Annotated in this window: 104 protein-coding genes, 1 tRNA gene and 6 pseudogenes (1 of these 111 running past the window's edge); 40 read left to right on the top strand and 71 right to left on the bottom strand. The window is 41.0% G+C overall.

Annotated features, from left to right (window positions below):
• The 11 genes from QH73_RS26115 to QH73_RS26065 form a co-directional block, all read right to left on the bottom strand.
• Positions 1-997: the 5' portion of an NAD(P)/FAD-dependent oxidoreductase gene (locus QH73_RS26115; RefSeq protein ID WP_201278354.1), read on the bottom strand. Its footprint begins 308 nt before the window's first position; only the first 997 of its 1,305 coding nucleotides appear in the window; it begins with the start codon at positions 995-997; its stop codon lies beyond the left edge, outside the window.
• A gap of 84 nt (positions 998-1,081) precedes the next feature.
• The gene (locus QH73_RS26110; protein WP_132867254.1) at positions 1,082-2,038 is read right to left on the bottom strand and encodes a lysylphosphatidylglycerol synthase transmembrane domain-containing protein; all 957 of its coding nucleotides are present in this window, start codon (positions 2,036-2,038) and stop codon (positions 1,082-1,084) included.
• On the bottom strand, positions 2,035-3,030 hold the full coding sequence (locus QH73_RS26105; RefSeq protein WP_039713786.1) for a glycosyltransferase family 2 protein: 996 nt from the start codon (positions 3,028-3,030) through the stop codon (positions 2,035-2,037). The genes QH73_RS26110 and QH73_RS26105 overlap by 4 nt, the downstream gene beginning before the upstream one ends.
• A 174-nt stretch (positions 3,031-3,204) precedes the next feature.
• Positions 3,205-4,119: a dTDP-4-dehydrorhamnose reductase gene (gene rfbD, locus QH73_RS26100; RefSeq protein ID WP_039713787.1), complete on the bottom strand. Its 915-nt coding sequence runs from the start codon at positions 4,117-4,119 to the stop codon at positions 3,205-3,207.
• Positions 4,116-4,661: a dTDP-4-dehydrorhamnose 3,5-epimerase gene (gene rfbC, locus QH73_RS26095; RefSeq protein ID WP_039714575.1), complete on the bottom strand. Its 546-nt coding sequence runs from the start codon at positions 4,659-4,661 to the stop codon at positions 4,116-4,118. The genes rfbD and rfbC overlap by 4 nt, the downstream gene beginning before the upstream one ends.
• 4 nt (positions 4,662-4,665) lie before the next feature.
• On the bottom strand, positions 4,666-5,592 hold the full coding sequence (gene rfbA / locus QH73_RS26090; RefSeq protein WP_039713788.1) for a glucose-1-phosphate thymidylyltransferase RfbA: 927 nt from the start codon (positions 5,590-5,592) through the stop codon (positions 4,666-4,668).
• Between the two features lie 42 nt (positions 5,593-5,634).
• Complete coding sequence (locus tag QH73_RS26085) at positions 5,635-6,468, bottom strand: class I SAM-dependent methyltransferase (RefSeq protein WP_132867252.1); 834 nt, start codon at positions 6,466-6,468, stop codon at positions 5,635-5,637.
• A gap of 87 nt (positions 6,469-6,555) precedes the next feature.
• Complete coding sequence (locus QH73_RS26080) at positions 6,556-7,521, bottom strand: hypothetical protein (RefSeq protein ID WP_132867250.1); 966 nt, start codon at positions 7,519-7,521, stop codon at positions 6,556-6,558.
• Positions 7,481-8,968 (bottom strand): MBOAT family O-acyltransferase, encoded by a 1,488-nt coding sequence (locus QH73_RS26075; protein ID WP_039713791.1) that lies wholly within the window; start codon positions 8,966-8,968, stop codon positions 7,481-7,483. The genes QH73_RS26080 and QH73_RS26075 overlap by 41 nt, the downstream gene beginning before the upstream one ends.
• A gap of 194 nt (positions 8,969-9,162) precedes the next feature.
• Positions 9,163-11,448 carry a GH39 family glycosyl hydrolase gene (locus QH73_RS26070; RefSeq protein ID WP_039713792.1) on the bottom strand — a complete coding sequence of 762 codons (2,286 nt, stop codon included), beginning with the start codon at positions 11,446-11,448 and terminating at the stop codon, positions 9,163-9,165.
• Between the two features lie 126 nt (positions 11,449-11,574).
• Positions 11,575-13,890, bottom strand: coding sequence for a GumC family protein (locus QH73_RS26065; RefSeq protein ID WP_063777301.1), 2,316 nt, complete (start codon positions 13,888-13,890; stop codon positions 11,575-11,577).
• Between the two features lie 14 nt (positions 13,891-13,904).
• On the opposite strand from QH73_RS26065, the gene QH73_RS26060 reads away from it, so the two are divergent.
• Entirely contained in the window at positions 13,905-14,138 is a 234-nt protein-coding gene (locus QH73_RS26060; RefSeq protein ID WP_165587788.1) for a hypothetical protein, read from the top strand.
• Positions 14,139-14,556: 418 nt separating this feature from the next.
• Here the strand turns inward: QH73_RS26060 and QH73_RS26055 are convergent, their stop codons facing one another.
• The 5 genes from QH73_RS26055 to QH73_RS26035 form a co-directional block, all read right to left on the bottom strand.
• Positions 14,557-15,492: an NAD-dependent epimerase/dehydratase family protein gene (locus QH73_RS26055; RefSeq protein WP_039713793.1), complete on the bottom strand. Its 936-nt coding sequence runs from the start codon at positions 15,490-15,492 to the stop codon at positions 14,557-14,559.
• A gap of 65 nt (positions 15,493-15,557) precedes the next feature.
• Positions 15,558-16,637, bottom strand: a complete 1,080-nt coding sequence (gmd, locus tag QH73_RS26050) for a GDP-mannose 4,6-dehydratase (protein ID WP_039713794.1) — start codon at positions 16,635-16,637, stop codon at positions 15,558-15,560.
• Positions 16,638-16,692: 55 nt separating this feature from the next.
• Positions 16,693-17,652 carry a hypothetical protein gene (locus QH73_RS26045; protein WP_039713795.1) on the bottom strand — a complete coding sequence of 320 codons (960 nt, stop codon included), beginning with the start codon at positions 17,650-17,652 and terminating at the stop codon, positions 16,693-16,695.
• Between the two features lie 158 nt (positions 17,653-17,810).
• The gene (locus QH73_RS26040) at positions 17,811-18,755 is read right to left on the bottom strand and encodes a glycosyltransferase family 2 protein (protein WP_052289794.1); all 945 of its coding nucleotides are present in this window, start codon (positions 18,753-18,755) and stop codon (positions 17,811-17,813) included.
• On the bottom strand, positions 18,743-19,873 hold the full coding sequence (locus tag QH73_RS26035) for a glycoside hydrolase family 99-like domain-containing protein (protein WP_039713796.1): 1,131 nt from the start codon (positions 19,871-19,873) through the stop codon (positions 18,743-18,745). Before QH73_RS26035 ends, QH73_RS26040 begins: the two co-directional genes overlap by 13 nt.
• Before the next feature lie 808 nt (positions 19,874-20,681).
• Here QH73_RS26035 and QH73_RS26030 point away from each other — a divergent pair.
• From QH73_RS26030 to QH73_RS25980, 12 genes are all read left to right on the top strand, one after another.
• Positions 20,682-21,545 (top strand): DUF3102 domain-containing protein, encoded by an 864-nt coding sequence (locus QH73_RS26030; protein WP_052289795.1) that lies wholly within the window; start codon positions 20,682-20,684, stop codon positions 21,543-21,545.
• Between the two features lie 516 nt (positions 21,546-22,061).
• Complete coding sequence (locus QH73_RS29050; RefSeq protein ID WP_286194201.1) at positions 22,062-22,196, top strand: hypothetical protein; 135 nt, start codon at positions 22,062-22,064, stop codon at positions 22,194-22,196.
• 300 nt (positions 22,197-22,496) lie between these two features.
• The gene (locus tag QH73_RS26025) at positions 22,497-23,759 is read left to right on the top strand and encodes a glycosyltransferase family 4 protein (RefSeq protein WP_039713797.1); all 1,263 of its coding nucleotides are present in this window, start codon (positions 22,497-22,499) and stop codon (positions 23,757-23,759) included.
• Positions 23,760-23,762: 3 nt separating this feature from the next.
• Positions 23,763-24,527, top strand: coding sequence for an FkbM family methyltransferase (locus QH73_RS26020; RefSeq protein ID WP_052289796.1), 765 nt, complete (start codon positions 23,763-23,765; stop codon positions 24,525-24,527).
• Between the two features lie 341 nt (positions 24,528-24,868).
• Entirely contained in the window at positions 24,869-25,735 is an 867-nt protein-coding gene (locus QH73_RS26015; protein WP_132867246.1) for an ABC transporter permease, read from the top strand.
• 181 nt (positions 25,736-25,916) lie between these two features.
• A complete protein-coding gene (locus tag QH73_RS26010) occupies positions 25,917-26,432 on the top strand; it encodes a class I SAM-dependent methyltransferase (protein WP_165587787.1) in 516 nt (171 codons plus the stop codon).
• Positions 26,433-26,519: 87 nt separating this feature from the next.
• The gene (locus QH73_RS26005; RefSeq protein WP_039713799.1) at positions 26,520-27,809 is read left to right on the top strand and encodes an ABC transporter ATP-binding protein; all 1,290 of its coding nucleotides are present in this window, start codon (positions 26,520-26,522) and stop codon (positions 27,807-27,809) included.
• A 185-nt stretch (positions 27,810-27,994) separates the two neighbouring features.
• On the top strand, positions 27,995-28,918 hold the full coding sequence (locus tag QH73_RS26000) for a methyltransferase domain-containing protein (RefSeq protein WP_052289798.1): 924 nt from the start codon (positions 27,995-27,997) through the stop codon (positions 28,916-28,918).
• 63 nt (positions 28,919-28,981) lie between these two features.
• Positions 28,982-29,623, top strand: a complete 642-nt coding sequence (locus tag QH73_RS25995; RefSeq protein ID WP_052289799.1) for a class I SAM-dependent methyltransferase — start codon at positions 28,982-28,984, stop codon at positions 29,621-29,623.
• Between the two features lie 62 nt (positions 29,624-29,685).
• The gene (locus tag QH73_RS25990) at positions 29,686-30,864 is read left to right on the top strand and encodes a glycosyltransferase family 4 protein (RefSeq protein WP_039713800.1); all 1,179 of its coding nucleotides are present in this window, start codon (positions 29,686-29,688) and stop codon (positions 30,862-30,864) included.
• A gap of 417 nt (positions 30,865-31,281) precedes the next feature.
• The gene (locus QH73_RS28500; RefSeq protein ID WP_236147181.1) at positions 31,282-31,938 is read left to right on the top strand and encodes a glycosyltransferase family 4 protein; all 657 of its coding nucleotides are present in this window, start codon (positions 31,282-31,284) and stop codon (positions 31,936-31,938) included.
• A gap of 40 nt (positions 31,939-31,978) precedes the next feature.
• Entirely contained in the window at positions 31,979-32,146 is a 168-nt protein-coding gene (locus QH73_RS25980; protein ID WP_165587783.1) for a hypothetical protein, read from the top strand.
• Between the two features lie 171 nt (positions 32,147-32,317).
• On the opposite strand, the gene QH73_RS25975 is transcribed toward QH73_RS25980, so the two are convergent.
• From QH73_RS25975 to QH73_RS25900, 16 genes are all read right to left on the bottom strand, one after another.
• Positions 32,318-33,925, bottom strand: a complete 1,608-nt coding sequence (locus tag QH73_RS25975; protein ID WP_052289800.1) for a hypothetical protein — start codon at positions 33,923-33,925, stop codon at positions 32,318-32,320.
• Between the two features lie 311 nt (positions 33,926-34,236).
• A complete protein-coding gene (locus QH73_RS25970) occupies positions 34,237-35,694 on the bottom strand; it encodes a glycoside hydrolase family protein (RefSeq protein ID WP_039713802.1) in 1,458 nt (485 codons plus the stop codon).
• Between the two features lie 262 nt (positions 35,695-35,956).
• On the bottom strand, positions 35,957-36,847 hold the full coding sequence (locus QH73_RS25965; RefSeq protein ID WP_039713803.1) for a glycosyltransferase family 2 protein: 891 nt from the start codon (positions 36,845-36,847) through the stop codon (positions 35,957-35,959).
• Between the two features lie 135 nt (positions 36,848-36,982).
• On the bottom strand, positions 36,983-37,657 hold the full coding sequence (locus QH73_RS25960; protein WP_052289801.1) for a class I SAM-dependent methyltransferase: 675 nt from the start codon (positions 37,655-37,657) through the stop codon (positions 36,983-36,985).
• 138 nt (positions 37,658-37,795) lie between these two features.
• Complete coding sequence (locus QH73_RS25955; RefSeq protein WP_132867245.1) at positions 37,796-39,094, bottom strand: ABC transporter ATP-binding protein; 1,299 nt, start codon at positions 39,092-39,094, stop codon at positions 37,796-37,798.
• Positions 39,094-39,987 (bottom strand): ABC transporter permease, encoded by an 894-nt coding sequence (locus QH73_RS25950; RefSeq protein WP_052289920.1) that lies wholly within the window; start codon positions 39,985-39,987, stop codon positions 39,094-39,096. The genes QH73_RS25955 and QH73_RS25950 overlap by 1 nt, the downstream gene beginning before the upstream one ends.
• Before the next feature lie 11 nt (positions 39,988-39,998).
• On the bottom strand, positions 39,999-41,198 hold the full coding sequence (locus QH73_RS25945; protein WP_039713805.1) for a glycosyltransferase family 4 protein: 1,200 nt from the start codon (positions 41,196-41,198) through the stop codon (positions 39,999-40,001).
• 10 nt (positions 41,199-41,208) lie between these two features.
• Complete coding sequence (locus QH73_RS25940) at positions 41,209-42,267, bottom strand: glycosyltransferase family 2 protein (protein WP_039713806.1); 1,059 nt, start codon at positions 42,265-42,267, stop codon at positions 41,209-41,211.
• Between the two features lie 90 nt (positions 42,268-42,357).
• Positions 42,358-43,848 carry an NAD(P)/FAD-dependent oxidoreductase gene (locus QH73_RS25935; protein WP_039713807.1) on the bottom strand — a complete coding sequence of 497 codons (1,491 nt, stop codon included), beginning with the start codon at positions 43,846-43,848 and terminating at the stop codon, positions 42,358-42,360.
• Positions 43,849-43,885: 37 nt separating this feature from the next.
• A complete protein-coding gene (locus QH73_RS25930; protein WP_039713808.1) occupies positions 43,886-44,911 on the bottom strand; it encodes a glycosyltransferase family 2 protein in 1,026 nt (341 codons plus the stop codon).
• Between the two features lie 869 nt (positions 44,912-45,780).
• Entirely contained in the window at positions 45,781-46,596 is an 816-nt protein-coding gene (locus QH73_RS25925; RefSeq protein WP_132867243.1) for a polysaccharide lyase family 20 protein, read from the bottom strand.
• Positions 46,597-47,060: 464 nt separating this feature from the next.
• Positions 47,061-47,987: a class I SAM-dependent methyltransferase gene (locus QH73_RS25920; protein ID WP_039713810.1), complete on the bottom strand. Its 927-nt coding sequence runs from the start codon at positions 47,985-47,987 to the stop codon at positions 47,061-47,063.
• 199 nt (positions 47,988-48,186) lie between these two features.
• Entirely contained in the window at positions 48,187-49,143 is a 957-nt protein-coding gene (locus tag QH73_RS25915; protein ID WP_039713811.1) for an FkbM family methyltransferase, read from the bottom strand.
• Positions 49,144-49,229: 86 nt separating this feature from the next.
• Positions 49,230-50,333 (bottom strand): glycosyltransferase, encoded by a 1,104-nt coding sequence (locus tag QH73_RS25910; RefSeq protein ID WP_039713812.1) that lies wholly within the window; start codon positions 50,331-50,333, stop codon positions 49,230-49,232.
• 89 nt (positions 50,334-50,422) lie between these two features.
• Positions 50,423-51,289 (bottom strand): class I SAM-dependent methyltransferase, encoded by an 867-nt coding sequence (locus tag QH73_RS25905; RefSeq protein WP_052289802.1) that lies wholly within the window; start codon positions 51,287-51,289, stop codon positions 50,423-50,425.
• A gap of 626 nt (positions 51,290-51,915) precedes the next feature.
• Positions 51,916-53,526 (bottom strand): helix-turn-helix domain-containing protein, encoded by a 1,611-nt coding sequence (locus QH73_RS25900; protein ID WP_165587786.1) that lies wholly within the window; start codon positions 53,524-53,526, stop codon positions 51,916-51,918.
• A 780-nt stretch (positions 53,527-54,306) separates the two neighbouring features.
• Here QH73_RS25900 and QH73_RS25895 point away from each other — a divergent pair.
• On the top strand, positions 54,307-54,636 hold the full coding sequence (locus tag QH73_RS25895; protein WP_039713813.1) for a hypothetical protein: 330 nt from the start codon (positions 54,307-54,309) through the stop codon (positions 54,634-54,636).
• Between the two features lie 945 nt (positions 54,637-55,581).
• Here the strand turns inward: QH73_RS25895 and QH73_RS25890 are convergent.
• Positions 55,582-56,382: a DUF3102 domain-containing protein gene (locus tag QH73_RS25890; protein ID WP_052289804.1), complete on the bottom strand. Its 801-nt coding sequence runs from the start codon at positions 56,380-56,382 to the stop codon at positions 55,582-55,584.
• 1,117 nt (positions 56,383-57,499) lie between these two features.
• On the opposite strand from QH73_RS25890, the gene QH73_RS25885 reads away from it, so the two are divergent.
• Entirely contained in the window at positions 57,500-57,922 is a 423-nt protein-coding gene (locus tag QH73_RS25885) for a cell division protein SepF (protein ID WP_052289805.1), read from the top strand.
• A 283-nt stretch (positions 57,923-58,205) separates the two neighbouring features.
• Here the strand turns inward: QH73_RS25885 and QH73_RS25880 are convergent, their stop codons facing one another.
• The 6 genes and pseudogenes from QH73_RS25880 to QH73_RS25855 form a co-directional block, all read right to left on the bottom strand.
• A complete protein-coding gene (locus QH73_RS25880) occupies positions 58,206-58,472 on the bottom strand; it encodes a hypothetical protein (protein ID WP_132867241.1) in 267 nt (88 codons plus the stop codon).
• Between the two features lie 772 nt (positions 58,473-59,244).
• The gene (locus QH73_RS25875; protein ID WP_039713815.1) at positions 59,245-59,808 is read right to left on the bottom strand and encodes a (2Fe-2S) ferredoxin domain-containing protein; all 564 of its coding nucleotides are present in this window, start codon (positions 59,806-59,808) and stop codon (positions 59,245-59,247) included.
• Positions 59,809-60,140: 332 nt separating this feature from the next.
• Complete coding sequence (gene nifT, locus QH73_RS25870) at positions 60,141-60,344, bottom strand: putative nitrogen fixation protein NifT (protein ID WP_039713816.1); 204 nt, start codon at positions 60,342-60,344, stop codon at positions 60,141-60,143.
• A complete protein-coding gene (locus QH73_RS25865) occupies positions 60,341-60,607 on the bottom strand; it encodes a nitrogen fixation protein NifZ (protein ID WP_039713817.1) in 267 nt (88 codons plus the stop codon). The genes nifT and QH73_RS25865 overlap by 4 nt, the downstream gene beginning before the upstream one ends.
• Positions 60,608-60,642: 35 nt before the next feature.
• Positions 60,643-61,830: a homocitrate synthase gene (gene nifV / locus QH73_RS25860; RefSeq protein ID WP_039713818.1), complete on the bottom strand. Its 1,188-nt coding sequence runs from the start codon at positions 61,828-61,830 to the stop codon at positions 60,643-60,645.
• A 178-nt stretch (positions 61,831-62,008) separates the two neighbouring features.
• A pseudogene (locus QH73_RS25855) lies at positions 62,009-62,107 on the bottom strand (DUF2949 domain-containing protein); the annotation flags it as partial.
• Between the two features lie 78 nt (positions 62,108-62,185).
• On the opposite strand from QH73_RS25855, the gene QH73_RS25850 reads away from it, so the two are divergent.
• On the top strand, positions 62,186-62,422 hold the full coding sequence (locus tag QH73_RS25850; protein ID WP_201278353.1) for a hypothetical protein: 237 nt from the start codon (positions 62,186-62,188) through the stop codon (positions 62,420-62,422).
• Positions 62,423-62,429: 7 nt separating this feature from the next.
• Here the strand turns inward: QH73_RS25850 and QH73_RS25845 are convergent, their stop codons facing one another.
• Positions 62,430-62,639, bottom strand: a complete 210-nt coding sequence (locus tag QH73_RS25845) for a TOBE domain-containing protein (protein WP_039713819.1) — start codon at positions 62,637-62,639, stop codon at positions 62,430-62,432.
• 251 nt (positions 62,640-62,890) lie between these two features.
• Between QH73_RS25845 and modA the strand changes: the two genes are divergently transcribed.
• Positions 62,891-63,697 (top strand): molybdate ABC transporter substrate-binding protein, encoded by an 807-nt coding sequence (gene modA / locus QH73_RS25840; RefSeq protein ID WP_039713820.1) that lies wholly within the window; start codon positions 62,891-62,893, stop codon positions 63,695-63,697.
• 181 nt (positions 63,698-63,878) lie between these two features.
• Here the strand turns inward: modA and QH73_RS25835 are convergent.
• Positions 63,879-64,103, bottom strand: a pseudogene (locus QH73_RS25835) (hypothetical protein).
• A gap of 760 nt (positions 64,104-64,863) precedes the next feature.
• Positions 64,864-65,573 (bottom strand): annotated as a pseudogene (locus tag QH73_RS25830) (IS1 family transposase).
• A 388-nt stretch (positions 65,574-65,961) separates the two neighbouring features.
• Between QH73_RS25830 and QH73_RS25825 the strand changes: the two are divergent.
• Together QH73_RS25825 and QH73_RS25820 are read left to right on the top strand one after the other, a co-directional pair.
• Positions 65,962-67,731: a S8 family peptidase gene (locus QH73_RS25825; RefSeq protein ID WP_039713821.1), complete on the top strand. Its 1,770-nt coding sequence runs from the start codon at positions 65,962-65,964 to the stop codon at positions 67,729-67,731.
• Between the two features lie 220 nt (positions 67,732-67,951).
• Positions 67,952-68,176, top strand: coding sequence for a hypothetical protein (locus QH73_RS25820; RefSeq protein ID WP_039713822.1), 225 nt, complete (start codon positions 67,952-67,954; stop codon positions 68,174-68,176).
• A 59-nt stretch (positions 68,177-68,235) separates the two neighbouring features.
• Here QH73_RS25820 and QH73_RS25815 read toward each other — a convergent pair whose 3' ends face one another.
• The gene (locus QH73_RS25815; RefSeq protein ID WP_039713823.1) at positions 68,236-68,547 is read right to left on the bottom strand and encodes a hypothetical protein; all 312 of its coding nucleotides are present in this window, start codon (positions 68,545-68,547) and stop codon (positions 68,236-68,238) included.
• Between the two features lie 363 nt (positions 68,548-68,910).
• Here QH73_RS25815 and QH73_RS29260 point away from each other — a divergent pair, with 363 nt between their 5' ends.
• Positions 68,911-70,713 carry a PAS domain S-box protein gene (locus tag QH73_RS29260; protein WP_132867237.1) on the top strand — a complete coding sequence of 601 codons (1,803 nt, stop codon included), beginning with the start codon at positions 68,911-68,913 and terminating at the stop codon, positions 70,711-70,713.
• A gap of 17 nt (positions 70,714-70,730) precedes the next feature.
• On the top strand, positions 70,731-72,425 hold the full coding sequence (locus QH73_RS25805) for a hybrid sensor histidine kinase/response regulator (RefSeq protein ID WP_039713825.1): 1,695 nt from the start codon (positions 70,731-70,733) through the stop codon (positions 72,423-72,425).
• Between the two features lie 46 nt (positions 72,426-72,471).
• On the opposite strand, the gene QH73_RS25800 is transcribed toward QH73_RS25805, so the two are convergent.
• From QH73_RS25800 to QH73_RS25785, 4 genes are all read right to left on the bottom strand, one after another.
• On the bottom strand, positions 72,472-73,953 hold the full coding sequence (locus tag QH73_RS25800) for an aminotransferase class I/II-fold pyridoxal phosphate-dependent enzyme (RefSeq protein ID WP_039713826.1): 1,482 nt from the start codon (positions 73,951-73,953) through the stop codon (positions 72,472-72,474).
• 193 nt (positions 73,954-74,146) lie between these two features.
• A complete protein-coding gene (locus QH73_RS25795; RefSeq protein WP_039713827.1) occupies positions 74,147-74,440 on the bottom strand; it encodes an NIL domain-containing protein in 294 nt (97 codons plus the stop codon).
• Positions 74,441-74,706: 266 nt separating this feature from the next.
• Entirely contained in the window at positions 74,707-75,243 is a 537-nt protein-coding gene (locus QH73_RS25790; RefSeq protein ID WP_039713828.1) for a 2'-5' RNA ligase family protein, read from the bottom strand.
• 115 nt (positions 75,244-75,358) lie between these two features.
• Entirely contained in the window at positions 75,359-75,679 is a 321-nt protein-coding gene (locus tag QH73_RS25785) for a carbon dioxide-concentrating mechanism protein CcmK (protein ID WP_039714590.1), read from the bottom strand.
• Positions 75,680-76,017: 338 nt separating this feature from the next.
• Here QH73_RS25785 and QH73_RS25780 point away from each other — a divergent pair, with 338 nt between their 5' ends.
• Positions 76,018-79,212 (top strand): tetratricopeptide repeat protein, encoded by a 3,195-nt coding sequence (locus QH73_RS25780; protein WP_052289806.1) that lies wholly within the window; start codon positions 76,018-76,020, stop codon positions 79,210-79,212.
• Between the two features lie 78 nt (positions 79,213-79,290).
• Here the strand turns inward: QH73_RS25780 and QH73_RS25775 are convergent, their stop codons facing one another.
• Both QH73_RS25775 and QH73_RS25770 read right to left on the bottom strand, forming a co-directional pair.
• Entirely contained in the window at positions 79,291-79,479 is a 189-nt protein-coding gene (locus QH73_RS25775) for a CPXCG motif-containing cysteine-rich protein (protein WP_015156486.1), read from the bottom strand.
• 81 nt (positions 79,480-79,560) lie between these two features.
• A protein-coding gene (locus QH73_RS25770) for an IS5 family transposase (RefSeq protein WP_374189074.1) occupies positions 79,561-80,360 on the bottom strand; the annotation gives its coding sequence in 2 pieces (ribosomal slippage) (positions 79,561-80,024 and positions 80,024-80,360; 801 coding nt in all).
• A gap of 241 nt (positions 80,361-80,601) precedes the next feature.
• Here QH73_RS25770 and QH73_RS25765 point away from each other — a divergent pair.
• Positions 80,602-80,790, top strand: a complete 189-nt coding sequence (locus tag QH73_RS25765; protein ID WP_132867235.1) for a 2-oxoisovalerate dehydrogenase E1 subunit beta — start codon at positions 80,602-80,604, stop codon at positions 80,788-80,790.
• A gap of 17 nt (positions 80,791-80,807) precedes the next feature.
• On the top strand, positions 80,808-81,050 hold the full coding sequence (locus QH73_RS25760) for a type II toxin-antitoxin system HicA family toxin (RefSeq protein ID WP_132867233.1): 243 nt from the start codon (positions 80,808-80,810) through the stop codon (positions 81,048-81,050).
• 39 nt (positions 81,051-81,089) lie between these two features.
• Here QH73_RS25760 and QH73_RS25755 read toward each other — a convergent pair whose 3' ends face one another.
• From QH73_RS25755 to QH73_RS25740, 4 genes are all read right to left on the bottom strand, one after another.
• Positions 81,090-83,357, bottom strand: a complete 2,268-nt coding sequence (locus QH73_RS25755; RefSeq protein WP_039713831.1) for an FdhF/YdeP family oxidoreductase — start codon at positions 83,355-83,357, stop codon at positions 81,090-81,092.
• A 147-nt stretch (positions 83,358-83,504) separates the two neighbouring features.
• Positions 83,505-84,365: a 3'(2'),5'-bisphosphate nucleotidase CysQ family protein gene (locus QH73_RS25750; protein WP_039713832.1), complete on the bottom strand. Its 861-nt coding sequence runs from the start codon at positions 84,363-84,365 to the stop codon at positions 83,505-83,507.
• Between the two features lie 65 nt (positions 84,366-84,430).
• Entirely contained in the window at positions 84,431-85,243 is an 813-nt protein-coding gene (locus QH73_RS25745; RefSeq protein WP_039713833.1) for a TlyA family RNA methyltransferase, read from the bottom strand.
• A gap of 119 nt (positions 85,244-85,362) precedes the next feature.
• Complete coding sequence (locus QH73_RS25740) at positions 85,363-86,136, bottom strand: nucleoside phosphorylase (protein ID WP_039713834.1); 774 nt, start codon at positions 86,134-86,136, stop codon at positions 85,363-85,365.
• A gap of 362 nt (positions 86,137-86,498) precedes the next feature.
• Between QH73_RS25740 and QH73_RS25735 the strand changes: the two genes are divergently transcribed.
• The 3 genes from QH73_RS25735 to QH73_RS25730 all read left to right on the top strand — a co-directional run bounded on the left by QH73_RS25735 (position 86,499) and on the right by QH73_RS25730 (position 89,169).
• Positions 86,499-88,232: a dynamin family protein gene (locus tag QH73_RS25735; protein ID WP_039713835.1), complete on the top strand. Its 1,734-nt coding sequence runs from the start codon at positions 86,499-86,501 to the stop codon at positions 88,230-88,232.
• A 243-nt stretch (positions 88,233-88,475) separates the two neighbouring features.
• Positions 88,476-88,604, top strand: coding sequence for a hypothetical protein (locus QH73_RS29035; protein WP_286194200.1), 129 nt, complete (start codon positions 88,476-88,478; stop codon positions 88,602-88,604).
• Positions 88,591-89,169, top strand: coding sequence for an Alr1449 family protein (locus QH73_RS25730; RefSeq protein ID WP_039713836.1), 579 nt, complete (start codon positions 88,591-88,593; stop codon positions 89,167-89,169). The genes QH73_RS29035 and QH73_RS25730 overlap by 14 nt, the downstream gene beginning before the upstream one ends.
• An 86-nt stretch (positions 89,170-89,255) precedes the next feature.
• Here the strand turns inward: QH73_RS25730 and xylB are convergent, their stop codons facing one another.
• The gene (gene xylB, locus QH73_RS25725; protein ID WP_039713837.1) at positions 89,256-90,722 is read right to left on the bottom strand and encodes a xylulokinase; all 1,467 of its coding nucleotides are present in this window, start codon (positions 90,720-90,722) and stop codon (positions 89,256-89,258) included.
• Positions 90,723-90,803: 81 nt separating this feature from the next.
• The gene (locus QH73_RS25720; RefSeq protein ID WP_039713838.1) at positions 90,804-91,439 is read right to left on the bottom strand and encodes a hypothetical protein; all 636 of its coding nucleotides are present in this window, start codon (positions 91,437-91,439) and stop codon (positions 90,804-90,806) included.
• Positions 91,440-91,811: 372 nt separating this feature from the next.
• Here QH73_RS25720 and QH73_RS25715 point away from each other — a divergent pair, with 372 nt between their 5' ends.
• Positions 91,812-92,270 carry a hypothetical protein gene (locus QH73_RS25715; RefSeq protein ID WP_374189073.1) on the top strand — a complete coding sequence of 153 codons (459 nt, stop codon included), beginning with the start codon at positions 91,812-91,814 and terminating at the stop codon, positions 92,268-92,270.
• 205 nt (positions 92,271-92,475) lie between these two features.
• Here the strand turns inward: QH73_RS25715 and QH73_RS25710 are convergent, their stop codons facing one another.
• From QH73_RS25710 to upp, 3 genes are all read right to left on the bottom strand, one after another.
• Complete coding sequence (locus QH73_RS25710) at positions 92,476-92,760, bottom strand: YggT family protein (protein ID WP_039713839.1); 285 nt, start codon at positions 92,758-92,760, stop codon at positions 92,476-92,478.
• A gap of 140 nt (positions 92,761-92,900) precedes the next feature.
• Positions 92,901-93,251, bottom strand: coding sequence for a ssl2009 family thylakoid membrane protein (locus QH73_RS25705; protein ID WP_015156462.1), 351 nt, complete (start codon positions 93,249-93,251; stop codon positions 92,901-92,903).
• A gap of 57 nt (positions 93,252-93,308) precedes the next feature.
• Complete coding sequence (gene upp, locus QH73_RS25700; RefSeq protein WP_039713840.1) at positions 93,309-93,959, bottom strand: uracil phosphoribosyltransferase; 651 nt, start codon at positions 93,957-93,959, stop codon at positions 93,309-93,311.
• A 434-nt stretch (positions 93,960-94,393) separates the two neighbouring features.
• On the opposite strand from upp, the gene crtH reads away from it, so the two are divergent.
• Positions 94,394-95,938, top strand: coding sequence for a carotenoid isomerase (gene crtH, locus QH73_RS25695; RefSeq protein WP_039713841.1), 1,545 nt, complete (start codon positions 94,394-94,396; stop codon positions 95,936-95,938).
• A gap of 17 nt (positions 95,939-95,955) precedes the next feature.
• Here the strand turns inward: crtH and mazG are convergent, their stop codons facing one another.
• The gene (gene mazG, locus QH73_RS25690) at positions 95,956-96,774 is read right to left on the bottom strand and encodes a nucleoside triphosphate pyrophosphohydrolase (RefSeq protein ID WP_039713842.1); all 819 of its coding nucleotides are present in this window, start codon (positions 96,772-96,774) and stop codon (positions 95,956-95,958) included.
• Between the two features lie 39 nt (positions 96,775-96,813).
• Positions 96,814-97,428: a metal-binding protein gene (locus tag QH73_RS25685; protein ID WP_039713843.1), complete on the bottom strand. Its 615-nt coding sequence runs from the start codon at positions 97,426-97,428 to the stop codon at positions 96,814-96,816.
• Between the two features lie 214 nt (positions 97,429-97,642).
• Here QH73_RS25685 and QH73_RS25680 point away from each other — a divergent pair.
• The 6 genes and pseudogenes from QH73_RS25680 to QH73_RS25655 all read left to right on the top strand — a co-directional run bounded on the left by QH73_RS25680 (position 97,643) and on the right by QH73_RS25655 (position 100,557).
• A tRNA-Val gene (locus tag QH73_RS25680) sits at positions 97,643-97,714 on the top strand.
• A gap of 217 nt (positions 97,715-97,931) precedes the next feature.
• On the top strand, positions 97,932-98,426 hold the full coding sequence (locus QH73_RS25675) for a cupin domain-containing protein (RefSeq protein WP_039713844.1): 495 nt from the start codon (positions 97,932-97,934) through the stop codon (positions 98,424-98,426).
• Positions 98,427-98,575: 149 nt separating this feature from the next.
• Positions 98,576-98,953, top strand: coding sequence for an efflux RND transporter periplasmic adaptor subunit (locus QH73_RS25670; RefSeq protein ID WP_052289807.1), 378 nt, complete (start codon positions 98,576-98,578; stop codon positions 98,951-98,953).
• Positions 98,954-99,144: 191 nt separating this feature from the next.
• Positions 99,145-99,867 carry an IS1 family transposase gene (locus QH73_RS25665; protein WP_132867318.1) on the top strand — a complete coding sequence of 241 codons (723 nt, stop codon included), beginning with the start codon at positions 99,145-99,147 and terminating at the stop codon, positions 99,865-99,867.
• 31 nt (positions 99,868-99,898) lie between these two features.
• Positions 99,899-100,318 (top strand): annotated as a pseudogene (locus QH73_RS25660) (efflux RND transporter permease subunit); the annotation flags it as partial.
• A 14-nt stretch (positions 100,319-100,332) separates the two neighbouring features.
• Complete coding sequence (locus QH73_RS25655; protein WP_132867229.1) at positions 100,333-100,557, top strand: hypothetical protein; 225 nt, start codon at positions 100,333-100,335, stop codon at positions 100,555-100,557.
• Positions 100,558-100,820: 263 nt separating this feature from the next.
• Here the strand turns inward: QH73_RS25655 and QH73_RS25650 are convergent, their stop codons facing one another.
• From QH73_RS25650 to bchL, 4 genes and pseudogenes are all read right to left on the bottom strand, one after another.
• Entirely contained in the window at positions 100,821-102,221 is a 1,401-nt protein-coding gene (locus QH73_RS25650) for a ferredoxin:protochlorophyllide reductase (ATP-dependent) subunit N (protein WP_039713846.1), read from the bottom strand.
• The gene (locus QH73_RS25645) at positions 102,218-102,406 is read right to left on the bottom strand and encodes a hypothetical protein (RefSeq protein WP_132867227.1); all 189 of its coding nucleotides are present in this window, start codon (positions 102,404-102,406) and stop codon (positions 102,218-102,220) included. Before QH73_RS25645 ends, QH73_RS25650 begins: the two co-directional genes overlap by 4 nt.
• A gap of 317 nt (positions 102,407-102,723) precedes the next feature.
• Positions 102,724-102,987, bottom strand: a pseudogene (locus tag QH73_RS29425) (DUF5331 domain-containing protein); the annotation flags it as partial.
• Between the two features lie 34 nt (positions 102,988-103,021).
• The gene (bchL, locus tag QH73_RS25635) at positions 103,022-103,888 is read right to left on the bottom strand and encodes a ferredoxin:protochlorophyllide reductase (ATP-dependent) iron-sulfur ATP-binding protein (protein WP_039713847.1); all 867 of its coding nucleotides are present in this window, start codon (positions 103,886-103,888) and stop codon (positions 103,022-103,024) included.
• A 729-nt stretch (positions 103,889-104,617) separates the two neighbouring features.
• On the opposite strand from bchL, the gene QH73_RS25630 reads away from it, so the two are divergent.
• Entirely contained in the window at positions 104,618-106,105 is a 1,488-nt protein-coding gene (locus tag QH73_RS25630) for a hypothetical protein (RefSeq protein WP_039713848.1), read from the top strand.
• 14 nt (positions 106,106-106,119) lie between these two features.
• Here the strand turns inward: QH73_RS25630 and QH73_RS25625 are convergent, their stop codons facing one another.
• Together QH73_RS25625 and QH73_RS25620 are read right to left on the bottom strand one after the other, a co-directional pair.
• Positions 106,120-107,355 (bottom strand): glycosyltransferase family 4 protein, encoded by a 1,236-nt coding sequence (locus QH73_RS25625; RefSeq protein ID WP_039713849.1) that lies wholly within the window; start codon positions 107,353-107,355, stop codon positions 106,120-106,122.
• A gap of 136 nt (positions 107,356-107,491) precedes the next feature.
• Positions 107,492-108,289 carry an ABC transporter ATP-binding protein gene (locus QH73_RS25620; protein WP_039713850.1) on the bottom strand — a complete coding sequence of 266 codons (798 nt, stop codon included), beginning with the start codon at positions 108,287-108,289 and terminating at the stop codon, positions 107,492-107,494.
• A 265-nt stretch (positions 108,290-108,554) separates the two neighbouring features.
• Here QH73_RS25620 and msrB point away from each other — a divergent pair, with 265 nt between their 5' ends.
• Positions 108,555-109,049: a peptide-methionine (R)-S-oxide reductase MsrB gene (gene msrB, locus QH73_RS25615; RefSeq protein WP_039714595.1), complete on the top strand. Its 495-nt coding sequence runs from the start codon at positions 108,555-108,557 to the stop codon at positions 109,047-109,049.
• A 124-nt stretch (positions 109,050-109,173) separates the two neighbouring features.
• On the opposite strand, the gene QH73_RS25610 is transcribed toward msrB, so the two are convergent.
• The 4 genes from QH73_RS25610 to QH73_RS25590 form a co-directional block, all read right to left on the bottom strand.
• Positions 109,174-109,749, bottom strand: coding sequence for a DUF981 family protein (locus QH73_RS25610; protein ID WP_132867225.1), 576 nt, complete (start codon positions 109,747-109,749; stop codon positions 109,174-109,176).
• 280 nt (positions 109,750-110,029) lie between these two features.
• Positions 110,030-111,409 carry a glycoside hydrolase 100 family protein gene (locus tag QH73_RS25600; RefSeq protein WP_039713851.1) on the bottom strand — a complete coding sequence of 460 codons (1,380 nt, stop codon included), beginning with the start codon at positions 111,407-111,409 and terminating at the stop codon, positions 110,030-110,032.
• 135 nt (positions 111,410-111,544) lie between these two features.
• Positions 111,545-112,354 carry an SDR family oxidoreductase gene (locus tag QH73_RS25595; RefSeq protein ID WP_039714597.1) on the bottom strand — a complete coding sequence of 270 codons (810 nt, stop codon included), beginning with the start codon at positions 112,352-112,354 and terminating at the stop codon, positions 111,545-111,547.
• Between the two features lie 244 nt (positions 112,355-112,598).
• Entirely contained in the window at positions 112,599-113,030 is a 432-nt protein-coding gene (locus QH73_RS25590) for a NirD/YgiW/YdeI family stress tolerance protein (protein WP_039713852.1), read from the bottom strand.
• A gap of 310 nt (positions 113,031-113,340) precedes the next feature.
• Between QH73_RS25590 and QH73_RS25585 the strand changes: the two genes are divergently transcribed.
• The 3 genes from QH73_RS25585 to QH73_RS25575 all read left to right on the top strand — a co-directional run bounded on the left by QH73_RS25585 (position 113,341) and on the right by QH73_RS25575 (position 114,983).
• Positions 113,341-113,718, top strand: a complete 378-nt coding sequence (locus tag QH73_RS25585; protein ID WP_039713853.1) for a hypothetical protein — start codon at positions 113,341-113,343, stop codon at positions 113,716-113,718.
• 136 nt (positions 113,719-113,854) lie between these two features.
• Positions 113,855-114,727: an S-methyl-5'-thioadenosine phosphorylase gene (locus tag QH73_RS25580; protein WP_039714598.1), complete on the top strand. Its 873-nt coding sequence runs from the start codon at positions 113,855-113,857 to the stop codon at positions 114,725-114,727.
• 7 nt (positions 114,728-114,734) lie between these two features.
• Positions 114,735-114,983 (top strand): DUF8620 family protein, encoded by a 249-nt coding sequence (locus QH73_RS25575; protein ID WP_039713854.1) that lies wholly within the window; start codon positions 114,735-114,737, stop codon positions 114,981-114,983.
• A 16-nt stretch (positions 114,984-114,999) separates the two neighbouring features.
• Here the strand turns inward: QH73_RS25575 and QH73_RS25570 are convergent.
• Positions 115,000-115,248, bottom strand: a pseudogene (locus tag QH73_RS25570) (AAA family ATPase); the annotation flags it as partial.
• Between the last annotated feature and the right edge of the window lie 95 nt (positions 115,249-115,343).

Genomic DNA, 115,343 nt, shown 5'->3' with positions numbered 1-115,343 from the left:
TAGATAAATACGTGACGTGTAACCCTTGATATTCCTTTGGAGATAAAAAGTTCGTTTGCTCGATTACACCTCCAAAATCAAAACCAGGATCTCCGACATTTAACCAATAGATGTTACTTAAAGGTTTTTCTGTAACAACAACGACGCATATAGCTCCAAAATATTCAATTCTTTCTAACTGCGTGCGATAGTGAGAAAACTTATTTGGAATGAGCTTAGATAAATAAATTGTGGGGATAGTGACTAATATTTTATCAGCTCTAAACTCTCCTTGAGGAGTTTTTACACCTATGACGCGATCGTTCTCGAAGAGTAGCTCTGTGACTGGAGTATTTTTGAAAATAATTACTTTTCTTTCTCTCAGTTTAAGCTCAAGTGCATCAACTAATCTTTGTAAACTTCCCTTCAAGTATCCTAGTTTTTCTTTTCCTTTGGAGCGAGATTTCAACCTCTGTGTCATTCGTCCAATCATCCAAGCGAGTGGAATCTTAGCGGCGTATTCACCAAATTTAATTTCAAGCATTGGATACCAAATGGTATTAGTCACCCGCTTTCCTGCCCACTTATAAAACCACTCTAAAGCAGAAGTATTTTCATATTTATGCCACTTTTTTTGTTTAGATAAAAACAAACTAGTTAGCCCAAAGCGAATTTTATCCAACAAGCTTAATTTTGGAAATTGTAATAAGTCTTTTGTTGTTGTGAAAGGATGAATCTTTCCAAAGCGATACATACCCATTTTTGTTTCAACAAATCGCACATCTTGAGAAAGATTTAGTTCTTTTAGTAGCCAGTTGATCTCTGCGTCGTGAGTAAAAAAGTGATGATAAAAGCATTCGAGCTTTGTTCCTCCAATGTCAAAAGTTGATAATAGTCCTCCTAACTTACTAGAAGCCTCCAGTAAAGTTACTTTTTCACCACGTTTAGCTGCGATGTAGGCAGATGCTAAGCCAGTTGCACCACCTCCGATAATTAATAGATTCATTGCTTTATTCAAATCTCTTTTTCTTCTTTAAATACAGGCTGAATTATTCGGACTTTGTAATTGCAGTCTACAAATTACTCTGCGTAAAAGCTAGGTTTACTCGATTTCACTTTTCAGCTTTGTTAATGACGTAAAGCCAAAGTAAGGAATGTAGCTCAATCCCCAGATTGTTATAGGTAAATACTGACAGGCATGAATTATTACAATACAGGCTAAAGCTGTTTCTGATGGCACTTGCCAAACATTTAGAGCCATTGTTCCGAAATATTGAAAAGCTCCTAAATATCCTGGAGCAGTTGGAGCTAGGATACCTAAATTAACTAACCCCATCACAAACAAGGGAGCTGTTAGTGGCACTTTGAGTTCAAAAGCTTGAATAGCAATATGGAAAACGATACCCTCTACTAACCAAATAGTAAGGCTCAATCCCAATATAGTTAAAGGAAGGAATGGAGTCCGCCACACTAATGTTAATCCTTTGGCAAACTGCTGGAAAAAATTTTGTAACTTTGCCGAAGGTAAAAAATGAGTTTTTGTATCCCATAGAGAACGAGTCAAAGTTAAAAGCATGACTATTGTTAACGCTCCTCCAAAGATAGTGAGTCCTAAAACTCCTACTGACGAAACCCACGTAGGAATGCTACTATCTCTCGTTCCCAAATATAACAATCCTACTAGCACTAAACCATCAAAAATACGTTCGACTAGGATGCTAGCTAGAGCAAAAGAGCGACTAATTTGACAACTTTTACCGATCGCCTGCGCCCTAACAATTTCACCTAAACGAGCTGGTAAGATATTATTGGCTCCATATCCTAAAACTACTGCCCCCAAAGAATCACCCATAGAAACCCTATGAGGAAGTAAAAATTTCCAGCGCCACGCTCTGATGATGAATCCTAAACAATATACTCCTGCCATCATTATTAGAGTGGATAAAGAAACTTGATGAAAAGCCTCTATTACCAATGCCCAATCTAACCTACGGAAAACAAAGTAAAGAAAAACAAAACTAATTAACCAGCCTAACCAAACTAATAAATTGCGTTTCAAATTCTAAGATCTCCTGGGAGAAGTGTTGCAGTATTGTAAGCCTCTTTTTTAGTTTCAAAACCATCCTGTTCTTTGACAATATAGAGTGGACGTTGCTTCACCTCATCAAAAATTCGCCCTAGATATTCACCAAAAAGTCCCAGTGTTGTTAGTTGAGCGCCTCCCAGAAATAAAGTTGCTAAAATCAAAGATGTAAAGCCTGGTACATCTTGGGGAGAATAGCCGAAAACCCTAAATCCTAAAATCCGATGAAAGAAGAAGAATATAATACTTATTAAGGAAAAGAAGCAAATAAACAGACCGAAAATGCCACTAACTTGTAAAGGTCGATAGGAGAAGTCAATCATGCCATCTAGGGCAAGACGTAAAAGTTTTTGAAACGTATATTTTACCTCTCCAGCAAAACGCTTATGTCGTTCGTATGGAATACCAATTTGCCGATAACCTATCCAAGAACGTAATCCTCGAACAAAACGATTGCGTTCGGGCATGATATTCAACCAATCTACGATGGTTCTATCCATAATGCAAAAATCTCCTGAATCTAAGGGGATCTTGATAGACGAACACCACGCTAGTATGCGGTAAAACATGTAGTAAGCAGAGCGTTTGAAGATATTTTCTTTTCTTTGAGTTCTAACTCCGTAAACCACTTGATATCCTTGCCGCCACTTATCTAAAAAGCGGTAAAGTTCTTCAGGAGGATCTTGCAAGTCAGCATCCATGACAGCTATCACATCGCCAGTTGTATAACGAAGACCTGCACTGACAGCTGTTTGATGACCAAAGTTACGAGAAAAACTAATATACTTAAAACGCGAATCTTTTTGATAGAGTTTGCGTAAAAGAGAAAGAGTTCGATCGGTACTTCCATCATCTACGAGGATGGCTTCAAACGCAGAATTCCAAGTATGGGAAGCACTAACGATACGCTCGTAGAGCTTCGGAATGTTCTCTTCTTCGTTGAAAAGTGGTATTACAATTGACAGCATTGGAAGAGTAGTTCTTAAGGTGAAGTATCGTGACGATCGCTCAGTTTGAGGTATTCTGTAGATCGAAAAGTTAAATCTCAAACTAGCATTCAGTCAGCATTTTAAGAGCTGAAGCGCGATGCCAAAACACCCTGATATTTTTCAATAGTTCTCAACCAAAAAGGTCTGTAGTAGTTAACTTGCGATCGCCTCTGGAGTCAATAATAACTGTAGAGTTCTTTGCCAGTTAGGTAATACGATCCCGAATGTATCAGATAACTTTTGATTGTTCAATACAGAATAAGCCGGTCGCTTTGCTGCTGTAGAATACTGCTCTGAGGCGATCGCGACTAACCTCTGTAACTTGAACGTGTTAAACTTTCGCTCTTGTTCGAGAATCGCTTTAGCAAAACCATACCAACTAACCTGTCCTGTAGCACTCAAGTGATATATCCCACTTTTATGAGCTAAGAAATCGTATAGATTTTGTTTTGTGGCTTGAAATAAAATTTGTGCTGTAGCTTCAGCAATTAAGCGACTCCAGGTGGGAGATCCAACTTGGTCGTTAACGACTTGTAATTCGTCTCGTTCCTGAGCTAGCCGCAGGATTGTCAGCAGAAAATTGTTCTGATGTCGGCTATATACCCAACTAGTGCGAAGGATAGAATACGAGCCACCCACTGCCTCAATAGCCTGCTCGCCTATGAGTTTGGTTTTACCATAAACATTTTGAGGGTTGGGTAAATCCCGCTCGGTGTATGCTGTACTTTTTTTGCCATCAAACACGTAGTCTGTTGAATAGTGAATGACTGCTGCACCTAGCGATTTTGCTTCTTCTGCAATGATGCCAGGGGCAATTCCATTCACTGCCATTGCCGTATCCGAATCTAATTCAGCTTTGTCCACAGCTGTATATGCAGCAGCGTTAACAATTAAGGCGGGTTTAACTTCGCGCAGCGTCCGACGAATAGTGTCTGGTTGAGCCAAATCCATTTGCAGCGCTCTTTGACTAGTGCTGCGTCCTGTAGAGATGACTTTACCCAAAGGCATTAAGGTCTGCTGTAGTTCCCAACCTACTTGCCCAGTTATACCTGTCAATAGAATTTTCATGCAAATACCTCTGCGTCTCGTAGCAATTTCCCAGCTCGATCTTTGGCAGATAGAACTGGCTCATTTTCAAGAGGCCAAGCGATCGCCAGATCGGGATCGTTCCACAAAACACAGCGTTCGTGCTGTGGAGCATAATAATCTGTGGTTTTATATAAAAACTCTACATATTCAGTGAGTACCATAAACCCGTGAGCAAAGCCTTTAGGAACCCAAAGCTGCTGGTTGTTTTCTGCACTTAAGAAGGCTCCTACCCATTGACCGAAAGTCTTCGATTGCTTTCTTAAATCTACCGCAACATCAAATACGGCTCCTTGTACAACTCTTACAAGCTTGCCTTGAGGCTGCTGAATTTGATAGTGCAGACCACGCAGTACATTCTTAGTAGAGCGAGAATGATTGTCTTGGACAAAACGAGCTGAAATACCGATTTTTTCCCAGAAAGCCTTTTCGTTATAGCTTTCGTAAAAGAAGCCTCGGTTATCTCCGAACACGTGCGGCTCAATTATGAGAACGTCAGGAATGGCAGTTTCTATAACTCTCATGGTTCTATCCTTTAAGCGCATAAAATGCCTGCTCTAACTCGCTGAGTGTCGTCATAACATGAGATTCATCGTCTAGAAGCTCCATCAAATATCTTCCATAACTACTTTTGAGCATAGGTTTAGCAAGGTAGCGCAACTGAACTGAGTCAATATATCCTTGTCGATAGGCAATTTCTTCAATGCAAGCAATTTTTAGTCCTTGCCGTTCTTCTAAAGTTTGAATAAAGTTAGCTGCCTGATGCAACGATTCGTGTGTACCTGTATCTAACCAAGCATATCCTCGACCCAGAACCTCTACTCTTAGCTGACCTCGGTTGAGGTAAACCGAATTCACATCTGTAATTTCTAACTCATTACGAGCAGAAGGCTTAAGGCTCGTAGCGATTTTCACCACCTGAGAGTCATAAAAGTATATTCCAGGTACTGCATACTTGGACTTAGGAATGAGAGGTTTTTCTTCAATACTGACAGCACGTCCGCGAGGATCGAACTCAACTACACCGTATTGTCGCGGGTCTTTGACTGGATAACCAAATATTAATCCTCCTTTGCGAAGCATGGAAGCACGAGCCAATATTTCACTTAACCCATGTCCATGAAAAATGTTATCACCCAGAATCAGACAAACTGGTTCGTTTTGAATAAAATCTCGACCTAAGATAAAAGCTTGCGCTAACCCTTCAGGCTTAGGCTGTTCGATATAACTAAACTTTAATCCCCACTGACTACCATCTTTCAATAGCTCTTGAAACAGCGGTAGATCGTTAGGTGTGGAAATAATCAATATTTCTCTAATTCCCGCTAGCATTAGTATGGATAAGGGATAGTAAATCATTGGTTTGTCGTAAACAGACATTAACTGCTTACTAACAACACGAGTTAAAGGATAAAGTCGAGTTCCAGAGCCACCAGCTAAAATAATGCCTTTCATTTGATCTACCTCAGTTGATTATGTAAAACGACTAGTTTTACGTTAAGTTCCACTGGAATGAAGTTGATAATAACTAGAATCTACCGTGGCGACAGAGAGACTTTCATGATGGAAAACCTTCCTAGTAATAAAAACATAGCTATTAAAAATTCCTAGTTTTTGGTCGGAGTAATTAGAAAAATCTACTCTTGTCTCAAATCCGAGCGACTGTAAGAAATGAAATATATCGATGCCAAAAGTTCTATAGGCTAAAATCTTACCGCGAATTTTATCTCCATGATATTCGGGAGGCAAAAGATATACGTCCTCATCCGTAGAAGTGTCAACGCGAACAAGAGTCGGTCTATCAAAATAACAAGGAACAGTAAATATATGATAACCTCCAGTTTTCAAAACTCGATTGACTTCAGAAAATCCTCTTTGATAATCTCTTACATGTTCAAATACATCTTCTGTGATGACAAGATCGAAAGTCTCATTGTCAAAAGTTAATTTTTCTAAATTTTGACAAAATACCCTTTCATGAACTTCCGTTCCTATTTTGATATCAGGCGAGAAAATAGAAGATGTGTATGAGTCATAATTACGTAAGACTTTATAAAAAGCCTCATTCGTGTCAGTACTGTAAATTTTTAAGCTTTGTTTTTTTGAAATACAAGAAATAGAAGGGGTATTTTGAATAACTTCACTAAGGATAATTTTGGCAACGTGTCTTTTTCTGGACGAGCTACGACAAAATATGCAGTACATATTATTGCGTGCCATATCCACATCTAAGCAAACGAATAACGATACTTTTCCACATACATTACATCTCCCTATTTTGTGAAAAGCAAAGTTTTTGAGTACACTTTTAGCAACATTTAACGCTTGCACGATCGCATCTCCAAAAGTAGTTGTAACCCCCTTATACTAAACTTCTAGAAGCTAAATTTCAATGGAGAAAAAATCAGAAAAACTCAGTTAGCTATGATTTTCGTTCAGTAATCTATTAATTACTCCATCAAGTTGAGAAACATATTCTTTAGCATTTGACTGTACTAAATGAATTCCATCACTCGTTATCCATTTACGAGCGGGTAATTCTGGTAACCACTCAAACGAGTTTTTCGGAAAAAGTGATTTTAGTAATTCTCTAATTTGCCTTTGCTTTGTAGTATTATCAACGACTGATTCGCCAGGTATATCAAATAAAATGACTCGAACAGCTTCTTTTTGAATATCTGCGATTTGATTTTTGATAAACTCGGCTTCTTTTACGATCGACTGTTTTTGTTGAGTATCTAGTTCAATATTACGATCCTCAACCAACTGTTTTATCATTTTTTGACGAAAATCTGAATTAATAACTTGCTTTTCATCTTGGCGTTCAACTTCTCTTACATTTCTTTGTTTATACTCATTTTCTAAATACTGCATCAAAACGCTAGTAGGACGATATTCTTGTCTAAACATCGGAAAATGAATTTTTATAAATGATGTTAAAGGATGAAATAAAGGAGTGACTAACTTAGTATCTAATTCTCGACCGATAGTGTCATTCAACTCAACTAATAATAAACTCGGTTTTATTTCTTTTTTTCTAACAATTTCTAAGCCAGTTTGGGTAGAACCCCCAGACATACCTAAATTAGTTGCTCGATCGCTTAAATATTTAGTAGGAAGATTATTCGCCAATGAACTTCCTACTAAAACAATAGGTGTTGAGTCTCGATTGTAAATATATTTCTCTGCTTTAATAATATTGGCTTGCCATTGATTGATTCCTTCACTAGAAGGTAAAAGACCATAAAAAATAGAACCTTGATATAAAATAAGGCAAGCAATACAAACTAGAAACGGACGAATTACTAAACTTAAATTAGAAATAAAAAACATGCGATCGCCCCTAAAACTGAAAGTATATAAATGTATCGGTGCTGCCAGCATCGAGAAGAGTCAGTGCTAGTAGTACTCCTAAGACTAAATCCATACTACTTTTTAATGAAATATTTTTCAGCAATTTATTATTGGATAAATATTTATAAATTAAAAAATAAAATGAGTGCGAGATAATAATCGGCAAAGCAAATAAAGTAGTGGGAGCGATAATATCGAGAGACAATCTTTGATGAAGATTTCTAGTTAAAGTAATGAAAAAATCTATTGCGGCATCAAAATTAACTAATTTAAAGAATATCCAACCTATTGAGACAAAGCTAAAGACAAAAAACCAACGAATTAAATCTAATAAGAATTGCTGCCAAAAAGATTTTGACCGATCTTGTATTTCTTTTGATGTTTGATTGACACCTAGTAATCTTTCTACAGCTAACCCACAACCGTGGAAAATACCCCATACTGCATAGTTCCATGTTGCTCCATGCCACAGTCCGCCTAGTGTCATAACGACTATCAAGTTGATATAGGTTCTAATTTTACCTTTTCTATTCCCTCCCAAAGGAAAGTATAAATAGTCCCTTAGCCATGTTGATAATGAAATGTGCCAGCGTCTCCAAAATTCTGATAACGAGAGAGATACATAAGGAAAATTAAAGTTTTGTGGTAGTTGATAACCTAGAGCCGCAGCTAGACCTATGGCTATTAATGAGTAACCAGCAAAATCTGCAAATATCTGTATTGAGTAGCCAACTAATAGAACTATATTTGTCATAGTTCCTAAGCTTTGATAGTAAGGAAAGCTAATCCAGTACGTGTAATCCTTTAAATTGTCAGCTATTACCATTTTTAAATAATAGCCAATTATCAGCGATCGCAAAACATCGTACCAAGGTATATCCTTCAAAAATTTTGGTTGAACTTGAGAATAAAAGTCGCTTGCTCTTGAAATAGGTCCTGAAATTAAGCTGGGAAAAAATGTAATAAACAATGACGTGCTAAGAAGATGATGTCTAAAACTTATTTTTTTGCTATAACTTCCTCTTAAAACGAAACTTTGCTCTCTAGCAAGATCGGCTAGTAAACCAATAGATAAAAATGTATAAAAAGATAGACCAATAGGTACTGGTAGATCGGATAGCAAGGTGATAGCACTATCAGTCAAAACATTTGATGTATGAAAAGTAGTAGTAATAAAATTAGTTATAAGTATGCCATATTTAAAAAAGCCTAAAATAAGTAAGTTTCCTACTATACCTAATGTCATCCAAAGATGTTTCTGGCGTTTTCTTAACGAATGTAATATTTTAAAACTGGTAATTGTATTAAGACTGATCGATAGTGCTAGCAATCCCATAAGCCATGATGAATTCCACCCATAGAAAATGAAACTTCCAGCAATAATGATGATGGGCTGCTGTTTTTGAAAAAACGGTAAGTAATAAATTATAAAAGTAACTAAAAAGAAAATAGCAAATTCTGGGCTTGTAAATAACATGGCTAGTTATTTTTTGACTAAGGTTTGAATAGTTTAGTAATTATTAGTCAGATGTTGAAAAGCGTCAGTCGTGAAAAATTTTATCCACAGCTTGATGCTAATTAAGACTGACATTATTGGTCTACTAGCGATCGCTAAATGATTCGTGCAAGCTTTCAGTGAGGCGATCGCTCGTTAATGGTTCATTCTCAAACTTAGTTTTCTTGAATAGGTCTTAGAACAATGCCTTCAAAAAAAGTTGTATAGAGCTTATCTGGAGTCGTCCGTCCTGCGGTCAACTCAAGGCGAAAAGTATGCTGACCTTGAGATAACTCTACAACACCAAGTTCTTGATAAAGTTCTGGACCACCTGTAGCTGCCATATCTTCTGGTTTAAGCAATTCATTCTTAGTTTGTCTCTGTCGATTGACACGCCAATAGCTTTTTAGGGGAGCTGTAACTTGTGTCTTCTGACCTCCATCAATACTCCATGCAAACGGTGATGTCCAACGATACTTTTCCAGCAGGGAGTTTGTGGTTATCCCCATGAACAGTAACTGATAACGTCCCGGCTGGGGAACATTAATCGGGATCTCAACTGCATATCCTTCTGAACTGGGTTCGCTGCTCGCAAATATTTGCAGAAAAGGTTGCCAAAAGTCACTTGCAGGTGGAGGATTGTGCTTTCCAGGTTGAGCCAACGTCCATTCCTTTGTCCATTTACCTGATTTGGCTAAAAATACGTACTGTAAAGGATCGGACTTCTCTTGCGGTAGGCTGTACTTGGCTATTTTAATTTTACTTGCATCTCGGATGAAAGTCGTTTGGTCGATTGGTAGAGTGACCTCACCATTCTGAAGCTTTAGGGGTTTGCTGCGTCCCATTGCATCAATCAGCTGAGGAGTTTTACCTGGTAAAGGTGTTACTGCATAAGTGACACTTCCTCCACTCAAACCTGCCTGTAAAACTCTCCACGTTGCGATCGCCTCGTTGCCTTTTTGAAAGACGTAAATTTGCGCGGATGGACGCTCTATGCTTTCCACTACTTGCGCGTTACCAATAATATGCGCCGCTACTGAGTAAGTAATGCCATCTGGGAGCGGCGTTAAGTCGCGATCTACAAGTGCAGCAAAGCTATCGTAATTCGTGCCAAATCGTTTGTGGAAGAAATGAAATTGCCGTGCATATCCTTCCTTCATCCCTCTAAGACTAACTAAAGTTGGATCTTCCGTTCCCCAGATGGGGCGTTCCGCTGGCACGCCGTGTTTTGAGAGTAAAGCTTTATAAGGGGCTAAGTCATTAGTGTGAAAAGAAAAGACATCGATCAGAGGGGCTACATCTTGCTTCAGCACTTTATCTAGAAAGGACACGCCATGACTGGTAAAGCCAGAGGCAACAATCTGAGCTTTCGGATTAGCAGATTTTACTGCTCTGGCAGTTTGCCGGATCAGTTCGGCAAATTCCTCTGGTGTTCCTAACCAAAAGTTATTCGCATCTGGTTCGTTCCAAATTTCCCAAAATTGAATTTCTTGCTTAAACTCCCGCGCTGTTTTCTCCACAAGTTGATTCCATAACTGATAGTCTCTCGGCTTTACACGCGCCCATACTGCTGCACCTTCACCTGTTTCTTGTGTTTCCTGCGGACGAGAGGACAATTCGCGAGGCATTTCTGCAAACTCGCCCATCACGCTAATCCCTTCCCGATGCATAGCCTGAGCTATTCCTTTCCACTTGCTAAAACTGACTGAAACCTGCGCATCATTTTTGTTGGCACTAAGCAAGGGACAAAAAGTATGCAGTTTGAGAAAATCAGCTTTTGCAAAGATTTTTTGAAACAAGTTGTCAGACTCTGTTTTATCTGTTGGCTGAAGTTGATTTGCAGCGGTAGATATTTTTAAATCCCGCGCTTGAGCTGAGGTCGGCTTAACTTGTAGATTTTCATAAGACCAATGCCAAAAGTTGAGGCGACTCCAAGCAGCACCCAGTAGTCGGTGGCTGCGAGCTAAAGCGGTTGCTTTAGCAGGATCGTTTTCTCCATCATAAGGAATTGTAAACAAGCCCCAGCGAGAGTCAGGATTAACTGGACTAGGATCGAACACCACCCCAACTTTGGTTTTAGCCTCTACTTTTGACTGCCCTGCGCGTGCTGAGACTGTCAGATAATACAATCCACGATTAGGTAGTTGAAGATGCAACGGAATCCCTTTAGATGGATCGACCTGAGATCGTAATGGAATCTTAGCATTGCTAGTCCAAGAACCGTTATGCTCCCGTATCTTATACTCTACAACGTCAGGCTTATTTCCTGAAACTTGAATCATTAAGTCAACTGGCTGAGACTCAATAAATAAGTTACCAGGTTGTTTTGAACTCACCTTAACTTGAAAAGCATCAGACGTGCCAACAGCATCATTAAAAGTAGAAAGAACCACTGTTGCTGTACATGCGATCGCCAGGACAACATGGAAAAGGACGGATCTTTTGGCAGAAGGTTTAAACATTCTCATCTGTCTATAGGTGAAACTAGATGGAACCTAAGTTGGAAAATCTCTTGGAATACGATGTATTCTCCCAAGTCATCTGAGAATCTAGCAGCTTGTGTGTTCTTACTGTCTCACGACTGAATTCTAGAAAATTCCTTTCCCTGCTAAATTGGGATTAGTTGTAAAACCTCGCTCTAAGTAGTTCTGAGTACTTCCGTCATAAACAGTATATCTACTGTTACACTCCTTAGAATCGTTAATTATGGCTCCAATAACGTTCAGCTTGCTCAAAGCTTCTAAAGATTGAGTCAGATCGGATCGAGTCACGCGATCGAGGCGTTCAACTACCACAGTACCGCTACAAAGTGAGGCAATAATGCTAGCATCCGCCAATCCCAATACGGGGGGAGCATCTACTAGTACTAAATCGTAAGTTCGTTCAAAAGTTTCAATTAGATGCTTCATCCGTTGAGAGCTTAATAGCTTAACTATATCTGTTGGTGTTGGTCCTGCTGTCAAAACATCCAGTGAAGGTTGCACGGATTGAATGCAATCCCGTTCCCGTACATCTGCTTCTTCAGTCAATAGTGTAGATAACCCTCGTTCGTTAGATAGATTCAGTAGTTTGTGTATATTGGAGCGTCGTAGATCCGCATCAATTAGGAGAACTCGTCGTTGTAAACGGGCTACGCTCAGTGCCATACCAGCAGCTAGTGTTGACTTACCCTCACCAGTCAGTGCTGAAGTTAGTAACAAAGACTTGAAGGGTAGGGGTGAGCCTAAGATTTGGATGTTTTGATATATGAGATCTACAGACTCGCGGAAAGGAAACCAGTTTAATGCTTGTATTCGTTGAGAGGTTAAACTTTGCTGTTTGAAGAAAGGTAGAGCGATCGACGGCTTCTTAAGCTCAAAGTTTGGTAATTTTGGTGTAATACCCAATACAGGTAGGGAACTCAGTTTCTGTAGTTCGTCGCAAGAGTGAATAGTATCATCGAGTGCTTCAAGAAGAAAGGCAGCTCCAATACCTAAAACTAAACCAAATACTGCTCCTGATACCAAAAGCATTATTCTGCCAGTTCCCATGTATACACCAGGTTCGGGGTCTCGGATAATTTGCCAGTTAAATCCCCCTTGCGCAATTTTAATCCCCAAATTTTGTTGCGTCTGGAGAAGTTGCTCCAGGGTTTTTCGATTGATCGCAATTTCTGGCATGAGACGGTTGTACTCTGCTAATAGTTGTGGGTATTTAAGCAGAGTAGAGCGCAGTTGCTGTTCCGATTTAGCAAGGCTTTGGTCGCGGGCACTCAATCCAAACCAAACTACCTGTGCATCAACCAAGGCATCAACCAGCTTCCGGTCAGAATCGCCAAGCTGTAGTTGTTTGGGTAGAGATTTTTCTGTAGTACTTAATTGGGTAGGTAATCGATCCGCAGATCGCCCTGCTTCTGTACGTAATAGACCAATTAAGTTTTGACGCTGCTTGAGTAGATCTTGAACTTTGGGGTAATCGTCTCTGTATTGCACCCGCAGCTTTTCTAAAGTGACATCTAGTGCTTGAATTTCATCTAGCAATGACTGATAACGAGGAGATTGGCTGAGACGAGAGGCAATCAGTGCTTGCTGTGGCGATCGACTTATTTGCTGCTGTAGCTTATTGTAGCGAGCTTGTTGATCCTGAAACTGGGCGCGAATTGTTCGTCGCTCGCTCTCGACAGCCGCAAGTGCATCCAACAAATTTTTTGCCTGTACTTCTGGATCGAGTAGTTTATTTTGCTTGCGGAAATTTTCTAGGTTTGCCTCAGCCTGTGACACATCTTTTCGGATTTTGGGCAATTGTTCGTTAACAAAAGCAAGTCCATTGGTTAGGCGTAATTTTTGCTGTTCTAAATTATAAATTTGATAGACATTTTGTAGTGCTTGAAGAACCTTTTGACTCTTAATAGGGTCTCCTGCTACAAAAGTTACTTCAAAAACTTGACTGAGTGTTTGCAAAGTTTTTGTTCCGCTTTCTACTTGAGTTACTTTGAGCGGTGATTGTTTAACTTTCGCTGGTTTACCGTTGATCTCTTCTACTGTAATATTAGGGTACTCAGGACGAAGTAGTTCCACAGCCCTCTCTACGAGCTTCGGACTTGTCATCACGCTAAGTTGCGCCGTGTAGTCAACTTTAAGATTTGAGTCAGTAAAATCACTCTCCTCTACTCCTCCTTGTGCATTACTGTTTTGTCCCTGGTAAAGATTAGAGCTGACTAGCAACTGCATAGAACTCTGATATGTCGGCTTTGCCATCAGTGCCAGAAAGCTTGAGGCGGACAGAGGAATGCAGAAAAGACTTAAGATCAAAAGGCGGCGACGCAGTAAAACTGTAAATAGTTGCCGAAGATCGGTTGCATTGGCTCTATTCTCTACTCTATGCTCTACGGACAGTCGCTCGTTATCTAGACTAGTATCAGCCATCACTAATTCCTTCAGTGTTAAATGTTTTAACAGATGCTTTCAAGTACGTGGTTGGAGTGAGGTGCAGAGAGAATGAATTATCGTTAAGTCGAAAGCAGTGCGAAAAAGAAGATTTTGTCTCGCTGCGCCGATTGGATTGGTTTGCTGACATGAAAATGATAGTTGCAAGAATTGGCGATCGCGATCGCGGATTTCGGAAGCTAAAAATACTAAAAATAGCGATCGTACAACCTCATTGTTTCTGTTAAAGACCAATCTATCTTATCTAAAGATAGCTAAAATGTACTCGGAGTGTCTTTTTGACAACCTCATACTGCAACAGAAGTCAGCCAGTCAGGTATTCATGACGCAAACAACTATGACTTACCTGAATGTTACTATCCTTTTTAACTTACTTTAAATAATAGCAAACAATAACAAAATAAAAAAGTTAATTTGTAAAAATAAATGTATTTTTAATCGAGCTTGACTAGATCGGTGTATTAGTAAGTCGAATTGTTGAAACTTCATCATTAGTATTAATTTATTTGTACATCAATCTATACTAATTATTTTGTTCTCTCAAACAAATAATATATTCATGTCCGTCTCGGTTTAGAGACAGAGAGCCTCTAGATAGATTAGTTTTTTTATATCACTTATTATGCATCATAGTATACATATAAGTCATATCCCTACTAACTCCGCGCGACACCAGTTTGCAAAAGAGCTAATGCCCTGTTCTAAACTTACAGTTGGATCGAATCCTAAAGCACTTAATTTTGTTGTATCTGCTTTCCAATAAAGCGGTACACCTATGGGTACAACTCCATCAAATTCTGGATTACAGTCGTAGCATAGTGTATCTAGGACTAGACTTACTAACTCTGTAATAGTCACCTCACGACCGCTACCAATATTATAAACTTCACCCTGCATAGAGCCAGTAGTTGCAATAACAAATAAAGCCGCAGCGATATCGATAGCATGAATAAAATCACGGCTTTCTCGACCCGTTCCTTGTAATGTTGGCGACCTTTGCGTAATAATTTTTTGAAAAATATCCCAGACTACCTGTCGTCGTAAACCAGGACCATAAGCTGAAAAAATTCTAGCGCTAGCAGTTGGTAAACCATAAACATTAGTAAACTCTAAACACAATTGTTCGCACTGCCATTTATGAAATCCGTATGGTGAAACTGGCAGAGGAGAATGAGATTCACTCACAGGAAGTGACTGCGGATTTCCATAAACTGCTGCACTCGATAAAAAGATAAACCGACAATCTGGAGCATTAAGACGCAAAGTATTAAGTAGCTCAAATGTCACTCCTGTATTAGCGTAGAAGTCTTTAGCTGGATCTGTAACAGATAAATTAACGGAGGCGCTACCAGCACAATGAATGCAAACTTGAGGAGAGTGTTTTTGTAACAAATCGCCTAATGCCATATCTGGCAGATGAATTTGGTAATAGGCTGATAAGTTGAGTAGGGAAGCATGTTTAACAGAAGAAGTATCGATACCGATAACAGTCCAACCTTGCCTTAAAAAGTAACGGGAGACGTATCGACCAATGAAGCCGGCAGCGCCTGTTACTAAAACCGCTCTCGATTGAGTAACCATTGGTTGATAACAACCTCAATTAGATACAAAAAATAATGACTTCGACAGGTCATTTTATGACTACTTTAGTTATGGGAAGAAATCATTTCATGCCGAATCGTGGCAATATCCTCGATCGCATACGTATCACTACAGTTAGGTGAAGTTTGACCTATAGCTCTCAAATCGGCTTCTACCATTAAGGCGACGAGTTGCTCAAACGTCACTGAAGGTTTCCAACTCAACTGTTGTTGCGCCTTGGTAGCATCTCCGATCAACAAGTCTACTTCCGCTGGTCTGAGGTAGCGATCGTCAAATTCCACGTAACGCTGCCAATCCAGATTGACATAACTAAAAGCGAGATCGAGGAACTCCTTCACCGAGTGGGTTTCACCGGTTGCAATGACGTAATCATTTGCGTGTGGATGCTGTAACATCATCCACATGGCTCTGACGTAATCCTTGGCATAGCCCCAGTCTCTTTTAGCATCAAGATTGCCCAAATAGAGGACTTTTTGCTTGCCAGCGACAATCCGAGCGATCGCGCGTGTAATCTTGCGAGTGACGAAAGTTTCTCCTCGTCGCGGGCTTTCGTGGTTAAACAGTATGCCGTTACAAGCAAATAGCCCATATGATTCGCGATAGTTGATTGTTTGCCAGTGGGCGTAAACTTTAGCGCAGGCATAAGGACTGCGTGGATAAAATGGTGTAGTTTCCTTTTGCGGCACTTCCTGCACGAAACCAAACATTTCTGAAGATCCTGCCTGGTAGAACCGCACCTGAATTCCAGTTCTGTGCTGGTAGTCGCGAATCGCTTCCAACAAGCGTAGCGTTCCCATTCCCACCGAATCTACAGTATATTCTGGCGAGTCAAAACTCACGCGCACATGGGATTGAGAGCCTAAGTTATAAATTTCTATTGGTTGAACTTCTTCTAAAATGCGACGCAATGTAGTGCCATCAGTTAAGTCTCCATAGTGCAAAAATAACTGCGCTCCCTTTTGGTGCGGATCTTCGTAGATATGATCGATTCGGTCAGTATTAAATGTAGAAGTTCTACGAATAATACCATGCACTTCATAGCCCTGCTCTAGCAAAAACTCACTGAGGTAAGAGCCATCTTGTCCTGTGATGCCAGTAATTAATGCGCGTTTTTGTTGTTGCATCCTCAGTACCTTTTGTATCTTTAATCTAAATCTGTCAGTTATTACGTTAGTTGAGTTAATTTCTAGCAACTGAAACACTAGAAAGCAACTGCTCCCTAAGCTGAGCCTCGTCGTAAGGTTGTTTTCTAGCTCTGCACTGTCTAACCATACGCCTCAAAGCCTTTTCTGCCTGTTTGAGCTGTTGTGTAGTATGTTCTTCTGGACGAGATTTTTCAGATAATTTAGCAAATTCATCTGCCCACGGGGTGAACACTAGCCATGATACAAACCATGATATTGGTAGTACTTCTTCTATTGCTAGCGAAGTGCTATCTTCACTCATGTGCGTTGCTAATACGCACAACATTGCAACCTTGAGGAGTAGGTCGTTAGAGCGAGGTTGTGATAAAAAATCTAAAACTTCTGAACAAATAGCTAAGTGTAGTTCGATATTAAGTTTACTAACACGTCTAGCAACTTTTAAAAAATGATTTTTTTGCTCTTTTACATCAGGATAAGTATTTAGTAAGGTAGCTCTGTCAAGAACGCTCGGAGATTTCTCTACAAGCAATTTGGCGGTTTTGAGAATTTGTTGTTTATTTTCCTTAACGTACTGCTTAAAGAGTTTTAGCCTTGGCGACAAATTTTTGGGAAAGCCCTCTTTTTGTAAAAGATTCTTATACATATTAAACGAAGGACTATAAGCACCAAAGACTTCCCAAAACCACATATTTAAGAGCTTTTCTCGTTGACCTCTGGCGATCGAAGCACGATGCTCGATCTCTGTCTTATCGTAACGACTGACGCGCAAATGGCATAATTGAGCTGTTGCTGAATCGATCGCTTTTCTATGAACAAATGCAGCACTTATATTAACGATTTTTCCATTCTGGAGTTGTCGTTGATAAGTATTCCGCAGGATCACAGGTTCTTGACATTCTGGGCAATGAAGACCTAATAATAAAAAATCATCATAACTACAATCTTCTGCTGCCACTAATTGACCGCCATACCGGATTGAGCTTGCAAGTTTCATAAAGATTACCCTTTCTTTTTTTAGGTCGGTAAGTTATTCTTCTTTCATTCAGTACTAACAAACTGACGTAGGATAAAAGGTTTAAGCTACAGCAACACAGTCCAGAGTGAAATAAGCTCACGAAAGCAACTTTAAGAAATGTGCTGAATGCTCAAAAATTAAACTTTTACTAAAAGGTTTTTAAGAATTTTTTTAGTCAGTCGAAACTTGATTTCTGAGTCTACTGCGCTAGCAACTTTATAGATTTTATAGTGGCGTTTCCAAGATATTTTCTCGTTCTTGGAAAACATGATTTTCAACCATCGATGAATTCTCGTTTCGCAGACTTGCTCGACAACTTCTTTCGAGCAAATTATGTTAGCTAAAATATAACGTACAATTTGATAGCTTTCCTCAGCAAAGACCCCATTTCTACTAGCTTCATATCTTACTGTTTCTGAATGGGCGCGGTAATAGTTAAGCGGTTCTGATATAAAAGCAATATCAGAAACGAGAAGCATTTTTACCCACAGCAACCAGTCTCCACAGAGCCGTAAAGATTCGTCTGCATATCCTACTTTTTCGTATATACTACGCCTAATCAACACCGCACTAGCGTTATGAATTATGTTCTCAAAAATTAGGTATTTACTACATTCATCTATTCCATTATTTACAAAATCTTTCTCCCATCGTTCCTTGTCGGGGAAATAGAGTAAATCCTTACTATTAAATATAGAGCGATCGCATTCATCAATAAACCATGACAAGCAATAGGCTAACCCGACTGTAGGATTATTATCTAGCTTGTCAACCAGCTCTGCAAGCAGCCGTTTATCTGCGTAGTCGTCTGACTCGGCAATCCAAACATACTCTCCCTGTGCTAAACGAATTCCTTTGTTCCATTGTTTAAATGGAGAGCCACTATTCGTTTGATTGTAAATTGCTCGAATCCTAGAATTGTTAGCAAATTTAGCAAATACCTCATTACTATTATCTGTAGAAGCATCATCTAAATAAATAATTTCAAAATCTTGATAAGTTTGATCTAAGACACTTTGTATGCGTTGTTCGAGAAACTGTGCATGATTATAATTTGGAATAATAACGCTTACTTTAGGCATGTTTCTCTTGATAAGTAGGTTGTAAAGTCAGTTTTCCTATCTCTCAGCGCCATTCGAGTAGCTTCTAAATAAGCATGTCCCCATTTCTGGCAAGGTTCAAGATGATTACCCTCAGCCCACTCATTCCAAGCATTAATAAAAACAATTTTCTCGGTAGAGTAGTTATTAGCTAAAGTGTTGTCAACAATCGTTCTTAACCAAGACTCGTAAACTTCAGGTGTAGAATTTTGGAGAATTATGGCACCAGCTTGACGGCGTGCAGTATTGTCCCACGATGGTGTAACGCAGGGAAATCGCTGATAGGTTGGATTTGACTTCGCCAGCATATGTTTAACAATAGTTGAGTACTCATATATGTTGTGATTTCCATAAGCTTGATGGGCTAGTCCTAACTTTCTAGCTAGATGCCAAAGCCTACCTTTTTGCAGAGGCAAACCTAGTTGAGTCCAGTCTGGTTGAAACTCTACAGATGCATCAAAACCAATCAATCTTGGATCTTCTTGTTCGCTAGCAAAACTTTCGACTCTACAGAGAAAAATTTCTCCAACACCAAGCCTTTTTGCCTCCTCACGCCAAATTTTTACGGTTTGCTGCGGGTTTGGTAGTTTCGTAGCTCGATACACCAAAAATAAAGGCTTACCATCAACTTTGATATATCGACGATCTGAGAATGCTTGAGCAAGCCACTGCATGTGTAGTCTATCGTCTTCTTCGCTGTAAATTTGCTTGAGAAGAAGATTTTGCTCTTTACCATCCCATCTTCTCGTCCAATTTTCGTTCGCCCAACAAAGGCAAAAAGGAAAATCTGGTTGTCCAGAATTTAGCACATCATTGAAAGGGCGTTCTAATAAGCGCTTGCCATTGAACCAGTAGTGATAATAACAAAAGCCATAAATTCCATACTCTTTAGCTAAGTCTGCTTGAGCCTGACGAGTTTCGGATAGACGCAAATCATAAAAGCCTAAATCGGCTGGCAAGTGAGGCTGATAATGCTCTGAGAATAAAGGTTTAGCTTTAGTGACGTTAGTCCACTCAGTAAATCCCTTACCCCACCATTCATCATTTTCTGGGATAGGGTGATACTGAGGAAGGTAAAAAGCAATTAGGCGAGCTTGCATATCACAGTTAAGAATAATAAATTTTGTTAAATTAATACTATTTCTGCAAATTTTCGTAACTCTTAGTTTGAGCTAAACCAGTAAGCCAACTATTTTATATGAATTCAACAGATTATGGTCAAATTTGAGTTTGAAAAACTCAATTGATAACATTTTTTATGACGCTAGCGTTCTAGTTTTTATGAGCTAGACGCACTAAGACAAAAGGATAAAGAGTGCTATTTGAGTAAACACATTCTATTATTTCCTTCTCTATAAAGGTTGTCGATACAGGAAAGTTCAGGAACGGTTCCATAGTTTATAAAATCTTATTGCCTGTAGCGGAAAGAACAATTATCTATAACTTTAGAGAGAGCGTTCACTATGAACTGAGAAGTTTAAGTATAACTAGTTTTCTAATTCAGAATTATTGGATCTAGATTCCGTAGTAATCGCGCTTCCTTGCAAATTCCAATATTCTTTTTGATTTTTTATGTACCTTCGCACTCCCTCACAAAAAAACTACATACTTGGACAAAAACTACAGTTTTCTGTTTGAGCCAATATTAGTAATTTAGCGATCGCTACAATAACAACAATATAGTGAAGAGCTTCTCCTCTACCAACCTACTACTCGTTTGGCAATACAATCATTTAACTGCTATAAGATACCTGAACTTTCCCCCCTGGACAGTAATTAATAGACTCCGCATATTTAAAATTAGTAGTTTGTTTATATGAAGAGCTATTTGTTAAATAAGATTTATACTTCAATAAAATATCAATAGCTCTGGCATTTTTGAATTCTGAGAGAAGGAGAATAATTTCTATGGCTTCCACTCAGCTATCGTCTGAATTGCAAGAATTCTCATCTACTTCCGATATGGTCACTTTTAACTATGCCGAACTAGACAGTGAAACGCGAGCCGCTATTCAGCAAAATACCAGTGAAATCAAAAGTTTAATGCGTCGTACCTCTCAAGATATTATTCATATCGGACAAAAGTTGAGAGCAGTTAAGCAACAGCTAGAACATGGACGTTTCCGAAAGTGGCTAAAAGCTGAATTTGATTGGAGTGTTTCTGCTTCAACCAAATTCATCCAGGTCAGCGAACAGTTTAAATGTGTAAATTTTACCCATTTAAATATTGCTAATTCTGCCCTTTATCTCTTGGCTGCTCCTTCTACACCTGAAGTAGCTCGTCAAGAGGCTCTCCGTCGCGCTAGTTCAGGAGAGACAATTACTTACTCCAAAGCTAAGGTAATTACTCAGAAATATAAAAAAGTCGTTCAACCTGAAACCGAAACAGTTACAATCGATATTGATGCTAAAACTTTAGGACAAGATTCATCTTTAACAGCAGTAAGTTATCCACAACAACCTACTTCTGTTTCTATCGTACCTACATCTGATTTACTAACAAATGAGCAAGAATTACAGTCTGAAGAACATGCTTCAGAATCACTCGTGTATGGTCAATCGCTGTTTCAAAACTCAAACGAAAATCATTTGAATTACACCGTAGCTAATGCTAATTTTTCTACAATTTCACGATTAGCTAATAATAATACTGACGTGATTTGTCAGATTTTTATTAATCATATAGAGCGCCTAACTGACGCTCAAATTCTGTCTGTCTGGTATGCGATCGCCGATCGCGTTCCTTCAGAGCTTCGGATGTTAAACAATTAGCTTGGTATTGAATTGAACCACTTGGTACAAAATATCAGGTAGTAGCTATTTCTACGAGCTACTGCATATTTTGTTTGAAAAAAAGAGATTTTGCTTTCATTATTTACAATGTTTTTTTAAATTAGCTCTTTGAATTCAGACTCAAATTAAATAAATTTAATAAACTATTGATTTATCTTACTTTTAAACAAAGCGTGAAATTAACAATATATTTACCAGTCCTTTGCGATTGTTAGTTATTAGTCAACTAAACTGATATTTATCGTTTAAATGAAGTTACTATGCGTACATGAAATAGTGTCTTTCATTTGAGTTAAAGGTGATAAATGTTGAAAGATGATAACCGATCGCAAAAGACAAGTATGATAACGAGTATTTTATTTCAAAGTAAAGTATTCGTTGCCATCAACACTTATCCTTATTCAACTATACTCTTTTATGCTTGAAAAGCACTGTGGACAAGATCGAAACATTCCACCTATTTACTGTCCCTATTGTAATCGACGATTATGGTATATGGGAAAACACAAATTATTTCTGTTTCCTACGAGCAACTCAGGCGATCGACCACAAATTATTGAGAGTAATTCTACGGTGGAAGAATTATTGTGTGGAGAACATGGTAAGTTCTTTGTAGAACTTAAAGAATAAGATAAGTTCTATATTAGATGTCCCAATTAAATGCTTGTAATTCAAATATAACCGCTTTATATTCATAGCGTCCCTTATCCTTCATAAAATATCCGAACTTTTCCATATCAACAAAGTTTGAGCTTAACAGCTATCATGAGCCTAACGTTTCCCCAAACTTTAAAAGTGAAGTCTTTCGAGCGTATGTATATCAAGCATAGTATAGATAAATCTATCCTGATTGGCGATCGCGATTTTTTAACCTTTAACTAAAAACTAGTTTGATTCGCAAGCATCTAAAAAGATTGTAGTAGGTTAATAATGAGAATTGGATTTGTTTCTCGATGGAATTTAGCAGATCCAGAGATTCGCCGCCGAGCATTTTCTGGGATTATATGGCATGTTCTAAAAGAATTTGAAGCTCAAGGAGATCGAGTTGAATATATTGGTCCAGTTCAACAGAATTTAATAGCTAAGTCTGTGAACACGGGGATTAAAGTACTTAATCGATTAACAGTGTTTACTCCACCTGTCTATGGTAAATACCATCCTGTGATTCTAGAGCAAATGGCGCGGCAGGCGGAGCAGCTAGTTGCCGATCGAAAAGTAGATGTTTTGCTCGCTCAAGATTCTACTGTAATGGCTCACTTCCCGCCCAGTATTCCACTTGTCTATTGGCGAGATGCTAATTTTGCTGACATACAAGACGCTTACAAAGTATACTCAAATCTTCATCCCCTCAGCGTTGAGTGGGCTCATAAGCACGAGCGTAAGGCGATGAATCGTGCAGACTTAAATATATTCTCCTCTGAATGTTCGTATAAAACTGCGACTTCAACTTACGGTATTCCATCTGCCAAAGTCGCAGTAGTACCGTTTGGTGCGAACCATGATTTTGTAGTGAGTTCAGAAGATACTGAGCGCTATATCACTGGCAGATCGCGCGATTTGTGCCGCTTACTATTTATTGGTATTGAGTGGGAACGCAAAGGTGGTGATACCGCTGTTGAGATTTGTCGTATCCTCAATCAGAAGGGCATTCCTACGACGTTGGATATTATCGGTTCAGACTTCGCAGTCGATCCAGCAATCAGTCATAAAGTTAGCATTCATGGGCGGGTAGATAAATTTACCAGTGAAGGCAGTACAAAGTTGCAGCATCTACTCGAACAATCTCACTTTTTGGTTCATCCAGCGCGTGCAGAGGCTTACGGTTGCGTTCTATGTGAAGCTTGCTCATTTGGTATTCCTTGCGTTACGAGTTCCGTGGGTGGTATTCCCACCATTATTAAAAACGGAAAAAATGGTGTATCTTTTCCAGCAAGCACGCCCGCTTCTACATATGCTGCATACATTGAAGAGACTTTTCGCAATTTCGATCTGTATATTCGGCTAGCAAAAGCTACACGCTCAGAATACCAAGAGCGTCTAAATTGGCAGGTTGCAGTAGCCAAAGCTAGAGAACTCATAGCTGAGATGCTGGAAAGAAAACAAGATTTGTTTACACCTTCTGAAAAGGTTGAACTGTGTACTGACAATACACCGATCGTGCCTGGAGCAGGCTACAAAATTACTAGGAATTGAGATATGGCAAACCTTTCTACCATAAAACATCTATACCAGTCTAATCGGTTGTATCACCCAGCTCGAACCCTATATTGGCGATTGCTAAAACAAGAGCGTCTAGTCAAATTCCATCAAGAAGTCACCTTCTACTCTCAGCTATTAGAACCTAACAGCCTATGCTTCGACATCGGTGCAAACATTGGTGAGAAGACAGAAGCACTTTTCAAAGCCGGTATGAGAGTAGTAGCATTTGAACCACAGCCTAACTGTATGAAAGAACTTGCAGCACGATGCAGTCGCTATCGTAGCAAATTAGCTAAATGTGAATGCGCCGTTGGTGCAGAACCTGGGATTACTGAATTGTACGTTCATACTCACCACGCTCACTCAAGCTTAGACCAGAATTGGACAGTAAGTGAAGTTGTATCTAGTATTTATGTACCTGTAGTGACTCTCGATCGCGCGATCGCTAAGTTTGGAAGACCACAATACTGCAAGATCGATGTTGAGGGATGGGAGTATGAAGTTTTAAAGGGATTAACACAACCAATACCCCTAATTTCATTTGAATACCATCTTCAGGAAGATAATATTGATAAAACCCTTGCTTGTATTGACTATTTGTCGCACCTTGGAGATTTATATATTAACATTACGCCAGCAGAAACGTTACTGTTTACATTTCAGGAATGGTTGCCCGTCAAAGAATTTCTTAAGTCTTTTCCTGATAGTTTTCGTTCTCGCCAGGAATACAATTATGGAGATATTTTTGTGAAAATTCAATAGCTATAGGTAAAGACAGAATTAACTCAATAGAAGCTCCGACTTTAGCATTCGTCATTATTCTTATTTTGTTCGGCGCGAACAGTGTATTTTTTTGAACAAAATTTAGCAATCTTTACAACTTAGAAATGAATGTCATTCAAGTCTTTTAGGACTGAACTTTATGGTATCGACATCATTTACTCTCCAGAATAGCATGTAAACAACATCTAAAGCCATCCAATATTGAAAAAAGTTTACTTTTGACCAACTCACGTAGAGATTAAAACTTAGAGTGAGAGATTGAAAAGCTAATCTAGAATTCTAGCTAATTTATATATAAAACAAGGGGTAAACAGCCGCAGATGACTCGATTAGTTAACCAAAAATTGTCTAAGGTAGTTTATAAACCCGATAGCCAACTGAGAAATCCGGTGCGGCTATGTCAAGAGATGGCGCGAGATCTACTTGCTTCTCGGGAACTAGCATGGCAGTTAATGGTGCGAGACATTAGCGCTCAATATCGCCAGTCCTTACTTGGGATCTGCTGGGCTGTAATTCCACCTATTATCACAGCTTTAGGCTTCACTTTTGCTAACAATACCAATATCGTAAATATTGGAGCAACAGACATGCCTTATCCAGCTTACGTGATGTTTAGCATGACCCTTTGGCAGACATTCGTAGAAGCACTAACTAGCCCTATTCAAGCAGTTACTAGTGCAAAGCAAATGTTGGTTAAAATTAATTTTCCCCGAGAAGCACTGATTCTAGCTAAACTAGGTCAGATATTTTTTAGTTTTGCTATTAAGTTAATTTTAATTATAGCGTTGTTTTTGTGGTATCAGATCCCAGTAAGTTGGACTGCGATCTTAGCGCCAGTAGCATTAATTCACTTAGTTATACTAGGAACATGTTTCGGTTTGCTACTAGCACCTCTAGGAGTTTTATATAACGACATTCTCAAAGGGATTACTTACCTTACTGGCTTTTGGCTATTTTTAACGCCAGTAGTTTATCCACTTCCCAACGGAGGAGGATTAGCAACACTTGTGCAACTGAATCCAGTCACTCCTTTACTAGTAACGACGCGAGAGTTAACGACGACAGGTGTGGTATCAAATCCATTTGGATTTTGGCTTGTGAGTCTTCTTGCCATAGTAGGACTGCTCTTAGGGTGGTTGGTATACCGTCTAGCTATGCCTTTTGTAGTTGAGAGAATAAGTTCTTAAAAGGAATTAAATTTTCGAGAAGCAGAATTTTAAGTACTTAACCCGATCGCTCTGAATTTTACTAAAAACTCATCCTGAAAGTTAAAAATATTGTTTTATGATTAAAACGCTGACGCAACGTTCCTTCCCTATTTCAATACTAAATATTTTCGGCAGACGTAACACATTCAAAGCCACTACCTTGTCGAAAGCCTCACAGTCAAGACAAGAATCAAATCAATGGCTTAAGTGTCATGCAGCAAATATTGAGGGCTGTGTTCTTTCTATTGGCAGCGATACTGACGAAGATAATGACGGAGGATGGTATCGAGATTATTTCCAGAAATGCTCATCGTATACCACATCAGAAGCCACTTCCGAGTTCAACGTCGATCTGGTACTTGACGTGCGATCGATGCCGCAAATTCAGAATGACACATTTGATTGCGTGTTTTGCTCTGGTGTGCTTGAACATGTTGATGACTATCTTGCTGGCTTAAAGGAGATAACTAGAATTCTCCGCTCGGGAGGTATTTTGTTACTCGGTTTGCCTTTTCGACAAGCAATTCATATGGCTCCAAATGATTACTGGCGTTTCACCGAGCATGGTCTGAGATATATGCTTCGAGATGATTACGAAATTCTCGAACTTAAATCAATAGATAATTCTGTGCCTAATTTTCCAGCTGCATACTGGCTAAAAGCGAAGAAGCAATGAGTCAGATATTTATATATATTCGATCGGACTTTTAGAGACGCTATCTTAAGCTTTTTTCTAAGTTGTAGTGAAGAGGATAAATGTTTAATGACAATTAGTATTGCTAGTCAGGAAATATCAGAACAACAACTGGATAATGAGGTAGTCCTTTCAGTTGAAGGAGTTTCCAAGAAATTTTGCCGAGACTTGAAGCGATCGCTGCTTTATGGCGTTCAAGATATTGCTACTGAGTTAGTAGGGATACGACAAAAGAGCGAAAAACTAAGACGTGATGAGTTTTGGGCACTTAAAGATGTTAGCTTTCAGTTACGACGCGGAGAAGCACTAGGCTTAGTAGGACCAAATGGCAGTGGGAAATCCACGCTACTACGAATTATTAGTGGATTAATTAAACCAGACAGTGGATTTGTGGAAATTAAAGGTCGGATTGCACCACTGATTGCACTGGGAGCAGGGTTTAATCCAATATTGACAGGGCGGGAGAATATTTATGCCAACATGTCTATTTTAGGTTTGTCTAAGAAAGAAATCGACGAGCGATTTGAGGCTGTTTTAGATTTTGCAGAGATTGGTGCTGCAATTGATGCTCCAGTGCAGACTTATAGTTCGGGAATGGCTGCAAGATTAGGGTTTGCTTGTGCGATTTACACGGAACCTGACATTCTCCTGATTGACGAAGTGCTGGCAGTAGGAGATATAAAGTTTAGGGCTAAATGTTACCGTAGACTTGCTAAGCTACGCGAACAGGGTACATCTTTTATTCTAGTATCACACAATTCTCATTCAATATTGTCAATATGCGAGTCAGCAATTTACTTGCTCAAAGGAAAAGTAGTTACAGTTGGCAATACAGATTCAGTTGTAGACAAATACGAAAAAGACTTGTTTAGCAATGAAATTAAGAATCAAGCAAAATTGCTATCTTTAACTGACAAGTATGAAAGCAAGCAATCAGATCTAAATATTACTGCTCTATGCTTTAAAGATGAACAAGGAAACTTAACGCGATCGCTATTAAGTGGGGAAACTACTTACTTTTGTGTAGAATTTAAGGCTTATAAAGAGATTGAAAACGTTACTCTTAGTTTCTTAATTCAAGAAACCTTTGGAGAAAGCGAACATGTTTTATGTATCAATACACAACAAGACGGTGAGTCATGGGATATATTACCTGGATACTATGAAATTCAATTGAAGATGCCTTACCTTGGTTTAAAACCAAGTTTTTATACCCTTAAACTCAGTATCAGTAAAAATCTATACTACATGCTTGATGCTGTTGAGTCTTTTAAGTTTACTGTTGAAGGTAAGGGTATGAGTCAATGCTTATTTTATCAACCTCGAACTTGGAAACTAGTGAGAAGTCATAATATTTAGTTAATACACACATCAAAAATAACTTAACTATAATTAAAACTGAAAAATCTATAAATAATTTTTACTGACTATAAAGAACAAGATAAGATCCAAAGGTGACTATTACCAATTTTTGTGTATTCTTAATCTCAAATCTATAACCTTAAGCTATCAGTTATTATTTCATTAGTTAAAAAGCTAAAAAAATGATTTTGAACCCTACAAATAAAGCTGCTTCTTTACTCAAGCTAATCGCTAAAGGGCTAATTCCCTACGGAGCTTATAGTTTGCTAAAAAGTTATAAATCTCCAAAATACAACGATCTTCTCAATAGCTATCATAAAAATCAAAAAATTCCATTTAGTCCTGGTTATCAAGAAGCTAAGCTCGAATTCATTCAATCAACACTCTCCTCGAAAGAACTCTTTAGTTTTTTTGTACATCAAATTCTTCTACCTGAAGGTTTTGGAGCTTTTTTTGATGAAAGAGTAGTAGAGTATCCTTGGATTTTTGCCAACCTTACCTATAATCAAAATTCTAAACTTTTGGATGTTGGTCCTGCTCTTAATTATAAATTTTGTATAGATCGGCTATTAAACTCTAAGCTAAATCAAGAAATTACAATGTTATCCTTGACTCCTGATGCAAGGTGTTTTTATCATAATAAAGTATCTTACGTATTAGGTGATGTTCGATCGCTTCCTTTCATCAACAATTATTTTGAACAGATAACCTGCATATCAACTATTGAGCATGTAGGTATGAATAATCAGAGGTATGGGGCTACAGTCGAGCATAATCCAGAAGATTATATAGTAGCTCTTTTAGAAATGAAAAGAGTGTTAAAAAAATCAGGTACATTACTTATTACAGTACCTTTTGGTACTTACGAGGATTTTGGTTGGTTTCAGCAGTTTGATGAAACAATGGTTAATAGAATAGTTGAAGCTTTTGTACCTACAGAACACAGTATTACTTACTATAAATATACAGATAAAGGATGGAATCTATGTAGTTCGGATTTATGTTCATCTATAAAATATAATACACACCGCTCTAACGATCCTTTATTTTATACATCTAATTCTGTGTGTGCAGGTGCAGTTGCTTGCATTAAATTAATAAAATAATAACTGAAATAGCATAGTTTCATAGTACGAACAAAGCTTTAAACAAATGATTGGAAGGAATACATGTTAACGCTCAAAAACTCTATTTCGTATGCTGCTAGAGGAGTAAATACTGAAAGATTGAATGCTATTTTAGAAAATGCTGGGCAATCTGTACTCGATGTAGGCTGTGGTAATGGAACCTACGTACTAAAACTTGCAGAGCAATACAATATTTTAGGTGTTGACATTCAGCATTTTGAAACCTGGAATACAATGCCTCATCTTTTTTCCGTTTCTGATGCTTCTGAACTTCAATTTAAGGATAATAGCTTTGATACAGTTCTTTCTTTTGAAACTTTGGAGCATCTACCAGAACCAAAAAAGGCTCTCAGAGAGTATTATAGGATTTGCCGTAAAAATTTGATTCTTACAGTTCCAAATTGTGATATTACTTCTGGAATGCGTCAAAGTCTTATGACTTATTATCACTGGGTTGATAGAACTCATATCAACTTTTTTGATATGGATACCATTACTGAAGCAGTTAAAGAAGCAGGCTTTAAAGTTGTAAAACATTACTATATTAATCAGCTTTCCTTACTACCTTTATTGACTGAAGCGTTCAACTTATCTGGATTATTAGGTAAGCTCGTGCGAAAAATTTTACTAAAAAGACAACAGCGTAAATATTATATTACTTGTCTTGTAGTTGCTGAGAAATAAAAACATAGTATCTTTGGTTTTTTGTATTATAAAGTACAAACGTCAGTTATTAAGGTTTTAGAATGAGCGATAAAAGTAAGATGAGGTTACTAATCCTTTTTCCTTCACGGCTTCGCGGGGGAGCTGAACAATACTCTCTTACCATTGCGTCGGCAGCTGTAAGACAAGGATGGGACGTACATGCAGCATTTCCAAAAACTGAAAGAACAGTATCTTTAATTACTGACTTCTCAAAGAGTGGCGTACAATATCATGAGGCAACCATTGATGATGTAGAAGCCCAAACACAAAAAATAATATGGCAGTTTTTATGGTTGCTTCAAACTTTTGTTTTATTACTCAAAGTTAAACCAAATTTTGTTTTAATCAACCTTCCATTAGCAAATCTATGCTTGGGAGCTATACTTGCCTGCGCGCTTTTGAAAAAGCCTACAGCTGTACGTTTTGCTCTAATTTTTCCCAATCAGGCATTTACTAGTAAAAGATTACAGCTCTATGCATGGGCGCGTGCTAGGAATCAGCAATGGATTGCAATTACAGAATGCGATCGCCAGACTATATGTCAATCGTTTAATGTTTCTGAAACAGAAATAATTCAAATCTACAATGGTGCTAAAACTAGGTTACTTTCAAGTCATTACAACGACTTAGAAAAAATTATTGAAATTCGTCGCCAAGTACGTCAAGAGCTAGGACTAGCTGAAACAAGTCAAATTTTACTAACAGTTGCTGACTTAAATCCTCGCAAGGGTCATGGCGATCTTATACCGATAGCGCCTTATATACTAAAAGAGTTTCCAAATATTAAGTTCGTGTGGGCTGGAGGAGGTCAATCAAAGAATCTAATCAGTAGATTGCAAGAATATGGAATTGAAGATCGGGTATTGCTACTAGGTTACAGATCTGATGTGCCAAAGCTTCTGCAAGCAGCAGATCTTTTTATATTTCCGACACATTCTGAAGGCTTTCCCTGGGCTTTATTAGAAGCAATGATCTATAACTTGCCGATCGTATCTTCAAATGCAAGTGGTATTCCTGAAATTGTGAAAAATAACGTTCATGGTTTGTTGTGCTGTCCAGGTGATAGTTATGGTTTCCTAGAAAACATTCTTTGGGCTCTCAGACATCCCGAACAGATGCAACTAATGGCACAGAATGCTCGATCGCGCGCCCAAGAGTTTTCTGAAGAAAAGATGGTGAAAAAAACTTTAGCTGCTTTGTCCAGATTAAGTCGTAGATAATTATGCAACATGAATAAATTTGATGCAGAAATTATACGTAAAATTCTTAAAAGAATAGCTTACAAATTCACATTTTTCACTTTCAAAATATTTAAAACACAGACTTATAAATACTCTTATTGCGTTTCATACACCGATTTTTTAATCGACAAGTATTTTAGTAAATCTTCAAGGGAATGTTACGATCTCGTTTTTGTAATTTTTGAAGAAAGTAAAGGTTGGATACTTGAAGCAATATGTAAAGAGATTGCTACTTACTTTAAAGGAAAATACTGCTTTCACTACTCACCTTCTTCCCTACCTTTATCGAAAGGATACTTTTTCGCTCACTACTCATTCTATGTAGCATGTTTAAAACTAAATCCATGTCTTTGGGGTAGTAAATCGCTTATTTTTTACACTCACCCCAAAGGTATCATGAATAATGAAGAATTTGTTTATGCGATGAACTGCTCCACGAAAGTCATCTCTATGTGTTCGCAATTCGCTACACAAATGCTTAAGGATGGTGTGAAACCTGAGAAAGTCAGCTTCATTATCGGCGGCGGAGCCGATCCAAAAATTTTCCGATCGCATCAGCGCATGAATGGAGCTATTGGCTTCTGCACTGCATATTATGCTCGTAAAGACCCCGATCGCATCTTCAACATCATTAAAATGTTGCCTCACCGAGAGTTTATTCTTCTGGGTAGAGATTGGGATCGGTATGAAAAGTTTACAGAGCTGACTGCTATGCCTAACTTTTCTTATATTGAAGCGTCTTATACCGAATACCCTAGCTACTACACCCAAATGGATGTCTTCGTCTCCGCCGCAATACTAGAAGGTGGTCCTATTCCTCTGATTGAAGCCATGATGTGTAATGTTGTTCCTGTGGCGAGCAAAACTGGATTTGCTCCCGACATTATTAACCACGGTAAAAATGGCTTTCTTTTTGATGTTGATGCATCTGCTGAATCAGTGTGCAAGTTAATCGAACAAGCCTATCAGATCGAAACAGACATTAGAAAAACTGTCGAACACTTGACATGGAATAACTTTTCGCTTGCAGTTCAGCAACTACTAGAAAAGTAGTATTAATTCTCCGTTCGCTTTTGTAAATACTCGCAAAAGATTGAAGCTATATAAAGCGGTAGATGTATTAAAAGCTCATAAGATACTGCTTTATCAACCCCAGGTTTCGTTGAAAGACGGCTTGGCACGAGAATGGAACTGGATTCAATCTTTAGCAAAAAGAGCAGAATGCGATCGGGAGAGTAAAGCTTTTATCCTTCAGTTGTAAGATTCACGCATCACTCTCGCTACTTTGCAAATTCACGGATAAATTTGTCAGAAGCACTCATAGATGATTACGAGACTGCCAAGCAGCTAGAATTTTTGTTTCACGTCTCTTTTTCAGCTTAGAGTAACTCAGATTAAAAATTAAGTTTAACAGAATTCCTAAAACACAGTTTTAGAATTCTACCTGGTATAAATAGTAAGTTTCACCAGGAGCAATACTCTGGCTAGAGTTGTATATCTCAGTTAGATGAAGCTCTGGTATTTCCCGATCGAGCTTATGACTCAGTATCAGTAAAGGTTTTTTGCTATTTTGTTGTATCAGTTTATTTATTTTAGTAGAAGCTACTGCTTGAAAGTTAAGATTTTTTCTTTGGTTCCAGTTAATAAAACTACCATATTTACTGCTCTCAAAATAATAAATTGGTTGCTTTAATAAAGCAGCAATGGGAGAAACTTCATTGTCCTGACTGCCAATGATGAAGCTGTCTTTTAATTGATGACTAGTGATAAATTCTGCTACTTCTTCGCTAGCAGAAAAGGGATGAATTAAATCCATACTATAAGCATGAATTCCAGCTAAAAGATGAATGCATAATAAAAAATTTATGTATTGATTTTGGCGATCGCTTAGAAATTTGGATGCACCTTTAATGAAAGAAATTACAGAACGATTTGATTCAGGATAGAAACTGGAAATCCATAGGCAAGCAATAAACAGAATAAATAAATGTCCGTGATGTCTTAAAGAACCGAAAAACTTTTCATAAGCAAACCATATCAGAAGACATGTTCCGAATGTGTATGCGAACAACACAACTGGTTTCTGATTAAATAGAGCTATGGCAGATAGTAATATTAATAAAGATAATAAGCAGATACAGAGTAATATAAGTTTAGAGCTATTATCATTTATAAAAGCATTAGTATTCCAGAAATTATAATTAAGAAAATTTGGTATAGGTATATAACTTTTCCACACAGACGGCAGAATGGTAAATAGAAGATAATTAATGTGATTGATTGGCGTTAAGTCTTGTTTAGTAATTCCTTGAAACTTAGCATCACTAGGTGGAATAATTTGAACAATTGCTATTGCTATACCACAAGTCAGTATAGCTATGTTAGTAAAATTTAATCTCTTAGTAGCAGAGCTTTTAGTACAAAATTTTTCAAAGACGATAGTTATTGCTAAAGAAATAGCAATGATTAAGCTATATACGTTCGTATTTGCTAGGAAAGCTAGAATAACTGACAGAAGTAGGTAGTTTCGTTGTTGCTGCGTGAAAAAGTGACAAAAAAGGAAAATTAATAAAACACCTAAACTATAATTTCTACTAATTAAATGATATTCATAAAAGGGAAAATATCCAAAAGTAAATAAGATTTTTTGCGATTTAGTAAAAGGAGAAAACTTAGCAAACACATAAATTGTTCCGCTGGCAATTAGCAGATGTAAAAGTTGCATTGCTAACGGATTATCAGTGAATCTAGTAATTGCATATAAAAAGATATACCATAAACTAGGATGCCCTTCATATCTTAAGTTTCTATATAAATCAATTAGAGATGAGCTGTCTCTAGCTATCATCCATGCCTGTAACTCATCGCGCCACATTTCGTGATTGAGAACGCCAATCAAACCAAGTACTGAAAAAGCGATAACTAACACATTTATCCAAGCTGTATCCTCTTTATATGCAAACTTTAACCAAGATATCTGTTTTCTCAAGCCAAGGATAGAACGATTAAGTTGCTTGTTAGCTTTTAGTAGAATATCCATAAAAAACTCTTAGAGGGTTTCTAAAAAATGACCGATTTGATAATTCTATCTTCACTGTCAGCATTACAAGATATGAATTAATTCTTGCTTTTTATCGTTAGACAAAAAGCAAGAACTGTTAGATGTAGAAATAGTTGCTAAGCACCCGTCTCTAAAACTCTCAAATCTGATGATTTCTAGAAATAGAATTCAACAGACTGCACGGTTATTGTTTGCGATTGGCATGTAGATCGAGCAATATTTTACTTGAGACTTCTTTAACTGACTTGGAGAAATCTAGAGGAAGTTTTAGTATATCGTTAAATGACTGTTTAAGGTGTTACAACGCTTACATCATCCCATTTTACATAGTCTCCTGAGTTGCCCGTTCCCGAAGTACCTAGTTCGACAACCGCCCAGTATCTTGAAATCGGCACGGTGATTTCTAAATACTGCCAAACGTTTTTCTGACTTGCAGTTTTTGATATCTCAGCATCACCATCAAGATAGTCATAGCCCAAAGCTTTGAGCGTTGCTGTTGCTCCGCCATTAACATACACCCATGCACCGATTTTTATATTTCGATTTTTTGGCACATCGCCAAGAATTCGGCGGATAAAAATCTGTTTACCTCGTGATGCTCTACCACTATCAAGTCTGGCATAGCAATTGCCCCCACGCGCTCCATTAGGATCGCCGCAGATAAAAGCAACATTTGGCGAAGCTCCCAGCCGGATATCATCGTTATCGAAATGTACCCATTCGTTGTCGGCGTTGTTAGCTAATTCAAAACCAGGGTTAGAGAACTTCTTGTTCAACCGCAGATCTTGAATTTGATAGTACGTTGCTGTTGGGTTAAAGTTCGGTGAAATTGCCCATTCGCCATGATTGTCCAGATCGAAAAACAATGCATGGTTATAGCCGTATCTTTTTAGCTGTTGTCCAAAGATGACAAACCATCTTTTGCGATAGTTTTCTCTTTCAGTACTAGAACCTTGATACCAACTAGAAATTGTACCGGATTCGCTTACTACAACTGGCTTTCTAATATTACGAGCTGCTAGCAATCGCCAGGGATTGCCAAATTCACCTTCTCGAATCTGCCCCCCATAAGCATGAATGCCAATAAAATCGGTGACCTGATCGATTCCTAAATCGATCATCTCTTTTAAGATATAGCTGCTAGGACTTGTAGGAGGGGGAGATTCAATTTTGATGTTAGGGTCAATTGATTTTGCTGTTTCGTAAGCAATGCGAGTCATATCTACGCATTGTTGTGCTGTCATCGTACCTTTGCCAAAATCTAGCTCAGGTTCATTGTTGATAATGTAGTAGAAAATCTTGCCTTTGTAACGTTCCATTACGTTACGTACGAAGTAGCGATAATTTGCCTTCCATTGCTCGTAGTTACTATCTCGGTCAACATGATGGCGAGGAGAAATTGTTGAGTGAATTCTCAGTCCAGCTTGGATATATTTGTTAACGACAATATCTCTAGCCGACCAATTGAAGCTAGCACCCTCTCGATTGCCATAAACTCCATCCATACCCATACGAACTAATTGTATACCTAAGTCCTTGGTTTGCTGGATAGAGCGGTCGGTAAATGTGGGATCGGGGTTGTAGCCAGTACCGTTGTTGATCCCTAAATAGCTAGTTTGCGATCGCGCTGGTAGAGTGTAGAACAGAGTAGACGTAACGAGCAAAGAAGTAAATATTTTTAAGAATTTATGCGCTTGCAATAGTGAGTGCTTTTGAGCTAGATGTTGTAGCTTTTGAGAGAATTTCATTTTATACCTCTAAATGGAATCAATTCAGGCTTAATTGGCTCGCTCGCCTGATTTGTTATTCGATGCAGTGAAAGCGAGTGCTAGTTGTCAAGCAATACAGATTGCTTGCTTAGGTGTTAGCTTAAGCAAGCAGGTTTTGGTCGCTAAGAATGGTAAGAATTGCTGGCTCTAAATAGATTCTTCAGTAGTTGGAAGAACCTATTTCATGGCAGTGATGTCATAGAATAATGCCATGAAGCACAGAGCTAAAAAGACGAATAGCTCATCTTGAACAACTTGTTGTTTCCCAAAAAAAGCCCGATACATTGGCGATTTGAGATAACAGAAATAGAATTGCGATCGCTAGTGCTGGCTGACTCGTTCCTTGTGAGAAAGGATACTTTAACAAGTTGAAATAGAACGAGAAAGGCTCTACTTTGATGCGTTCCATGTTGCGGCGAGCGCGGACTTGGTGAAAACAAAAAGCACCGCGCCCATAGTTGTAGTGTTGTCGCCAGAATGCGTATAACGTGAGTTTATGAGCGTGATAAACTTGGGCTTCTGGTGCATAAATCATTTGGTAACCGTGTTGTAACCAGCGATCGCAAAACTCTCTATCTTCTCCCGCAGCTAGGGGAAAAGTGGTGTCAAAGCCGCCCAGGGCGTGGAAACGTTCTGCTGGTAAAGCTAAGTTGTTAGAGGCAAAGAAGCTTGACCGATCGCGATCGGCATTGTAGTACTCGTAGAGGAAATCAATTAGTACTTGGCTAGCTGTTGAGTAGAGGTTATCAGGCAGCGCGTTCAGCGTCCGACCGCCGATAAGACAATTTGGTGCTGCCTTGAAACGAACCTCTAGGGTTTTCAACCATTCAGGAGCAGGCATACAATCGTCATCAGTGAAGACTAGAAACTTACCTCTAGCGCGAGTCGCACCAGTGTTGCGTGCGTTTGCCGGACCAGAATTTTGTTGCGCGATCGCAGCGAGATTGAGTTGTTTGCGAAAGGATGCAACAACTGGCTCGATTGGCATCTCGCTACCATCATCTACCACTATGACTTCAAAGCGATCTGGGGGATAGTTTAGCTGAGCGATCGACTTGAGGCAAGATAGTAGCCGTTCCGGGCGATTGTAGGTAGGAATAATAATTGAGAAGAAAGGCTGTTCATGTATCATATGCTTCCGATAATCTATTTCATGCAGTTTTCTCCAGAATTGTGAGGCAATTCCAGACAATTAAATTGCTTGTAATAGATGGTGTTAGGGGACTTTATTAGCTACGTCAAAGCATTGTGATGACAATTAAAATTCCTAGAAGGCAAAACGAAAATTTTTCAGAAAACTTAAAAAATTTTTTATTAATTGGAAGTTTAATGGATGTAAAGGATGACCAATCCAATTACCGCACTCTTTAATTTCTTTATAAGCTGGCATAATATGCCTCCATTTTTCGGAATAACGAGAACCAACAAACAAGAGATAAATTGCAGCGTTTCTGTGCCGGCTTTGTGCTTCATATATAACTTCAAAATCATTTTCTTTAAATAAATATCTGAGACAGATCGGCGTGAAACGCCAGAAGTCACAATACATATCTTTTCCATGCTGTTTCTGACAAAAGGGAACTACAACGATAACGATATCTTTCGATACAAGACAAAGATTTTGAAAAGCTTTTCTGACATCGAAGACATGTTCCAATGTGGTGTGATTAAACACGACATCAAATCTTTGTTGTAGTTCGGAGGGAAGTTCTTGTGTTAGGTCGAGGAAATATTCATTTTCCTTGCCTTGCCACCCTCTCTCCCCAGAATAATTAGTGAAGTAATAGCGAGCTTTTTGAGTGAAATAATCTTGGTAGTAACCTCCTTCTTTATCTCGGTCATCCCACGCAGAAATATTAACTACATCCCCTTTGAAAAGGGGGGCTAACTTCCTAAGCTCTCGATTCGACCAAACTCGTGCTATTCTAAATTTTCTATCCATTATGAGTAACAAAATTAATTAATATCTTAAGTACGTTAGGTAAACTTAGTAGAGTAAACCAACAGCAATTGTTAAGTTTATAGCTAAAAACTGTGCTAATAGAAGAATACATATTTGATTGCATAGCTCAAGAGTGGGTTATGCTTTTTCTGGACTCGCAAGTTTCCATAGGCGTGGTTGATAAAAACAACATTCACTCATTTTTCCATTTGACTTGACTGAAAACCTGAATGACTCAACCACATCAAAAGTATAAATAGAACTCTGCTTTAATTTGATACTCATAGTGTATGTACCAGGTCCTAACCCCAGATAAGGTAGTTCAACTTGAAGCTCGTGTTTGCCTGAAGGAATTTCAAAAAATTTTTCATCGTGTTCGCCACTTAGAAATAAAACTGTACCCATTCCACCTTCACCACCTATTGTTTTAATTTTCAAGTGAAGGGTAACATTATCAACCCTCTGATGCGCCTGACAACCCACACAGAAATTTACTGGTTTACCGCTTACTAGCGATTTAACAATATTTCCTTCAAGATCTCTAAAGAAGAGCGATCGTATATCTAGCCCTAGACTTTCAGATTCTGTTTTTTCTGGCAAAAACAAAACTTGCGAGGACTCATGCGTATCGTTCAAAAATAAATCGTTTTCATACTTTTCTATGACTTTCTCTGTTTTGCCAGACACAATTAATTCACCCTTTGATAGATATACTGCAAAATCGCATATATGTAATATTGCTTGCGGATTATGGTTGACCAAAATAAAAGATGTACCCTTATCGCGTAGCTCATGTAACTTTCGATAGCACTTAGCTTTAAATTTGATATCTCCTACAGCCAGCACTTCATCAATTAGGAGTATTTCTGGTTCCGTATAAATTGCACAAGCAAATCCTAATCGGGCTGCCATTCCAGAACTATAAGTTTGTACGGGAGCATCAATAGCATTCCAGATTTCGGCAAAATCTATCACATCTTGAAATCTCTCTTTGATTTCTTGAGTTGATAAGCCCAAAATTGACATGTTTGCATAGATATTTTCTCGTCCCGTTAGGATCGGGTTAAATCCAGCTCCCAGGGCAATTAATGGAGCCACCCTACCTCTGATTTTTATAGAGCCAGTATCTGGCTTAATCAAACCACTAATAATTCGTAGCAGGGTACTTTTTCCAGCACCGTTTGCTCCAACCAATCCCAGTGCTTCTCCTCGCCGCAGTTGAAAATCGATATCTTTTAAAGCCCAGAATTCACCTGGACGCAGAGTATCGCTTTTTCGCCTCCCACCCACCAGATCTGTTGTAATATCTTGGATGCCATAGAATAAAGACTGCTTTAAGTCTCGGCAAAACTTCTTAGAGAGGCGATCGACGGAGATAACGACTTCACTTTCTTTGGGGTGAGTTGCAGTCTTTCTATTTATTATTTCAATTGACATTATGAACTTACCCTCTCAATTACATAAGGCATTGCAAGACGAAATGCAACCCATGTCAAGAAAATCCCAAATAAAGTTATGACGCTGACAATCCAAAACCCACAAGCATTGGAGATATTTCCTGTTGTTGCTAACTCCCGTGTTGTTACTAGTAACGGAGTGACGGGATTAAGTTTCACGAGAAACCCAAAGGTTCCTTCATTAGGAACGGGATAAACTACTGGAGTTAAAAAAAGCCAAAAGTTGGTCACCATTGCTAGACCTTTTGATACATCCTGATATAAAACTCCCAAAGGAGACAATAAAGTGCCAATTAACGTCCCTAGCATAATTAAATGAACTAGTGCTACGGGAGCGAGAAAGATTGTCCACCTCAGAGGAATCTGATACCAGAGAAACAACGCCATAATTAAGATGAGTTTGATGGCAAAGTTGAATAACACTTCACCTACCTTTGCTAAGATAATTGCCTCTCGGGGAAAATTGACTCTGGCTAGCATCGGCTTCGACAAGTTTATAGCTTGTACCGGACCATTGACTGCTTCTACAAACGTTTGCCACAGTGCCGTGCTGAACATCACATAGGCGGGATAGGGCAAGTCCGTGACACCAATTTTGATAATATTGGACTCACTTGCAAGTGTAAATCCTGCTGCCATAGCCAGCGGTGGTAAGAATGCCCAGATAAATCCTAGAAATGACTGACGGTATTGAGCGCTAATATCTCGCACAGCGAGCCGCCATGCCAGTTCGCGAGAAGCTAACAAGTCCCGCCACATCAGTTTGAATAGTTGAGCTGGATGCCTGAGCAGATTCTCTGGTGTGTAAACGATCGCTGGTGGTAGTTCCGGTCTTTGTAAATCCGTTCTTCGTCGTGCAGAATAGTTCTTCATGATCGGTTTCGTCACGATGATACGCTTGCTGCCGATGCGCGCAGTTCCTGATAAATCTCCAAGAAACGCTCCGTACATCGGTCTTCACTAAAGTGAGTTAAAGCATACTGACGACCATCTCGCCCCATTCGCTCTGCTAAACTTGCGTTGAGTAATAAGCGTAGCAGCGCAGCGGTCAAGGCATCCACATCGAGAGGTGGTACTAAAAAACCCGTAATACGATCAATAACGATTTCTGGCTGTGCGCCAACAGCACTAGCAATGACAGATGTACCGCGCATCATTGCCTCAGTCGTTACGTTACCAAATGGCTCTGACCAAAGCGAAGGTACTACCTGCACCCAGGCTGAATCAAAATGTTTTTCCATTTCAGAACGTGGTAAGTGTCCCAACCAAGTCACGTCAGTTGCAATTCCAAGTTCCGCCGCTAAAGCTCGTAAAGCATCTTCCTCTGGACCTCGACCTGCAACGAGTAACTGCGCTTTAGGCACTTGTGCTTTAGCACGTGCAAAGGCTCGCAACAAAACGTTAACTCCTTTTTCTGACACTAACCGTCCAGCAAAGGCAACGGTTGGGGGATTGGCAAGGGGTGGACGCATTGCTCGAACAGGTACTCCGTTGTGTACGACTTCGATCGATCCAATCCCTTCTTTTTCTAACTGTGCTTTCATGCCGTAACTAAGGGCAACCACCAAATTGAAAGTAGACTGCCAGCGTTGCCATAGTTGCCGCTGTACCATCAACACTGCCCAAGATTGAGGCGTGAGGCAGCGATCGCGCAGACAAGCAATTCCAGCAGTGGCTTTACAGGGACGACCATCGGGCAAAAGTTTTGTACCTACAGGACAAACTGCTTTATACACAGCTGTTTGGTACAAACACGGCACGTCTTTAAGTAAGGGAAGGATGAGTGGTGAAAGTTGCCACATAAACATGCGCACGTGAACCACATCAGGTCGAAATTCATGCAGAATCTGGCGTAGCTTCAAATAGGCAGAGAAGTTTATAGTCTGGGACAAAACTTGCAATCGAGTTGTAGTGCCAAAACAACTGTAGTCAGATAGGCAGTGGCTGCTGGCAACTTGCATAGCACGACTAGAGAATAGGCGAACATCATGACCGCGATCGCGCAAGTTTTGACGCAAACCTAGCATTTGTAACTCGGCTCCCCCAGTTGCAGTACCATAATCATTGATCAGAAGAATCTTCATGCATCTGCACCTAGCGTCGCGGTGTTGCTGTCGCGATCGGTTCTCGTAGGGCAGGCGCAGCTTGAGTGTTTTTCTGCTTTAGGTGTCTTCTAGCATAACTTGCAGTCAGGTAACGATTCAGTAGTGCTTCTAGTGGTGCAAAAAGACCATACATCAATATTTTTTCTAGAAACTGATTTTTCATTCCCAAAGTTAACTGATAGACGAGAGGAAAGAGAATTGTGTTTCTGCGCCTCCATCCCAAAGCTTTGTACTTATGTTGAAAGTAGCTATCCTCTGCTAATTGCCATTTTTCGCGCAAACGACTTAGGCTAGCCAACTCCCATGCATCGCTCCAACGCAGCATGTAAAAATGCAGATCTGTCGGCTTCAATGGTTGCCCTGGCACATATGTAATAATACTACTTGGCTCAAAATAAACTTTTCCTCCTGCCTGAATCACGCTCATGCAGAAGTCCAAATGCTCTTTGGAGTTAAGCATTAACTCATCGAAGAAACCTAGTTGCTCAAAGATTTGAGCGCGAACTAACATGCAGTGAAACTCGCATAACTCCGTTTGCGTCCGCTGCATCTTGGGGCGCACGTCTACTACCTGATGACCTTGTTTGTACATCTTTTCCCGCAAGCGCCGTCTACCAGTAGCATCGCATACAACACGTGCTTCCCCGCCAGCACAGTGGACGACTTCATGCACTGGCTCCTCGTGACACATCAGAGGTCCAACAACTGTAGCGCCAGTTTCTTCAGCACATTGAATCAAGGCTTCCAACCAACCAGGTGCAACAATAACATCGTTATCGACGAAGGCGACGTACTTGGTGTTAACGCGAGCTAAGCCTAAGTTTCTAGCGCGGTTGGGGAAAAGGTAATAATTCGTCCGAATCAGTTGAAAACCTTTTTCCTGTGCTACGGCTTCTAAGTAGCGCTGTATCTCAGCTGGGGAGTTACCATCTACGTAGATCAGCTCAAATGGAATGTCCGTATTTGCATAAATACTCTCCAAGGACTGGCGAGCATAGCTGAAACGTTCGCGCGGTGCTACAACAATCGTGACTTGAGGGTTTGTCATGCTACTCAGTCTCTGTTTCTAGCAGTTATGTTCTTTAGTCAAGAGGAATTCAAGAATAAAGTTTGGCAATTAGACGGACACGATGTCGTCTTAATTGACCTTACTAGAGATCGCCGTAGGCAATTTTTCTAGTTGAGATTGCTTTTTCATGCTCGATCGCTCTTCTTTGGTAAAATCTTCGTAGTAAGAACGTTCGGTATTGACATTCCACAAATCATGCTGCTCTCCAAGAATGTTTTTAGCTGCTAGCAATCCAGTGAGCATGGAATGATCCTGATTGTTGTAGCGATGCATCCCATTACGTCCAATAGTTTGTAAGTTGTCAAACTGCTTTAAATATTCTTGAATGACTTGGAGATGTTGGCGATACTCGCCGTCATATACGGGATAAGCTTTGCGCTGACGAATCACAAATCCATCCTCGATCGCGGACAACTTAGACGCTAAGTTTAATTCGACAACCTCGCGACTTGCCAGATCGATCAATTCTGTATTAGATAACTCCCAAAGAGGATCGCCCTCACTACAAAAGTACTCCATCCCCAGACATGTCTTATTAGGGTTGGGGACCATTGCTGCACTCCAATTCTTAAAGTTTTGAATCCGCCCCACTTTGAATTCTGGGCTGTGAATATAAATCCAATTGTCAGGAAATAGATCTGGTTGGTTGACGATCAGCGCCACAATGAGAAAATCTCGATATTTCAAGCTGCGTGCTGCTGTCAGTACCCGCTCGGGTGCTGGAGGATCGAGTCTTTGTACTAGTGCTGTTATAGGCATACTAGAGATGAAGCGATCGCCAAAGATCTGCATCGTGCGATCGCCTTGTCGGGCAGTAATGCTCTTAATCCAAGTTCCTTCTCGTTCGATGCGAGTCACTGCGGTGTTCAGCTGCACCGTAGCACCTTGACTTTCAATCATTTCCTGGCAGCGCTCCCACATCATCCCCGGTCCTAAAACTGGATAGTCAAATTTTTTGATTAAGCTCTTAGCATTTTGACTACCGAATAAAGCGTTAACAACCGCCCGTTTGAGCGACATCCCTTGAATACGTTGAGCTGCCCAGTCTGCCCGAATTCGACTGCAAGGAATACCCCAAACCTTCTCAGTATATGTTTTGAAGAAGATCCTGTACAGGCGATAACCAAATCGATCGATCGCCCAGTCTTCAAAATTTTCTGGTTCAGGACCGGGAAACAATCTCGTTTTGACTTTTGCCTTCAAGTAGCCAAACAAAATAAAGATACTCGGAATAATGCCCAAATTGGATAACGTATTGAACAACGACAGTGGATAACTGTAAAACTTACCTCCGTAGTAAATCCGCGACAGCCGCGGAACTTTGATAAAATCGGCTGCTAAAATTTCTTGCCAGATCTGCTGTACTTCACCAATCTTGGTATAGAAGCGATGACCGCCAATGTCGAAGCGATAGCCTTTGTATGTCTCTGTCCGTGAGATTCCACCTACCTTATCGTCTCCTTCTAAGACGATCGGTTTGATACCTTGCTTGACAAGTTCGTAGCCAGCAGTTAGACCTGCTGGACCTGCACCGATAATAACGACAGAATAGTGGTTCATATATGGGTCAATCCAGTTGTTTGGTTAAATTCTGAGTTCACACAAATTTAGAAGAACTCGTTTTGAGCCAACCCCACTGCCGCAATTGATGGCGCGCTGTACCGATAATGAATGCTAAACCACTATAGAAGTAGTAAAACCAGTGCCAGGGAATGACTTGGAGCGCGAACCGTATCCCTCGTTTGCGCCAAAAGAAGCGATAGACAGGTAAGTTGAGAAATAAGAGTGCCATGCATATTCCCAAAGCTACAGCTAAAAATCCAGACCACCAGAAGGCTGTAACTACGGCAATAAGTAATCCGAATATTAATATGATGCTCAGGCGGTTAGAAACTTGGAGATTCAAATCGTTAATTAATAAGCGATCGCGCCAAATCAATTCTGTCCAAGGAAGGGCGCGATAGTAGAAGTCAGCCTTCAGTAGAGAACCAATTTCCCATCGCTTTAGGTGCTTGACCTGCAATGCCTTATTGAGTCGAATTTTATAACCAGCCTGTTTGAGTCGATAGCCCAATTCAATATCTTCTATGGAAGCCTGTCGATAACTATCGTCAAAACCCTCAACTTCCAGAAATACCTCGCGGCGAATAGCACCGCAAGCACCCCAAAAGGTTGAAGCTTCTTCACAACCAGACTGATGTACGTAGTGGTGCAACAGGTTTCTGTACTGTGACAAAAAGTTGGTTGCATCTGGGGCATCATCATAGGAGCCAATTAGAGCAGCTAAGTCTGGTTCGCGCTTGAAAGTGCTGACTACTTGACTAATAGCGTCTGGACGAACGACGACATCGGCATCGACAAAAAATAGGATCTCACCTTGAGCAAAACAAGCTCCCAAATTACGAGCTACAGCTGGACCACTGCGTGTATTTGTTCTCACAACTTGAGTCCCAAATTCTCTAGCTATCAACCAAGAGCCGTCTGTATCTCCATCCGCCGCCACAATAATTTCAAATGGAGAAGGTGTTGTGTTAGCTAGAGCAGATAAGCAGCGACGAAAATTCTCTCCTCCGTTATAAACTGGAATAATGACAGATACTTCAATTTCATGATTGCAAAACATAATAAAACATATCTCAAAGGCTTGTCATAACAGTTTCATAGAGCAATACTTGTGTTTTAAATCATTAAAATAAAACAGCAGTAGCAATTTATAAAGAATAGCTAATAGATGCGATCGCGAATTTATAAATATTCTATATTTAATAAAATAATTGCCTATACCCTTAAGGTAAGGTTTAAGAGTTTGTATTAAAAGTTACTGCATGAGAAGTAAAAAATCGCCTAATAGCTATCAGTGATAGCTATTAGTGAATCTCATGAATCAATTCTGAAATTTCTTCTCTAATATTAACTAATCTTGAAAAGCCAAGAAGGTATTTTAAGTACAGGTACTCTCTTGACCAAAGTTACTAGAGCGCACTCTTAGTGTCTTCTCTCAATAACTTAGCAGCTAGAGCGCTGCCTCATTTATACCTATAACAAATCCGATATATACATTTTTGCTTCCTTGTTATGGTCTCTTAACAGCAAAAACTTGTCGATACAGAAAAGTTCGGAAAAGTTCAGTGATCTTGACAAAGCTGGCTTTTGTGGCACCAACGTTTTTGTAAATTGTAGCTATTTCTGAGTATATAGATAGCAAAAAAATAGATATAAAAAAGTTTTTCTGGAAACAAATACGCATAAAAAATTAATTTCAGGTAAATTGTAGCGTGCTACAATTTACCTGAAAAATTTGATATTTTTGTTAGATAAAAGGATGAGATATCGATTCAGTTCAAAAAGCGATCGATCGGCTAAGAAAATTGGCTTTTACAAGTCCGATCTGATGCAAAGTATTGTAGTCTTTCAATTGCTACGATATCGCCCTACAAACTTAACTACTCAGCTACCGATCGCGAACGTCGTAACCGATTAATTCAAACAATCTCAAGGTGCAACTTGTCCAAAGCTAGAATTTGCATCGCCTAAGCGATATTCATCAGTATAAATGATTCGAGGGGCAGGACCTGAAAAGTTAGAATTGCCTTTGTATAATCCCATCTTAAAATACGGTCCCGTACCTTCGTCATTCCAAAACGTAGCTCCTTGATAGTTGACTTTTTGAATGTAGTCACCGCTACCCGTTTTCATCCAAAGTCTAAAGAATCCATCGTTGTTACCCGTCCATTTAACATGCACTATAAAGTCAGTCCATTGCCCTCTTATTTCAGAAACCCTTGCTAGAGTGTAGTTAGTACACACAGCGTCTACATTATCACCTCTACGTTGGAAATCTAAGATAAAGTTACTACCTCGGCGCGAGATTTTAGAGCCAACACCACCACACGGATATCTTCTACCTGGTCTGCTAGGCCAAGCCGCAAATTGATTGACAATATCAAAACCTGGATCGGTATCGCTCCAGTCTAAGGGTACAAACATCGACCAGCCGTACCAATAGGTTCTGCCGATTTCGGTTCTACGCATTTCTAGCTCGGCACGTTCTCCGCAGCGGTCTATTCGATGTCTAAAAGCTGTTTGTCCAGCTCTTGTTATATCGTACGAAGGTTCTATTCTGGAACAATTCCTATTTATAGATCGTGAAATTTCAGTCAATGAGTCAATTATACTTGCATGAGACTGACGTATTCCTACTACAAGCAGAAAGAGCGTACTTAGAAGTAGAGATCTACTTAAAAACAAGGCTGAATGATGCAAACATTTTTTCAGATGTTTGTTCTGGCGATCGTTTTTTTTGAACATTATCCTCATTCTCATTGAATTACTCTCAACTTTTAGTTTGGAATGAACTCTATTTGAATTCATGTTTTACTTTTTAAAGAAAGCAGGCAAAGTTTCACAACATTGATTGTTAAGCAAGTTCGTTTGCTTTTCTATAACAAAAAACAATTGACTAAATTTCTATTTATTTATTTAGTTCGATCGAATAAATTTGTATTTCTAAGCTAAAATCAATTTGTTAATTGCATTTTTAATAGCTATCTATGATGTCTACATCTCATAAAAACTACGATACAAACTGTAACCCTAGCTTCAGCTCAAACTATTTTAAATTCACGATTCCAAGTTAATTTTCTAGATCGAAAAAATATATATTTAACACTGTGTTAACTTGATTTACGTCGGTTTTTACCAGTTTTTTGCAAATAGATGATTTTACCAATAAACTTTTTGATTTTCACTCAAAACATTTTCTTTAAGTTTGACTAGATTTTCTTAAGCCAAATACTACCTCCTGTATTTTTCATACATAAGGGCATTTTTTTAATAAATTTATCTTGATGAAAAAGCTCTAAAAATGTATTAAAAAAAACTATTTGGAAGTTGCGGTTATATTGTAAAAATGCTCTGAGCATATAAGCTTCATTCCACGCCCTACCTTCAAATATCCATTCTTTTGGATATTCAAAAGGATAAAAAATATCATGAAAATGTACATAAACTCCTTTGTTTAAAATCGGTAATATTTCAAAAAATATATGGTTAACATCACTATCTACTTTTGATACATGAGTTGAGTCAATGAAAAGAATATCTCCCGCATTTAATTCAGTAAACTTATTGATTTCCACATTCTGAAGCTTTTTCTGGACTATTTCGATTTTATCTGTGTCTGTCTCTTTGATTAAAGATAATAATAGTTGCGGGTAAGGTTCAATAAAACTACAAGATATCGAACTATTAAATAGTAAATCGTTAGTATCCAAAATTAAGCAAGACGAATAACCAGATCCTACTTCAATAATTTTTTTGGGCTTTGCATGATTAATCATGCAGTATAAACAAATTGCATCAGAATATGAATAGGAAATATTTTCGTAGAAATATCTTAAATTTTTCCGCCGATTGGGAGTGAAAGGTAAACTTAGATAATATTCGCTAAATTCTTCAAATAGCTCAAGTTGCGCTTGTTCATTCAAATCAATTCCAGAAACTTTTTTTGTAAGGTGTTTACTAAATATTTCGTCTTCTTTAGATTTAATCTCTGTTAATGATGGAATTGGCGAGTAAAAATGACCTGGAGGAACCCAAGTCTTATATAACCCTAACTTACTTAATTCCAGAAAACTTTGTTTTAAGTAAGGAGTATTATACAATAATTCTTTAATTGTACCTTTAAGGTTTTTTTTCATCTTGGAAATAGCTTAATTTAGAAAAGTTTGTATTTTTGTAGGAAAACTAGACAGAATACTTTCCGTTGCGCTCAGCTTATTGCAGCACTACAACCGCTCTGGTAAAAATTTTGCTCAAGTAAAGTGAGTAGTATTTACTAAAGAGGTAAATTTGCAGCGAAAATCTTATGAGATAATCAAATAGAGTTTCAGTAGGAAGTTATTTTTTTCCCCATTCAACAACTTCTTTCAAGCCATAGGTTAAACGCTGATTAATACTATTAGGCAAAAAACTTAGTATTTTACCAGTTCTTGATAATGATTTATGTTTTTTCCAACTATCCGATCTTTCAATATTTGTCCAGTGTTCTGGCTTTTCAAGGTACTTTACTGTACTTGCTTCTATAATTCCTAAGTTTTTAAAATAATATGCTAGCTCTAGCCCATAATCAAAATACCCTAAAGCTTGGCAGATTTTTAAATACTTTATAGCTTCTTCTGGCGTAGTTTTCTTTTTTGTACCTACGAAATCAAATAACCAAACGACTTCACACCATAAAGGCTGATGTTTGCCATGCTTGGACAGAGAATTATTACGACTAGCTTGATAAATTTCCATGTCAAACATCAGAAATCCTTGCGATCGCATAAATGCTTCAAGCTGTGTATATGTAGTTTCTCCGATATAGTTCTCCACAAAACCTGTCTCTGTTTCCACACAGAAAGCATTTTGCAAAACCTGATTCCCTGCTTTAAGAATTGGTAACTCTAATCCTTGCGTATCAAGCTTGATAATATCTGCTGTTAACTGTTGCTCGTTAGCTAAAGTGTTGAGCGTCGTACATGAGACAGTATCTGTCCCAGTTTCTCTAAATTGGTAATGATGTGAAAAACGACTAAGCCAGTCATGATTTGGGCGGAGCAGAGAATAGCAGAAAGGGTGATGTGTTTTGTACATTACCCGATCTCCTTGCTCTCCAGAAATAGCAAAAGGTAGGTAACGAGTTGACTTGTATGGATGAGGCTCGCGACTCAAGCGCTTGCATTCACTAGCATTTGGCTCGAAGCCAGTGTATGCTAGTAGTTGCGCTAAATCAGACCATTTTGGGTCTAGTGGACCACTACAGCCTATATCTAAAAAATTTACTTGCTGTACCTGAGTAAAAGGATTATTCATACTTGTTTGCTGACATAAATTAACAACGAGATTGTTAGAAAGCTTAAGGCACTTACTATAGTTTTTTAAACATATGTTTTTTCTATTTATACTACTCCAGCAGCTACAGAATTCTTCAATTCTTCTGTAAGGAGTTCAAACCAATTTTCAAAACTATCACTTACTATTAGTTTTTTATCTGGAGACACGACTCCTTCAGCACCTATAGATGTAGCAACAACAGGTAACCCAGCTTCCAGCATTTCCAGGGTTTTTATTTTGACTCCTCCTCCCTTCAAAAGTGGAACTATTCCGATCTCTGCCTTTTCAAAGAAAATAGTTGGATCTTCAACAAAACCTGTAACTGTGATGTGTTTGCCTGCAAGTGCCAAAACTTTTTTAGAAGGATTAGAGCCGACTATATAAAGTTTGAAGTTTCGATCTTGCTGAAGCAGTTTTTTAAAACATTTGTCAACGAAGTTAAGAATTGCTTGCTCGTTTTCTGGTCTTTCCATAGCAGCCCAGAATAAAAGACTTTTCTTTTCTATTTTTTCCGCTCGACGTTTCACTTGATAAACAAAGCTACTAGCTTTTGGAGGCTTTACAATAAGCCTTTCACTACCAATTGAAAATAAAGAACTTAAAAGATCGCGGTCTTTTTTAGATAATACCCATAGTTCGCTTGCATTCGAGTAAAGTTTCTGCTCGTAGCGAAAGATTCTGGCTACTTCAAGATCGAAACATGAACTTTTTACAGATTGCCTTAACCAAACTTGTGTCAATACATCATGTATACTAATGACAATTCTAGTTTGTTTTGGGTCAATGTATTTTTTGATTGTATCTAAATATACGGCAGCATGGGAATATTCAAAATGAATTACATCATAAGTTTTTGTAACCAGAAGCTCTTGAATTTTCTTACTAGCCGCTCTATTAAAACGAGAAGCAAATTTTAAAGGTGCTTGATAATAGTTCAAGCAGTTTATAGCTTTTTTGAATTTAGTAAGTGGGTATGTGTAGAGACTATTATCAAAATCTATTTGTAGATCTTTAGCAACAACTATTTCTGTAGTATTGGCGATGACAATCACATCAACAACTTCATGTAAGGCAGCATACTGCGCAAGATTCATAAAAGCAATTTTTTGTCCAGCTTGAGGATACTGCCTTGTAGGAGCATGAGCTGAAATGAATAAAACTTTTGACATACCACAAATACTATTAGGTTAGGAAAACGAGTTGCAGCTAAAAACTAGTGCTAAGTAACCCTGTGTTGAAAGTACTAACAATCCAACACTTACTTTGTCAGTACTAACCACTTAGATCCTTGTAATGGAGCAACAAATTCCGATACAGGAGTTTCCGATCTTTCAATTACTACCACGAACGGATATAAGTGAAAAGACTGAATGGCATCTTGAAAATAGGTTGAGAAACTAGCAAGACCGCTACCGCTTTTAATAGGCTTATAGCCAAATTCTTGTAATGCATTTAAATTATGCGTCAACCCAGATATATAGGTATGGAACTGATTTAAAGCACCATGAATGTCTTCACATATATAAACTCCTCCTGGTCGTAAATGCGGCAATAATTCTTCTAAAGTTGCAATCTGCTGCTCTGGTTCGTGTCCGCCATCATCAATTACGATATCGAGAGTAGGAACCTCGCTTTTAAATCGTTTCCAGAAATTGCGATCTGTCTGATCGCCAATAAAAATTTTAATCGAATCATTTTCGTATGCTTTACATGCTTCTTCAATATCTACGCCATAAATTTGACAATTAGAACCAAAATAATTTCTCCACATTTCTAAACTCCCACCGCTGGCAACGCCAACTTCTAGAATATGAACTTCTCGTCCAATAAATTTAGAAAGATGACGATGGTAAAGCTTAAAATAGTGCTTCCACTTAAGTATTCCTAATCCTTCAGTATGGGAATCAAAGTAAGCTTCTAAAGCATTTGCCGAGATATTGTCTGCGGCAGCTTTTAAATAGCTATCTGTAGTGCTGGAATCATTAACGATTCTAAAATTTTGACCCCATCGATAACCTTGTTCTACTACTAATGAACTAGAAACTATAGATTTTAGTGTTTTTATATAGGTTTGGTACGAATGCGGTAATAACGTTTTTGCTAAGTAGCGAATTATGCTTTTCATAGATACAAGCTGGTGGTTACTACATTAAATAATCTACTGGTTTTGAGGAAGAAAGAAATCCTAGTTTGTTCAGGATTAATAGAAAAACTTTTATTTTATGTTCAGTTATAGTACCGAAAAAAGATAGCTGAACTTTATGAAACCCTTGTAAATGCCGACGTTTATTCTGTCTTTCAGCGTTTGGAATTCTACTACACCCCGAAAATTTTAGTTGCCAAATTAGTTGACTAGAAATACTAGAAAAGAATTCTCACTATATAAGGTAGTAGTACAGCAGCGATCGAAAGAGCTTATTAGGAGCAGCACAATCACCTATTACCAATTGTGTAGTGGCAATCTACAACTCAGGATACAAGAGTAAAATTAGAATAACCCTTGACGAACGCTAATCTGGTACAATATTTCTAGTAAAATATTTTACATGACAGCAAAAAAAACAGAATAGCAGTAATTTCAAATCCGTAAAATAGATAAATCTTTGTAGATGCCCTGCAATTAAGTTGTGGAACTACTGATGAGTCTGAGTAACAAAAAGTTAAAGAAAATACTTCGCAGACTAATTTGTTCAGATTGAGCGATCGCTTTTATAGTTGGTATCACTTCCTGAAATTAGTTTTTTTCTCGATCTACTTATGGCTACTTAGACTCGCTTGCATTCGATGAATTAAACTAATGATATCTTCGGTAGTGTCTTCCAATTTAAAAGATTCATGCTGCAATGTAGATAAGACTTTATTTAGTTGTGATTCCACATTCTTTTTACTTCCAAGTTCTAAGAGTAATTGGTCTAAAACCATTTTAAAGAAAATATTCGATTGAGTACTTTCAACATAATTTCTTACTATTAATTTCAGCAATTTGGAACTTTTCAAGAGCGAGATTTGCTGCGTGCATACTTCTTGACAAATTTCTTTTAGCAGTCGCGCTGTTGTGTATTCCATTAATACTATTTGTAATGTAAAGAACCCCTGATTTTTTTCAACTAAGGAGCGTCGCCTCAGAGATTCTAAAGCTTCTGCTAGTTCTAGCGACTGAACTTTTAAGCCAAAATCATTCTTCAATTTCTGAAATGAAACTGGTTCGCGCTCAATTGCTAAGCAATACATGAGTTCTTTTTCAATTGGTTGTAGGCGATTGAACTGATTATCGAAAAATTCCTTAACATCATTAAACACTATTATTTCCTGTTTTAGAAAATCAGAGGCGCTACTATCAAATATGTTTTGTATAGTTGTAGAAACCATATTCAGTAATAAAGGATTGCCTCCATAAATTTGAATTATTTTTTTCAAATCATCTTCCGATCCATAAATCCCTTTACCTTTGAGGATATACTGCCCTTCTAACTCATCCAGTCCTATCAATCGTAGCGATCGCGTAGGTAATTCCTCTCCCTCTCTTATAGCAACTTCCTTGGGTTTCTCTCGACTTGTTAACAATAGACAACTTTGATGATATGTTTCTCCTATATATTTTATCAGTCGTCCATACTCCTCGTCCTCTTTTTGATAGTGCATGTCTTTTCGATCGTAATTCAAGATTGATTCAGCACCATCAAGAATCAATAAACAAGGAGACTTACGGAAATATTTTAAGAGCAGTGATATTCTTCCATTTGTAGTTTCTGGTAAATCTTTTTCTTGCTGATTAGAGAGAAAATAAATCATCTCTTCTAGGAGTTCTCGTATTGGTGGAGCATGACGTAACGAGCGCCAAATAATGTATTTGAAATCACTCTGAAGCTGCTGAGCTAGCTTTATAGAAAGAGTGGTTTTGCCAATACCACCCATACCTACTAGTGCTACTAAAGGACAACGATCTTGAACAATCCACTGTTGTAATGTAGCTAATTCTTGGGTACGTCCGTAGAAAGTATGTACGTCAACTGCCTCACCCCAGTCTTGACAACTATCCATATCAAGCTGTTGGTTGTGAGGGGGGTTCGCTAGCGTTAATCTTCTTTCAAGAGCTGTTCTAAAATTCTTTTTGCTTACTTTTTCGCCTAAAGCCTCTGAAAGTATCTTCCATAATCTAGGTCCAACATCTCGTTTTAAGTACTTTTCGCTATATCCTTCTCGGTCGGCAATCTCTTCATATGTGTATCCTTGCCAAGCACCTCTAAGTACTATTTTTTGAATATCTGTTAAATGCGTACCTTGTTTGTTAAACACAACTGTATCTGCAACGATAAATTCTCTGGTTTCAAAAGTTGAGGACTGAGAGTTGATTGCATTCATCTTGTAGGTGTCTCCAAAATAGTTGAAATCTGTAGCTCTACTAGGGAAGAAATGAGCGCTCGTCATTTGATAGCATTGAGTTCTATGTAATTTTCTCTTAGCGTGTAATGTCACTCTAGTACGTTTTAAATTGCTTAACAGAGAGACTTTTCGGTTCTAGTAATTTCTGGCTCGCTCTTGCTATTCCGAATATAAGCTCCAAGTCTAATCTATAAATCGATCGGTTAGCGAATTGTTGTCTGCGATCGCATAAAACACTTACATGTAAACGAATCTTTCACAATTATTTTACTCGGAATCAATTCAAAGCTTTTCAATAGAGATGTGCAGCTGTTTGCAGTATGCGAACTCAACGATTAAGATATTCTTTGCCCATTATGCATAGTCCGATTTAAGTAAACCATATTCTTTCTTGTGTGAGTTAATAAAAATCTGGTATTACTTTAGTCACTTAATCTATATCATTACTTTAATCAACATTGCAAGATAAATAAAGTTATTTACATGACATTTTTTGAATTTTTCGGTTATTTTGGTTAAAACCTGAAAAAATCTGATATTTGTCCGAACTTTTTGGATTGTTCAAATTAATCTAAGCACTTAAAAAACAATATTTTTCCTATACTTTGGGGAATGGTTAACCGTAGAAAAATTTAGTACATATATTAAGTGACGTTTAAATCTGTAATTATTTTGGTTATTTTTAATTCTGAACAACCAGAAAAATCGCATAGGTATCAACGCAATAGCCTAATTGCAAACTGCCGTCCAAGTTTCTATATGCCAGAGGAGTTATTAAAAACTATCGAAACTCAATCTCACCGAGAACACTCTTCCCGTTCTGGCTTTGTAACCAACTTATTATTTTTTTTACTACTATCGCCGATTGGGAAGCAATTACAGAAAAATGCTAGTCTAAATCGCCGTACTATAGCCCAAGAGTTGGAACAGTCGCTGGTACTATTTCAGCAGCAGTTGCCTCTACATCAAATTAATCAGCTTGCAGCAGCCACTCAGCGATCGCAAGCTCAGATGATGACTTACTTAGTTCTATTGGGATTGCAAGCTTACCAAGCACAAGAATGTTTGAATAAAAGTGCTGAATATTAAGTAATCAGCTCCGTTACTCCTAGTATTTTTCTAGTTGAAAGTATGGCATACCAACTGACTTGGTATGCCATTTTTTTATCTGTAAAAACCTTTAGAAAGTTATACCAACTTACTATTTGACTACGACAAAAGAGATCCCCCCAACCCCCCTTGATAAGGGGGGCTAGGAGGGAGCTTCTGTAGCATAGCTTTAGTGAAATGGTATTATTAACTACAAATATCGCAGCCAACCAGGTACAACTATCGAAAGCGGATGGATGCAGAAGGGAATTGCACAACCTTCTCGCCAAAACTAAGTTGACGTATGAGCCTTTATTGCAAATCAGATTGCCAGCTCACTTCTCGTAGATGCCCACTCACCGATTGAATTAGCGATATCAAGCCAATTAATTCGTATTCTTTTGTCTATTCCAATTGCTCGATTTGGCTCCCAGAAAAACGAATATGAGAGATCGAGATAGAAATTGCCGCGATCGCTCGGCGAGAATTGTTAAATAACGATCTTTTTATGGTGTTGCAATTTTGACTATGGCTTGTGTATAATAGCATTAGAAAAAACAGCAATAGAGTAAAAAAAATCTGTTTAGTTAGTAGGTGCCTTTTGATTTGAGGTGTTTGAGCGCTCAAAGTGTAACTGTTGGTGATGTTGAAGAACCTTAACTGTCAAAATTAGGGAGTTTCATGCAGATAGCACTGTGTTGGCGAGAGGTTTTGATTGAAGAGCAAGCAGGGGTGGGAGATTTTGTATACTTCCAAGTACTGCCGAGCATGTGAAAGCTAGCTTCTAAAAGGTAGTGGGAAGCTTGAGCAGAAGATCGTCTCTAGTGCTTTTTGGCATAATTCAAAATAGTGAGATAATTCCAGAATGTAGGAATTTCGTAGTTTCGATCTTAGTGGAGCCGTTGAAGCTTCATCCAGCAATCGCTTTCTGAGCTAAAAAAGTGGCTATTTTTTGATTTTCTCTAAAATCTTCTCTACTGACCAGTGCTTTGCTATTGCTCTCACCAAAGCAGTTGCTTCTTCTTCTCTAAGAGACTCTACACTCTTAATCAAGGCTCTACAGTCGTCGCTAATTCTAATCGAGATGGGATTAGTCGATGATGGGTTTTCGGCAGACACTTTTTGACTTCCCAAACCATCTCGATCGATGACTACAGCTAATACATCAACTGTTTGAGAATCTGGTAAACTTTCATGAAATACTTCTTCAACTGATGTAATTAACTTTGCTTGAACAGAATCTACTTCGTGCTTGTTTGCATCTGAAGTAACATTACAAGTAGAATTTTTAAGTTTTTTTAATTCCTGATGTTGACTAATAATGCTTCTAGCTTTAGAGTAAGTTATGTATTCTCCCTTATTAGCAAGCTCTAGTGCTTCCTGGCGAGCGCTTTCAGGGGTAGAAGGAGCAGCCAAATGATATAGGGCTGAGCTAGCAATAAATAAATCGGCAAATTTTGCCGATTTAAAAACTTCTGCCACTCTCATAAAGTTTCTTGCTGTTCGTTCCTTCCAACCAAATTCAGCTATTAGCCAATTGCTAAAATGCCCAAACCCAAGATATTGCTTGACTTCGATTAGCTTTTCACCTATTTCAATAATATCTTGTGTCGTTCTACGCATCATTCTTTTGATGTCACAAGTATGCTTTTGGACAGCAATTTGTGCTTCCACGTCAAGAGCTGCATAATCAAAGCTTTGCTGTTTAGATTGGTTCCCATTATCAATATGATAGAGATTTTCCATGTTCCATCTTCCTCACAACTTTTGAAGATTTCTCGGCATCAATCGATTCTGCATAAGAGGCTGTGTCTAGATAATTATGAAGCTAAAGTAGGAGCTGCGTTCTACAAGTAGCGTGTAAGCCTTTCTTAAACAGCCAAATTGATTCCAGTAAGCAAAAGCCTGCTGCACCCTCTAGGATCTTAGTAAAACACGAAAATCACCTTGTGAAAGGTAATTAACCTCCATTCTCTACGAATAAGCTGGCTGTGTGCGCAATTGATCTCTCTAATGGCAGCTACTACAGGTTAACTTCATCCCGCTTTGCATCACTTAGAGTACTGGCATATACTTTGCAAGTCATATTAGCTGAGGTAGTTTACATCATATATATCAATCTGATTTTGTTATTTGATTGCCTTGAATCGACTTGTCTTGAGAGACACTCTTGATAGCCCAGTAAGTTGTGTTAGAAGTTGTTTGGTTCAATATTAAACAAGTCTTTAACAAACCGCACGACGCTACTTAAATTACCATAATACACTAATTATTTTGGTAATTTACATGACTATTTCTAGGGCGATCGATCGCATCAGTCGAAATGCTGAATCTGCAAGATTTTCGTCAGACTGGGGAAATTGCCGATCCAGCGATAGAATTTGGTTGTTGTATATTATTTAACCAATTAAGTTTTGGATTCTACTAGTAACTTTTGTGGCTCTATCAGAGCCATTCAGCATTTTAGTGAACGGCTTCGATTTCTATTTCGACCTTTGCCAGCAGGCAGTATGTTGCTCATCACTTTACACCAACGAAATACCAACAAAACTACTAACAATAATAGCTATATTCACAAAGCATTACAAGCTAATTGTTGAGTAGATTGCTATTAAAATATACCTCAAGGAGGATGCGAAATAAGAAATTAGTATAGTGTTGTACGCTGTTAACAAAAAAGCTCTTTTGACGAGAAAACTGCTGATTCCCGAACTTTTCCGACCTTTATTGAATTGACAAATCAAGGCAAAAACACTGAGTTGACAAGCTTTTCATTTAACCAGAGTATAGATTTAAAGGTACTAAAAATCATACCTAAAGCTCTTCGCCAGCCCCAATTAGAAAAAATAGAGGATGAGTAAGCATGATGATGCATCAGCTAGAGGTATCCGAACTAGAAGAGGAATTGTCCCAACAGAATTACAGAAAATTAAGAGCTGCTTTTCCTGCAAATGTAGTGCGGCAGCGGGAAAGAAGAGCGGCTGACTTGACAGCAAACAAACATAAGAGTCTACCCCAACTAGAACAGAAGACACCCCAAGTGGTAGTCATGCAGCTACAGTTTTTTGAACAAGTGACGCAAGCCGTCGAAATTCTGTGGCAAGGTCAACCGCTAGTCTTAAATGTTGTACAGATGGATGCAGAGAAAGCACAACGAGCAGTAGACTTTGTTGCTGGAGTAACTTACGCACTAGAAGGACAGCAACAATATCTAGCGGCAGGGATATTTCTGTTCGCACCGAACGGCGTGCAGCTAGCGAATGCTATTGATGAAACATGCTTATAAAGTTGTGTGTTTTAGCACCTCTGGCTGTGAGAAATAGTGATGCATAATTGCGATCGCAATTATTTGTACCAATTTTGATTCAGCGCAATCTATGCGAGCGTTCTCGTTCTAGGAGTTAGCGGTTTGTGCAGCTTAAAGATATCCGTGAATGTCTTGCCAATCCCCCACCGTTTTATCCTTGCCAAGAGAAAGCACTGTGAAACACAGTGCCGAAATAATTATGGGAGCAGATGGCGCGAAATTGGTATCTTATCCCGATCGCGCGATCGCAGATCGCTACACATTAGTGAGGCTTGCCTTCCGCTAACTGGGGAAAATACCACCCACAGAAAGTGATGAATTCATCTAACGCAGCAGGCTCTAAACCTTGGCTATGCAGATAGAAAATCCAATCTACTAACTCAAGCCAATTGAGCGTTCTCTTCAAATCGACTTCGTAAGTCCACTGAACGTGACGTAGGGCTTTGGCACGTTTGCGATATTTCCAATACTTCATGACAGGTGATTTTTTGGGAGAGTCAAATATTGCCTGCGCGTAAATCACTGTCATAACAGCCTCGTTCGTAATATATACACCTTAATAGTCGATTGAGCTTTCTTTGTTCTAATTCTTGGAACAGCTAGCGATAATGCATCGCAAGCTAAGCACAAACCTACTCTTGTTCTTATATCAGTCTACTCAATTTAGTTAATTAACGATCTGTATATTACAGAATTTTAAAAACTATGTAAATATATTTATGCAACATAGAACAATCATGTCTATATGGGAAAAAGATAATCCACAAAGAGAGATGGTGGCGATTGGATTAAGCGATCGCCCCAAGAAGTTTTCTTCGGGTTGAGATAACCTTTTTCTCTGAGCTATTTCACTCAAACTGACGTTTAATAGAAAAGTAAACAGCCCGCACCATCACGGGCTGACACGCGGCAGAGAAGGTTTAAAACTTTTGACCGATCTGACCCACACAAGGAATGAATATGAATGCCTTGAGTAGATACAAAAGGTAGATCTAAACGTTAATCTTTTGCTCGTTGTTTAGTTAAATAATATCCGACAACTCTTCACAGCTATAACATATAGCAATGAAGTTCTGTAGACAATTCGGTTATATTTTTAGAAAAAAATTGAATGATAAGATTTAGAATTGAAATTTACTCATAGGCGAACTCTAGAAATTACATAGCAAATTGATAAAAACTTAGCTTAATTAGATACATACAATATTTTCAGACTTAATAGAGTTTGTCCATACAGAAAAGTTCAGGTGTTGGACATCGACTCGGCAATTGATGACTTAGCACAGAACTGGATGAAACCGTTATGCGAAATGCTCGTTCACCCGCTCTAACAGCGCGGCGATCGCAGCTTCAGGAGTCATGTTGTTTAAGCTGATGTTGTCAGGTTTTAAGATGAGATTTGGAGCCTGAGAACAGCGTTTCAAACAGCCTGTTGTTTGAATAGTAACGCGATCGCCTAAACCGCGATCGCGCAACACCCCTTCTAGAACGGACACCAATTTGCTGCCACCTTTTTTCAGACAACCCGACTTATAACAAGCAACAATCTTCACTTTGCCATTTTCTGGTTGGCGCTCGGAGTCATTATCTGAGTTTGCTGTCAGCTTGTGAATGCGATCGGCTTTCAATTTAAATTCGCCTGTCTCGTACTTGAACTTTTGCTCCCCAAAGACTTCAATCCGATCGCCAGGTTTTAAGGTCGATCCAAGCCTAAAACGGGACTGTTTGGCTATTTTAATCCTCAACTGTCCGGTTGCAACCTCTAGTTGCAAGTATTTAGGTGTACTATGTCGATCGACAGTAAAACCTAAAAATTTCCCTTCTAGATGAAATGGCAACACGCGATCGTGTTTAAAATCGCTCATATTTCTTACTCCTATTTCAGCACATTTGAAAAAACGGGGGACAAAGCCCCCTTGTTAACTCACATAGGAAATCCATGAAGCACCAATAGTAGGGTGGGCAATGCCAGCCCTACGTGTCTTGTTCCCCCCTTAAAAAGGGGGGCTAGGGGGGATCTCTTCGTGAATAGCGCAGTTCTCCGATCCCCCAACCCCCTTAAAAAGGGGAGCCAGTCGCGTGCGGGGGTGTCCTCCGTTGAGGAGCGAGTGCGTTGCGGGGGTTCCCCCCGTTGTAGCACCTCGCGTCGAACTGGCGTGGCTAAGAAAAAAGTCACACATGGAGTTACTGACTCCTTTCAAGAGAGCCTTTTAGCCTCTACAGTCTGCGGTAATTTCATGGGTTCTGGCAAGTTAGGAAATACTAATTCCCAACCATTTGCTAAAGTAAAAATCTTCCCCTCATCTCCCTCTGTTTGATTTACTACTTCTTCCTCAAGATCTTTTTTGGCAACGTAAACTACCAAATGTCCCATAGCATTTTGACGTAACATGACTTTCATTTGATTTCCTCAACTGCTTCTAGTTCTTTTTTGCGACAACCAACAATAAAACCCTTTTCGATAAAATGTACCGCGTAGATATAAGAGTTTTGCAAAAACGTACCAATACTGATGATGTAGCCGATCTCTCCCTTTTTCGCTAGTGTTGCGCCAATTTCTTGCCCTGGGTACGTACCATCGTTACGGATTAGCTTGCGAGTTTTTACTTTTGAGCCAATTTCAAAAGCTGGTGGCAAGTCTAGTTCTAATTCATCTGATTGCATGGGATTACCTCTGAGATAGGATTGTACGGTTTCACTTAAGGTTCATACAAATAGGCAGCAGAGGAGACTAGGGGCAGAGGGGCAGAGGAGGGATTATTTGTTTTTTTCATGTGATGAAATGGGACTAGATTTATTAGTTCTTGCAGATCGAGGCTGCGTTTGTTTTGTACCGATCGCTGCCGTACTGCATCTAAGATGGATTGGGTTTCATCTGTGTTTAAACTAATGCCCTGCTGCTGTAGTAAGTTAGATACCAAGTGCTTACCTGAATGCTTGCCTACAACTAAGCGCCGCTCCCACCCCACTTCTTCAGGAGCGAATGGCTCGTAAGTCACGGGATTTTGCAAAACGCCATGAGCATGAATGCCAGATTCATGAGCAAAAGTATTTTCACCCACGATCGCCTTCCAAGGAGGTACTTTGCAACCCGATGCGGTTGCTACCAATCGGGACAGTTCTAACAACCGCGTCGTGTCAATTCCCAAATCGATCCCTTGAATGCGTTTGAGTGCCATGACGACTTCTTCTAAAGCCGCATTCCCAGCTCTTTCCCCCAAACCGTTCACTGTTGTATTTACCGATGAGGCTCCCGCTTGCAGTCCAGCTAAAGCATTTGCCGTTGCCAAACCAAAGTCATTATGGGTGTGCATTTCTATCGGAATCAATAAGTACGTCGTCAATTGCTTGACTCTGTTGTATGTTTTAAAGGGGTCGAGAATTCCTACAGTGTCGCAAAAGCGAAATCTTGACGCACCCCACTCTTGAGCGTAAAGAGCGACTTCTAAGAGGAAGCTTTCATCAGCTCTAGAGGAATCTTCTCCCCCAACTGCTACCCAAAGATCGCGATCGCGGGCGAAACTAATCGCATCTTTAAGTTTTTGCAGCATCACGTGCCATTGTCGGTGAAACTTGGCAACAATTTGAATTTCAGAAACGGAAATGGATATATGTACTCGTTGCAAACCACAGGCAATAGAAGCCTGAAGATCTGAAATTGTGGCGCGGTTCCAACCTAAAAGTTTAGCTTGCAAACCTAACTCAGAAATTGCCGCGATCGCTTTCGTTTCGACTTCCCCCATTGCTGGGATGCCAACTTCTAATTCATCCACCCCAATCGCGTCTAAAAATTTAGCGATCGCTATTTTTTCCTCAATTGTGAAAGCAACACCCGCCGCCTGTTCTCCATCTCGTAGTGTCGTGTCATTAATCGCGATCGGATTCATAGCACAATACCTCTCGTAGCATTTTGGATTTTCGCTCTTGAGTTTCAGATTTCAATCTCAGATGCGTGTAATCGAAATTCATTTTGTTGTTCGCAGCAACAAATAGCCGAAATAGCCATTCACAATTGCTGGAACAACTATTAAACTGAGAATGGCAATTAATACTGTAAACATAATGTTACCTATTAAGACTAATGTGAGTTTTGTTCTCTAGCCAATCAAAAATTCGTGCTAATTGATCTATGGAAATCAAACCGTATTGCCAAAGAATCATAGGTAGGGGAGCATAATCTAACTAGATCTAATCAATGCCAGCTTTTGTCTACCATTTTGTCCGCCAGAACATTTTTCTGGTTTGTGGAGCAAAATTGTTGCAGCCTTGGGGGTTGGGGGGCGTTTCTGCGGTCAATTATTTGGCGATCGCGACTCTTGGGCAGTTTACCCTAACATGAGTCATCACACCCGTACCCAGGTGGAAGAATTGCTGCAACCCTTCAAGATTGAATGGTTTCAAGAAGAAGAACACCCAGGCAAGACTGCTTTAGGCGAACAAAAGTACTGGCATATTTTTCACATTGTGGCTGGCAAATAGCGATCGCTCAATCAACTGCAACCATGACATCTGACGATTTAACGACAGCGTAAGCCTCTTTGCCCTCCGCAAGTCCCAAGCTTTCGGCAGGGGATTTCGTAATAATTGCAACTATTTCCACCCCAGGTGCAAGTTCTAATGTGACTTCAGTGTTAACGGCTCCTGGCATCACTTTTTTTACAGTTGCTTTTAAGGTATTGCGGGCGCTAATCTTCATTTGTTGCTCTTTTATATCTGTTTTGTTGGCTCGATCTTTTATCTATTTATGTTCGATAAACTGTAAATTTAAATACTTTTTATTGTCGAGCGATCGCCCCATTATCTCCTTTAAGGGTTAGAAGTTCCTACATATTTTCTAATCGTAAGTATATGTTTATTCAATATATTTACAAAACATATATACCGTATGTTCTAGTATAATTTACAGTTATTTCTTGCAAGCAAAATAAATCTTGAACTGGAGGTTCTATGAAAAGAAGAAACTTTTTTGCCTTTATTTGTGGAGTGGCGATCGCGATCGTTTTAGTAACTATTTTAAACTGGTTGAATCCATCTCCCCCTGTTATCGCACAAGCAAATACTACCTTACTCGTATCAGCTGCTGCTAGCCTGCAAGATGCTTTAAAAGAAATTCAGCCACTTTTTCAACAAACTCAGTCAAATGTCAAAGTTAATTATAATTTTGGTGCTTCTGGTGCATTACAACAACAAATAGAACAAGGTGCGCCAGCAGATGTCTTTTTTTCTGCTGCGACAAAGCAAATGAATGCCTTGCAGGATAAAAATTTGATTCTTTCCGATACCCGCCGCAACTTATTAACTAACAGTCTTGTCTTAGTTGTGTCAAATAATTCCGATTTGGAGATCGATAACTTCGAGCAATTAACAGATCCTAATGTAAAACGAATTGCTGTAGGAGAATTCCGCAGTGTCCCAGTCGGACAATATTCTGAAGAATTATTCCAGAAATTAGGAGTTTTAGCACAAATCAAACCAAAATTAGTTTTTGGCAATAATGTCCGTAACGTATTAGCTGCTGTAGAAAGTGGCAATGCTGATGCTGGTATTGTCTACATCACAGATGTTAAGACATCAGATAAAGTTCGAGTCGTGGCTACAGCAGCCGAAAATTTACATTCTCCGATTGTCTATCCCATAGCCATTATCAGTAGCAGTAAAAATCCTGACGCTGCTAAAGAATATATTCAGTTTTTGACTGATAAGCAAGCAAGATCTGTGTTTGAGAAATACGGTTTTGGCATAGCAAAATCGTAGCTAAACTCAAGATTTTGGTTGGCGCTCTAATACCAACACTTGGGCAACATGCTCTGGTAAATCGGCAAGCTCGACTTCCTCCACAGCACGAATAGGAGAGCTGAAAGTATAGTTAGGATCGCACTCTCTGGTGTCGTAGACTTAGATAAGCCACTTATCCGGCAACCCTTCCACTAACTGCTCACTGGTCACTGGTTACTGAATTAATTTGAGGGTATAGCTCTAATTGTTTTGCTAGCTGACGGGCAACGTGGATTAAGAATTTGGCAGCATCCTGATTATCCTGGTGTGCCATTACTGTTGCTACTTGCATCATTGTTTTGACCAAGCCAGCATCGAGTCAATCTGGCTGAGCATCTAAAATTTCCGGTTCTTGACCGTTGGTACATCTGAGCAGTTGCTCGATGAAATTGAAATAGAGATCTTGGCGTTGTTCTGTTCAGCATGAATTAACTAGGTAGCGATCGCGTCGTAAAAATGTGCCTTCGTTGTTTGTCTTGTTGTAGATAAACAGTCTTATATCAGCTACCTCATTTCTAAGGGTTCGTTTGCCCAAGATCGAAATTATTAAATTAATTAAGTTTGTACTCAATCAGTCAAATTCTTAAGTAATAAGAGATTAAAAGTTTTTTGAAGGTGGGGGTACTAGTATTTGTTGGCTGGGGTATGAGTATTTACAGGTAGGGGTACTAGTGTTTTTGTACTCGAAACTCAATAAGTGTAGCCCACCCATGATGAACCTAAAGCTAAATAAGTGTAGGGTGGACGTTGCCAGCCTACAGTGAAATTAGAGTAGCACTATATAAATTGAAAAAAAATCAGTCTAAGAGGATACAAAAAGTGAATTATCTAACTTTTTTAAGGCAAAAAGTCAAGCATTTCTAACAATAAAATTTTGATTTAAAAAGAATTGAAAGTCAAGCATTCCTAACAATATTTTTTTACTTTACAACTCATGTCTAGCTGACTAGAAAAGCTTTCTTCAGTCCTATGTTTTTATTTTCTGTGGTTCTTGCCTCCTGCCTTTATATGCCCAGATATAGTTAACTAAGCAGCCAATCTTTAACGCTAACCACTCAATGATTTGACTAAAATATTAAGACTTTATTTAATGGCTCAAAGCGAACAAAAATATCTGAACTTGCAGATTAAATATATTGGTAGTCCTACACAAGTAAGGATAAGTTGTAGTGATGGACGAAAAACCAAATAGCTCCAATGTGGTTGTCTAATTTGTTTGAGAAGGACAAGGTATCTCTAACTAAACGTGAAACTCGTTGACGGAGAGTGCAGTTGAACCGTTCCATCAAATTTGTCTTACCACTCCTTTTATTGACGGCTCGATGCCGTTGATTAGGTATGACTTGCTCATAAGCTTCCCAAAAATCGGTGTAACAGATAGCGCACTGACGATAGACACCTGGTAGGGATTGCCATAATCCTATAGCTCCTGCACGAGAGCGGTCACCGACGTAAACTCCAACGATTTCTCCACTCTTCACATCCAAAGCTAACCACACAAGAGTGTTTATTGCCTTTGTTACCTACAAACGACCACAAGTCACATCGCATTGAATCGTTAAGCGCCCCTTTTTTTCTCCTCAACCTCAACTTGTCGTGGAGTCGCCTCATATTTTGCGTTGATGTAGGTTTGCAACCATTGCTCAGAAACCCCAGTTACTCTGGTAATTCCTGCCAAGGACAACCTTTCCAACAGCAATTTATCAATTAAATTTCTCGTCTCCTGTCCAATCACCTTTTTGGTCGGATGTTGGACAAACTGCCTACCACAGGCTTTGCACTTGAAGTTTTGCCGACCGTTATGTATTCTGCCGTTCTTCACAATCCGAGTTGCGTGACAACGAGGGCAAGTCAGGCTGTCTGCTAGCATGGTTTAGAGTTAAAAGACCTCTTCTCTATACTTACATCCTTACTTGTTTAGGACTACCTGGAATGGTAATTCCTGCTAGTTTGAAGCGGTCGATCGCCGTGCTGCTCCTGCGATCGCTGAGAGTCTGCAAACTGCCCTCAAGCAACTAAAGTTGTAATGGGTATTTAGAGCATGAATGGTGAGCGGATAGTAACGCATTGGCTAGCAGAATCAAACTCTTCTTCTAGCCACTAGCCACCAGCCACAAGTCACTGATAACTGATAACTGATAACTGATAACTGTAAGAATTCTGCAACATCTGCTCGCGGGACGATCGCATGAGTTATCTTGTAGATTAAGCTACTGCCGCTTCAGTACAAATGGATTGCAGGTATGAAAAAGTTTATTCTACTGTGTTTGTTTATTGGCGGGCTGTGGTTTGCTCTGTCAAGCTTTCAAGGGTTGGCAGCTAAAGGCGAATATCAGTCCATTGTGCTAGATTTTCGGGAAAATGTGCCGAATACGGAGATAGAAGCTAAATTAAACGCGATCGCGCAGCAATACAAAGTCAAGCCTCGGCTCAATAGTGAGTTTTCCGCAGCAGATAATGTATATGTCGTGGAAGGCGATCGCCAGACTCTGACTAGCCTGAGAAACTCCAAAATCGCTAAATCTACCGAATATATCGAACCTAACTACATTTACCGCGCCTATGAGGTTCCCAACGACCCCCAATACGGTCAGCAATGGAACATGCGTAGTATTAGCATTGAGTCGGCATGGGATGAAACTAAAGGTAGCGGTGTAACCGTTGCCGTGATTGACACGGGTATCAGTCAAGTTCCAGACCTGAAAAATACCAAATTCGTTAAAGGCTACGATTTTGTCAATGACAAAATTGAGGCAGACGACGACAACGGACACGGAACTCATGTAGCGGGTACGGTAGCACAATCGACCAATAATAACTATGGTGTCGCAGGTGTGGCTTACGAAGCAACGCTCATGCCCCTGAAAGTCTTAAGTGCAGGTGGTACGGGTACGACCTCTGATATTGCCGAAGCCATCCGCTATGCTGCTGACAACGGCGCAGGCGTAATTAATATGAGCTTAGGTGGTGGTGCTGAAAGCGAAATGATGAAAGAAGCGATCGCCTATGCCCATCAAAAAGGTGTCGTAGTCGTCGCCGCTGCTGGAAACGCCAACAGTAACGCCGCCGAATATCCCGCTCGTTATCCTCACGTCATCGGAGTTTCGGCGATCGATTCAGCGGGAGAAAAAGCCCCCTACTCTAACTTCGGTGCAGGAATCGATCTTTCTGCGCCTGGTGGCAGCAATACAGGTAAAATCGTCCAAGAAACTATCGATCCAGATACGGAAGAACCAGTATTTGCCGGATTCCAAGGAACCAGCATGGCATCTCCCCACGTTGCCGGAGTCGCCGCCTTAGTTAAAGCTGCTGGGATACAAGATCCAGATGAAGTAGAAAGCATTCTGCAAAAGTCCGCCAGAGTCGTGCAAGACGACGGACTCAACTACTACGGCGCAGGACATTTAGATGCATCCGCCGCCGTGAAACTTGCCGTGCGCGGACAAATTACCTTCAAAGACTTCTTCCGCTGGCTGCGGGATAATGGCTACCTCAACCCCCGTTTCTGGATTGATGGTGGTGCAGTGGCGTTATTACCTAAAGTCCTGATGGTACTCGGTTCTTACCTCTTGGCTTGGTTCTTGCGGGTTTACTTCCCCTTTACCTGGAGTTGGTCGCTGTCATGGGGGTTAGTTACAGGCAGTTCGGGTTTATTCTTCCTCAAAGGCTTCTATATTTTTGACCTACCTCAATGGCCCTTCCGCTTGCTGGGTAGTTCCATTCCCGAACTCGGTAGCGCCATTCAGGGATATTCTGAGTTAAACCCCTTCTTTGCCAGCGTACTGATTCCCTTCGTGTTAATCGTGTTATTGCTGGGAAATCCGAGTTGGAAGAAATTTGCTGTCGGTACGGCTTTGGGTGTTGCTAGTTGCTTGTTAATCAGCGCCTTTATCTCACCCGATTTAGGCTGGCTGGGAAGTGGGGCGATCGCTCGTACTTTTCTGATTGGTAATGCTTTAGCCTGTTATGGGATCGCTTGGTTGGCAATGAAAGGCGAAGGGCAGATAGCGTAATCGTAAGTGGTAGGGGCGGGTTTTTTGAGCATACTTGTTCTAAAACAAATAGCTCTTCGATTAAACCCGCCCGTACAGTAGTTATCAGTTATCAGTGTAGAGACGTTACATGTAACGTCTTTATATCTCCCAACCCTCCTGACTCTTAGGGGGGATTTTTATTACTATTTCCTCCCTAGTCCCTAACATAGGAGTAATAACACGACACAGACTAACTTGTATGAGTATTAACGTTACGGGGACGATCGAGCGGCGCGATATTGGTACTGGGGCTTGGGCTTTGGTTGCAGATAACGGGACGACATATGAGATTCCTAGAGGGACTGCAAAGGAATTGTTGAAGGACGGACAAAAAGTGAAAGTTGCTGGCGAGGTAAAAGAAGATGTGATGAGCCTAGCGATGATCGGTCCCGTCTTAGAGGTAAAATCGTTTGAAATTGTCTGAAATGGAATTATGGTAGGGTGCGTTAAATAACGCACCCTACAAATTTTTGCTTTGATGCATTAATTAGCAGACACGACTTCTTGCAAGCGCGTTCTAAACTCCCCTTTGGGATGACCCCCTTTCACTTCGCCAACAATTTTGAAGTCGCCTTCTGGCGTATCGCAAATAATATAAGTGGGCCATCCCATTTCTGCTTTATCTGGATATTGAGTTAATAAAATCTTGCGATACTTGCGATAAGTTGTCGTATCTTGCATTTTGACATCGATGAATTCTAAGCCTAATTCTTCACTAACTTTGCGATCGTAGAAAGACATTTTATGGCAAATTCCGCAGTCTTCAGACGAAAATTTAATCACTGCTAATGTCATGACTTGCAACCTCCGATAGTTAAATAGTTAAAAAGTTTCTCAAATCGTATCGATCGGACTTAAACTATATCAAGTTTACTAGCAATCGACATTTATAGAATCGCGATCGCTTTGGACATAAAAGCGACTGCATAAAAACTACAGAGGCGATCGCAACATAGCTTTTAAATTCAGTACAATTACTGAGTTACGTTTAACACAATAACAAGCGCTCGTGCAAGCGGGGAAGCACGGGGACGCAGTTGAAGGTTTACTGAAGTTACTAAGCGACTTCAGAGAATTTACGGACAAAATCAAGTCGAGAAACAGATATGCTTATTATCTGGAGCCGATCTAATGATTTTATGGAAAAACTTCTGAGCAGTGGTTAAGCGTAAATCTCTTTTTTGGCGTTACGGTGTAGCAGTGTTGGCAGTGGCGATCGCCTTAGTTGTCACGCTCTTTCTCGCTACGCTGATCCATAAAGAAAGCCCTTGTATGCTGTTTTTCATTGCGATTTTGGTCAGCGCCTGGTGTGGTGGGATGGGGGCGGGATTAGCAGCAACCGCACTCGCAGCAATCTTATGCAACTATTTTTTGCTCCCTCCTCAGTACGTGCTATCCATCGCGAGTTGGGAGCAAGGCTTGCGCCTGACGATTTTCGTTCTCGAAGCCATCTGTATCTGTACTGCTATTGCTATCCTCAACTCTGCTAGAGTGCGAGCGCAACAGAGTCAAGTAGCAGCATTACATTGCCAAGCAACTTTACTCCAAAGTGAAGAACGTTTTCGCCTGCTAATTGAGGGAGTAAAAGATTATGCAATTTTCATGCTGGATGCTGATGGAATAGTTGCCAGTTGGAATGCAGGAGCAGCTAGAATGACAGGCTATAAAGCTAGAGAAGCGATCGGGCAACACTGCTCTCGATTTTACACCTATGCCGACATAGAAAGCGGTATTCCCCAACAGGAATTACAAACAGCGATCGCGCAAGAGCGATTGGAAACCGAAGGCTGGCGGATACGACGAGACGGCTCTATGTTTTGGGCGAATGTCGTCACGACAGTTCTCAAAGATAGTAGCGGACAAATTCAAGGTTTTTCCCAAGTCGTGCGCGATGTTAGCGATCGCCAACGTAGTGAAGAGTTTCTCCGTCAGAGTCAAGAGAGATTGCATTTGACTTTAGAAGCATCGCAGATAGGAATTTGGGACTGGAATTTGCACACGCACGAACTGAAGTGGTCTTTGCAACAAGAGGCTTTATTCGATCTCGCACCAGGGACGTTTGCAGGTACTTACGAAGCTGTTCTCGATCGCATTTATCCAGAAGATCGTGCTTCGTTCAGTGAAGCTATTACCCGTGCGCTGGAAAGAACGGGAGAATTTGAGCAAGAATTTCGCATTCTTATTGCTGATGGTAATGTTCGTTGGTTGGCAGGACAAGGCAAAGTTTTTTATGATGATGCCGATCGAGCGATGTGGATGACTGGAATTAATCGCAACATTTCCCAGCAGAAGCAAACAGCAGCACGCATTCAAGCTGTAGAACAAGAAAAAGATTTTTTGTTGAAAGAAGTTCATCATCGCGTTAAAAATAACCTACAAATTATTTCTAGTTTGCTTAGTTTGCAAACAAATTACGTAAGCGATCGCCAAACACTAGAAATTCTAAAATCAGGTGAGGCTCGGATCTTTTCTATGGCGCTGGTTCACGATCTCTTGTATCGCTCTGAATCTCAGAATTTCGTTCAAATTAATTTAGCTGATTATATTGAAACACTAGTTAATAATTTATACAATACATACGACACTGCTAACCTCAATTGCAAGCGAGTTACTTTAAAACTTGAAACAGAACCAATTTGGGTAAGTATAGATATTGCTATTCCTTGCGGATTGATTATTAATGAACTTACAACAAATGCAATGAAACATGCTTTTTTAAAGAAACAATTTGGGCAAATTTGTATTACAGTTCAATCTCAATATCAAGAACATCAAACTCATAATCATGTCATGCTCAAAGTTAGCGACGATGGAATTGGATTACCACTAGAACTTGATTGGCAAAATACTAAATCTTTAGGACTGCAAATAGTCAATATATTAACCAACCAGCTAAAAGGAAATATTGAATTAACTAAAAAAGATTTTGGTACGGAATTCATAGTGAGATTTTCGACTTAGACTGAGTTTATAAAAGAATGAATATCCCAGCAAAAATATTGGTGGTTGAGGACGAAAGGATCGTTGCCAAAGATATAGAAAATCGGTTACAGAAGTTTGGTTACCATGTATGTAAAACTGTTGCAACTGGAGAAGAAGCGATCGCCCAAATTAGCGAACTCAAACCAGACTTAGTACTCGTAGATATTCGCTTGCAAGGAGATATGGACGGCATAGCGTTAGCTCAAGTTTTGCACCATAATTTCGAGCTTCCTGTGGTCTATCTAACTGCAAATTCCGACGAATACATTCTCAATAGAGCGCTGGCAACGCAACCCTTTGGTTATATTATCAAACCTTTTAGAGAGCAAGAACTAAAAACAACAATCGAGATTACGCTAAATAAATATTTAATAGAGCAAAAGCTCAAACAAAACAAATACTGGTTGAAAACTGTATTAAAAAGTATTAACAATGGTGTAATTGCTAGCGATACAGAAGGAAAAATCGCTTTTATGAATCCAATCGCAGAAGCTTTAACTGGTTGGAATCGGCAAGATGCCTGTGGCAAAGAAGCAACAGAAGTTGTCAAAATTGTTCCTATACAAACTATAAATTCAGAACACCCAATTCAGCAAGCTTTACAAGAAGGAATAACAGTCGAGATTTCAGAGCGATCGCAACTGATTGATAAAAATGGTTTAGAAATACCCATTGACGACAGCATTGCACCAATTAAAGACGATCGAGGAAACATTGTAGGCACGATGTTAGTTTTTCAGGATATTAGCGAACGGCAACAGGTCGAAGCTATGCACCAAAAACAAATCGAGCAAGAGCAGATGTTGCTGCAAATGCAAAAAATGCACGAACTCAAAGATGATTTTTTAAGTACTGTTTCTCACGAGCTGCGCACGCCTATTGCCAACATGAAAATGGCACTTCAAATGTTAAAAACTTCTCCTAGTAGTGAAAAAAGACAGCGATATTTAGAAATCTTGCAAGCAGAATGCAATCGAGAAGCTGAGTTGATTACCGAACTACTCGACTTGCAAAGATTAGAAACAGCGTCTTATCCCACCCTCGTACAAGAAGCTGTTAACTTGCAGGAATGGCTACCCCAAATTATGGAACCTTTTCTAATTCGCGCCCAAGAAAATCAACAATTACTAGAAATTCGGCTCGATCCCAATCTATCGCAAATATTGACAGACCGCGCCAGTTTGGAGCGAGCGATCGCCGAACTAGCAAACAATGCCTGTAAATATACTCCAGCAGGGGGGATGATAGTCGTTAGTGTCAGTTGTCAGGGAGCAGGGAGCGCTTCGGTGCAGGGAGTAGGGGGAAAGAGAACTGAGGGAGCTGAGGGAGAAAGAAGAGCAGCTCAGGAACAGAGGAGCAGAGGAGCAGAGGAACAGAGGAGAACGCACCACGCACCAACCAATTACCAATTACCAATTACCAATTATCAACTACCCGCTACACGGACGATCTTTACCGTCCGCAACCAAGCAGAAATTCCCGCAGCAGAATTACCGAAGATTTTTGAAAAATTTTATCGCATTCACAACAGCGATCGCTGGAAACAAGGGGGTACGGGACTGGGACTAACTTTAGTCCAAAAATTAGTAGAACACCTCCAAGGAACGCTTCAGGTAGAAAGTCAGGAAGGGTGGACTACATTCACTATGGAATTACCTCATGGAATAGGGAGCAGTGAAGAAAGGGTGTAGGGTGTGGGGTGTGGGGTGTAGTCAGTCATTAATTGCGACTTACGACTTACGACTTACGACTTACGACTACTTTTAACTGAGTGAGACTCGGATCGGTGCATCCAGTTATATATCCACCACTGGTTTGAATCTGTTGTAGGTATTCCAATGCTTCTGAGGTGATGATTTCTCCTGGCATCAAAATAGGAATCCCTGGAGGATAAGGACAGATAAGTTCTGCACTGATGCGATCGCGTGTCTGATGAAATGGTAACGTTTCTGTTGGAGCAAAGAAAGCCTCACGCGGTGTGAGTGAGGAATTCGGAATTCCCAATTGGTTTTGACTTTTAACTTTTAACTTTTGACTTACCTGTGTAGATCTTTCAGCCAGAACAACAAAACCTTCTACCAGTCGCTCGATATCTGCTACTGTGTTGCCCAAGGAAATGATAAACGTGAGGTGTTGTAAAGATGGTAATTCGGCTGTAACGCCTAATTCTTGATGCAAGATTTCATCCGCCTCAAATCCCGAGATCCTCAACTCAGAGACGGTGACGGTAAGTCTCGTCTCGTCAAGTGCGACAAAGCCTGGGTTTTTTGCTGGCATCTGTAAAATTGAAAGATCGGGAATTTGACTAATTCGGTTTTTGGCTTCATCGGCTAACCGCAAAGTTTTCGCCATCAGTTCCTCACCGTATAATGCCATTTGTTGCCGCGCGGCATCTAGGGAGGCTAGAAGTAGATAGCTAGGACTGGTAGATTGTAAGAGTTGCAAAGATTTATTCAGGCGATCGCGATCTATTCTATTGCCCCTAACATGTAGCATTGAAGCTTGAGTGAATGCTCCTAAAACCTTATGAGTTGACTGTACGCTTAAATCTGCTCCAGCTGCTAAGGCGGGGGTAGGCAATTCGGGATGAAAGGCAAAGTGGGAACCGTGCGCCTCGTCAACTAATAAAGGAATATTATGTTGATGTACTACAGCAGCGATCGCGGCTAGATCGCCACATACGCCATAATATGTCGGATAGACCATCAAGACAGATTTGGCATCGGGATGTGCAGCTAAGGCTGCGGCTACTGCTTCAGGAGTGATGCTGTGAGCGATATCTAGCACCGGATCGTATGCAGGAGCAATGAAAATCGGGACAGCACCAGAGAGAATTAGACCTGCGATCGCTGAATTATGCATGTTACGCGGCAGAATAATCTTATCTCCTACCCCACAAGTTGCTAAAATCGCTGCTTCTACACCACAAGTAGAACCGTTGACTAAAAACCAGGTTTTTTCCGCTCCAAATGCGACTGCGGCTAATTCTTGCGCTTCCTGAATGATTCCTTGGGGTGCAAATAGGTTATCTAACTCTGGCAATTCTGGTAAGTCAGCACTAAATATGGCTTTACCAAAATAATTTACTAGCTGCTGGGTGATTCCTTCTCCCCGTTTATGTCCTGGGGTGTAGAAAGGAGCATGATTTATGCGATTTGCACATTGCCAAAGAGCTTCCAGAATTGGAGTTTTGGCTTGAGAGATGATGTCAAATTCCATCAGGCATACACTAGCAGCGTCAAGACGATCGTATAACAATACGCATGTCTACCTGCACGCGCGATCGCGATCGCCCCACTAAAATCGTACTTTTATCTGTACGGGCGGGTTTTGGTTAGAGATCTTCGTTAGTTATTAAGGATTCTAGCTAAACCCGCCCCTACGAATTTTTCACTTTTAACTTTTGACTTGCTTACCAGCCGTCTTCTTCTGGCGTAGATTGTCCCCAGATTTCTAAATCCAATTCGTTCAAATATGTAATTGCATTGCCAATCTGAGGTTTTGTCCCATGAAGTTCTAAGTCGAACCAGCCATCATCGCGTCCATTCGCACTCAGCAAAGCCGCCAAAATATTTACAGTAATTCCACACTGGGAAGTGAGGCGAGAAATGACTGGTTCGCCATGCAAGCCTTTGGGTATGCGAATCTTGAGCCGAGTTTGAGTTGGTCTATGCGTACCTAATTCCACATCGCTTTGAATCGCCATAGTTATCTCCCATAAAGGTTAAGTTTTTACATCTGAAGAGCGCAGTTCTACAAGCTACAGTTTTAATCAACGATTAATTTATCGGAATAGCGTATTTATTAGTTACGATTGCCATTATATCGACCGCACAGCAGAAAAGCAATCGGATAAAAAGTAAAGATTTATGATAATTATTTGATTTTTTCGCGGATTTGGTAATTGGTAATTGGTAATCGCTAATTTGTTACGCACCACTCACCACTGTATGGGTGCATGGCTGTGCGTCCCTACTCACAACTCCCTGGTAACTGATAACTGATAATCGATTTAATATTTTCAATATCTTCCCGCGTTTGTGCTGTGTCTGGAGTCAGCAATACTTGAATTTCATCGAAGAAAACTTCAGTTTTAGGCAGAGAAATAGTTGAAGCTATTGATTGTTTTACATCTGCATCGAGATGTTTGTACATCAAGCTGAGATGGGGATTGAGGGTAAAATCGGTAGGGGACTGGGAGTGATTCCGAATTGACTCTGTAATCTGACTTAAGATTTTCCTGGGGTGAAATTGGACGAAAAGAGTTTTCGTAAATTGATCTGTATATAAGACGCGATCGCACTGTAAACTAAAAGCGTTAATTCCTCGAACTGCCTGCTCTAAGATTTCGGTTAGAGATTCATCCTCACCAAATTCGCCCCAGTAAATTGTAACGTGAGGATTGAAGGAGAAAGCAGCATAGTTTTCAGCAAGGCGATCGATAACTTCCTGAAAGAAGATTCTATCGGCGGCAGCGGGAATTAACCAAAATGCTACTTTTTGTCCCATAAGTGGCTAGTGGCTAGTGGCTAGTGGCTAGAATTACTTCCTTATCTCCCTTGTCTCCCTTGTCTCCTCCCTCTCCCTTGTTTCTTCTTCCCCTGCTCCCTACTCCCTGCTCCCTCTACGCCGACAAAGGTGGGGGAAAGCAAATATCGTGCTGAAATTGAGCTACATCTTCCGTGCGGTGAATTGGTAAGATATACTCTAAATTTTCGTGAGGACGAGCAATAATGTGATGGGAAAGGATCTCGCCGCCATTAACCCGCAATACAGCCGCTAAGCCAGCTATAACAGCTACATTCACCTCAGAGACAGCTCCTCTGATGATAACTGTAATGCGACCGAGATCGGTGTTTTCGTATGCAACCAGCGTCACCAGTGCCGCTTTACACATTGCATCCCCAACTTCCACAGCAGTAGGAACGCCCGCAGTTTCAATCATGCCGATCGCTAATGTTGTCACTTTATCAGTTATCAGTTGTCAGTTATCAGTTATCAGCGAGCAATGACTACATCCTACACCCTTTTCCAGCTCCCAACTTCTTTGTACGGGCGGGTTTAGCCAAGAGTTTGACACTCAAAACCAGAACATAGGGGTCAAAACCCGCCCCGACGACTACCCTGTACGGGCGGGTTTAGCCAAGAGTTTGACACTCAAAACCAGGAAATTGTGGTCAAAACCCGCCCCGACGACTCCCAACTGCCCATTCGAGAGATACTTAACTAGGAACGATATATTTGGATATAGCTGTCCCTATCAAACAGACGAAGGAAGTACTGATGGAACGCAAGCATTCAGAAGTCTTGACACTGGTATCCCGTAGTGGAAAGGTTCTCTCTACTTTCCTGCTGTCTATAGGTATTGCAAGTGCTGGAGTTGCTAGCGCTAATAAGCCTATTCTCGCCCAAACAGCTACCCAAAGCATCAGTCAAGAAAGACAGGTAGCGCAGATACAGCCAGGTTCACAACAAAGTCCAGTCCAACAGCAAGTTCAAGCCGAAGCAAATCGCATATTCAGCCAGACGTTAACGATATTTAACATTCTGCTTGCCGTCCTAGTACTCATTTTAGCTTTGGCGATCGCAACTCTGTTCTTGCTCCGGCGCTCGGTGGTGCGTGAGGTAGCCGATTTAGTTGCAGCGCGGATTAAAGAGGTAGGAGAGTTAGAAACTAAGCTGAATACTGCTAACCAAGAAGTGAAAAAGCTGTTGCGTGCAGCCCAAGGTATCGCTGAGGATATGGATAATGAGGCAGATACTTTACACCAAGAAATTAATGCCAAAAGAAATAATCTCTCTCAGTTAATCTCTGAAGTATATCAAACTAAAAATCAAGTTTTATCGGATCTGGCAACTCAAGTTAATACTTCTAAACAAGCATTAGAAAATTTAGAAAATCAGTTCTCTACACAACTGACAGATTTGCATTTAGGAGCGCAAAAACATAGGGATTTAATTTTACGTAACTTAGAACAATTAGGAGCTGATTTTTCACCTCAATTGATGGAATTGCAAGCGGACGTACAAGCACAAAAAGATGCGATCGTGCAGAACTTGAAGCGATCGGAGCAAGACTTTATCCAACAATTAAATGATATCCAAGGTACGACTCAAAAGCAACGAGAAGCTATTCTGGGTAACTTAGAACAATTAGCAGTTGCTTTTACTCACCAACTCTCAGAATTTCAAATTGATGTGCAAGGACAAAAAGATGTTGCATTACAACAATTTGAACAGACGAAAACAAATTTTGATACTCAAGTTTTAGCATTACAAGCAGATGCGCAAGCACAAAAATCTCTGACGTTACAAGAATTCGAGCAAGTGAAATCGGAGTTTGATGGTGAGTTGTCTGTAATCCAAGCAGAAATAGAAAAGCGTAAAGATACTGTTTTAGGACAATTCGTACAAGCAAAAACAGATTTTGACACTCAAGTTAATGCCTTCAATGCCGATATTGTCGAGCAAAAAGATAGTTCTCTACAAAACTTTAGGCAAGTAGAAGGTACATTTATTACTCAACTGTTTGAACTGGAAAAACAGGCGGCAAATCAGAAAGATTTAACAATCCGCAATTTAGAAAGACTGAGTGCGGATTTTGCGCCTCACCTAGCGGCATTGCAAGCAGAGGTACAGGGACAAAAAGACGGTATTTTGAGGAAATTACAACAGTCGGAAACAGCATTTGTGGCGCGGCTCAATGAGTTACAACAGCAGTCACAAACTCAAAGAAATTTATTAGTAGAAAACTTAGAGAGATTGAGTCTAGAGTTTGCACCCAAGCTAGTCGAAATGGAAGCAGACGTGCGGGAACAGAGAGATACAATTTTGCAAAATCTGAGCAGATCGGAAACAGATGTTGTGAAACAGCTATCGGCACTGCGAGCAAATATTCAAAAGCAACGAGAAGTTGTAGTTAAAGGCTTAAAACAAGCGGAGGCAGATTATAAGCAACAATTGAATGTCATTCAAACAGAGGCGCAAGCAGAAAGAAGCACAATTTTACAAAACCTCAGATTGCTGCAATCTGAATTTGCGCCACAACTAGCTGAAATTAAAACTGAAACCGCACGGAAGTTTCAAGAACAAAACGATTTGGCGCTAGAAAGTATAGCAAAGTTGCGACAAGCGATCGCCGCTCAAATTTCTGCATCTGGGACAAAATTGCAAACGGAAATCGAGCAAGCAATTCAAAACCTCAAAACGCGAGAAGTTGAGTATGAGTCTGAGGTGGAAAATACTCAGTCTGAAATTAAGTCTCAACAAGATCGGACAATTCAAAGCATAGCAGAACTGGAAACCGAAGCAAGAAATAAACTTTCGGGAATTCAGTCAGAAATTCAAACTCGTAAAGATAAAACGCTGCAAGCGATCGATAAATTAGAAAGCACGCTGTCTAGCTTCTTAAAAGATTTGCAATCAGAAGCAAAAACTCAGAAAGAGTTGATTTTGCATAACTTAGCAGAAGTTGCCCCCAAAGCGATCGCAGAAGCGGCATTTGCCGAAATGACAGAAAAACTAGAGGAATTGACAGCGCAAATCGAACGCCTGAAATCGAATCAGCCGCACCTATTCCTGAACCCGGAAGATTGCGTGAATCAAGGCAATACTTTATTTGCTGAAGGTAGATATGAAGCTGCCATTGTTGCCTACAATCGAGCTTTAGAATTGAAACCCGATAACCCTGATGTCTGGTATCAACTAGGAATGGCACATTGGGAATTGCAACAATATGAAAAAGCGATCGCGGCATACGATAAAGTATTGGAAGTTCGTCCTAACAATCCCGAAACTTGGTATCAGCGGGGTTTGGCATTGAAAGAATTAAAACGCTACGAAGGTGCATTTGCAGCGTTTAATAAAGTTCTCAAAGTCGAACCAAACGATGAGAAAGCTTGGTTCCAAAGGGGGATCGTCTTGGGAAGAGCAAACAAACTTGCTGAAGCGATCGCAGCTTATGATAAGGCAGTAGAAATTAACCCACAATACTATCAAGCTTGGATCGATCGCGGTGTTGCTTTAGGAAAACTACAGCGTCATGAAGAAGCATTTCAATCATTTGACAAAGCCGTACAAATTAAACCCGATAGTGCAGTAGCGTGGTTGAATCGGGGAATGGCATTGGAGGTATTGGAAAGATATGAAGACGCGATCTCGTCTTACGATAAGGCGATCGAATTTAATCCCGACTCCTTCAAAGCTTGGAACTCTAGAGGATATCTGCTCGTACAATTAGAACGGGATGCAGAAGCATTAACGAGTTTCGATCGCGCCTTGCAAATTAAATCCGATTATTCCAATGCTTATTACAATAAGGCTGCCTGTTATGCTTTGCAAGGACAAGCTGAATCTGCTTTAGAGAACTTGCAGCAAGCAATCAAACTCAATCCCAGCCACCGCGAAGAAGCACAAGCCGATCCTGATTTTGAGGCGTTAATTAACGATCGGCGCTTTCAGCAAGAAATTGGCGGATAAAAGTGAAAAGGAGTTTACTACGGAAAACAAATTCAGCGTCCTGTTAAGTCAGTTTTATTAGTGAAAGAATAAATCAGTTTAACTTTCAGGTTCGCTACTAATTTCTATGTCTAAATTATCCTCGTCAATATAAATATAAAGTACGTTAGGCTGACAGCAAACTTGGCAGTCTTCCACATAAGATTGCTGCATTCCCCCACTAAGATCGACAAACGTAGCATTAGGTTCGCCACAATAAGCACAGAGATATTCAGATGTATTTTGCATATGCGATCGACCTACTAAAATATTACTCAGGAACTTGTACGAGATTGGCAATCACATCTCTAAGAGATTGTTTCTAAAGTATTATGGAGCTTCAAGATGAGGCGGCGCTAATCGTTTTAGCATTAAACGAATCATCACGGTAGAAATCATTGATTCGCTCACTTCTGGTAAGAGTTCATAATCTTTGCTCAACCGACGATATTGATTCCACCAAGCAAAAGTTCGCTCAACAATCCAACGCTTTGGTAAGACCTGAAACTCTCTTTGAGAACGGCAAACAACCTCGACTTGAGCCGAACAAACCTGCTGGATCACGCGGGCGAAATTCGCGCCACTAAAACCAGCATCTACCCAAATTAAAATTAAATTGTTAGAAAGTGGTGCAGCTTCCATTGTCACTACCACTCCTCCTAATCGTTCAGGAAAATTCGCCTCAGTTACCACTACTGCTAACAACAATCCCAATGTATCCACCAAGATAAAACGTTTGCGTCCTTTGACTAATTTACCTCCGTCAAAGCCATATACCTCCCCTTTTTTTCTGTGGTCTTGATTGATTGACTATCAATCATCCCAGCAGTTGGTAGTTCGGCTTTATTTACACTTTTGCGTACTCTTTGTCTCAGTTGAGTGTGAATTTGCTGCCATATTCCTAAGCGTTGCCAGTGTCGAAAATAGTTGTATGCTGTCTGCCACGGTGGCAAATCATGCGGCAACGCACGCCACCGACAACCTTCTGACAAGACATAAAATATGGCATTTAGGATTTCTCTCAAATCTACTTGTCGTGGACGACCAATCGCATTTTCTGCTGGTAGCAACGGTTTGATCTGTTGCCATTCTGCATCAGTTAGGTCACTGGGATACGCTTTACGTCTCATTGGTAGCTGTCATCAAGAGATTTTCTCTATACTGAAGTAATTTAGCAACTCGGTTTCATCTACTTTACTTTTCTTTAGAGACAGTCTCTCAAGCACTATGCAGTCAGCTAAAAATTTTCATATTGCTGGCTGCACCATCCTATCCTCATAATGACGAGAGCCAGCGCGAAGGTCACGGCGGAAACTACTTTCGTTATCGTAGATAATTACATTAGGCAATCTTTATAGCTAATAACCTACAATGACTGAAATTGTTTTTTTGGTTGAAGACGATCCTGATGGTGGGTACACTGCTAGAGCATTGGGAGAGTCTATTTTTACTCAAGCAGATGACATAAACGCCCTACGAGAGATGGTACGCGATGCAGTTCATTGCCATTTTCCCGACGAACACAGTCGTCCTAAAATTATTCGCTTACATATTGTTTGAGATGAGGTTATTGCCTCATGAAACTGCCCAGAGATCTATCAGGCAGTACGCTGGTGAAGGCACTAACAAAGCTGGGGTATGTTATTACTCGTCAAACAGGAAGTCATATTCGGTTAACTACTCAGCAAAATGGCGAACATCATTTAACCATTCCGGCTCACGATCCAATTAAGATTGGGACTCTCAATGCAATTTTGCGAGAGATTGAAAACCATTTCAACTTGGGGCGTGAAGAGTTGCTAAATTTACTTTTCTCTTAGTACTACATTCTTAGTATGCGTATATTTGTAAGTGTGACGCTAAGCATAAACAAAAATTGGCACTCGCTTAAAGGCAGGTATTCCACATTTTGGATCGATCCTTGCCTTGAAAATAGCATTGACTTCGGGATAAAACATAAAAGCAGTTCCTTGTCGCACGGAACCAAAAATAATCTCAACATTTTCCATTTTGCCTGCATCACCCTGTACCGTGACGCGCTGATGCTCTGGCAATCCTGCTGTTTCAGCATCGGCTGAATGCATTAAAATACAATTACGATGCGGCATTCCCCGATAGCGATCGCCTTCTTTATATACCACAGTATTATGCTGCGAATAACTGCGTCCAGTCATCAAAATTAAGCTAATTCCCCGAGTAGATTCTGAAATTCCCAAGTCTTGTGGCTGAGGTGCGTGCAGTTGGGGTAAAAGCGTAACAAACATCTTGGCTTTACCTGACGGGGTGGCAAATTTAGGTTGTTTAAAGATGCGTCCGCCAATGGTAAATTCTTCTTTGGTTTCGTCAATAGTTGCCATTTGCTCGAAACCAGGGATGGTTTTGGCGATTAATTGACGCACGTATTTTGTATCTTGAAGTTTGCGCCATTGAATCGGATCTTCTCCGTGAAGTCGATGGGCTAATTCTGTGATAAATTCGACTTCTGATATTAAATCTCCGTCTTTAATATGGGTTTTACCTTCATCATTGAGTCGGACAAAATTATTACCAGATTCAGTCGTTGTTTTATGCGGATTTTCAAATCTGTTAAATACTGGAACGATAATTGTATTTTTCTTGGCTAAACCATGAAAGTGTCCTAAATTTGGTTTTGTTGCGAGATAGATAATGGTTTCAATATTACCTAATGCTCGCTTAGCTTGGGTCAAATCTGGATTGGCAGCATATAAATTCCCACCAACACAAATTAACGCATCTACCTCACCCGCATCCGCCGCATCAATGAGATTTCGGGCGCGATAGCCTGGATTGCGATTGAGCGATCGCCCTAATAACTTTTCTAAAGTTTGTTGAATTTCTGGCTTCAATTTTGCCGTGACACCCATCGAGCCAAACCCTTGCACGTTGGAGTGTCCGCGAATCGGCATCGTGCCAGCACCGTCTTTACCTGCATTACCTGTAATTAAGGCTGTATTGGCGATCGCGTAGACGTTATCTACCCCATTTTCGTGTTGTGTCGCCCCCATCGCCCAGGTAAATACGACACCTTTTGAAGTCCCGATAATGCGGGCAGCAGCTTCAATTTCTGCTTTGGAAATGCCGCAAGTGGCTACAATAGTTTTCCAATCAGTCGCAATAGCATAATCTACGACAGCTTTCCAATTTTCAGTCCGATCGCGAAGATAATCAATTTGAATGAAATTCTGTTCGATTAATGCTTTTTGAATCCCCACAAATAAAGCTACATCGCTACCAGGAATTAACTGAAGGTAGAGCGAAGAAATATTCGATCCGGTGAAGAGAGATTTAAGCGGATATGCAGGTGAGGCGAATTTAACTAATCCAACTTCTACAACTGGATTGACAACAATAACTTTACCACCGCGATCGCGCAATTGAATTAATTCGTTCATCAAACGCGGGTGGTTTGCAGGCGCATTTGAGCCAATTAATACTACGCAGTCTGCCTTTTTCAGACTATCTAAACTTACCATTGAAGTGCCGGAGCCGAACATTTCCTTCAAACCCACGGTAGAAGGGACATGACATAGATCGGAACAATCGGCTAAATGGTTCGATCCTAAAGCCCGAATCGCTAATTGCAGTAGAAATGCAGCCTCGTTAGACGATCGCCCCGAACTATAAGATGCTACTCTTTCTGGTGGGTGGCGAAAAGCTGTTTCGGCAATTTGATAAATCTCTTCCCAAGAAATGCGTTCGTAATGAGACTTACCTTCACGTAAAATCACAGGAAAGCTAAGACGACCGAGACGATCTGCTTCTAAAGACGACAGCTGCTGGAGTTCGGTAATCGTGTGGCGATCGAAAAAATGCCGTTCTACTGGGGGCTGGAGTTCGGCGGAAATAGCCTCTACACTCTTCATGCAGCGTTGTAGCGGTTCGTCTAGTTCGTTATGAAATCCGCCTTTTTGTCCGCCCGTTCCCCAAGCACAAGATAGGCAAGAGCTTTTGTGTAATAATGTTTGCCACAGTTTCGGACCCTCTGGAGACAGCGTATGTTCTGCCCAGTACTGGATTACAGGTAATCCACCACCCATTTTTGGAGTGTTATGATTCTCGCCGTTGTGGGTTGAGTGGAATTGTTCCTGTTTTGTCTCTGCGTCCATACAGTTCTCTCCTAGCACGGCTTTAGTGCATCTTATCTTTCAATGTAACGAGAATTACCGAAGATAGAAAATTTCTCTAGGATGATTTTTGTGTGAGAAAGCAGAAAGCAGGCGATCGCTAGGTTATAAAACCGTTCTCAAGTGCGTTTAAATCGCCTCATTTTCTATTTGTACTAATATTCTTTCAGCTTCAGCGCACAATCGATCGTGACACTCACCATTACTAGCAATTAAACCGCCCCATTGACTGACATCTTCTTTGTTATAAATTAAAGGAGTTCCATCAAAGTGTGTTAGTTTTCCTCCAGCTTCTGTAAGAATCAACTCTGGTGCGGCTAAGTCCCAATCTTTAGGGGCTGATTTCCCAGAAAGAGAAATATAAACATCTGCTTGTTGTTCGACAATAGCAGCTATTTTTCCACCAATGCTACCCACACTCTTTTGTTTTTTACATAGTAATTTAGACAAAATTTTCTCTAATTTCTTACCTCTGTGCGAACGGCTCACAACTATTGTAAATTCTTCCATGTTGTGCCGTTGAGAAACTTTTACTTGTTGAATATTGCCATCGCGAGTTTCAACAAATGTTCCGCCTCCTAATGTGGCAAAATAGAGCTTTTCTGCCTCTGGTGCAGCTACTACAGAAAGAACCGGACGACCATCTTTAACCAGAGCAATATGAATTGTATATTCTCCAGTTTTGTCGATAAAATCTCGCGTACCATCTAAAGGGTCAATTATCCAAACCCAAGATTTGGTCGGCTGTGGTGTAGAAGATTTATAGGTTTCTTCGGTAATATAGGCAAATTCTTCCTGTCCCAAGTTAGTTTGCAGGCGATCGAGGATATAACGATTCACGGCTAAATCTGCTGAGGTGACAGGACTACCTTGCTTATCTTTAATGTCTAGGTTGTCTTTATTTTCACCATAATAATAAGACCGGAGAAGATAGGATGCGCCCCAACCAACAGAACGAGCGATCGCGAGAATTTCTTCTAAAGATGGCATGTATTTATAACTGTAATCGTTTTACCCCCATTAATTCTAGTTGTAGAAACGGAAGTCTTGCATCTTTAACTCGAAAATTGCTGCCGCGCTTTACCAGCCAGCTGTTGAATTGCCTGAAGTTCGGGTTCTGGTGTCTGGCTTTCCATTCCCAGCCATAATAAATACTCAATGTTTCCCGCTGGACCCTGGATTGGCGACCAGGTTAAGCCGCGATATTGCCAGCCTAGTTCTCGCGACGTTTGGAGAACTTGAAAAACTGCCTCTGCTTGGTCGTTAGGATCGCGCACGACTCCTTTTTTACCAACCCGCGATCGCCCAACTTCAAATTGAGGTTTTACTAATAATATCGTCTCGCGAGGCTCGCTGAGAAGTTGCCACAATGCAGGCAAAACTTTAGTTAAGGAAATAAATGATACATCAACTACGGCTAAATCTGCCAGTTCTGCATTGCCATATAATTCTTCTGGGGTGAGATGGCGTAAATTCGTCCGTTCCCGCAATACGACACGCGGATCGTTACGCAAGCGCCAATCGACTTGTCCGTAACCGACATCGACACCGTAGACTTGTTTTGCACCTGCTTGCAATAAACAGTCGGTAAAGCCTCCTGTCGATATTCCCCCATCTAAACAAATTCTATCTGTTACAGAAATAGCAAAATCAGCTAAAGCTTTGGCAAGTTTTTCTCCCCCTCTAGACACATATGGCGATCGCGCTTTAATTTCAATTTCAGCGGTAGTCTCAACCTCCGTACCCACTTTATCAATAACTTGCCGATTGACCATCACTTCCCCCGCCTGAATCAACCGTTGTGCTTGCTGGCGAGAGGCACATAAATTTAATTCCACTAATAAAGTATCGAGTCGTTGTTTAGTCAAGGCAATTCACTCTTGTGGTAATATCAATGCCTTTGATTAGTAAATCTTTCAACTCTAGTAATTCTTCCATAGCTAGCGCCTCAAATTCTATCCATCTCTATTGCGATTAATTCAGAATATTATGCTAGATTTTCTACTGCTTTTATTGCCACGGCGATCGCATTACTAACTGTATCTTCTTTCTGTTCTAATAATACCTCTTCGCTACTCGTACGCTGAGCAACAACAGCACATATACAAGCCGCTGCAAATTTATAAACTCCTGCCATTTTAAACAGCGTCCCGGATTCCATTTCATAGTTAAGTATATTCAGCCGTCTATATTCTGCTGTGATGCCTTGTAGCGATCGCATTAAATGCGGATTAGCAGAATCGACTCGTTCCTGTCCTTCATAGAATGTATCCACCGATGCTGTAATTCCTAAATGATACTCTACTCCTAACTCCCGTGCTGCCTGGACTAAAGCCACCGTGAGGAAAGGATCGGCAGCGGCGGGATATTCTACAGGTGCAATATCATTCGCTGCACCCTGGCGACACAAAGCCGCCTGACTGATGACAACACTTCCTGCGGGTACGTAGTCTTGAATCGAACCGCAAGTACCGACGCGAATAATTTGCCGAATTCCCAACTGTACTAACTCATTTACCACAATACTTAGGGAAGGCGCACCCATCCCACTTGTCGCCGCTAAAAGCGATCGCCCATTCGCTAAATTGCCGATATAACTATTTAAACCGCGATTTGCTGACAACAAGCGATCGCCCTTTAAATAAGTTTCAGCGATGAAACGCGATCGTTCGGGATCTCCCGACAACAGCGCTATTGTAGGGGGTACAGTACCCAAGTCGTCTTGCTCAAAACCTAAGTGATACAGAGGCTTACTAGTCATAATAAACTCGCTAAGGTTTATGTCACCGATCCCCCAACCCCCTTAAAAAGGGGGCTTCTGATTCCCCCCTTTTTTGGGGAACAGTCAGGTAGCTTTTGCTCAAACTCGCCAAAACTGAAAAAGGGGGCTTCTGATTCCCCCCTTAAAAAGGGGGGTTAGGGGGGATCGAGATCTAACACTTCAAGTGCGTAACTCCACACCAGTATTTTTACCATCTCATCATCTTCGCGATCGCCACCAACTACGGGAAAATTAGCTAAATTTCCCTAGTTTTGCTATGGGCATTGCAGGAATCTCAAGGTTACGGTTGTACAGAATTTACTCTTACGGACAAGATCGTTCCTTTACATAGGCGGATTAGCATGAATTACAAAGCAGAAACCGAAAATTTTCTTAAAAATTTAGAACGAGTTGCTCAAGTGAGGGTAGAAGTTGCTAACTGTTTGGAACAGATGGCAGAAACGATCGAACTAGCAGAACTAGAAGGAAAAATCTCTTCTGGTGGGCTTGGTTTAACTAGCCAGTTAGAAGACATAAAAGCGGTAGAAAATAATTTACGCCAAGGAGTATTTCGGCTTTTGGTTTTAGGAGATATGAAACGGGGTAAAAATAATTTCTTAAATGCTTTAATTGGCGAAAACTTATTACCTAACGATGTCGATCCATGGACGGCTATCTTAGCGATTTTACGTTATGGAAAAGAGAAGAAGGTTACCGTTTATTTTAACGACGATACAAAACCTGAACAATTAGATTTTCAGCAATTCAAACAAGCTTATACGCTCGCTTCTTCAGAAGCAAAACAATTAGAACAAGATGAGCAACAAGCATTTCCTAATGTTAGCCATGCGCTAGTTGAATATCCTTTACCCTTATTAGAAAAAGGTATAGAAATTATTGATAGCCCTGGTTTAAACGATACGGAAGCTCGATTAGAAGAAACTGGCTTTCCCGAATTTCTAGGTTCGTTAAATACATTTCTAACCAAAGAAAGAGCGATCGCGCAACTGCGACAAGCAAGAACTATAGCGCGTCAAGCCTATACTCGCACTCACGAAGCGATCGAGCGTCGCATTCCTTTATTAGAGCAAGATGTCGATCGATTAAAACGCAAAATTAATTCTGTAGAACCGGAATTTAAAAAGTTAACTGGCATTCGCGATCGCTTTCAACAAGAAATTCGTAGTACGAGGGATATTCAAGCAAAAGGAATTGCTGACTCATTTCGTAACTATATTTTAAATCTGGGCAACACTTTTGAAAATGATTTTCTTCGCTATCAACCGGATTTGCAACTATTCGACTTTTTGAGCAAAAACAAGCGCGAGGCTTTCAATGCAGCACTACAAAAAGCCTTCGATCAGTATATTAACGACAAATTGTCTAATTGGACGTTGAGTACTGAAAAAAGCTTAAATACAGCCTTTGCTCAACTTACTGTTAGCGCGGCTCGATGTGGCGAATTCTATTCTCAAATTACTGAAGAAATAACTGAAAAAATTACCGAACAAAAGGTCGTAGTTAATTCTAATAGTACGGTTGAAGATGATAATACACCTGCTTGGACGAAATGGGCAATGGGATTGTTTTCGCTTACTAGAGGTAACTTATCTGAGGTAACGATGGCGGGTGCAGGGTTTGACTGGAAAAATAGCTTATTGAACTATGTTGCTGTCATTGGTATTAGTAATATTATTTCTGCGGTAACAAGAATCTTTTTGGAACCATTAGAATTAGCATTAATTAGGTTAGACGTGGGTTTTGTGCAAGCAGATCGAGCGCGTCAAGAATTAGTCAAAATGACTGAGAACGAATTAATCAAACATTTACCACAAGTAGCTAGCGAACAATGGCTTCCTGTATATAACGGCGTGAAAGAATATTTTGATGCTTACGCACGAGAAGTAACTAAGCGGATCGAAGATGATATTAGATCTCGAAAATCCGAACTAGATAATTTAGTCAAGCAAAAAGAAACGTTTGAGATAAATCGGGATGCAGAAGTGCAGCGCTTGCAAAAGCTAGATGGGGAAGTTGCAGTAAAATCACAACAGATTGAAAGGATATTTCAAAAATTATCGATCGCTTCAGCATGAAGATAGCTCATTTATACTTAAAATTGTTTGAGGATAGGTTTACCCAACTATTTATCTGAGATAAAAAGCGCAAAAATTAAGATGGAATATGGAACAAAAATTCAAGCTCGAAATGAGGAAATCACTGCCCAAGTAATGAGTTTTTCTAACGATATATCACTTACAGATTTATTTCAACAGCATCAGTTGCAATTGATTAATCGGGTTGTGGAAAATTTGGATTTGGTAATTAGACAGTAGGGCGTGTTAATTAACGCACCCTACTACTTGTGGTGCGTGGCGCGACAACGCACCTTACTAGTTGATACCATTAGCAAAAAGAGCGATCGCATCTCTTCATCAGATTTGCAGAAACACTATGGCAAAGCGTAAGAAAACCAATCTCCAGTGGATCAAAGAAACGCTTGAACTAAAGCCCGACCATCGTTGGGAAGCACCATCAAACTACAAAATCTTTGTTGCGGATCGGGGGGCTGTTCGCTTTAACGTTCCCCACAATTGGGTTTTTGAGCCACAAGAAAGTTCGTTCAAGTTCCGCGATCGCAAACCGCCTAACGATGATTGCTGTCTGGAAATGTCTTTCAACCACCTGCCACCGCGTGACTGGAGCTTATTCCCACTAAAATCTACCTTGAAGAAGATTGTAGAAGACGACAGCCGCGACGTTATCGCTAAAGGAGAAATTATTACCCTCAAGCGCCAAACCGCCAGGATTGTGTGGACGGAGATTAAGTTTATCGACACCCAGGAAGAACCACGGGAAGCTTTTTCGCGGACTTGCATCGGTCTGGGTTCAAACGTTCAATGCTTGATTACATTCGATTATTGGGCAGACCAAGCCGAACAGCTAACACCCGTTTGGGATGAAGTGATGCGATCGCTCACTTTAGGGTTGTATATCCGCGACCCCATGACTGGTCTGGCTTTCCCAGATTAACCACAGGCATGAATCGCAAAAACATACCGTAGGGGCGCATAGCTATGCGCCCCTGCAATTATTGCGCCCCCCTACATAGTGTTCTGTCAGCGGACGGCTTTGAGGGCTTCGTATAGCAAGCTGTATCGCCCGAATGCTGCCTCGTATGCAGGATTTGCTTCTGGCTGTACGACTTTACTATCTTGGGGCAAGATCTCAAATGCCACCTCCAAATTTGGATAAGCGCCAACTCCTACCATTGCTAGAATAGCGGCTCCATAAGCGGCTCCTTCTTCCGAAGCGGGAGCAATCAGTTCTGCTTGTAAAATGTCTGCTAAAATCCGCAACCAAGTGTTAGATCTCGCGCCTCCACCCGTTGCCAAGAGTTGACGAACGGGCGTAATCTCACTGACGATCTCCATTGCCGTTCGCAAGCTAAATGCAACCCCCTCTAAGACGGCACGAACCAGATCTGCCTGTGTATGAGCCAACGACAGGTTAACCCAAGCCCCGCGAGTATCAGGATCGAGGTGGGGGCTGCGTTCTCCAGCTAAATGGGGGAGAAATAACACCCCACGCGCACCAGGTAGCGATCGCTCTGCCATCTCCATCAAATCGGTAAAGGCAAGCTTTGAGGCAAATGTATCTTTGTACCAACGCAGCGCCCCACCAGCCGCTAGTGTTACTCCTAGTAAGTGATATCCACCGTCAGCATGGCAAAATAAATGCACTCGCCCTTCAGGATCGGGAATCGGGCGATCGCACGGGACAAAAATAACTCCTGACGTGCCGATACTGAGACTGCCTCGGTTTAAATGACGAGACGAAATACCCAAGCCAATCGCCGCCGCTGCATTGTCGCCACCACCCGCAACCACAGGTAATCCAGCAGGTAATCCCGTACGACTAGCTATTTCCGATTTCAACCGTCCGGCGATCGCGGTAGACTCAACTACAGCAGGAAATAGGCGTGGCTCGATTTTCAGGGCATTCAGTATGTCTGCATCCCATTGTCTCTGCGCCAGATTCAAACATCCCGTACCGGATGCGTCCGAAGGCTCTGTCACTGCCTCTCCTGTCAGCACGTATCCGAGATAGTCTTTTGGCAAAAGAATCTGCTGTAGGCGATCGTATGCTTGCGGTTCGTCTGTCTGCAACCATACTACCTTTGGTAGTTGGAATCCCGTAATGGCTGGATTTCCTGTGCGTTGAATTAACTCTTGTCGCCCAATTGCAGTTTCAATTGCATCAACCGCTTTACCCGTGCGCTGGTCGTTCCACAAAATAGCCGCTCTAATGACTTTACCATCTGCATCCAGCGGCACCATGCCATGCATTTGTCCAGACAAACCCAAGGCGATCGCTGGGTGTCCGTTCAATCTTTGCGTTAGTTCTGATAGAGCATCTAAACTAGCTGCAACCCAATCAGTAGGGTTTTGCTCAGTCCAACCTGGTTGTGGCGTTAACAGGGGATAGCTTCTTGTCGTCTGAGCGATCGATTTCCCTTGAAGATCGACGGCGATCGCTCGTACCCCTCCCGTACCCAAATCTAAACCGATAACAACGTCAGCCAACCGCTTTTTCCCAAATTCACAAATCCTATCTTAGCGATTTTAGAATGGCGATCGATTTAAGCCCAGTATAGAAATCAAATATTACCGCTGAAGCCAACGCCAATAATAGCGATTCCACTGATAAATTCCCTGAATTTCATACTCCATACCCGTATTTATTAAACGAATGATGCAACTAGTCATAATATCTTCACCATTACAAACCTCGTTAACTTGAAGCACGGTACAGACAAACCATTGACGGCTGCAAGGTCCTTCATCTTGAACCCACTCCCACAAAGCATTAGAGACCTCAATGCGATCGCCTACTTTCAATTTCATTGGCGGTTCGTCATCAATTTCTACATATTTTTCAAAATGAGATGGTTCGATCCGATTGAGCCAAGATAAGCCAAAGCGATCGCGAATAAATTGGACGCTACCCGAATCTCTCTCTTGCAGCCAATCGTTCATTAATTGAACTTTCCAAGGTCGATTCTGTTGCTCTTTTTCCCTCACAAACTGTAAAAAACTTTGTCGTTGTTCGAGAGTCAATTCGTCTAGAGGATTTATTTCCTGCCACTCTTGACGATTACTATTTCCCCCCCCTTCGTTGTACAGCGATTCCAACACCACTTGCCGCAGAATTTGTTGCTGCTGTGGATTCAAAGGGCAATTTATGGCATCGCAGCGGGCGATCGCTGCTTGCAAGGCTGCTTCTATCTCACCTGGAGTCATAGCCAATAGCACGTTACTGCTAATTTCTATTTTCTTAATTATTACAGAGGGGCGAGGAGTGAGGAGCGAGGAGTGAGGAGACAAGGCAGAGGGGGGAGACAAGGGAGAATAATTACCGTCAGCTGTCAACTGTCAACCAATTCCCATTACTAACTACCAATTACCACTGGTCACTGATAACTGGTCACTGGTCACTGATTAGGGTAAGCTGAGGTTTTATAGCAGTCTTACTTGAGTTATAAACTTATTGTTATGGTGGTTGACAGTTAACTGTTAACAGTCAACCGTCTTCACGGAGTGTAGCGCAGCGTTTACCGCCAACAAACAACACCCAAAATTTACGAATCATTTAGGATTGCTATAGTCCCGATTATGATTACAGTTAAAAATATGCGGCGGATTCTGGCTTTAGTTTTCTCTTGCTTTGTGGGAGCGATCGCCTGGTTTAGCGCCTGGTTATATATACCCCCTGCTCATGCCCTGACTCAAATTAAATTAACTAATCTTGATTATCATGAGTGTCCCGCCGAGCTAGCAGCAGGAGCAGTGACAAGTGGTGGTAACACTAGGGCAGCAAAGTGCTTTATCGTCACTGGTAAAGCTGAAAATTCCACGAATAAAACTGTTTATGATGCTGATATTTTCGGACGAGTTTATGATGCTAATAACGACCCGATGATTCAAAACCGTACTCGTCTGGGTTCAATTCCCGAAATTCCACCAGGAGTTAGCGATTTTGAAATGCGACTCTCCGTTCCGGCAAATCAACCTCTACCTTTACAGTTGAAACAATTTAAAGCAGCAGGTTTTGCTGCCCAAATTCGTAAATAAGGTGTCATTCGTCATTCGTCATTCGTCATTCGTTTGTAACAATAATCGTGTAGGATGCGTTAGGTAATTGCTGGAATGCATCCCAATCAAATAAAGTTGTAAGGGCATGTTACGCCAACATACCCTTACAAAAATGTTTATACTCTGGGTTAACTGCGAGCGATCGCTAATTGATTCGCGACCAATGACCAATAACCAATCACAATTAAAAACCCATTGTCGGAGATCCACTCAGTCCACCGACCAAACTACCCGCCAAATTGAGTAAAAGGATTGCCAAGATGGGAGAAATATCAATCCCACCTAGAGGCGGGATAATTGAGCGAAACAAGTTTAAGTAGGGGTCTGTAATCTGGCTCAACGCTGCAAAAGGCTGATTGTACCAGTCAATACTGGGGAACCAGGTCAGCAAGACCCGAATAATAATGAGAACAGAATAAATTTGGATGAAGGTTGCAAGTGTATTTACAAGTAGCTGGGTTGAACTCATAGATGGGTAACTTTCCTGTCAAATATCAATAGCCACAATTCTTTTCAATCTAACCGATCTTTGCGACTAGCAAAGGAGGGAGCTGGTTGATGGTGACATCATCCATTAGCATTAGCAACCCGAAATAGAATAATACTATTCTAGGGCGCGATGTCTTCTTCTCGGTGCGGGACACGCTCGGAATCCCCTACCCGCTCCCCATTGACTTGTCCTAACGTCAAGCGTACTTCGTCAATTGTCTCATTCAACTGGGCAATTTTATCTTCTAAGCTGCGGCGAGCGATTTCGATACTCTGTTCTGAAGCAGCTTTAAATTGTCGCCGCGATCGCCTGTTGTTAGATCCGGCTAGATTGGCATTGCGTCGATCTGGATCGGCTGCTTGTTCTGACGATCTTTGGGTAACTAGTAGTGCGCCGATCGCGCCTCCTAACACGCCTCCTACAATCGTCCCGGCGATAAATCCAGTGCTAAATCCATCACGCTGACTCACAATCTCACCATCCCAAAGAATACGATCCCAGCTGCATCTTACCTTATGTGCTGAACCTTATGTACCGAAGGTGCGATCGCCTGCGTCTCCCAATCCTGGCACGATAAATCCTTGGCTATTCACTCCCTCATCAATGGTTGCAGTATATACAACCAAGCCGGGATACGCCACACTTAATTTTTGTAAAGCTGGGGGAGCGGCAACAATGGAAATTATTCGTGTTAGCGCCGGATCGACTCCACGTTTAGTCAGTTCGCTCATTGCCATCGTAATCGAACCTCCCGTTGCCAACATCGGTTCGGTAATCAACACCCGCGTCCCAGGTGGGAACTGAGCTGGTAATTTATTCAGATAGCAACTTGCTTCTAACGTCTCTTCATTACGCACCAAACCGAGATGGTAAATCGATGCTATAGGTAGTACAGTTTGCGCTGGCTCTAGCAATGCTAACCCCGCTCGTAAAATTGGGACGATCGCGATCGGCACTGTCGGATTAATCATCGTTGCCGGACAAGTCGCTAGAGGCGTTTGCACGGTTAATTCCTCTGTTGGCAACCATTCACGTACTGCTTCGTAGGTCAACCATCGTCCTAGTTCTGTCATTGCGCTTTTAAATAGCACAGAAGGAGTATCAGCATCGCGAGCAACACCCAACCAGTGCTGAATTAACGGGTGGGGAGGAACGTAAACGCGCAGTTGCAATGTCATGAATCTCTAGAAGGCAAGGTGATGCAATTGTTGAATCATCATACTCTTTTTCAGTTATCAGTTATTCAGTTATCAGTTATCAGTTGTCAGTTGTCAGTTGTCAGTTGTCAGTTGTCAGTTGTCAGTTGTCAGTTGTCAGTTGTCAGTTGTCAGTTGTCAGTTGTCAGTAGTAGAAACGCAAAATTTATCGCCTTTACATCAGGTAGGTCATCTTGGCAACAGTTGAGAATATTTTTCATTAGTATTGACATTTATTCTCAATCGAGTTTATATTGTTTCTCAAGTGTTCTCCTCTCTTTAAGGATCGGCAGACGGGATTGGTCAGCAAGTGCGGCTAATCCCCATTTTTTTAGGGGTGAGGAGCGAGGAGCGAGGAGCGAGAGACAGAAAAGGTACACTATAAATTTAGTAAAGACTTTTCAACTGCTAACCTCATGCCTGCCGTTCTACCTGCCGCTAACCCTCACCCCTCACCCCTCACTCCTCACTCCTCATTTGATGCCATCATCATCGGCTCAGGCATTGGGGGATTGGTGACAGCAACTCAACTAGCAGCCAAAGGCGCTAAAGTCCTAGTATTAGAGCGCTACTTGATTCCTGGTGGTAGTGCGGGATACTTCGAGCGAGAAGGCTACCGTTTTGATGTTGGGGCATCAATGATTTTTGGCTTCGGGACGCAAGGCACGACCAACTTACTGACTAAAGCCTTAGCCGCAGTTGATGTGAGCCTGGAAACAACTCCCGATCCCGTGCAAGTTCAATACCATTTACCCAAAGGTTTAGACTTAAAAGTTCACCGCAATTATGAGAAGTTTTTGCAAGAACTGACAGCCTATTTTCCCCACGAGCGCCAAGGCATCCGCAAATTTTACAACGAGTGCTGGAAAGTTTTCAACTGTCTCAACAGTATGGACTTGCTATCGTTAGAAGAACCTCGGTATTTGACGCGAGTTTTCTTCCAGCATCCTTTATCGTGTTTGGGGTTGGCTAAGTATTTGCCTCAAAATGTCGGCGATGTGGCACGACGCTACATTAAAGACCCACAGTTGTTGCAGTTTATTGACATGGAGTGCTACATCTGGTCGGTCGTACCTGCCGATATGACACCGATGATTAATGCAGGGATGGTGTTTTCAGACAGACACTATGGCGGGATTAATTACCCTAAAGGGGGTGTGGGTCAAATTGCACTGAAATTAGTAGAGGGGTTAGAAAAGGCTGGCGGGAAAATTCAGTATGAAGCGAGGGTAACAAATATTCTGACTGAAAACGGACGTGCGGTAGGCGTGCAACTGGCATCAGGAGAAGTCTATCGCGCCAAGCGCGTTGTTTCTAATGCAACTCGTTGGGATACATTTGAAAAATTACTGCCAGCCGAGAAAATGCCTCCCTCGGAACAGAAATGGCAACAAAGATATCAAAAATCTCCTGGTTTTCTCAATTTGCACTTAGGAGTTAAAGCAGATGTGTTAGCACCAGGAACGGAATGCCACCATGTTTTATTAGAAGATTGGAGCAAGATGGAGGCAGCAGAAGGAACGATTTTTGTTTCGATTCCAACTTTATTAGATTCCCAGTTAGCGCCTGATGGATATCATATCGTCCACACTTTTACCCCCAGTTGGATAGAGGACTGGCAAGGGTTATCGCCGACTCAGTACGAACAGAAGAAAGAAGATGCAGCTGGACGTTTGATCGATCGCCTCGAAAAGATTTTTCCTGGTTTAGATGCGGGTTTAGACTATATGGAGGTAGGCACGCCTCGCACTCATCGCCGCTTTTTAGGACGAGACGACGGGACGTATGGACCCATACCTCAGCGTAAGTTATTGGGATTGTTAGGAATGCCGTTTAATCGCACGGCTGTACCTGGATTGTATTGCGTTGGTGATAGTACATTTCCAGGGCAAGGATTGAATGCAGTCGCATTTTCAGGATTTGCTTGCGCCCATAGAATTGCCGTAGATTTGGGTTTGTAACGGTACAAATAGCAGCATTACGGCAAATTATCTGACCGATTTAGCTGAGCTTTGGCACGCTGCCAGAGAGTTTCTAATTCTTCTAAAGAGTAATCTGTTAGGGGACGACCTGCTAATGTTTCTACATGAGATAAGCGCTGAATAAAACGCTGATTTGTACCTTGTAAGGCTGCATCAGGATCGAGATCGTACCACCGTGCCAGGTTAATAATGACAAATAGCAAATCTCCCAGTTCTTCTTGTTGCCTTGCGGGAGATTCTTGAGCGATCGCCTGTTGAAATTCTGCCAATTCTTCGTTAAATTTTTCCCAGACTCCTTCTACATTGTCCCATTCAAAACCGACTGCCGCAGCTTTGCGTGAAATCTTCATTCCAGCGGTGAGGGGTGGGAGTGTTCGCGCATATCGTAAAAGTTTATTGGTCAGTTTTTCTGCTGCAATTGGCGATTCACCTTTTTCAGCAGCTTTGATTTCTTCCCAATTTTGCCGCACTTGTTCGACGTTTTCTACAGTGATATCGCCAAAGACGTGAGGATGGCGACGAATTAGTTTTTGGGTAATGCCTTCGGCAACTTCTGCAAGGCTAAAATCATTTGATTCTGAAGCGATTTGAGCTTGCAGGACGACTTGTAATAGTAAATCGCCTAGTTCTTCGGCGATCGCATTTTTATCTCCACTCCGAATTGCGTCAACGACCTCATAAGCTTCTTCCGTCACGTAGGGAATTAATGTTTCTGGTGTTTGGGCTAAATCCCAAGGACAACCACCATCAGGCGATCGTAATTTGGCTACTACATTAATTAGATCTTGTAGGGCGGCGATTTTGTCATTTGTCATTGGTAGTTGGTAATTGGTAGTTGGTAGTTGCTGAGCAAATTATGACTTACGACTTTTCCTTTGCTCCCTCAGCTTCCTCAGCTCTCTTCTATCTCCTGTCTCCTTTTTTCTGACTATTTTGCCACGTCGCGGTGGGAGATTGCGGCTTTTTTGTTTCTGCTGGCGTTTATAGGTAGAATGGCTCCAATCGCTGATAACGTGGCTCATCGCTCCTAATTCTAGTCCGAGACAGAGCGCGATCCATTCGGTGGTGTGACGAGTTAGCGATCGCTTGACCGTTTCCCACAAGGTTTGCCAGTGCCATCCTATATTCCACGCGAATTGAGCGATTCCCAAAAAGAAAAGTCCTAAAATACTTAACCAGATGGCAAGGTAGACAAGGCGGAGGATCGTGCCGATCGCGAATCCGTGAGACAGTATAGAACGGTGTTTGACAGTTTTTTGATAGGGTATCCAAATCCAGCGCACGCAACCCCAACGCTGGTACTGTCGGGAGTAGAGATCTAAGTCGGGACCAAACATCAGTCCACTAAATAAATATGCCCCGGATAGGATTAATGTAATGTTGCCGCTCTGAGTTTGTCCGAAGGCGATCCCGGCGATGACAGGTAAACTCCAGAGAGTAATGCGATCGTGAGTTTGACCAGAGGGCATAAGTTAGACCTGTTGCATAAGTTGTTGAATTTAAAATAGGGAGTCGGGGAGCAATACCAGTCACTAGCCACCAGCCACTAGTCACTGATAACTGATAACTGGTCACTGATAACTGCTCGCTACTCACTTCCAAGTAAAAAATAATTTTTGGAAAAGCTGGATCTAAATCGTAGATGTTTGCTATGATAAACATCCGTGAGAAAAACGGCTACACGGGCGATTAGCTCAACGGTAGAGCGCCTGCCTTACAAGCAGGATGTTACAAGTTCGAATCTTGTATCGCCCATAAGTTATTGTCGAATAACAGATTATTTGTCATTGTTCTCCCAACCAAAGCAGGTAGCTATTAATGGTGATACTGTTGCCAAAAATTCGAGCCGCACTACATCTAGGCTTGGAGTACGTATAATACACTCCAAAATACAGTATTTGAACCAATTTTTGTCATACGAGCATTAGCTGGTAGCATCTATTTACGTCGCAGTATTAAAAGAGTAGTTGCAATGACAATTCATCAAAACGGAATTTACGTTCAACCAGGTCAAGGTCGTTCTTACTACTTTGGTCAAGACCTCTATACCTTCAAGGCAATTGGTGAAGAGACGGGAGAAGCCTATGCGCTTTGTGAAGTCATCGTTGCGCCTCAAGGCGGTACGCCTCTGCATCGCCACCAGCGAGAAAATGAATCATTCTACGTTCAAGAGGGAGAGATTGAATTTCAGCTTGACGATCGTACTCTCGTGGCAACGGCTGGAACTTTTCTCCATTCCCCTCAAGGTCAGCTACACCGATTTACAAATCTGACTGTTACAGATGCTAAGATGTTGGTTTGGGTAACTCCCGCTGGATTTGAGAAATTTATTGCTGAAGTGGGAAAAGCGGTAAATGGTCAGATTACCCCTGGAGCATCGCTGAGTCCTGAAGACCTAGACAGAATTCTTACCACTGCCCCTAAGTACGGGATCGAGATCGTCCCGCCACCGTCTCAGCAGGGATAGTGCGATCGCTGACTGTAAAACCATAAAAACACAAAGCACTGAAGCAATAAATGGTAATTTCAATTTGTGGGTAGTGACGTTGGAACTCAATTAACTCAAGCGTTTACCAGCAGAAAACCACACAAGTCAAACACTGCCGAGATTTACCTGTGAAGCAAGGGGATTACGTGTCTACGGGTGAGGCGATCGCCACAATTACCCGTAACGATTACCTCGATCTGCGACTCTCCGTTCCTGCTAGCCATTCTGGACAACTGCGCCAGGGAATGATTGTAGAACTCATTGCTCCTAGTACTGGTGAGAGTTGGGGACAAGGGCGAGTCAGCTTTATCTCACCCAACATCCATCCAAACCTGCAAACTATCCTCGTCAAGGCACGTTTTCCGAATGCCAAAGGAAACCTCCGCGACGGACAACAGGTAGAGGCAAGAATTGTTTGGAATTCTCAACCTAGGATTTTAATCCCCACGACTGCAATCTCCCGCGTGGGTAGTAAAAGCTTTGTCTTCGTGTCAGAAAAACAATAGGTAGTGGTAGATATGTAGTGAAAATTTCTACTTACTAACTTAAATTATTTCCGTTACTTCAGCTTAATAAGGCTCATTAGGCTTAACAGCTAAAATTTTTTGTTGCTCAAACCTTTTAAACTAAGCCAAAATGTTAGAATAATAAGTCTAATAAGTTCAAAACAAGTCAAACTTTAATGATTGCAGCGCCGATGTCAGAGCCCAGACCTACTTGTCCTCGCTGTCATTCTCATCACGTCGTTAAAAATGGCAGAATTCATAATAAAAAACCTAAATTTCAGTGCCAAGACTGTCAAAGACAGTTTGTAGAAAATCCAACAAAGAAAGTTATTAACCAAGAAACTAAAGAACTAATTGATCGACTTTTACTTGAAAAGATTCCCCTGGCTGGAATTGCTCGGTCTGCTCAAGTTTCATCAACCTTGCTACAAGACTATGTCAATGATAAATATGCTCATGTTTCCCGTCAGGTAAACGTTTCAGGCAAGCCCAAGGGAAAATTAACTGTTGAATGTGATGAGGCTTGGTCATTTGTAGATTGCAAGGGAGATCAGCAATGGATATGGCTGGCAATGGACAGAAACACTAGAGAAATTGTGGGAGTTTACGTTGGCGATCGGAGCAAACAAGGAGCCATAGGATTATGGAACTCTCTACCATCCCTTTATCGCCAATGCGCTATTTGTCACACAGATTTTTGGGCATCCTATGAAAACGTTATTCCAAAAAAACGTCACCGACCAGTAAAAAGAGAGAGTGGTAAAACTAATCATATTGAGCGCTTTAACAATACTATGCGTCAACGAATTTCTCGCCTAGTTAGAGCCACTCTATCTTTTTCAAAAAAACTAGAAAATCATCTTGGTGCTATTTGGTATTTCATCCACTACTACAATGCCTGCTTACAGGCTTGAGCTAGCTATCACTACATATTTACCACTACCGCTCATCGGTCTTGCAAGTAAAAATGCAATTCTGATTGTGGAGTTTGCCAACCAAGCTAGAGCAGAAGGTCTGACTATTATTAAGGCAGCTCAGAAAGCAGCAGGAGAACGCTTCCGTCCCATCTTGATGACGGCAGTTTCATCCCTGGTAGGGTTTTTCCCGCTAGTCATTGCTACGGGAGCAGGAGCAGCTTCGCGCTGGTCGATTGGGACAGCCCTGTTTGGAGGACTGCTAGTTGCAACTATCTTGAGTTTACTAGTAGTGCCAGTGTTATATGTGGTATTTAAAACTTTAGAAAGTCGTTTTCTGGACAGCGATCCTTCCGATCGACCAAAACCGAATGACTCCATAGTTCAGGAAATGATTGCTGCTGTTCCTAGCCAGACAGCCAAATTTCAGAAAGATACTTCTCAATCATGAAACTAAAGTCAAAGATGAATTCCAAAAGGATTATCTTCTCAGGTATTGTGACTGCTTTACTAGGAGCAGGGATTGGCTGGGTTATTGGTCGTGCTTTACCAAGTCCTTACACTGCTGAAATTTATCGTAGTTTAGAGCGTAAGTATCTTGTTGTCGGATCGACTCTAGGATTTATATTTGGTTGTAGTCAAGAGAGTTTACGCCAGCTAAAACAGCAGAGCGATCGCCATCACGTCTAAGGTGGGCAAGGTTTCACAAGTTTTGTTGCCATTCTTTACCAAGCTAATCGATCGGATTTTTAACTCCCTCTGACCAGAAGAATAAGTTATTTATATACATATGGCTGCTATCTGAGCGCAAAAAGCAAAAAGTAGAGACGTGTGAAAGAACGTCTCTACAATTAGTAGGTTGCTTAACTTTACGGCTAGAATGCAGAGTGTCGCTCTGGTTAAGCATTTTGGCTTTTAACTTTTGACTTTTGCCTTTTGCCTTTTGACTTTTGCTAAATTTTGGCTTCTTCCTTGACTAACTTGTCCCAACCCAAGTCTTTGAGGTTGTTATTGCGGCGTAGGGGTCGAGTCACCAATTCGAGAATGTCGCGGGCGTTGGTAAAGCCGTGAATTTGGGCGAAAGTGAACTCTACAGACCACTTGGTATTGATTCCCCGTGCTTCTAGGGGGTTAGCATGAGCCATACCAGTAATGACTAAGTCTGGCTTCAACTCATAAATTCGCTGAACTTGGTTGTAGTTGTCCGGCTTCTCAACAATTCTAGGTAATGGTACGCCCATTTCTTGACAAGTTTTTTCTAGCATTGCCAATTCAGCCGCTTGGTAGCGTTTATCCATATATGGAATACCGATTTCGGGTACGGTCATGCCACAACGGATTAGAAATCTTGCCAGAGAGATTTCCAGTAAATTATCTCCCATGAAGAAGGCAGATTTACCGCGAATTAATTGCACGTAATCTTCTAAATTTGCCCAAATTTGAGCTTCTCGTTCGTCTAATCCTTTGGGAGTGATGCCGAATACAGAGCAAATTTTTTCAACCCAGGCGCGAGTCCCATCGGGACCAATTGGAAAGGGTGCGCCGATGAGTTTGCACTTGCGACGACGCATTAAAGTTGTTGCCGTCCGCGATAAGAAGGGGTTGACACCAACGACATAATACCCTTCTTCTAGAACTGGTAGTTCGGTGTAACGCTTGGCAGGTAGCCAACCAGAAACTTTGATTCCCTGCTTTTTCAATTCCAAGGTAAGTTGGGTAACAACCGGATCGGGTAGAGAACCGAATAGTACCAGTGGCGGATGATCGACATACTCAGATTCTTCTTGGGCAAGTTCTTCTTTTTTCTTCCCAAAGTGGAGGAGTTTTTGAATTGCGTTGCGTTCGTTTTTCTCAGTCTCGGCTACGGGTGCTTCATTCGGACAACGGGCTGCCATTGCTGCCAGTACTGTATCTTCCCCTTGGGTAAAGGCATAGTCTAAGCCGTTTGCCCGCGCTACCACGATGGGGATACCAATCTCGGATTCTAACTTGGGTGCTAAGCCTTCCAAGTCCATTTTGATGATTTCGGTGGTACAAGTACCGATCCAGACAATTACGCTAGGGTTGCGATCGCGCTTAATTTGCTCGCACAATCGCTTTAACTCCTCATAGTCGTTCAACTGGGCGGAAATATCCCCTTCTTCTAGTTCTGCCATCGCATAGCGGGGTTCGGCAAAAATCATCACCCCCATAGCATTTTGCAAGAAATAGCCGCAGGTCTTCGTCCCAATTACTAAAAAGAAACTATCTTCAATTTTTTGGTAGAGCCACGCGACGCAACTAATCGGACAAAACGTATGATAATTCCCAGTCTCGCATTCAAAATTTAGCGCTTCCGGTTGTGTCAAAGTCATAAATCGGTGTTCTCCCCTTCTGATTTAAAGGATGAATGGGGAGGCGAAAGCCGGGAGTCGGGAGTTGGGAAAGAGAGTGGTGCGTGGTGCGTGGTGCGTGGTGAGTGTTTTTTCTCCCTCAGCTTCCTCAGCTCCCCCAGCTCTCTTAACCCCTGCTCCCTGCTCCCTGCTCCCTGCTCCCTCAAAATTCAGGAAATAAACGTGAAATCTCGTCGTCGCCAGTTTTACCCTCTCTAGGACGGTTAGAACTCGCAGGCTGTTCGTCCGCCCAGATATCGCCGAAGTCAGACTGACTAAAATTTTTTTTTACGTCAGGTGTTTGTCCAGTTGCCTGCGCTGTTGTAGGAGGGACATTGCCCCTAGATAATGCATCCAACTCGCTTTCGGCGCGATCGTCCATCATACCCATGAGCGCATCCATTTGTGCGTCTGAGTTTTGTGTATCTGGGTTATGGGGATGGGGGTTTCCCATCGGATTATGCGGGCGATCGCTTTGCATCTTTTCTGGGTCAAAATTTAACTCCAGAACGTCAATCAAAGCGTTGAGATCGGGATTGAGTTTCGTAAAAGGAATCATCAATTCCGCTAATTGCGGTTCCAGCGCGCTCACAACTCCCAGGATGAGGTTAGAAGATGGTCGCCTTCCACCATCGGGCGTGGTGACGTATTCTACTTCCATTTGCTTAGCAATCCAAGCATGATTGGCATGAAAGAATTGCACCCACTTTTGTTTTAAAGATGCCGTTAAGTCTGTGAAAAATGCCATCTACTGTACACCTCATCCAAAAATACTAGACCGATCAAACCATCATCAAGTCTAGTTCTTCTTCTGGAGTTGGAACAGGTGGTTTGGTGGGATTGAGGTAAAAATCAGACAATAGGGCAAATAAGTCGCGATCTGGCGAGTCATTCGGGACAACACCTTCTGGACGTGCCAAAATTTGATCGGCAACGTTGAGATAGTAATCGCAGACGTAATTCAGGGAAGGATCGGATTCAGCCATTTCAAACAAAGTCTTGCCTTTGACGCGAGAGACGCGAATATCTTCGATCAGTGGCAATACTTCTAATACGGGCATGGGTACGGATTCGATATATTTATCGATCAGGTCGCGTTTAGCGGTACGATTGCCGATCAATCCTGCTAGTCGTAGGGGGTGCGTGCGTGCTTTTTCCCTGACGGAAGCAGCAATACGGTTGGCAGCAAACAAAGCATCAAAGCCGTTATCGGTGACAATCATGCAGTAGTCAGCGTAGTTTAATGGGGCAGCAAAGCCACCACATACCACGTCACCCAATACGTCAAATAGAATTACGTCGTATTCGTCAAAGGCGTTGAGTTCTTTTAACAGCTTGACTGTCTCGCCGACAACGTAACCACCGCAACCCGCACCTGCTGGTGGTCCTCCTGCTTCGACGCAATCTACGCCGCCGTATCCTTTATAAATCACGTCCTCAGCCCAGACATCTTCGTAGTGATAGTCTTTTGACTGAAGCGTGTCGATAATGGTGGGAATTAAAAATCCTGTCAGAGTAAAGGTACTATCGTGCTTTGGATCGCAGCCGATTTGTAAAACCTTTTTACCGCGCTTGGCAAGAGCGACAGAAATGTTACAGCTAGTTGTAGATTTACCGATGCCACCTTTTCCGTAGACTGCAAGTTTCACGTTGGGTTGGCTCCTATCGTTGTTTTGTTATGGCTCTGGCTCAAGAAGGCGCTTCAACTAGCCTGCTTATTGCCGTTTTTGGTTCGATTACTTGTCATTATCTGGCAAGGGCAAGGGAAATGAAAGGGCATCTTAAGATAAAAAAGAGAGTAAATCAGTATCTATGAAGTAATGAAAGTAATATTTCCTCTGATATCAGCTGAAAGCTCTACTCAAGCTTAAATTAACCTATTAAAACAATTTTGTGTATTTGTTTTATATAAATAGTTACAAAATACAAACAAACTTGTTTTTGGAAACGATCGCGATCGCTGAGTCCCAAAGCTAGAGTATTTATACTTATAAAACTTGTAATGGCGATCGCAAATTTCTCCCTAATCTCTCTTGCTAAGGGCGATTGAGGTGTCTTCTGAGTAAGAGTTAAATTTTGCTGAAATTGAGCTATGTTACGAGATAAATAGCAAAACTATGGCGATCGCACTGTGACAATGGAGTTAGCTGGTAAGGAAAGCGGTTGGTAATAAGCGATCGCTCAGTTTATACAAAGAATCATTAATTTTTCCCAGCATCAGTTTCGATTCCCCCTAGCCTCTCCATCAACGGTGTAACAAATAGCCCCCCTTTTTAAGGGGGGTTGGGGGGATCTCCTTAGATGCGATCGCAAATTCTCGCTCCCAGCAGTAGAATCAACTGTATGTCAATACTACTAACTTAAATTTCTGTCTACGCTTGCCACAAAATCTCAGATTTAGAAGAAGTAAGGAAGATTTACGCCGCAAGTCTAATCGGGGCTGGGATCTCGTTCTGCCATCATTCTTCATCGCCTGCTTTTTCTTCTACCTGCAAGCCCGTTACTTACATTTAGCGGCATTCCCATTTACTGACGAAGGAGTTTATGCAGAAGCGGGCAGATTGATGCTGGAAGGACTCGTACCACACAAAGATTTTCCGCTTTGGCATTTGCCGCTATTACCTCTGTACAGTGGCATCGTTTTGAAATTAACCGGAAATATGTACTGGGTACGGTTGTTATTTCTTGCTTTGAATTGCTTTGCTGTCGTTCCTTTTTATTTAACTTGTAAAAAGTTACGAGATAATTCTTCAGCCGCCATTCTTGCCATTTTATTTTACCTGACATTTCACGAGCTGATGTTTCAGGATTTTCGCTTTCTGGCAATTAGACAAATTGCAAATAATTTTTTAATTTTCTTCTTTTATTTAGGTGTTTGTCAAAAGCAGTGGAAATGGAAACCAATCATACAAGCTCTCTTATTTGGATCGTCAGTATTACTATTTCTACCTAACTTATTAAATTTTTCTTTTCTGGCTGTGGCGATGATTTACTCTGAAGAGACAAGAGTGCAGCGATCGCGAGAATTAAAAAAATATTTTTTACTCGGTGTTCTAGCAATATTTATCTTATTTATCTATTTTGTGTTTGTCCCCCACAGTCTTGACCAAATTGTATTCGGGCAAATAAACCGCGAAGCAACTGGCAGATTCGAGCGTTTGTTTGTTCTTTTACAAGCTAAAAAAGATATATATTTATATCTACTTGGTTGCGGCGGACTTATCTATACTGCTATCTGGCAAAGAAAATTAAGATTTTCCGCTTTAGCATTTCTTGGCTTAGTCGTAACCAGCACCTTTCTTTCTTCTAACTTCTTTCCTCATTACATGTCTGGTGCTGCACCAGCATTTGCTTTTGGTATATTTGGGCTAGGAGTGGGAATTTACCAATTTTGCCAACGTCTCCCTTTAAGTGCGATCGCGGCAAATTTTGTGGCGTTAATTATTTATATATCGATCTTTTTGTATCAATTTTCAACGACGTTTCCCTCGTTATACGAGCAATGGGCAAATAATCAGAATCCCAGTTATTATCAAACAGTTGCAGCACTTGCCAAAACGCCCGAACCACTCCTAACTATGGAACCTATCTTTGCTGTTGAGGCAGGAAAAAAGCTGGTCAGAACTCCAATTGAAATCTATTTTCGCGCCCCAGGAATTGATTTTCCCAATCCAGGTGTTGAAAATAAGTTTAGCCAACAAGATTTTCAAGCTATGGCAACTGAAGCCTGCACGATTTTTTTAGAAGGCAAGGGCGAACAAGTTTTTCCGACTGAGTTACAAAAACAATGGCGAGCAGAATTTCAGACTTTTCAGAAAACTCGCTGGGGAACTATTCTGGTGACAAATGGCATTGGCTGTTATTAATTATCGGTTGTCAGTTAATTTTGTTTCTTGGTTGCTAGTAATTGCTGATAAATATCGGTGTGTGCTTTGGCGATCGCAGACCAGGTAAAGCGATCGCTCAATTTACTGGCTGTGGCACTGAGGCGATCGCATCTCGATTTATCTAAAATGAGTTTAAGCAAAGCCTCGGTTAGTGCTGCGACATTACGAGTTGGTATGAGTTCCAGCAGATTTTCAGCTAATAAATCGGGATCTGGTGGGGTGCTGCGAGTAGCAATTACAGGCAAACCATGCGCCATTAAAGCCAGTAAGGAGCCGCTTTTGAGCGTCACACCATGATTGAAGGGTAACACGCCCAGATCGGCTCCAGAGAGGTAGTGAGAAGCTGTTTCACCACTGACATAACCCGTCATCGAAACGCGATCGCTCAGATGGAGTTCCTTCACTAATAGTTGCAGCCGATCCCAATAAGATTTAGCTGCTTCTCCCTGTAAAGCCAAACTTTCTACACCTCCCAGTAATAACAATCGCGCCTGGGGCTGTTGAGTCACAACTTGCCTAAATGCCGATAATAGATACTCGATTCCTTTAACCGGGTGCAGAAAGCCAAAAAAGACAACCACAAAACTACCTGGCAACCAACCAAATTGCTGTCGTAGCTGCTGTCGCTCCTGTTGGCGATCGATCGGGACTACTGTAATATTTGCAGCGATCGCAATTCGGTGCAAGCGATCGGTATAATTTGGCATTCGTTTGAGGATGACACTTTCTGCCTCGGCGTTAGTCGTAATCATGGCATCGCTTCCCGTGAGTAAAAAACCATCTTCTCGATCCCACCATCCCCGCTGTTGTCCCCACATTTTCAGCCATTCCAAAAACTGAGGTGGAATTCCTCTTGGTTGCCATTCCCACCAACCATACTCATGCACGGTGGTGACAATTGGTTTTCGGTAGCCAAAAACTCGTAACAGGAGTGGTAAGAGAAAAATCGGGCGTTGAAAGCGGTACGTCCCAGCTGCGTGTTGAATGTGCAGCAGATCGGCAGCAGTAGATTTGACAGCACGGACTAGAGATAATATTTGAGACAATCCCCAATCCGTCACAACTCCCTTAACGTTAGGATCGTCGATCGCGATCGCCGCAGCCTGAGTTGTGAGTACGATCGAATTCACTCCCTGTTCTGCCAGAGCTTGTCTTAAATAAGCGGTATAGTGGGCAGTACCACAGCGATCGGGTTGATATGTACCAGCAATAATAGCGATGGTAGTCATTAGCAACAGGTGAGTCGTAAGTCGTAAGTCGTAAGTCGTAAGTCGTAAGTCGTAAGTCGGCTGTTGGGTTCTTTCTCCCCCAGCTCAAGAGCAGCTCTCTTCCTCCCTGCTCCCTGCTCTCTGCTCCCTGATAACTTTACGATCTATTTCCCTTGCCCTTACGTCCTATCGGTACGCACATTGGGGTTCCCAAAACTGGATCGGCAACGATACGACACTCCAGATCGAAAACCTCTTGGATCGTATCTTCAGTTATTACTAGCTTGGGCGATCCAGCGGCAAAAATTCGACCATCTTTGACAGCTACTAAATAATCGGCATAACGACACGCTTGATTTAAGTCATGCAACACCATCACGATTGTCCGTCCCTGATGGTTTAACTCATACAACAAATCTAAAACTTCTATCTGGTGGGCTAAATCGAGAAAAGTCGTCGGTTCGTCCAAAAGTAAAATCTCCGTATCTTGCGCCAAAGCCATCGCAATCCAAGCTCGCTGTCGTTGTCCGCCTGATAAAGTGTCAAGCGATCGCTCGGCAAGATCTAGTAAATCTGTAGTCAACAGCGCCTGTTGAACGATTTTTTCATCCTGTACCGACCACTGTTGCAACCAGTTTTGATAAGGATAACGCCCTTGTGCTACTAAGTCTCGTACTGTTAATCCTTCTGGTGCGACTGGAGCTTGGGGTAAAATTCCCAACTGCTGGGCAACTTCTTTGGTAGAAAGCTGTAAAATCGAACTGCTATTGAGATAGACCGCACCGCCACGAGGTTTGAGTAATCTGGCTAGTCCCCGTAATAAGGTTGATTTACCACAACCATTTGCACCGACTAAAGCAGTAATTTGTCCGCTAGGGATTGCCAAATTCAAGTCATGGATAATCGGCGTACCGTCGTAAGCTAAAGAGAGATTTTTGGTTGACAATCCTTTCATAAGCTCGATCTCTGACGATGACAAATTAACGACGAATTAACAAATAGAGCAAGTAAGAATGCCTAGTCCCAGCCTTAATGGTTCGGGATTGGAGTAATTGCGAACTATTGACAATAATTCTACAGATAAACGATCGAGGAAGTCAGAAGTCAATGATTCTTAGCTAGCTTTAATTTTCATCTCAGCCGGAACTCAGAGTTTTTGCTTAGCTTGTATTGGGGGCGATCGCGTTTCCACAACTCATCAGTCAGAATAATAATAGATGATGAAAAAACGACATTTTTTACACGCTGGTGCAGCAGTAGTTGGCACGGCGTTGTTATCGCGTTATCTACCTTGGAGATCGAATGATATGGCAACGGCAAAGAATGAATTTGAAATCGAAAAACCTGAGGCAGAGTGGCGCGAAACATTAACACCAGAACAGTTTCGCGTCCTGCGCCAACACGGAACCGAACGGGCTAGGACGAGTCCCTTAGATAAGCAATATGGCAAAGGTACGTATGTTTGTGCTGGTTGCGACCTACCGCTATTTACATCGGAGACTAAATTTGACAGCGGTACTGGCTGGCCCAGCTTTTTTACTCCGATTGAAGGTGCGATCGCGACATCTGTAGATAAGTCACTGTTTATGACCAGAGTTGAAGTCCATTGTCGTCGCTGTGGCGGGCATTTGGGTCATGTCTTCGATGATGGTCCCAAACCGACTGGCAAGCGTTATTGCATGAATGGTGTGGCAATGAACTTTGTTCCTAGCTGATAAGACAGCGATGTACTCGTAGGGGCGCACAGAGAAAGCGCCCCTACAGATCTTGTCTCTCATCCAATTGACAAAGGCTATCAAAGGCATTGACGATCGCGACTGGGCAATTTGGTTGCCGTGGCTACCGCATTGGTGCGGGAACCCACTGCTGAAAAGTATCTAAGTGACTCCAATAAGCCATGTATCCGGTCAGCGCCCAAATTAATGCAGCGGCAATTAATCCGACTGCTCCAATGATTCGCCACCAACGGTTATTTTTGAAGTACCAGAGTGTTGGTGCGGCACAAACTCCGGCTAATCCCGTCAAAATGAAGCCGATGCCTGAGAGGATAGGTTGTTTCGTCAATCCCAAGTTTATCAGGCGTACGCCTACTACGATTGCGACTAGCCCAGCAAAGAAACCATAAATTGCTAGAGTAATTAACTCCCAGCCTTTTGCCAAGCTGATAGAGGTACCAATAAACAGAATCCCAAACAGAACGCTCGTTTCACCAAATGCAATATTGAAACTGCCTCTGACAGTCCAGGTTAAAGTCATGTGCAATCCAGTGGTGAGTGCAATCGCGCCCGTAATTCCAAACCCAGGAATCCATTTGTTTTGGTAGGGATCGTCCAAGCCAGCATAGACATAGTACGCCAGTAAAAACAACCCAGCGACCATGTTAATCAACATCAGCGTGATGTAATCGATAAACACAAATAAACCTCAACCAAGAGTAGATTTTCCGAAATCTAGCGCCAGCGTCTTGAAGCTATATAACAACAGTTCAATTCTAAATTTAAAACTCTATGTCAAAACTGGGGTGCAAACTATAACTGCACCCCTTATTATTTGCCTCTACATATTGCCACGCTGTGAGATAGATCGGCTCTGACTGGAGAATCTGTGTTAGGGGAAAATTGGCTGCTTGCATTACCAATGATTTCATTGGCTATATTAGTGAGTTGGAGCGATCGCCCTGAGTAGCTCGCAATGACTACAAGTGACAACCTGGACTTTCGATTCCCTCCTCAAAACTGAATAATTCAATATGTTTTGGATTATTCATTATCTCTTTTGCTGCTAACAAACCTGCGATCGTCCAAGTTTGATAACTTCTGGCTTCTTTACCGATTAAACGTCCATTCTTACCGTCATAATATTCGGGATATTTATCTTGAACTAAACGAGTTTCAGCCAGCGCGATCGCTCTACTCGCCAGTTCTTGTCGTCCTGTTTTCTGGGCTGCGGCAGCAAATAACCAGAGTAAAACTGCCCAGCTACCACCATTATGATAAGACCAAGGGATATTTTTCGGGTCACATCCAGTCACGATCCGCCACTCTAAACCTTCTAAAGCAGGAAAACAAATTTTCAAAGGCATAAAGCCAATCAAATCGTGCCAGCGCTGTTCAAACAAATCCATAATGCTTTGTGATTCCGATTCGCTAGCCAAGGAAACTAAAATTGCCAACAGATTTCCCAGTGTAAAAAAGCGAAAATCCATTTGTCCTGGTCGCAGATTTCCAGCTAAGTAGCCTCCGGTTTCGGGCAACCACTCAGTTAACCAATTGGGAATTGATTCAGCATAAATATTAAATTTGTTTGCCACTTCTTGACCAAATTCATCACTCTTAAAGCGATAAATTTCATTCAACCGTTGTAAATCTAACCAGTAGTACTCGCGAACGTGGTAATTTAAAGCGCCTAATCTTTGATGAATAGCATCAAGATAGCGATCGCCGCCATTTTCTGATAATAATAATTCTTTGGCAGTCCGTAAAGCAGCATAGAATAATACTTGAATTTCTAAAGGATGCCCGTAAACTCCCATGCGACGGTCAATCATAAACGAGCCATCTAGAACTGGGAGGGTAGGATACATGGAAAACCGATGCACTAGACATAAATCTAGGATCAGTTTCATGCCCGTTTGAAAATCCGATTGATGAGCTAGCGTAATGTCGCCTGTAGCTTTGACATAAGCTCGTAAAAGCAGAATCCACCACAGACAAGAATCGACGGGAGGGACGCGAGCAATCGCGCTTTCGCCAAAGTCAGATTCTATGTATTCTTTGTCGCCGTCATGTTCCACTTTAAAGCTAGCGGGCATCAAGCCTGGTCCTGGCGCAAAGCAATCCATCTCGCGATCGTGATTCTGTTGCATTGCCAGCGTTTCTATCAGGAAATTACGCACAATTTCTGTCTTGCCATGCATGAGAAATACTAAGGCACAAGGGACGAAATCGCGAATAAAACACTGGTCGTAGTTGAGTGCTTCTAGTTCTGGATCTTGCGCTGCCAGCGTGCCAATCGGTCGCCCTTGGTAGTAGATAATGGAGGTTTCTAGTAGCTTCCAGGCTTCTTTTTCCCACATGTTGTTTATCAATTTAATTAGTAGTCAGTGCCAAAAAGGTTTTAGTTTAAATTAAGAGTATCATTGTTTGTAAAGTAACTTCATTCGTTTAAACTTCCATTGTTTGACTTTTGATTTTTGACTTTTGACTTTCAATCAAGCTGACCAAGCTTCTCGAAAATCTGCATAAAGCGTCAATCCGCCATCAACAAATAGGGTTTGTCCGGTAATGTATGCGGCTTCATCCGAAGCTAAAAAAGCAACTGCTGCTGCCATTTCTTCGGCAGTACCAGCACGACCCATCGGTATGTGACTTTCAACGACTGCCTTCTTTTCTGGGTCATCTGTCCAAGCTTCGTTAATCGGTGTAATCGTGGCTCCTGGTGCAACAGCGTTAACTCGAATTCCTCGATTGGCATACTCTAATGCTAAGGTTTTAGTCATGTTTTCCATTCCACCTTTACTGATGGAATAGCTGAGATACATCGGTCTGGGAATAATTTCGTGAACGCTAGAAATGTTGATAATAATTCCCGAGCGATTTTGGGAGAGCATGTGTTTGATAGTTTCACGGGCGCACAAAAAAGCACCTCGCAAATTAACTGTTAGCACTTGGTCAAACTCTGCCGTTTCAATTTCGTGAGAATTGGCTTCAGTTTGAATTCCAGCATTATTAACCAGAATATCTAAACTGCCAAATCTTTCGATCGCAGTGTTAACCATGTTAATGATGTCTTCTTCTTTAGAAACATCTCCTTGCACCAGCAAAGATTTGACACCACAGTTTTCAATATCACCACATGCTTTTTGCATTGCCATCTCTTCAGTATCTTCAGCAGCTTCAGGGCTTTTACGATAGTTAATGGCAATATTGCATCCTTCAGCAGCGAGACGAATGGCAATTGCTTGTCCGATTCCACTCGTCGCACCAGTCACCAGTACATTTTTACCTTTTAATCCTTTCATCATAATCGTGCTTTTATCTCTATACACCATCATTCTGCATGTCAATGGTCAAGCTGTCGCTGTAGAATCCGAACGTTAGGAATTAAGTTATGTTTGGTTTTCTCTGCCAAACTGACGCTGTTGAGTGCAGCCGACGAATACTAAGCTATTAATACTGAGGGCGATCGCGAGTAGCTGTAGCATCCGTCGTTGCTGCATGTTGTATTTCTCTTGCCAATCGCTCTAGTTTTACAGCAGTACCACTTTATGGTTTTACTGGTTGAGTCGCTGCGGGCAGACGTTCGGGCTTTGGCTTGCCTGCCCAAGGTGGCGGACCCTCAGCAGGGCGAATTTCAATCGTGGAACCATTAGCACGAGTGATAGAAAAGACATCAAACTCGCCACTTTTTTTGCTAATCTCACCCCTTACAGTCACTTCTTCCCCTGGTTTGAGATTAATTTCTCGCCACCAACGGGGACCAGCATCGACAATAATTTCTCCCGAACCATCTCTGAGGGTGAAATCGTTACCAACAACGCTGACGACTTCGCCAGAAATGACCGTACCTCTGGCACGTTGCTGTAGATTGCCAATTCTCGTTGTACTTTGCGCCTGGGCAAAGCTAGGCAGCATAGGAATGGCGATCGCGCCCACAACTGCTGTCAAGGCTAAACTCAAGAACGCTCCATGCTTCATAGTTGTTTGCCTCCAATATTCTGCTTCTAGCTTTCAGTATAAAAATGATGCAAATATGACAACAAGAGGTCAGAAATCAGCAGTTAGCAGAAAAAACTACGATGTGACTGCATAAAATAACTAAGCTTTATTTTATTTTTTAGTTTTTGAGCTATTAAAGATTGCTGACGAATCTAACTCAAATTACATCTTGAGATAGAGATATTCAATTCTTATATCTGACACAAACTCTCCAAAAGGTAGATCCATCTAGCTAAAGGAAAGTTTTACATTGATCCCAACGATAAACAAATTTATTGGGAGAAAATTCATGAGTGAAGCAAGATCTAAAGAAAAAGTTACCCGTAATGACGAGATGGATACCTCGACGGCAGATCGTGGCATTATTCCAGCAGAGGTAGCAGCTCGTATGGATCGTGAAGGTGAAAATTATCGGGAAACAGCTGAAGAACAAGCTGGTGCTGAAAGCCTCAACGTTACAGGCGGCGCTACTGTAGACCAAGAGGGTTTAGCGAATAACTATGCAGTTGAACCCGAAATGTATTACGAAACTCCAGGCGATCGCACCGCTATTAAAGAAGCAGAAGAAGCCGAACGCCAGCAAACATTAGAAGCACTGGATGAAGACGAACAAGGCAAGCTGACTGAAGAAGGCGACCAACGCCACAAAGGACCGGGAATCATTTAATCCTGCAAATATTGGAGACAGCTAAATACTCCAGAGGTCAGCCGCTTGACAATCTTGCCAATTGATTGCAGCGGTTTTTTGTTGCTTATTTGCCTTAGAATAATCTGACGTTGCAGCATTGCGTGGAGCGAAAATCGTGGCAGAGGCAAAAATTGGCATCATTGGAGGCAGCGGACTCTACAAAATGGAAGCACTTCAGGATGTAGAAGAGTTGCAAGTTGATACGCCTTTTGGTGCGCCCTCAGATGCTTTAATCACAGGAACCATAGAAGGAACGCGGGTAGCTTTTCTCGCCCGCCACGGTCGCAATCATACGCTTTTACCTTCAGAATTACCGTTTCGTGCCAATATCTACGCTATGAAACAGTTAGGCGTAGAATACATCATCTCTGCGTCTGCTGTTGGTTCCTTGAAGGAGGAAGCGAAACCTTTAGATATGGTCGTACCCGATCAATTTATCGATCGCACGAAAAATCGCATCTCGACTTTCTTTGGCGAGGGAATTGTCGCCCATATTGCTTTTGCCGATCCAGTATGCGATCGACTAGCGGGAGTTGTAGCTGAGGCGATCGCCAGTCTCAATCTTTCAGATGTTACCCTACATCGTGGCGGCACTTACGTTTGCATGGAGGGTCCAGCCTTTTCTACCAAAGCAGAATCTCACCTGTACCGCAGTTGGGGTGCAACGGTTATCGGTATGACCAACTTACCAGAGGCAAAGTTAGCCAGAGAAGCAGAAATTGCCTACGCTACCCTAGCCCTGGTAACAGATTATGACTGCTGGCATCCAGACCACGACAGCGTTACCGTCGAGATGGTAATTGCTAACCTGCAACGTAATGCCAAGAATGCCCAAATGGTGATTCAAGAAACGGTACGGCGCTTGAGTAAAAATCCTCCTGCCTCAGAAGCGCACTCCGCTTTAAAGTATGCTATTCTTACACCCCTAAATAAAGTGCCTGTGGCAACTCAAGAAAAATTGGGTCTGTTGTTGAAGAAATATCTATGAAATTGATATGAAAGAGCAATTTCTCAAATGGATAAATCTTGCCCTAGTAGCAGATTTCTTTCTCGTCCTCTTTGCTTTCTTCTGGCTGGCGATCGCGGTTACTGGTCACGTCTTGCATTTACCTTTGGGTTTAGACTTATGGTATAAGCTGTGGCAACCTGTTTTTACTCCCGCGATCGGTATTCTCATGGCTGGAACGATTATTAGTGGGTTAGCGAGTTGGGTAACAAAGCGGCTCAATTCTCAGCAGAATTGAATTCAATGTGACTAAATTACACGAATTGGTGGGTGAACTCGTAGATCGAATCTATCCTTCCTTTGCGTAACATCGCCGGATCTAATCTTTGTGTCGTATTGCAAGTCATCAACACGACTAACTTTTGTTGCTCCTGAATGCCCGATTCATCAATGACACTTTGATACAACGTGCCATCGAGCAAGCTGAGAATTCGCTCAGTCTTATAATTTGATTGAGCAATTTCTGTAGAGCGATCGGGAGCTAAGTTATCAGCCTCGTTAAGAGGGTGTTTGAAAAGTGGGTTGGGTAGTAAAAAAGCTCACTCGGTGTAAGCTGCGAATAACTAGTACACAGCACCGAGAGAGCGACATGAGTAAA

Source organism: Scytonema millei VB511283 (assembly GCF_000817735.3).
GTDB lineage: Bacteria > Cyanobacteriota > Cyanobacteriia > Cyanobacteriales > Chroococcidiopsidaceae > Chroococcidiopsis > Chroococcidiopsis millei_B.
This window is presented reverse-complemented; position numbering and strand designations above follow the sequence as displayed.

Coding starts and splice junctions, on each gene's coding strand:
- QH73_RS25790 (WP_039713828.1), bottom strand. CDS start 75,243: ATGGGACAAAAAGTAGCATTTTGGTTAATTCCCGCTGCCGCCGATAGA.
- QH73_RS25735 (WP_039713835.1), top strand. CDS start 86,499: ATGAATTACAAAGCAGAAACCGAAAATTTTCTTAAAAATTTAGAACGA.
- QH73_RS25805 (WP_039713825.1), top strand. CDS start 70,731: ATGAATATCCCAGCAAAAATATTGGTGGTTGAGGACGAAAGGATCGTT.
- QH73_RS25685 (WP_039713843.1), bottom strand. CDS start 97,428: ATGCCCTCTGGTCAAACTCACGATCGCATTACTCTCTGGAGTTTACCT.
- QH73_RS25775 (WP_015156486.1), bottom strand. CDS start 79,479: ATGCAAAATACATCTGAATATCTCTGTGCTTATTGTGGCGAACCTAAT.
- QH73_RS25945 (WP_039713805.1), bottom strand. CDS start 41,198: ATGAAGATTCTTCTGATCAATGATTATGGTACTGCAACTGGGGGAGCC.
- QH73_RS26070 (WP_039713792.1), bottom strand. CDS start 11,448: ATGTTTAAACCTTCTGCCAAAAGATCCGTCCTTTTCCATGTTGTCCTG.
- QH73_RS25905 (WP_052289802.1), bottom strand. CDS start 51,289: ATGAAAAGCATAATTCGCTACTTAGCAAAAACGTTATTACCGCATTCG.
- QH73_RS25875 (WP_039713815.1), bottom strand. CDS start 59,808: ATGAGCGATTTTAAACACGATCGCGTGTTGCCATTTCATCTAGAAGGG.
- QH73_RS25890 (WP_052289804.1), bottom strand. CDS start 56,382: ATGGAAAATCTCTATCATATTGATAATGGGAACCAATCTAAACAGCAA.
- QH73_RS25710 (WP_039713839.1), bottom strand. CDS start 92,760: ATGAGTTCAACCCAGCTACTTGTAAATACACTTGCAACCTTCATCCAA.
- QH73_RS25820 (WP_039713822.1), top strand. CDS start 67,952: ATGAGTATTAACGTTACGGGGACGATCGAGCGGCGCGATATTGGTACT.
- nifV (WP_039713818.1), bottom strand. CDS start 61,830: ATGAATCCGATCGCGATTAATGACACGACACTACGAGATGGAGAACAG.
- QH73_RS26045 (WP_039713795.1), bottom strand. CDS start 17,652: ATGAAACTTGCAAGCTCAATCCGGTATGGCGGTCAATTAGTGGCAGCA.
- QH73_RS26035 (WP_039713796.1), bottom strand. CDS start 19,873: ATGCAAGCTCGCCTAATTGCTTTTTACCTTCCTCAGTATCACCCTATC.
- QH73_RS26055 (WP_039713793.1), bottom strand. CDS start 15,492: ATGGTTACTCAATCGAGAGCGGTTTTAGTAACAGGCGCTGCCGGCTTC.
- QH73_RS25920 (WP_039713810.1), bottom strand. CDS start 47,987: ATGAAAAAAAACCTTAAAGGTACAATTAAAGAATTATTGTATAATACT.
- nifT (WP_039713816.1), bottom strand. CDS start 60,344: ATGAAAGTCATGTTACGTCAAAATGCTATGGGACATTTGGTAGTTTAC.
- QH73_RS25730 (WP_039713836.1), top strand. CDS start 88,591: ATGGCAAAGCGTAAGAAAACCAATCTCCAGTGGATCAAAGAAACGCTT.
- rfbA (WP_039713788.1), bottom strand. CDS start 5,592: ATGAAAGGCATTATTTTAGCTGGTGGCTCTGGAACTCGACTTTATCCT.
- QH73_RS25750 (WP_039713832.1), bottom strand. CDS start 84,365: ATGCCATCTTTAGAAGAAATTCTCGCGATCGCTCGTTCTGTTGGTTGG.
- QH73_RS25620 (WP_039713850.1), bottom strand. CDS start 108,289: ATGAAAGGATTGTCAACCAAAAATCTCTCTTTAGCTTACGACGGTACG.
- QH73_RS25590 (WP_039713852.1), bottom strand. CDS start 113,030: ATGAAGCATGGAGCGTTCTTGAGTTTAGCCTTGACAGCAGTTGTGGGC.
- QH73_RS26025 (WP_039713797.1), top strand. CDS start 22,497: ATGAGAATTGGATTTGTTTCTCGATGGAATTTAGCAGATCCAGAGATT.
- QH73_RS25765 (WP_132867235.1), top strand. CDS start 80,602: ATGACTGAAATTGTTTTTTTGGTTGAAGACGATCCTGATGGTGGGTAC.
- QH73_RS25865 (WP_039713817.1), bottom strand. CDS start 60,607: ATGCAATCAGATGAATTAGAACTAGACTTGCCACCAGCTTTTGAAATT.
- QH73_RS25970 (WP_039713802.1), bottom strand. CDS start 35,694: ATGAAATTCTCTCAAAAGCTACAACATCTAGCTCAAAAGCACTCACTA.
- QH73_RS26000 (WP_052289798.1), top strand. CDS start 27,995: ATGATTTTGAACCCTACAAATAAAGCTGCTTCTTTACTCAAGCTAATC.
- QH73_RS25950 (WP_052289920.1), bottom strand. CDS start 39,987: ATGAAGAACTATTCTGCACGACGAAGAACGGATTTACAAAGACCGGAA.
- QH73_RS26030 (WP_052289795.1), top strand. CDS start 20,682: ATGGCTTCCACTCAGCTATCGTCTGAATTGCAAGAATTCTCATCTACT.
- QH73_RS25715 (WP_374189073.1), top strand. CDS start 91,812: ATGATTACAGTTAAAAATATGCGGCGGATTCTGGCTTTAGTTTTCTCT.
- gmd (WP_039713794.1), bottom strand. CDS start 16,637: ATGCAACAACAAAAACGCGCATTAATTACTGGCATCACAGGACAAGAT.
- QH73_RS28500 (WP_236147181.1), top strand. CDS start 31,282: ATGAATAATGAAGAATTTGTTTATGCGATGAACTGCTCCACGAAAGTC.
- QH73_RS25935 (WP_039713807.1), bottom strand. CDS start 43,848: ATGAACCACTATTCTGTCGTTATTATCGGTGCAGGTCCAGCAGGTCTA.
- QH73_RS25600 (WP_039713851.1), bottom strand. CDS start 111,409: ATGTGGGAAAAAGAAGCCTGGAAGCTACTAGAAACCTCCATTATCTAC.
- QH73_RS25675 (WP_039713844.1), top strand. CDS start 97,932: ATGACAATTCATCAAAACGGAATTTACGTTCAACCAGGTCAAGGTCGT.
- QH73_RS25955 (WP_132867245.1), bottom strand. CDS start 39,094: ATGTCAATTGAAATAATAAATAGAAAGACTGCAACTCACCCCAAAGAA.
- QH73_RS25575 (WP_039713854.1), top strand. CDS start 114,735: ATGAAAGAGCAATTTCTCAAATGGATAAATCTTGCCCTAGTAGCAGAT.
- msrB (WP_039714595.1), top strand. CDS start 108,555: ATGAAAAAACGACATTTTTTACACGCTGGTGCAGCAGTAGTTGGCACG.
- QH73_RS25965 (WP_039713803.1), bottom strand. CDS start 36,847: ATGATACATGAACAGCCTTTCTTCTCAATTATTATTCCTACCTACAAT.
- QH73_RS25740 (WP_039713834.1), bottom strand. CDS start 86,136: ATGACTAGTAAGCCTCTGTATCACTTAGGTTTTGAGCAAGACGACTTG.
- upp (WP_039713840.1), bottom strand. CDS start 93,959: ATGACATTGCAACTGCGCGTTTACGTTCCTCCCCACCCGTTAATTCAG.
- QH73_RS25720 (WP_039713838.1), bottom strand. CDS start 91,439: ATGACTCCAGGTGAGATAGAAGCAGCCTTGCAAGCAGCGATCGCCCGC.
- QH73_RS25650 (WP_039713846.1), bottom strand. CDS start 102,221: ATGACTTTGACACAACCGGAAGCGCTAAATTTTGAATGCGAGACTGGG.
- QH73_RS25825 (WP_039713821.1), top strand. CDS start 65,962: ATGAAAAAGTTTATTCTACTGTGTTTGTTTATTGGCGGGCTGTGGTTT.
- QH73_RS25900 (WP_165587786.1), bottom strand. CDS start 53,526: ATGAATGCAATCAACTCTCAGTCCTCAACTTTTGAAACCAGAGAATTT.
- QH73_RS25990 (WP_039713800.1), top strand. CDS start 29,686: ATGAGCGATAAAAGTAAGATGAGGTTACTAATCCTTTTTCCTTCACGG.
- QH73_RS25960 (WP_052289801.1), bottom strand. CDS start 37,657: ATGGATAGAAAATTTAGAATAGCACGAGTTTGGTCGAATCGAGAGCTT.
- QH73_RS25780 (WP_052289806.1), top strand. CDS start 76,018: ATGGAACGCAAGCATTCAGAAGTCTTGACACTGGTATCCCGTAGTGGA.
- QH73_RS26080 (WP_132867250.1), bottom strand. CDS start 7,521: ATGCTGGCAGCACCGATACATTTATATACTTTCAGTTTTAGGGGCGAT.
- QH73_RS25915 (WP_039713811.1), bottom strand. CDS start 49,143: ATGAATAATCCTTTTACTCAGGTACAGCAAGTAAATTTTTTAGATATA.
- QH73_RS26105 (WP_039713786.1), bottom strand. CDS start 3,030: ATGCTGTCAATTGTAATACCACTTTTCAACGAAGAAGAGAACATTCCG.
- QH73_RS25910 (WP_039713812.1), bottom strand. CDS start 50,333: ATGTCAAAAGTTTTATTCATTTCAGCTCATGCTCCTACAAGGCAGTAT.
- QH73_RS25995 (WP_052289799.1), top strand. CDS start 28,982: ATGTTAACGCTCAAAAACTCTATTTCGTATGCTGCTAGAGGAGTAAAT.
- QH73_RS26020 (WP_052289796.1), top strand. CDS start 23,763: ATGGCAAACCTTTCTACCATAAAACATCTATACCAGTCTAATCGGTTG.
- QH73_RS26005 (WP_039713799.1), top strand. CDS start 26,520: ATGACAATTAGTATTGCTAGTCAGGAAATATCAGAACAACAACTGGAT.
- QH73_RS25930 (WP_039713808.1), bottom strand. CDS start 44,911: ATGTTTTGCAATCATGAAATTGAAGTATCTGTCATTATTCCAGTTTAT.
- QH73_RS26075 (WP_039713791.1), bottom strand. CDS start 8,968: ATGTTATTTACAAGCCCAGAATTTGCTATTTTCTTTTTAGTTACTTTT.
- rfbD (WP_039713787.1), bottom strand. CDS start 4,119: ATGAAAATTCTATTGACAGGTATAACTGGGCAAGTAGGTTGGGAACTA.
- QH73_RS25655 (WP_132867229.1), top strand. CDS start 100,333: ATGAATTCCAAAAGGATTATCTTCTCAGGTATTGTGACTGCTTTACTA.
- QH73_RS25795 (WP_039713827.1), bottom strand. CDS start 74,440: ATGGCGATTCAAAGCGATGTGGAATTAGGTACGCATAGACCAACTCAA.
- QH73_RS25885 (WP_052289805.1), top strand. CDS start 57,500: ATGATGATGCATCAGCTAGAGGTATCCGAACTAGAAGAGGAATTGTCC.
- QH73_RS25625 (WP_039713849.1), bottom strand. CDS start 107,355: ATGACTACCATCGCTATTATTGCTGGTACATATCAACCCGATCGCTGT.
- QH73_RS25785 (WP_039714590.1), bottom strand. CDS start 75,679: ATGATTGAAACTGCGGGCGTTCCTACTGCTGTGGAAGTTGGGGATGCA.
- QH73_RS25585 (WP_039713853.1), top strand. CDS start 113,341: ATGAGTGAAGCAAGATCTAAAGAAAAAGTTACCCGTAATGACGAGATG.
- QH73_RS25975 (WP_052289800.1), bottom strand. CDS start 33,925: ATGGATATTCTACTAAAAGCTAACAAGCAACTTAATCGTTCTATCCTT.
- QH73_RS25760 (WP_132867233.1), top strand. CDS start 80,808: ATGAAACTGCCCAGAGATCTATCAGGCAGTACGCTGGTGAAGGCACTA.
- QH73_RS25940 (WP_039713806.1), bottom strand. CDS start 42,267: ATGACAAACCCTCAAGTCACGATTGTTGTAGCACCGCGCGAACGTTTC.
- QH73_RS29050 (WP_286194201.1), top strand. CDS start 22,062: ATGGGAAAACACAAATTATTTCTGTTTCCTACGAGCAACTCAGGCGAT.
- QH73_RS25895 (WP_039713813.1), top strand. CDS start 54,307: ATGCCAGAGGAGTTATTAAAAACTATCGAAACTCAATCTCACCGAGAA.
- QH73_RS25925 (WP_132867243.1), bottom strand. CDS start 46,596: ATGTTCAAAAAAAACGATCGCCAGAACAAACATCTGAAAAAATGTTTG.
- QH73_RS25845 (WP_039713819.1), bottom strand. CDS start 62,639: ATGAAGATTAGCGCCCGCAATACCTTAAAAGCAACTGTAAAAAAAGTG.
- QH73_RS26065 (WP_063777301.1), bottom strand. CDS start 13,890: ATGGCTGATACTAGTCTAGATAACGAGCGACTGTCCGTAGAGCATAGA.
- QH73_RS26040 (WP_052289794.1), bottom strand. CDS start 18,755: ATGCCTAAAGTAAGCGTTATTATTCCAAATTATAATCATGCACAGTTT.
- QH73_RS25880 (WP_132867241.1), bottom strand. CDS start 58,472: ATGACAGTGATTTACGCGCAGGCAATATTTGACTCTCCCAAAAAATCA.
- QH73_RS25595 (WP_039714597.1), bottom strand. CDS start 112,354: ATGAAAGGATTAAAAGGTAAAAATGTACTGGTGACTGGTGCGACGAGT.
- QH73_RS25665 (WP_132867318.1), top strand. CDS start 99,145: ATGTCAGAGCCCAGACCTACTTGTCCTCGCTGTCATTCTCATCACGTC.
- mazG (WP_039713842.1), bottom strand. CDS start 96,774: ATGACAAATGACAAAATCGCCGCCCTACAAGATCTAATTAATGTAGTA.
- QH73_RS25800 (WP_039713826.1), bottom strand. CDS start 73,953: ATGGAATTTGACATCATCTCTCAAGCCAAAACTCCAATTCTGGAAGCT.
- QH73_RS26015 (WP_132867246.1), top strand. CDS start 24,869: ATGACTCGATTAGTTAACCAAAAATTGTCTAAGGTAGTTTATAAACCC.
- QH73_RS25755 (WP_039713831.1), bottom strand. CDS start 83,357: ATGGACGCAGAGACAAAACAGGAACAATTCCACTCAACCCACAACGGC.
- rfbC (WP_039714575.1), bottom strand. CDS start 4,661: ATGAGAGTTATAGAAACTGCCATTCCTGACGTTCTCATAATTGAGCCG.
- QH73_RS25815 (WP_039713823.1), bottom strand. CDS start 68,547: ATGACATTAGCAGTGATTAAATTTTCGTCTGAAGACTGCGGAATTTGC.
- crtH (WP_039713841.1), top strand. CDS start 94,394: ATGCCTGCCGTTCTACCTGCCGCTAACCCTCACCCCTCACCCCTCACT.
- modA (WP_039713820.1), top strand. CDS start 62,891: ATGAAAAGAAGAAACTTTTTTGCCTTTATTTGTGGAGTGGCGATCGCG.